General features: G+C 71.2%; 84 protein-coding genes. 37 read left to right on the forward strand and 47 right to left on the reverse strand.

From position 1 onward, the window contains the following. Positions 1–193: 193 nt before the first annotated feature. The gene (locus tag ACJ8AN_RS09385; RefSeq protein WP_407754929.1) at positions 194–1,099 is read left to right on the forward strand and encodes an SPFH domain-containing protein; all 906 of its coding nucleotides are present in this window, start codon (positions 194–196) and stop codon (positions 1,097–1,099) included. Between the two features lie 46 nt (positions 1,100–1,145). On the opposite strand, the gene ACJ8AN_RS09390 is transcribed toward ACJ8AN_RS09385, so the two are convergent. Both ACJ8AN_RS09390 and ACJ8AN_RS09395 read right to left on the reverse strand, forming a co-directional pair. Continuing rightward, positions 1,146–3,404, reverse strand: a complete 2,259-nt coding sequence (locus ACJ8AN_RS09390; protein ID WP_407754930.1) for a family 1 glycosylhydrolase — start codon at positions 3,402–3,404, stop codon at positions 1,146–1,148. 329 nt (positions 3,405–3,733) lie between these two features. Further along, positions 3,734–6,355 carry a DEAD/DEAH box helicase gene (locus tag ACJ8AN_RS09395; RefSeq protein ID WP_407755011.1) on the reverse strand — a complete coding sequence of 874 codons (2,622 nt, stop codon included), beginning with the start codon at positions 6,353–6,355 and terminating at the stop codon, positions 3,734–3,736. A gap of 259 nt (positions 6,356–6,614) precedes the next feature. On the opposite strand from ACJ8AN_RS09395, the gene ACJ8AN_RS09400 reads away from it, so the two are divergent. Beyond that, on the forward strand, positions 6,615–10,085 hold the full coding sequence (locus ACJ8AN_RS09400; RefSeq protein ID WP_407754931.1) for a DUF2135 domain-containing protein: 3,471 nt from the start codon (positions 6,615–6,617) through the stop codon (positions 10,083–10,085). Between the two features lie 102 nt (positions 10,086–10,187). Next, positions 10,188–10,616, forward strand: coding sequence for a hypothetical protein (locus ACJ8AN_RS09405; RefSeq protein WP_407754932.1), 429 nt, complete (start codon positions 10,188–10,190; stop codon positions 10,614–10,616). Here the strand turns inward: ACJ8AN_RS09405 and ACJ8AN_RS09410 are convergent. From ACJ8AN_RS09410 to ACJ8AN_RS09420, 3 genes are read right to left on the reverse strand one after another with little or no spacing between them, the layout of a single operon-like run. Further along, entirely contained in the window at positions 10,573–11,955 is a 1,383-nt protein-coding gene (locus ACJ8AN_RS09410; RefSeq protein WP_407754933.1) for a coproporphyrinogen-III oxidase family protein, read from the reverse strand. The genes ACJ8AN_RS09405 and ACJ8AN_RS09410 overlap by 44 nt on opposite strands. Next, the gene (locus ACJ8AN_RS09415; RefSeq protein WP_407754934.1) at positions 11,952–13,091 is read right to left on the reverse strand and encodes a DegT/DnrJ/EryC1/StrS family aminotransferase; all 1,140 of its coding nucleotides are present in this window, start codon (positions 13,089–13,091) and stop codon (positions 11,952–11,954) included. The genes ACJ8AN_RS09410 and ACJ8AN_RS09415 overlap by 4 nt, the downstream gene beginning before the upstream one ends. Before the next feature lies 1 nt (position 13,092). Next, positions 13,093–13,521, reverse strand: a complete 429-nt coding sequence (locus ACJ8AN_RS09420; RefSeq protein WP_407754935.1) for a hypothetical protein — start codon at positions 13,519–13,521, stop codon at positions 13,093–13,095. A 357-nt stretch (positions 13,522–13,878) separates the two neighbouring features. On the opposite strand from ACJ8AN_RS09420, the gene ACJ8AN_RS09425 reads away from it, so the two are divergent. From ACJ8AN_RS09425 to ACJ8AN_RS09440, 4 genes are all read left to right on the forward strand, one after another. Then, positions 13,879–15,807, forward strand: a complete 1,929-nt coding sequence (locus tag ACJ8AN_RS09425; protein WP_407754936.1) for a thiamine pyrophosphate-binding protein — start codon at positions 13,879–13,881, stop codon at positions 15,805–15,807. Between the two features lie 45 nt (positions 15,808–15,852). Further along, a complete protein-coding gene (locus ACJ8AN_RS09430; RefSeq protein WP_407754937.1) occupies positions 15,853–17,400 on the forward strand; it encodes a peptide MFS transporter in 1,548 nt (515 codons plus the stop codon). A gap of 101 nt (positions 17,401–17,501) precedes the next feature. Then, entirely contained in the window at positions 17,502–18,857 is a 1,356-nt protein-coding gene (locus tag ACJ8AN_RS09435; protein WP_407754938.1) for an AHH domain-containing protein, read from the forward strand. Between the two features lie 227 nt (positions 18,858–19,084). Continuing rightward, positions 19,085–19,441, forward strand: coding sequence for an imm11 family protein (locus ACJ8AN_RS09440; RefSeq protein WP_407754939.1), 357 nt, complete (start codon positions 19,085–19,087; stop codon positions 19,439–19,441). Positions 19,442–19,444: 3 nt separating this feature from the next. On the opposite strand, the gene ACJ8AN_RS09445 is transcribed toward ACJ8AN_RS09440, so the two are convergent. The 12 genes from ACJ8AN_RS09445 to ACJ8AN_RS09500 all read right to left on the reverse strand — a co-directional run bounded on the left by ACJ8AN_RS09445 (position 19,445) and on the right by ACJ8AN_RS09500 (position 31,386). Continuing rightward, positions 19,445–20,806 (reverse strand): amidohydrolase family protein, encoded by a 1,362-nt coding sequence (locus ACJ8AN_RS09445; RefSeq protein ID WP_407754940.1) that lies wholly within the window; start codon positions 20,804–20,806, stop codon positions 19,445–19,447. 90 nt (positions 20,807–20,896) lie between these two features. Continuing rightward, complete coding sequence (locus tag ACJ8AN_RS09450; protein ID WP_407754941.1) at positions 20,897–21,799, reverse strand: MerR family transcriptional regulator; 903 nt, start codon at positions 21,797–21,799, stop codon at positions 20,897–20,899. Positions 21,800–21,824: 25 nt separating this feature from the next. After that, a complete protein-coding gene (locus ACJ8AN_RS09455; protein WP_407754942.1) occupies positions 21,825–22,685 on the reverse strand; it encodes a MerR family transcriptional regulator in 861 nt (286 codons plus the stop codon). Next, entirely contained in the window at positions 22,682–23,365 is a 684-nt protein-coding gene (locus tag ACJ8AN_RS09460; RefSeq protein ID WP_407754943.1) for a lysophospholipid acyltransferase family protein, read from the reverse strand. Before ACJ8AN_RS09460 ends, ACJ8AN_RS09455 begins: the two co-directional genes overlap by 4 nt. Beyond that, on the reverse strand, positions 23,362–23,709 hold the full coding sequence (locus tag ACJ8AN_RS09465; RefSeq protein ID WP_407754944.1) for a lycopene cyclase domain-containing protein: 348 nt from the start codon (positions 23,707–23,709) through the stop codon (positions 23,362–23,364). The genes ACJ8AN_RS09460 and ACJ8AN_RS09465 overlap by 4 nt, the downstream gene beginning before the upstream one ends. Beyond that, positions 23,706–24,041, reverse strand: a complete 336-nt coding sequence (locus ACJ8AN_RS09470) for a lycopene cyclase domain-containing protein (RefSeq protein ID WP_407754945.1) — start codon at positions 24,039–24,041, stop codon at positions 23,706–23,708. The genes ACJ8AN_RS09465 and ACJ8AN_RS09470 overlap by 4 nt, the downstream gene beginning before the upstream one ends. Next, the gene (locus ACJ8AN_RS09475; RefSeq protein ID WP_407754946.1) at positions 24,038–25,189 is read right to left on the reverse strand and encodes a glycosyltransferase; all 1,152 of its coding nucleotides are present in this window, start codon (positions 25,187–25,189) and stop codon (positions 24,038–24,040) included. The genes ACJ8AN_RS09470 and ACJ8AN_RS09475 overlap by 4 nt, the downstream gene beginning before the upstream one ends. Further along, positions 25,186–26,163 (reverse strand): carotenoid 1,2-hydratase, encoded by a 978-nt coding sequence (locus tag ACJ8AN_RS09480; protein ID WP_407754947.1) that lies wholly within the window; start codon positions 26,161–26,163, stop codon positions 25,186–25,188. Before ACJ8AN_RS09480 ends, ACJ8AN_RS09475 begins: the two co-directional genes overlap by 4 nt. Next, the gene (locus tag ACJ8AN_RS09485) at positions 26,160–27,617 is read right to left on the reverse strand and encodes a phytoene desaturase family protein (RefSeq protein ID WP_407754948.1); all 1,458 of its coding nucleotides are present in this window, start codon (positions 27,615–27,617) and stop codon (positions 26,160–26,162) included. The genes ACJ8AN_RS09480 and ACJ8AN_RS09485 overlap by 4 nt, the downstream gene beginning before the upstream one ends. Before the next feature lie 97 nt (positions 27,618–27,714). After that, positions 27,715–28,749 carry a phytoene/squalene synthase family protein gene (locus ACJ8AN_RS09490; RefSeq protein ID WP_407754949.1) on the reverse strand — a complete coding sequence of 345 codons (1,035 nt, stop codon included), beginning with the start codon at positions 28,747–28,749 and terminating at the stop codon, positions 27,715–27,717. After that, a complete protein-coding gene (locus tag ACJ8AN_RS09495) occupies positions 28,746–30,290 on the reverse strand; it encodes a phytoene desaturase family protein (RefSeq protein WP_407754950.1) in 1,545 nt (514 codons plus the stop codon). Before ACJ8AN_RS09495 ends, ACJ8AN_RS09490 begins: the two co-directional genes overlap by 4 nt. Before the next feature lie 13 nt (positions 30,291–30,303). Further along, entirely contained in the window at positions 30,304–31,386 is a 1,083-nt protein-coding gene (locus ACJ8AN_RS09500) for a polyprenyl synthetase family protein (RefSeq protein ID WP_407754951.1), read from the reverse strand. Positions 31,387–31,500: 114 nt separating this feature from the next. On the opposite strand from ACJ8AN_RS09500, the gene ACJ8AN_RS09505 reads away from it, so the two are divergent. Then, entirely contained in the window at positions 31,501–32,055 is a 555-nt protein-coding gene (locus ACJ8AN_RS09505) for a hypothetical protein (protein WP_407754952.1), read from the forward strand. Further along, on the forward strand, positions 32,052–32,954 hold the full coding sequence (locus ACJ8AN_RS09510; protein WP_407754953.1) for a TIGR01777 family oxidoreductase: 903 nt from the start codon (positions 32,052–32,054) through the stop codon (positions 32,952–32,954). The genes ACJ8AN_RS09505 and ACJ8AN_RS09510 overlap by 4 nt, the downstream gene beginning before the upstream one ends. 4 nt (positions 32,955–32,958) lie before the next feature. Here ACJ8AN_RS09510 and ACJ8AN_RS09515 read toward each other — a convergent pair whose 3' ends face one another. Then, on the reverse strand, positions 32,959–33,690 hold the full coding sequence (locus tag ACJ8AN_RS09515) for an immunity 52 family protein (RefSeq protein WP_407754954.1): 732 nt from the start codon (positions 33,688–33,690) through the stop codon (positions 32,959–32,961). 11 nt (positions 33,691–33,701) lie between these two features. Beyond that, positions 33,702–33,980 carry a Tox-REase-5 domain-containing protein gene (locus ACJ8AN_RS09520; RefSeq protein WP_407754955.1) on the reverse strand — a complete coding sequence of 93 codons (279 nt, stop codon included), beginning with the start codon at positions 33,978–33,980 and terminating at the stop codon, positions 33,702–33,704. Positions 33,981–34,323: 343 nt separating this feature from the next. Here ACJ8AN_RS09520 and ACJ8AN_RS09525 point away from each other — a divergent pair, with 343 nt between their 5' ends. Both ACJ8AN_RS09525 and ACJ8AN_RS09530 read left to right on the forward strand, forming a co-directional pair. Next, positions 34,324–35,517 (forward strand): metallophosphoesterase, encoded by a 1,194-nt coding sequence (locus tag ACJ8AN_RS09525; RefSeq protein WP_407754956.1) that lies wholly within the window; start codon positions 34,324–34,326, stop codon positions 35,515–35,517. A 46-nt stretch (positions 35,518–35,563) separates the two neighbouring features. After that, positions 35,564–36,214, forward strand: coding sequence for a TetR/AcrR family transcriptional regulator (locus tag ACJ8AN_RS09530; protein WP_407754957.1), 651 nt, complete (start codon positions 35,564–35,566; stop codon positions 36,212–36,214). A gap of 105 nt (positions 36,215–36,319) precedes the next feature. Here ACJ8AN_RS09530 and ACJ8AN_RS09535 read toward each other — a convergent pair whose 3' ends face one another. After that, a complete protein-coding gene (locus tag ACJ8AN_RS09535; RefSeq protein WP_407754958.1) occupies positions 36,320–41,011 on the reverse strand; it encodes an amidohydrolase family protein in 4,692 nt (1,563 codons plus the stop codon). 201 nt (positions 41,012–41,212) lie between these two features. Here ACJ8AN_RS09535 and ACJ8AN_RS09540 point away from each other — a divergent pair, with 201 nt between their 5' ends. After that, positions 41,213–41,761, forward strand: a complete 549-nt coding sequence (locus tag ACJ8AN_RS09540; protein WP_407754959.1) for an FHA domain-containing protein — start codon at positions 41,213–41,215, stop codon at positions 41,759–41,761. 19 nt (positions 41,762–41,780) lie between these two features. Here the strand turns inward: ACJ8AN_RS09540 and ACJ8AN_RS09545 are convergent, their stop codons facing one another. The 6 genes from ACJ8AN_RS09545 to ACJ8AN_RS09570 all read right to left on the reverse strand — a co-directional run bounded on the left by ACJ8AN_RS09545 (position 41,781) and on the right by ACJ8AN_RS09570 (position 48,683). Then, complete coding sequence (locus ACJ8AN_RS09545) at positions 41,781–42,476, reverse strand: hypothetical protein (RefSeq protein WP_407754960.1); 696 nt, start codon at positions 42,474–42,476, stop codon at positions 41,781–41,783. A 32-nt stretch (positions 42,477–42,508) separates the two neighbouring features. Continuing rightward, on the reverse strand, positions 42,509–43,189 hold the full coding sequence (locus ACJ8AN_RS09550; protein WP_407754961.1) for a tetratricopeptide repeat protein: 681 nt from the start codon (positions 43,187–43,189) through the stop codon (positions 42,509–42,511). Beyond that, positions 43,164–44,627: a serine/threonine-protein kinase gene (locus ACJ8AN_RS09555; RefSeq protein WP_407754962.1), complete on the reverse strand. Its 1,464-nt coding sequence runs from the start codon at positions 44,625–44,627 to the stop codon at positions 43,164–43,166. The genes ACJ8AN_RS09550 and ACJ8AN_RS09555 overlap by 26 nt, the downstream gene beginning before the upstream one ends. A gap of 178 nt (positions 44,628–44,805) precedes the next feature. Next, a complete protein-coding gene (locus ACJ8AN_RS09560; protein ID WP_407754963.1) occupies positions 44,806–46,203 on the reverse strand; it encodes a MopE-related protein in 1,398 nt (465 codons plus the stop codon). Between the two features lie 2 nt (positions 46,204–46,205). Further along, positions 46,206–47,471 carry a PEGA domain-containing protein gene (locus tag ACJ8AN_RS09565; RefSeq protein WP_407754964.1) on the reverse strand — a complete coding sequence of 422 codons (1,266 nt, stop codon included), beginning with the start codon at positions 47,469–47,471 and terminating at the stop codon, positions 46,206–46,208. A 48-nt stretch (positions 47,472–47,519) separates the two neighbouring features. Then, a complete protein-coding gene (locus ACJ8AN_RS09570; protein WP_407754965.1) occupies positions 47,520–48,683 on the reverse strand; it encodes a M20 family metallopeptidase in 1,164 nt (387 codons plus the stop codon). A 196-nt stretch (positions 48,684–48,879) separates the two neighbouring features. On the opposite strand from ACJ8AN_RS09570, the gene ACJ8AN_RS09575 reads away from it, so the two are divergent. The 3 genes from ACJ8AN_RS09575 to ACJ8AN_RS09585 all read left to right on the forward strand — a co-directional run bounded on the left by ACJ8AN_RS09575 (position 48,880) and on the right by ACJ8AN_RS09585 (position 52,035). Then, positions 48,880–49,314, forward strand: coding sequence for a host attachment protein (locus ACJ8AN_RS09575; protein ID WP_407754966.1), 435 nt, complete (start codon positions 48,880–48,882; stop codon positions 49,312–49,314). Positions 49,315–49,516: 202 nt separating this feature from the next. Then, positions 49,517–51,412: a methyl-accepting chemotaxis protein gene (locus ACJ8AN_RS09580; RefSeq protein ID WP_407754967.1), complete on the forward strand. Its 1,896-nt coding sequence runs from the start codon at positions 49,517–49,519 to the stop codon at positions 51,410–51,412. 14 nt (positions 51,413–51,426) lie between these two features. Continuing rightward, complete coding sequence (locus tag ACJ8AN_RS09585) at positions 51,427–52,035, forward strand: HAD family hydrolase (protein ID WP_407754968.1); 609 nt, start codon at positions 51,427–51,429, stop codon at positions 52,033–52,035. A gap of 10 nt (positions 52,036–52,045) precedes the next feature. Here the strand turns inward: ACJ8AN_RS09585 and ACJ8AN_RS09590 are convergent, their stop codons facing one another. Together ACJ8AN_RS09590 and ACJ8AN_RS09595 are read right to left on the reverse strand one after the other, a co-directional pair. Then, the gene (locus ACJ8AN_RS09590) at positions 52,046–52,696 is read right to left on the reverse strand and encodes a glutathione S-transferase family protein (RefSeq protein ID WP_407754969.1); all 651 of its coding nucleotides are present in this window, start codon (positions 52,694–52,696) and stop codon (positions 52,046–52,048) included. A 36-nt stretch (positions 52,697–52,732) separates the two neighbouring features. After that, positions 52,733–53,338 carry an adenylate/guanylate cyclase domain-containing protein gene (locus ACJ8AN_RS09595; protein WP_407754970.1) on the reverse strand — a complete coding sequence of 202 codons (606 nt, stop codon included), beginning with the start codon at positions 53,336–53,338 and terminating at the stop codon, positions 52,733–52,735. 302 nt (positions 53,339–53,640) lie between these two features. On the opposite strand from ACJ8AN_RS09595, the gene ACJ8AN_RS09600 reads away from it, so the two are divergent. The 9 genes from ACJ8AN_RS09600 to ACJ8AN_RS09640 all read left to right on the forward strand — a co-directional run bounded on the left by ACJ8AN_RS09600 (position 53,641) and on the right by ACJ8AN_RS09640 (position 62,618). Next, a complete protein-coding gene (locus tag ACJ8AN_RS09600) occupies positions 53,641–54,036 on the forward strand; it encodes a hypothetical protein (protein WP_407754971.1) in 396 nt (131 codons plus the stop codon). A 288-nt stretch (positions 54,037–54,324) separates the two neighbouring features. After that, complete coding sequence (locus tag ACJ8AN_RS09605; protein WP_407754972.1) at positions 54,325–54,759, forward strand: hypothetical protein; 435 nt, start codon at positions 54,325–54,327, stop codon at positions 54,757–54,759. Positions 54,760–54,864: 105 nt separating this feature from the next. Then, complete coding sequence (locus ACJ8AN_RS09610; RefSeq protein WP_407754973.1) at positions 54,865–56,844, forward strand: ATP-binding protein; 1,980 nt, start codon at positions 54,865–54,867, stop codon at positions 56,842–56,844. Between the two features lie 75 nt (positions 56,845–56,919). Then, entirely contained in the window at positions 56,920–58,056 is a 1,137-nt protein-coding gene (locus ACJ8AN_RS09615) for an esterase/lipase family protein (protein ID WP_407754974.1), read from the forward strand. Between the two features lie 37 nt (positions 58,057–58,093). After that, a complete protein-coding gene (locus tag ACJ8AN_RS09620) occupies positions 58,094–58,825 on the forward strand; it encodes an esterase/lipase family protein (RefSeq protein ID WP_407754975.1) in 732 nt (243 codons plus the stop codon). Between the two features lie 131 nt (positions 58,826–58,956). Beyond that, entirely contained in the window at positions 58,957–59,508 is a 552-nt protein-coding gene (gene dps / locus ACJ8AN_RS09625) for a DNA starvation/stationary phase protection protein Dps (protein ID WP_407754976.1), read from the forward strand. 93 nt (positions 59,509–59,601) lie between these two features. Beyond that, complete coding sequence (locus ACJ8AN_RS09630) at positions 59,602–60,465, forward strand: SDR family oxidoreductase (RefSeq protein ID WP_407754977.1); 864 nt, start codon at positions 59,602–59,604, stop codon at positions 60,463–60,465. Next, entirely contained in the window at positions 60,462–61,088 is a 627-nt protein-coding gene (locus ACJ8AN_RS09635) for a glutathione S-transferase N-terminal domain-containing protein (protein ID WP_407754978.1), read from the forward strand. The genes ACJ8AN_RS09630 and ACJ8AN_RS09635 overlap by 4 nt, the downstream gene beginning before the upstream one ends. Before the next feature lie 63 nt (positions 61,089–61,151). Next, positions 61,152–62,618 carry a protein adenylyltransferase SelO gene (locus ACJ8AN_RS09640; protein WP_407754979.1) on the forward strand — a complete coding sequence of 489 codons (1,467 nt, stop codon included), beginning with the start codon at positions 61,152–61,154 and terminating at the stop codon, positions 62,616–62,618. Positions 62,619–62,625: 7 nt separating this feature from the next. On the opposite strand, the gene ACJ8AN_RS09645 is transcribed toward ACJ8AN_RS09640, so the two are convergent. Further along, positions 62,626–63,054: an SRPBCC domain-containing protein gene (locus tag ACJ8AN_RS09645; RefSeq protein WP_407754980.1), complete on the reverse strand. Its 429-nt coding sequence runs from the start codon at positions 63,052–63,054 to the stop codon at positions 62,626–62,628. 178 nt (positions 63,055–63,232) lie between these two features. Then, a complete protein-coding gene (locus tag ACJ8AN_RS09650; protein ID WP_407754981.1) occupies positions 63,233–63,544 on the reverse strand; it encodes a hypothetical protein in 312 nt (103 codons plus the stop codon). A 126-nt stretch (positions 63,545–63,670) separates the two neighbouring features. Here ACJ8AN_RS09650 and ACJ8AN_RS09655 point away from each other — a divergent pair, with 126 nt between their 5' ends. The 3 genes from ACJ8AN_RS09655 (at position 63,671) to ACJ8AN_RS09665 (ending at position 65,681) form a co-directional block, all read left to right on the forward strand. Further along, positions 63,671–64,147 (forward strand): hypothetical protein, encoded by a 477-nt coding sequence (locus ACJ8AN_RS09655; protein WP_407754982.1) that lies wholly within the window; start codon positions 63,671–63,673, stop codon positions 64,145–64,147. An 82-nt stretch (positions 64,148–64,229) separates the two neighbouring features. After that, the gene (locus tag ACJ8AN_RS09660) at positions 64,230–64,778 is read left to right on the forward strand and encodes an inorganic diphosphatase (RefSeq protein WP_407754983.1); all 549 of its coding nucleotides are present in this window, start codon (positions 64,230–64,232) and stop codon (positions 64,776–64,778) included. A gap of 12 nt (positions 64,779–64,790) precedes the next feature. Then, the gene (locus tag ACJ8AN_RS09665; protein ID WP_407754984.1) at positions 64,791–65,681 is read left to right on the forward strand and encodes a CHAD domain-containing protein; all 891 of its coding nucleotides are present in this window, start codon (positions 64,791–64,793) and stop codon (positions 65,679–65,681) included. 4 nt (positions 65,682–65,685) lie between these two features. Here the strand turns inward: ACJ8AN_RS09665 and ACJ8AN_RS09670 are convergent, their stop codons facing one another. The 4 genes from ACJ8AN_RS09670 to ACJ8AN_RS09685 all read right to left on the reverse strand — a co-directional run bounded on the left by ACJ8AN_RS09670 (position 65,686) and on the right by ACJ8AN_RS09685 (position 67,453). Then, positions 65,686–65,880, reverse strand: coding sequence for a hypothetical protein (locus tag ACJ8AN_RS09670; RefSeq protein ID WP_407754985.1), 195 nt, complete (start codon positions 65,878–65,880; stop codon positions 65,686–65,688). Positions 65,881–65,913: 33 nt separating this feature from the next. Then, positions 65,914–66,366 (reverse strand): organomercurial lyase, encoded by a 453-nt coding sequence (gene merB / locus ACJ8AN_RS09675; RefSeq protein ID WP_407754986.1) that lies wholly within the window; start codon positions 66,364–66,366, stop codon positions 65,914–65,916. A gap of 13 nt (positions 66,367–66,379) precedes the next feature. Beyond that, positions 66,380–66,637 carry a hypothetical protein gene (locus tag ACJ8AN_RS09680; RefSeq protein WP_407754987.1) on the reverse strand — a complete coding sequence of 86 codons (258 nt, stop codon included), beginning with the start codon at positions 66,635–66,637 and terminating at the stop codon, positions 66,380–66,382. Between the two features lie 90 nt (positions 66,638–66,727). After that, positions 66,728–67,453 (reverse strand): hemerythrin domain-containing protein, encoded by a 726-nt coding sequence (locus ACJ8AN_RS09685; protein WP_407754988.1) that lies wholly within the window; start codon positions 67,451–67,453, stop codon positions 66,728–66,730. A 197-nt stretch (positions 67,454–67,650) separates the two neighbouring features. Here ACJ8AN_RS09685 and ACJ8AN_RS09690 point away from each other — a divergent pair, with 197 nt between their 5' ends. Then, complete coding sequence (locus ACJ8AN_RS09690) at positions 67,651–68,904, forward strand: Hsp70 family protein (RefSeq protein WP_407754989.1); 1,254 nt, start codon at positions 67,651–67,653, stop codon at positions 68,902–68,904. 13 nt (positions 68,905–68,917) lie between these two features. Here the strand turns inward: ACJ8AN_RS09690 and ACJ8AN_RS09695 are convergent, their stop codons facing one another. From ACJ8AN_RS09695 to def, 3 genes are all read right to left on the reverse strand, one after another. Continuing rightward, positions 68,918–70,282 (reverse strand): hypothetical protein, encoded by a 1,365-nt coding sequence (locus ACJ8AN_RS09695; protein WP_407754990.1) that lies wholly within the window; start codon positions 70,280–70,282, stop codon positions 68,918–68,920. 128 nt (positions 70,283–70,410) lie between these two features. After that, positions 70,411–71,661: a cellulase family glycosylhydrolase gene (locus ACJ8AN_RS09700; protein ID WP_407754991.1), complete on the reverse strand. Its 1,251-nt coding sequence runs from the start codon at positions 71,659–71,661 to the stop codon at positions 70,411–70,413. 129 nt (positions 71,662–71,790) lie between these two features. Further along, positions 71,791–72,393, reverse strand: coding sequence for a peptide deformylase (def, locus tag ACJ8AN_RS09705; protein WP_407754992.1), 603 nt, complete (start codon positions 72,391–72,393; stop codon positions 71,791–71,793). Positions 72,394–72,452: 59 nt separating this feature from the next. On the opposite strand from def, the gene ACJ8AN_RS09710 reads away from it, so the two are divergent. Next, positions 72,453–73,481: a M28 family peptidase gene (locus ACJ8AN_RS09710; protein ID WP_407754993.1), complete on the forward strand. Its 1,029-nt coding sequence runs from the start codon at positions 72,453–72,455 to the stop codon at positions 73,479–73,481. Between the two features lie 174 nt (positions 73,482–73,655). On the opposite strand, the gene ACJ8AN_RS09715 is transcribed toward ACJ8AN_RS09710, so the two are convergent. Next, positions 73,656–74,060 (reverse strand): helix-turn-helix transcriptional regulator, encoded by a 405-nt coding sequence (locus tag ACJ8AN_RS09715; RefSeq protein ID WP_407754994.1) that lies wholly within the window; start codon positions 74,058–74,060, stop codon positions 73,656–73,658. A gap of 302 nt (positions 74,061–74,362) precedes the next feature. On the opposite strand from ACJ8AN_RS09715, the gene ACJ8AN_RS09720 reads away from it, so the two are divergent. Beyond that, the gene (locus tag ACJ8AN_RS09720) at positions 74,363–75,598 is read left to right on the forward strand and encodes a cyclic nucleotide-binding domain-containing protein (protein WP_407754995.1); all 1,236 of its coding nucleotides are present in this window, start codon (positions 74,363–74,365) and stop codon (positions 75,596–75,598) included. Positions 75,599–75,623: 25 nt separating this feature from the next. On the opposite strand, the gene ACJ8AN_RS09725 is transcribed toward ACJ8AN_RS09720, so the two are convergent. Continuing rightward, a complete protein-coding gene (locus tag ACJ8AN_RS09725; protein WP_407754996.1) occupies positions 75,624–76,220 on the reverse strand; it encodes a chalcone isomerase family protein in 597 nt (198 codons plus the stop codon). Positions 76,221–76,386: 166 nt separating this feature from the next. On the opposite strand from ACJ8AN_RS09725, the gene ACJ8AN_RS09730 reads away from it, so the two are divergent. Both ACJ8AN_RS09730 and ACJ8AN_RS09735 read left to right on the forward strand, forming a co-directional pair. Then, positions 76,387–77,751 (forward strand): erythromycin esterase family protein, encoded by a 1,365-nt coding sequence (locus ACJ8AN_RS09730; RefSeq protein ID WP_407754997.1) that lies wholly within the window; start codon positions 76,387–76,389, stop codon positions 77,749–77,751. 45 nt (positions 77,752–77,796) lie between these two features. Further along, entirely contained in the window at positions 77,797–78,588 is a 792-nt protein-coding gene (locus ACJ8AN_RS09735) for an alpha/beta fold hydrolase (protein ID WP_407754998.1), read from the forward strand. Here the strand turns inward: ACJ8AN_RS09735 and mgtA are convergent. Continuing rightward, on the reverse strand, positions 78,579–81,125 hold the full coding sequence (gene mgtA, locus ACJ8AN_RS09740; protein ID WP_407754999.1) for a magnesium-translocating P-type ATPase: 2,547 nt from the start codon (positions 81,123–81,125) through the stop codon (positions 78,579–78,581). The genes ACJ8AN_RS09735 and mgtA overlap by 10 nt on opposite strands. A 157-nt stretch (positions 81,126–81,282) precedes the next feature. Between mgtA and ACJ8AN_RS09745 the strand changes: the two genes are divergently transcribed. The 3 genes from ACJ8AN_RS09745 to ACJ8AN_RS09755 all read left to right on the forward strand — a co-directional run bounded on the left by ACJ8AN_RS09745 (position 81,283) and on the right by ACJ8AN_RS09755 (position 83,543). Continuing rightward, positions 81,283–82,086: a ZIP family metal transporter gene (locus ACJ8AN_RS09745; protein ID WP_407755000.1), complete on the forward strand. Its 804-nt coding sequence runs from the start codon at positions 81,283–81,285 to the stop codon at positions 82,084–82,086. 82 nt (positions 82,087–82,168) lie between these two features. Then, positions 82,169–82,597 carry a hypothetical protein gene (locus tag ACJ8AN_RS09750; protein ID WP_407755001.1) on the forward strand — a complete coding sequence of 143 codons (429 nt, stop codon included), beginning with the start codon at positions 82,169–82,171 and terminating at the stop codon, positions 82,595–82,597. Between the two features lie 82 nt (positions 82,598–82,679). Then, positions 82,680–83,543, forward strand: a complete 864-nt coding sequence (locus tag ACJ8AN_RS09755; RefSeq protein WP_407755012.1) for a hypothetical protein — start codon at positions 82,680–82,682, stop codon at positions 83,541–83,543. Between the two features lie 6 nt (positions 83,544–83,549). Here ACJ8AN_RS09755 and ACJ8AN_RS09760 read toward each other — a convergent pair whose 3' ends face one another. From ACJ8AN_RS09760 to ACJ8AN_RS09770, 3 genes are all read right to left on the reverse strand, one after another. Next, on the reverse strand, positions 83,550–84,296 hold the full coding sequence (locus ACJ8AN_RS09760; RefSeq protein ID WP_407755002.1) for a hypothetical protein: 747 nt from the start codon (positions 84,294–84,296) through the stop codon (positions 83,550–83,552). A 68-nt stretch (positions 84,297–84,364) separates the two neighbouring features. Further along, a complete protein-coding gene (locus ACJ8AN_RS09765; RefSeq protein ID WP_407755003.1) occupies positions 84,365–86,644 on the reverse strand; it encodes a fused MFS/spermidine synthase in 2,280 nt (759 codons plus the stop codon). Next, positions 86,641–89,385, reverse strand: coding sequence for a hypothetical protein (locus ACJ8AN_RS09770; protein ID WP_407755004.1), 2,745 nt, complete (start codon positions 89,383–89,385; stop codon positions 86,641–86,643). Before ACJ8AN_RS09770 ends, ACJ8AN_RS09765 begins: the two co-directional genes overlap by 4 nt. A 216-nt stretch (positions 89,386–89,601) precedes the next feature. On the opposite strand from ACJ8AN_RS09770, the gene ACJ8AN_RS09775 reads away from it, so the two are divergent. Next, complete coding sequence (locus ACJ8AN_RS09775; RefSeq protein WP_407755005.1) at positions 89,602–90,390, forward strand: hypothetical protein; 789 nt, start codon at positions 89,602–89,604, stop codon at positions 90,388–90,390. 401 nt (positions 90,391–90,791) lie between these two features. Beyond that, complete coding sequence (locus tag ACJ8AN_RS09780; RefSeq protein ID WP_407755006.1) at positions 90,792–91,022, forward strand: hypothetical protein; 231 nt, start codon at positions 90,792–90,794, stop codon at positions 91,020–91,022. A 15-nt stretch (positions 91,023–91,037) separates the two neighbouring features. Here ACJ8AN_RS09780 and ACJ8AN_RS09785 read toward each other — a convergent pair whose 3' ends face one another. The 4 genes from ACJ8AN_RS09785 to ACJ8AN_RS09800 all read right to left on the reverse strand — a co-directional run. Then, positions 91,038–93,377 (reverse strand): alpha-2-macroglobulin family protein, encoded by a 2,340-nt coding sequence (locus tag ACJ8AN_RS09785; RefSeq protein ID WP_407755007.1) that lies wholly within the window; start codon positions 93,375–93,377, stop codon positions 91,038–91,040. Then, a complete protein-coding gene (locus ACJ8AN_RS09790; protein ID WP_407755008.1) occupies positions 93,374–96,481 on the reverse strand; it encodes an MG2 domain-containing protein in 3,108 nt (1,035 codons plus the stop codon). Before ACJ8AN_RS09790 ends, ACJ8AN_RS09785 begins: the two co-directional genes overlap by 4 nt. 74 nt (positions 96,482–96,555) lie before the next feature. Beyond that, on the reverse strand, positions 96,556–96,993 hold the full coding sequence (locus ACJ8AN_RS09795; RefSeq protein ID WP_407755009.1) for an SMI1/KNR4 family protein: 438 nt from the start codon (positions 96,991–96,993) through the stop codon (positions 96,556–96,558). Positions 96,994–96,995: 2 nt separating this feature from the next. Next, positions 96,996–97,304, reverse strand: a 309-nt coding sequence (locus tag ACJ8AN_RS09800; protein ID WP_407755010.1) for an HNH endonuclease, incomplete at its 5' end; no start/stop codon positions are given.

A 97,304-nucleotide genomic window follows, 5' to 3' on the forward strand; every position in this document is an offset into this window, starting at 1 on the left:
ACAAACTAAACAAACACCTCGCACTTCAGATCTAAAACCTGAAGGCCAAGGCGGAGGAGGAGCCCCTCACCGCGGAGGCCGCCCAGCTCACCGTGCTGAGGCAGAGCGGCCCCGGCGCGCTCGAGGCCTACCTGCGCAACATCCGCCTCGGCCTCTTCTCCAAGGCGAGCCACGTGGTGCTGGGGGTGAAGTCATGATGGGCTTTTTCGCCGGTGCCATGCTCGGCTTCTTCGGCATGCTCGTGGGCGTGCCCATCTTCCTCGGCCTGTGCCGGGTGCTCGGCCTCTACACCACCGTGGAGGAGCGCACCTGCCGCGTCTACGTGCTGCTCGGCAAGGTGGTGGCCGTGCTGGACGAGCCCGGGCTGCACCTGCTGTGGGCCAAGATTGGATGGAAGGCCTTCCTCGTGAACTGGATGGGCCGCTGCCTCGTGCTGGATTTGCGGTTGGACCAGCAGTACCTGCGCAGCCAGGCGGTGAACTCCGAGGAGGGCGCGCCGATGGGCATCGGCATCTGGTACGAGATGATCATCTCGGATCCGCTCAAGTACCTCTTCGAGAACGCGGACCCGCGCGGCTCGCTGGCGGCCAACGTGAGCAACGCCACCGTGCGCTGCCTGTCCAACATGAAGCTCGCCGCCATGCTGGAGAGCCGCCACGTCATGAGCCGCACCGTGCGCGCCGAGGTCACCCCCATGTCGCACGCCTATGGCTACCAGCTCGGCTCGGTCTACATCCGCAAGGTGCACTTCCGCGACATCGGGATGATCCGCCAGATTGAAGAGAAGGTGGTGAACCGGCTGCGGCAGGTGACCTCGGCCATCCGCCAGGACGGCGCCAACCAGGTGAGCATCATCACCAGCACCGCCGAGCGTCAGGCCGCCATCGCGTTCGCCAAGGCGGCGGCCCTGCGTCCTCAAATCGTCGGCGCGGCGCTGCAGCGGGTCGCGCAGGATCCGCCCATCGCCGAGGCGATGTTCGAGATATTGGAGCTGCAGCGGCTCCAGGAAGGCACCGCGAAGGTGACGCTCATCCCCGAGGGACAGAAGAGCGACCTGCTCGCGCAACTGCTGGTGGCGGCACCGGCGCAATCCCGGTGACGCCCTGCCCTGACGTTCGCTCCACCTCGCGGCGCTCCCGCCACCTTCAGCCGCAGGCTTCCGACTGCAGGTCGTCCATCCTCGCGACGCGGCGCTCCCGCATGTAGCGCTGGAGGGCATCCTCGAGCGTGGGCATGAGGCCGCCGCGCTCGCTGCCCAGGACGCTGTAGCGCGGACGCCGCGCCGTGCGCCCGAGCGAGTAGGCGGGGCGTGCCTCGATGCGCCCGGGCTCCAGGCCGGAGAGCCTGGCGGCGCGCTCGGCCAGCCCGGCCCAGGTCGTGGTCCCCTGGTTGGCCAGGTGCCACACCCCCACCTCGCGGTCGATGAGCAGGTCGAGCACCGTGTGCACCAGGTCCACCACGTAGGTGGGGGAGACGCGCTCGTCGTCCGCCGCCACCACGTGCCGTCCCCCCTCCAGCGTCCGCAGGGCGCGGGTGATGAAGTTGGCGTCGTCCCAGGGACCGAAGAGGGCGCTGGTGCGGATGACGAGCGCCGTGGGCAGGACCTCGAGAACCCGCGCCTCCATCTCCGCCTTGCTGCGCCCGTAGACGCCGAGCGGCGCCACCGGGTCGCTCTCCACATAGGGCTTGTGCAGCAGGGCATGGCTTCCATCGAAGACGAGGTCCGAGGAGAAGGTGACCAGTTGCACGCCATGGCGCGCGCAGGCCCCCGCCAGCATCGCGGGCCCGACGGCATTGGTGAGCAGGCACCGCTCCGCCTCTCGCTCGGCCTCGTCCACGCGCACGTAGCCGGCCGCGTTCACCACCGCCCACGGCTGGAGCCTCCTCAACACGGAGTCCATCGCGTGCGGGTCCGTGAGGTTCAGCTCCGAGCGGGAGAGCAGGTGGTAGGGGATGCCGCGGACGTCACACAGCCTCGCGAAGGCGTGGCCGAGCATGCCGGTGGCCCCGAGGATGACGAGCGGCCGGGAGGAGCGGTCCTCCATGTCGACGCCCGGCCCCACGGGAGCGCGCGCATACGAGCGGCCCTCGACGGGCGGGTGGACGAGCCGGTCCGGCCGGTGCCACCACCCCGGCATGCACAGCAGCGGGTCCTCGTCCCGCATGCGTCCCGCCGACAGGTCGCGCATCAGGTGCGCCAGCGCGGTGGGGCGAGGCCGGGGCGCCCGCACGTCGAAGGGGCCTGGCTCGTAGAAGCCGTCCGCACGCGACACCAGGACATTCCAGTCGAAGGAGCCCAGCAGGGACCAGACCGTCACCGCCCGCACCTCCACGCCCTCGCCGCGCATCCGGCCCGCCACCTCCCAGAACTCCTGGAGCCAGCGCAGCTGCTCCTCCCGCGTCGAGCCGAGGTGGGCCTCCGTCACCGCGACGGGCAGCCGGTAGCGCTCCCAGGTGTCGCGGATGATCCGGTCCACCCCGATGGGGATGTCCAACCGCGCGCGCACGGCCTCCATGTCCGCGTAGCGCAGCCCGTCCTCCTCCTCCATGTGCGCGCGGTCCGGGTAGTGGTCGAGCCGCTCGTCGAGGTAGCGGTCGCTGCTCGCGTAGTGGTTGATGCCCACCACGTCCGGTGGACAGCGGTGCTCGAGGAACCACTCCAGCTCGTCCTCGCCAATGCCCCACTGGAGCATGTGGCGATAGAGGGGATGCTCCCGGTCCAATCGTCCGCACAGCAGGTCGAGCGACAACCACCGGCGCTGGTTGTGGAACTCCGCCAGGTGCGCCAGGGCGGGCGTACTGTAGCGCCGGCCGAGGTCCTCCGTCTGGATGAGCTGGGCGCGCGGGTTGACGGTGCGCACGGCCTTCATGGCGAGCACGACGGCCCGGCACTCGGTCACCAGCGCGCGCGCGAAGGTGGGGTAGTCCCTGCCGTGGGGATACCAGACGCCGTAGAGCCCGCTGAAGCGCGCCGTGGTGACCGGCTCGTTGACGGGGGTGTAGGCCTCCAGCCACGGGTAACGCTCGGCCACCCGGAGGGCGAAATCCGCGAGCCCGGTGGCGAAGGAGGCGTCCACCAGACTGGTATGGCGCGGCCCGCTGCCGTGGTGCGTCAGTCCCACGATGGGCCGGATGTTCAGCTCCCGCAGGCGTCCGAGCCGCTCGTCCACCCACGTCCAGTCGATTCCCTCGAAGCTCTCGGGCGCCACCCGCTCCCAGAGCACCGGATAGCGGATGGCGCGGATGCCCAGGCCCGCGAAGAGGAGCAGGTCGCTCACGCGCGTGGCGTGGCCGTTGCGCTCCATCTGGTCGAAGAACACGTCTCCCACGCGGTTGACGGTGCACTCGAGGCCACCCCAGAGCTCGAGCGCCTGGGAATCGTTGGCGGTGGGATGCAATGACATTGGCGTGTTCTCCCCGGGGGTGAGCAGGGAATGGGCAGCAGGCGGCTCACCCAGGTGCGCCTGCCCCCGTGACGTGACGAGCGCTCTTCCCCTTTCGAGCCGCACCCCGGCCGCCGGTTCGCGCGCACCGTGGACGCTGGCCCCGAGCGCGGCACTGCTCTCTCCGCCCCGAGCCGCTCTTCTCCGCTTCAAGCTTCGGTTGCGGAGGCCTGTTCAGAACTGGCCCGAGGACCAATGAGGCGGGAGCGCGCGGCCAGGGCCGCTACTCGGGACCCGGAGCAGGCAGGGAGGAGAGCGCCCGCCAGGGCCATGGCGTCCCGCATCGGACGTCAGCGCCTGGGGCGACGGGCTCCCCTGCCCCGCCCCGTTCGTCCTCCACCGCCTTCGTCGCGCGCCGCCTCGAGCTCGTCGGGCATCCACGGCATGTCGAGCAGCTCCTGCAGCTCGAGCAGCGTGTCGGCGCGCAAGGCGCCGCGCCGGCCGCGGCCCACCACGAAGCGCACCGGCCGGTCGAACAATGGAAGCTCCTCCTCCACGAGCGTGCGGGCGAGCTTCTCCGGCAGGTTCAGCCGCACCACCCCCACGGGCTGCCCCGCCTCGTCCTGCGCCACCTCGTAGTCCAGGTCCACCTCCTCGTCCCGGATGCTCACCACGTCCGGCAACGCCAGGAGCGCCTCGCGCGTCCCGGGCGGCACCAGCGCGTCCAGGTCGAGCACCAGCGGGCGCGCGAGGAACTCCTCCATCGTGGTGACGCCCCCGAGCTGGGCCTCGTAGAGGGCGGTCAGCTCCGGCACCCCGAGCTTCGCCGTGCGTCCGCCCGAGCGGCGCCACAGCTCGCGCACCTCGTCGATGGCCGGCTGGTTGCGGCGCACCGCCGGGTGCTCCGCCTCACCCCGCGCCAGCGTCTCGGCGAGCACGCGCCGGGCGCGCCCGGCCCACTCCGGCCCCCAGGCGCCGAGCACCTCGACGTCCCGCTCCAGCTCGAAGCCGGCGTACTCCACGCGCCAGTCGAGCACGAGCGACATGTGCCATGGGTCGTAGGCGAGCTCGGCCTTCGTGCGGCGCGCGTGCTTCTTCAACACGTCGAGCGGGAGGTGCGTGCCCTCGATGGCCGCGTGCGAACGACCGTGGCGGTCCGCGAAGTAGCGCAGCGTCCCCGCGATCGCGCCGAAGTTTCCGCACACGCTCGTCTTCGAGACGCGCGCCTCCTCGCCCGAGGCCGTCATCTCGTCGATGGCGAGGTCGAAGGGCATGAAGCGCGCGAGCAGGTCCGCGAAGCGGCGGTAGACGCGGTCCCCCGCGAAGGGCACGTGCGTGGGCAGGCTGACGCCCAGACTCCGGTAGACGCTCGCCACCACCAGCGCCGCGTCCTCGATGGCCTTCACCAGCACGCCGCGCCGATCGGCCCAGCGTTCGATCTTCTCCGCTTGGAAGAGGTGGCGAGGCAGCCCATACACCTCGCCGAGGTAGCCCGCCTCCCGGTACGCGTCCGCGTAGAGGTTGTAGGCGGTGAGGTGGTCGCTCCCGTGCACCATCACCCCCTCCAGGTTCCGCTTCTCGCGCGTCATGCGGTGGAGCGACTCGACGGCGCTGCACACGGCGAGATACGGGAGCAGCGCGTCCTCGCCGTTGACGATCAACTCCGCCCACGTCCGCTCCACCGGGAGCGCCTCGACCGCGCGGCCGTAGTCCGAGAGCCGGCCCTGTGCATCGATGATGTTGCGCTCCCGCAGCCGCTGGAGCACGAGGGCATAGGCACCGCGGTCGAGCGGCACGGGAAGCTCCAGCTCCTCCACCCGCACGCCGAGCGCCGCGGCGGTGAACGCCACGCGCTCCGGATCTCCAGCGAGCTGGAACTCGGGCTCCGTCGGCTCGAGCGCGTGGAAGTCGAGGTCACGGTTGCTCAGGATGAAGACGCGTCCGCCCTCCACGCGGCCGTGCACGCGTCCGGCCATCTGGAGCAGTTCGTTGTTCCCCAGGTAGACGCGCGTGAGCACGTTGCGCCCGCGCTCGACGAGGTTGGCGAAGCGCGTGTCGTCGATGACGAGCGTGTCGAGTCCCTGCACGTTGAGGGCGCTCTGCCCCGCCGCCGTCATGGCGAGCACGTAGGGCCGGGGCTGCGTCCCCTCGAGGAACGGGCGGATGGCGCGGATCGGCTCGCCGCCGTGGTAGTACGCCGCGTGGATTCCCGGCCAGCCGGTGCGCACGTGCCGGGCCGCCTCCTCGACCGCCGCGCGCGTGGGCAGGAAGACGCCCACCCCGCGTTGCTCCTTCTCCACCGAGCGGAGGAATCCCTCGTCCAGGAACGCGAGCGGTTGTCTGTCCTCGACCACCACGGTGGCCACCTTCATCGGGTCGAACGCCTGGACCTCGAGCACGTCGGCGCTGTCGAGGTAGCGCGCGTAGAACGCCGGGTCGACGGTGGCGGAGAGCCAGATGAAGCGGCAGCCCACGCGCTTGCCGAGCGCCAGGCACAGCTCGAGCTCCGCTGACGTCTGGTGGATTTCGTCGATGATGAGCGTGTCGTGCGGCAGGAGGTCGCCGTGCTGGAACCAGCGCCGCGCGATGCCGGTCGTCACGATGATGACGTTCCAGCCAGGCGTGTCGGGCGTGGCCTCACGCTCGCGGTTCACCACGCCACTGCGCAGCGGGAGGGTGCCGCCTCCGCCGACGATTTCCTCGGCGATGAGCCGGATGGCGAGCGTCTTGCCCGTCCCGGTCCCGGCCACGATGCCGAAGCCCTTGCCCGCGCGCGCCAGCTCGCGCACCCGCGGCCCGTGGTGCTTCTCGAGCCACGTCTCCAGGCGCAGCCCGAGGGCCAGCTCGATGGTCTCGCAGGCCGCTCGCGTGGGGGCGATGACGATGACTCGCCCCGTGGGTGGCTCGGCGGCGACGAAGGCGTCGTGGTCGGGCGGCAGGGAGCGGTCGATCGGCGTGCGCACGGGGCGCATCACGCCCGACGCGGACGCGGCGCGGAAGGACGAACACCTCGGGGAGCGGGCCTCCCGTCCACGACTGAGCATGGCCCGCCCGAGGGAGGACCGCGGGTCGCGGGGTTGAGACGCGCCCCCTGTGACTCGGGCAGGGACAACGTATGACTCAACCATGACACCCAGGCGGCGCGGAAAGTGATTTGCTTCGGGCTACATGTCCCTTCCGCGCGCTCTCCTGTTGGGTCTGTTGTTGGCGACACTCGCTTCCGTGGGCTGCATGCGTGGCGCCACGACTCCGCCCACCCCGGAGGACACGGCCACTCCCGCTCCCGTGGCCGAATCGCCCGAGCCCGTCGTCGTGGAACCCGAGCCCGCTCCGGACACGGCCCCCGAGCCCGTCACGGCCGACGCGTCTCCGCTGCCGGTGCCCGCGAACGTCCCCGCCGCCTTCGCCGATGCGGGCCTCGTCGCGCCCACCACCGCACCGGGGCTCCCGGACACGGGCGCGGTGGACCTCGCGGCGCTGCGTGACGGCGTCGCGGACCCGAAGCCCATTCCCGAGGCACTGGTCCGGCGGTGGGAGGCGCGAGACCAGGCACGTGGGGGAGGCGTCGAGGGCAGCGTGGTGGGGGGCGTCGTCGGAGGAGTGATGGGGGGCGTGCTGGGCGGACAGCCGAGAGAAGTCCCCGGCGAAGTGCCGCCGATGCCCGACCCGTCTTCCGATTGGGAGGTGGCCGAGGAAGAAGCGAAGGAGGAGGCGCCTTTCAAACAGAAGAAGCCCGAGCCCAGCGAGCCCCGGGCACCCCGGCCGGTGCTGCCGAAGGTCGAGTCCGCGCCGCGCATGGCCAAGGTGCTGGTGCAGGACGAGCAGGGCCGCTACCAGCCGCTGACGGCCCGCGCGGTGCGCGTGGTGACGTACATCCAGGGCGCCCGTGCGCGCACGGTGGTGGACTACCTCTTCGAGAACGACACCTCACGCTCACTCGAGGGCACCTTCTATTACCCGCTGCCCGGCGGGGCGACGGTGGCGGGCTTCGCGCTGTACTCGGGCGCGGTGGAGGTGGACTCGCCCTCGCTCTTCCAGTCCCCGGAGTTGCTGCCACCGCTGGGGGACTCGAGCAGGGCGGAGGAGTTGGAGGCCGCGGCCCCGCCGAGCCCTCGAGGCGCGGAGCACTCCTGGGGCACCCGGCAGGAGGCCCGCGTCGTCGAGCCCAAGCGCGCCCGCGAGGTGTACGAGGACGTGGTGCGGCACAACGTGGACCCGGCGCTGCTCGAGTGGGCGGGGGCCTCGACGTTCAGCGCGCGCGTCTTCCCTCTGCCCCCCAAGTCCCTCAAGCGGGTGGTGATCGCCTACGAGCAGACGCTCCTCTTCGATGGTCAGAGTCTGCGTTACACGTGGCCCCTGCCCCCCGAGGCCGGCCGCACGCTCCAGGTGTCGGCGCGCCTCCACGTGGACCCGAGGCACGCCCGCGCGATGACAGTCCTGCCCGAGGTGGGCAAGCCGAGAGACCTCGGGCCCTGGCGGGTGTGGGACTGGCCGCGATTGACGGGTGATGGGGCGCTGCAGGTGGCCCTGACTCCGCTGCGCCCGGACGCGGACGTGCTGGTGGGCTCGGACCCCGCGGGGCTCTCCGGACAGGCTTTCTTCTCGCGGGTGCGGCTGCCCTCGCGCTTCATCGCGGGAGAGGGAGGCGTGCCCACCGGGCGGGCAGTGCTGGTGGTGGACACCTCGCTGTCGGCGGAAGAGGGCAACGCGTGGGCCCTACAGGGCGCCCTGCTGCGCGCACTGCTGGAGCGCGACGACAGCCTCACCGAGTACGCGGTGCTCCTCTTCGACGTGCGGCCTCGTTGGCTGCATGGCCCGGGCTTCCGGCGCAACACGCCCGAGGCGCGCCGGGAGACGTTTGGCGAGTTGGAGCGCGTCTTCCTCGAAGGCGCCTCGCACGTGGATGGGATGCTGGGCGAGTTGGACCGGGCGAGCCGCGATTGGCTGAAGCCCGCGGCGGACGGCGGGCGGGTGACGGCCTTCCTGCTCTCGGATGGCAACATCACCTGGGGACGCGGGCAGGTGGACGCGCTCATCTCGCACCACCCGGCTTCCGAGACGCTGCGCTGGGTGAGCTACCGCTTCGGCGAGTCGGCGGTGAACACGGACCTCTTCGATGCGCTGGCCCGGGCGGGCGGCGGACGGGTGGTGAGCGTGCTCTCCGGCTCGGAGGTGCCAGCGGCGGCGCGGGCGCACCGCGCGCCTTCGGCGGTGCTGGCCCGAGTGGAGGTGCGGGGCTCGAAGGTGAAGGACCTGGTGGTGGCCGGCCGGCCGCACCTCGTCTTCCCGGGGCAGGAGTTGCTGGTGGCCGGGCGGCTGGTGGACGAGGGCGCCGCGGAGCTGGCGGTGGTGGTGCGCTCGGACGGCCAGGAGCGGACGATGCGGGTGCCGTTGCCGCGCGACCGGGACAGTGCCTTCGCGCCACGAGCCTGGGCGGAGGGGTATGTGGCTCGGCTGGTGGCGTTGGAGGACCCACGGGTGGACAGGATGGTGGTGGCGCTCAGCCAGCACTACCGGCTGGCCAACGCTCGGGCCTCCATGCTGGTGCTGGAGTCGGAGGGGGACTACGTGCGCTATGCGGTACAGGACGAGCAGGTGGACCTCTCCTCGCTGGAGGCACTGCGGCGGCGCGAGCAAGACCAGGCACGCGAACAGTTGGAGGGGCTGGCGCTGGATGGCGTGCCGGACTCGGGGCGCGAGGTACTGCGGGTGTTGGGGGCGAAGCAGGCGGAGCTCGGCTCGCGGCTGAAGGCCCAACCCCTGCGGGACGAGCCCTACGCGGGAGGCGAGGAGCGGCTGAGCGCGGAGCTGGAGTACCGGCGGGCGCGACGGGCCAACAGGGACGACGTGATGGTGTACGAGGCGGTGGCGCGCAAGCGGGCCTTCTCGGGAGACACGTGGGGCGCGGTGCGGGCCCTCTCGTCACCCGTGGAGCTGCGGCCGAAGGACCCCGAGGCGCTGCGGATGGTGGGCTATGGGTTGCTGGCGCTCGGCCAGTACACGGCCGCCACGGAGCTCTTCGAGCACGTGCGCCTCAACCGCCCCTTCGAGCCGCAGGCCTTCCTCGAGGAGGCGCTGGCGTTGGACGCGGCGGGGCGGCCCGCGGAGGCGGCGCGAGACTGGGAAATCGTCCTGGCGCGAGGCTGGGCCCGGCATGAGGAGGAGACCCGGACGGTGGCGGCGTACCACTACGGCCGGATGCTGATGGCGCTGGCGAAGCGCTCCCGGCTCTCGGGGGCGGAGGTGGAGGCCCTGGAGGCCCGGCGGCGCGAGCTGGCGAAGCTCGTGGAAATGGGGCCCATCGACTACCAGCTCACGATGCACTGGAACTCGGACTCGACGGACATCGACCTGTGGGTGGTGGAGCCCAACGGCGAGCGGTGCTCCTACCAGCGGATGCGGACGAAGCTGGGAGGCCAGCTCCACTGGGACACCACGAATGGACTCGGGCCCGAGCTGTACCACGCGCGCAAGGCCGCTCGTGGCACGTACCAGGTGGCGGTGCACTACTTCGGCAACAACTCGGCGCGCTACGTGGTGCCCACGGCGCTCCTGCTGGTGACGGACAAGGGCGTCTTCTCCCGCGAGGACGCATACCAGCGGCAGTTCCAGCTGCGCATCCTGCCGAATGCCGAGGCCGCCCTGCTCCTACGCAGCGAGGAGGTGGTCCCGGGGAAGCGGGTGGCGAAGAGCGGGGAATGAGGTGGTGGCCCGGCCGCCGCGGCGCTCGCGAACGTTGGGCACAGCACATCCGGTGGGAAGCCCGTTTCGCGCGAGGCCTTCCCCACCTATCAGCATGAACCCATGTCCGAGCAGCGCGAGTGGAAGGTCGGAGACACCACGATTCGTTTCGAGCCCCCCGAGCTCGTCTGGGTCCACACCCGGGGCCGGGCCACCTATGAAGACGCCCCCCGTTTGGTGGAGATCTACCGGGAGCTGGGCCAGCAGCGGCCCATCCTCATCGTGGCGGACCTGAGCGAAGCCACCACGCTGGATGTGCAGGGCGGGCGCTACCTGAGCCTGAACATCAAGCCGGAGTGGATTCTCGGCACCATCTACATCGGAGCGCGGCTGCTGCACCGGGCCGTGTCGAAGGGAATCGCGCTCGCGGCGCACCTGAGCGGGCGCGCGGATGAGAGCGTCCTGACCAAGGTGCGCTTCGCCTCCTCGCAAGCCGAGGCGCGCGAGCTCATCTCCCGGATGCGCGCGGAACGGCTCGCGAAGACGGGCTGATGGCGGAGCCGGAATCGGGCGTCCGCGCCGACAGCCACTCCACCGCTCCCGGTGGGTAGAAGAGCGCGCGGATCCACGGCAGCTCGCGGAACCGGCCCGGCTCCACCCCGTACACCCCGCCCTGCTTCCGCAGCCAGCCCACCTGCACCGCGTGCTCCAGCTGCGGCCCGTACATCGCCTCCAGCTCCGCTCCCGCGAAGGCCCGGAAGCGCACCGGGTCGATGATTCCGAAGTTCAACGAGAGCAACACGTACTTCGCGCACCGCTCCGCGTCCGGCAGCGAGTACCCGTCCTCCTCCGGCAGCAGCGCTCCGCCCTCCACCGCCGCCACGTACGCGTCCACCTCGTACGGCGCGAACGTCCAGCGCGCTCCCACCAGGCTCGAGGCGTAATTGCCCGCTCCCACGTAGGGCAGCCCGTCCAACAGCCGACCCTCGAAGTACGGTGACGTCCCCGTCTCCCCCGCGTGCCGCGAGAAGTTCACCGAGCCATACGGCGCATGAAAGCCATTGGCCGTCAGGTGCTCGTAGGCCAGATCGTACAGCGCGCCATAGTCCGCGGGCGTGGGCCGCACCGCCGTCAGCCTCGGCATCGCCCTCCCCGCTCCCCGGTAGAGACAGTCATACGTCGTCACCGAGTCCACCGGCAGCGCCGTCACCCGCTCCAAATCCTGCCACCACTGTTCCCGCGTCTGCCCCGGCAGCCCGAAGACCAAATCCACATTCACCCGGCGGAAGCCCACCGCCACCAGCGCCTCCACCGCCCGCTCGCCCAGGCTGCGCTGCGCCCGCCGGTTCACCTGCGCCAGCGTCTCGTCATTCGTGCTCTGCAGCCCCATCGACACCCGGTCCACCCCGCCCGCCTTCAGCACCGCCAGCCGCTCCCCGTCCGTCGCCGCCACCCGGGGCGTCGTCTCGATGGACAGCGGCCACGCCCCCTCGCACCGCCGCCTCCACGGACGCAGCGCCTCCAGCACCCGCGTCAGCAGCTCCGGCGCCAGCAGCGTGGGCGTCCCTCCGCCAATGTCGATTCCCGGCACCGTGCTCGACTCCGGCAGGGCCGCGTCCAGGCGCTCGAGCTGCGTGCACAGCGCGTCCACGTAGCGCGCGTGCACCGCCGCCCCCTTCCGCAAGTCCACCGCGAAGTTGCAGTAGAAGCACTTCGCCTCGCAGAAGGGCACGTGCACGTACAGCAGCACCCGCTTCAGCGCCTCCAGCCCCAGGCCCTCTCCCGGCGCCGAGGAGAAGCGCTCGCGGAAGTACTCCCGCGAAGGCGGATACTGAATGGTGAAGTCCAACGGCCGCGCCGACGCCAGGGCCAGCGCCCGACGCCAGCTCACCGCCGCGACTCCTCGACGATGATGCGCCCCACCGCCGCCACGTCCTCCTCCGCCAGCGTCTGGTGGATGCCCACGAAGAGCGAGGCCTCCGCCAGCGCCGTGCAGTTCGCCAGCCCGTCGTGCGGCAGGTCCTTCCACGCCGGCTGCCGGGTGATGGCTCCGCCCATCAGCGTGCGCACCTCCACCCCTCGCGCCATCAGCCGCTCGGCCAGCCCCGCCGCGCTCCCCGTCTTCACCGAGAAGGGGAACACGAAGGGCGAGCCGTTCTCCGCTGGCGCCGCGTACACCTTCAGGCCCGGCTCGTTCCGCAGCGCTTCGTACAGCCTGGCGTAATACGCGTGACGCCTCGCCTCGTGCGCATCCCACTTGCGAAGCTGGAAGCGGCCGAAGCACGCGTTGAGCTCGGACAGCTCCAGGTTGTGCCCCGAGCGCACGTAATGGAAGTTGTGGTGGATGCCCGGCGGCGCCGTGCACGCGCCCGGGTCATAGTGACAGGTGCACTCGCGGCCCCAGTGCGTCACCGACTCCACCACCCGCTGCCAGCCCGCGTCCGGGCACACCACCGCACCCCCTCCGAACGAGGACAGGTGGTGCGGATGGTAGAAGCTCCACGTCGTCAGCGTCCCGTACGCGTGCGCCGGCCTGCCGCCGATGCGCAGGTCCATCGTCTCGCACGCGTCCTGGAGCACCAGCAGCCCGCGCTCGCGCGCCACCTCCAGCACCGCCTCCAGCGCCGCCGGGAAGCCCAGGAAGTGCGTCACGCACACCACGCGCGTCTCCGGCCTCAACGCGCGCCGCACCGCCTCGGGGTCGATGCAGAACCCCCCCGGCTCCGTGTCCACCACCGTCACCGAGAAGCCCGCGGTGCGCAGGGACGAGAGCGTCGTCGGGAAGGTGAAGCCCGCCGTCACCGCGTGCGCCCCGGGGCCCGTGCGCTCGGCCAGCGCGAGCGCCGCCGCCAGGTTCGCCGAGCTCCCCGAGTTCACCAGCGACACGTGCGCCGCGCCGAAGCGCTCGCCCAGCTCCGCCGCGAAGCCCTTCAGGTTCGCCCGCGCGGGGCCCAGGTGCCCGGCCACGAAGTGCTCGAAGCCCTCCGTCTCCACCGGGCCCGTGCACGGATAGCGGTAGCGGCCCATCTCAGCGCCCCTGCCGCTGCTCTGGCTGCGGGAGATCCGGATCGATTCCGTCCCGGATCCACCCCACCGCCTTGGCCTCCCACTCCGGGTCCTTCAGCGCGTCCATGTACCGCTCGTACGCGTACACGCCCGTGGCCTTGGCCAGGCGGAGGATCTGGATGAGCGCCACCGTGCTGTCGAGCACCACCACCGAGCGCACCATGCCATGGCTGCGCAGCCACACCATGGACTCCTTGATGAGCTCCTGGGTGTCCGGCGGGTTGGCCTTCTGGGTGCGCGAGTCCACCATCATCCCGAAGGGCTTGCCCTCCAGGGCCTGCACCCGGGCCTTCAGATCCTCGAACCAGGCGCGCGCCTCCGCGGGCGTGATGTACCCGGGAGCGTGGACCCGAAAGCCGTAGTCCGTGACGATGTTCTGAGGGACAGGCATCACTTGCCTCGTGTCGATGGGGAATGACCCCGCGCCGTGGGCCGCCGCGAAGGGGGGCGCACAGCTTAGCGTGAACATTCTTTCGTCCGAAAATTCACGCTCGGACTCACCAGGGCCACAATCCCAGAGGGCGCGGCCCCCTAGCACACCCAAGCATCCAGCCGAGTTGAAAAAATTTAATTTACCTGTTCCCAGGGTCCAGGATTTGCGGTAATTTGCGCAAACGTCATAAGTCGACACACTGTGTCGCGCGCACGTATTGCTCACCATCTCACAAAATGAGAGCCGGTGAGGGCCGCTCCACCCGCCGTCCCGGGGCAGCGCGCACCCGCCACGTCACACCAGAAAGGGGAGCCTGTGTCCCAGCCCGCGCTCGCCAAGGCCGCGCCGAGTCCGCTGATCCGCGCCGAGTCCACCTCCGTGCTGTTCCCGCAGGGGGCGCCCGCCGTGGGACAGCCGAGGGAGGGCACGGCGCAGGCGGAGCCGCACGCGCGGGCGGAGGAGCCGGCGCTGGTGAAGCTGCGCACCTTCGGGACGCTGGAGGAGGTGACGGTGGTGGAGGCACTGCTGGCGCACCTGGAGGCGGAGCAGGTGGACGCGGTGTTCGGCATCCCCGGGGGCAACATCGCGCCGCTGGTGCAGGCGCTGCGCCGCCAGTCGCGCATCCGCTTCATCATCGGCAGCCACGAGGGAGGCTCGGCCTTCATGGCGGACGGGTACGCGCGCGCCACGGGCAAGCTGGGCGTGTGCGTGGTGACGGCGGGCCCCGGGGCCACCAACGCGATGACGGGCGTGGCCTCGGCGCACCTGGATCAGGTGCCGGTGCTGACGCTCAGCGGGCAGGTGTCCACCGAGCGCTTCGGCCTGGGGGCCATCCAGGAGAGCACCGACGAGGGCGGCATCAACACGGCGGAGATGTTCCGGCACTGCACCGCCTCGAGCACCACCATCGTGGACGCCAGGAGCTTCCCCCGGCTGCTGGAGCGGGCGCTGAAGACGGCGTACGCGGTGCCGCACGGCGCGGTGCACGTGAGCCTGCCCACCAACGTGGCGCGGCAGAAGCTGGCGAAGGTGAGCGTGCCCACGGCACCGGGCGCGTGGAAGGGGGGCCTGCCCGCGGCGCCGGCCTCCGAGGTGTACACGGCCTTCGAGCTGCTGCGGCAGGCGAAGCGGCCCCTCATCTACCTGGGCTCGGGGGCGCGCGAGGCGCTGGAGAGCCGGGGCGCGGAGTTCGCCGCCTTCGTGCGCCGCTACTGCATCCCCGTGGCCACCAGCCTGCGCGGCAAGGGGCTCTTCTCCGAGGAGGACTTCCTGTCGCTGGGCGTGCTGGGCATCGCCGGCAGCAAGCGCGCCGAGCAGTACCTGGGCGAGGGCGTGGACATGCTGCTGGTGCTGGGCAGCCGCCTGGGGGAGTGGGCCAGCAAGAGCTTCTCCTCGCTCTTCGAGTCGGCGAGCACCGTCATCCAGGTGGACGCCACCCCGTCCGTCATCGGCCAGTTCCTCCAGGTGCAGCTGCCCATTGTCGCGGACGTGGGCTCGGTGGTGGCGGGGCTGGTGGAGTTCGGCCACTCGAGCGCGCCGGGCCACGAGGCGCAGGTGCGCGAGCGCCGCCAGCACCTCAACGCGCTCAACCTCGCGCACCGCTCGGCGGCCCCCGTGCTGCCCGAGGACGGGCCGCTCAAGCCGCAGCACGTGATGGACGAGCTCAACCCGCACCTGCGCGGCCACACGGATTTGTACGTGGACATGGGCAACTGCACCGGCTGGGCCACGCACTGCCTGCGCATCGCCCCGCCCGCACGCGTCTTCTACCCCTGCGGCCTGTCCTCCATGGGCTGGTCCCTGGGCGCCGTCATCGGTGGCAAGGTGGGCCGGCCGGAGAACACCGCCATCGCGCTCACCGGGGACGGCTCGTTCCTGATGAATGGCACGGAGCTCGTCACGGCGGTGCGCTACCGGGTGGGGGCCGTGTACATCGTCCTCAATGACAACTACCTGGGCATGGTGAACCACGGCGAGCACGCCCAGTCCGGCGGCGAGTACGCGCTGGACGACCCCTACTTCAGCCTGGGGGACCCGGACCTGGTGAAGTTCTCCGAGTCGCTGGGCGCCGCGGCCTACGAGGTGACGAAGCCCGGCCAGCTCGCGCAGCTGCTGCCCCAGGTGCTCCAGCGCGCGGACGAGGAGCGCCGGCCCCAGGTGATCGTCTGCCGCATCGACTACCGCGAGGTGCCGCCGTACGGGGATCGCTTCGCCGCCGTCGCCTCGACGCCGAAGCAGGGCTGAGCGCGGGCCCGCCTCCGCGGGTAGAGTCGGGGGTCAGGAGCCCGAATGACCCAGACTTCCGCCACGCAGTCCCCCCGTGAACCGGCCCCCCTCGCCCCTCCGGGAGCCCCCACCCCGGCGCAGCGGGGCTTCTTCGGCCACCCGCGCGGGCTCGCCACGCTCTTCTTCACGGAGATGTGGGAGCGCTTCAGCTACTACGGCATGCGGGCGCTGCTCATCCTCTTCATGACGGCGAGCGCGGAGAAGGGGGGCCTGGGCTTCGACACCACGAAGGCGGGCGCCATCTACGGCCTGTACACCGGGAGCGTGTACCTCATGGCCATGCCGGGCGGGTGGCTGGCGGACCGGCTCATCGGCCAGCGGCGCGCGGTGCTGTATGGCGGCATCATCATCGCCCTGGGCCACTTCAGCATGGCGCTGCCCGGGACGTTCTTCTTCTACCTGGGCCTGCTGCTCATCGTGCTGGGCACCGGCCTGCTCAAGCCCAACGTGAGCGCCATGGTGGGCGGCCTCTACCCCGAGGGCGGTGCGCGCCGGGACGCGGGCTTCTCCATCTTCTACATGGGCATCAACATCGGCGCCTTCACCGCGCCGCTCTTCGTGGGCTGGGTGGGCGAGCGGGTGAACTGGCACTGGGGCTTCGGGCTGGCGGGTATCGGCATGGTGGCCGGCGTCATCCAGTACCTGCTCGGCGACAGGCACCTGGGCGAGGTGGGCAAGCTCTCCAAGAATGTGCCCGGCTCGAGCGCGCAAGCGGAGGGCCGTGGTGGCTCGCGCGCGGTGGGGCTCGCGGTGGTGGGCGGGCTGGTGGGCCTGCTGGTGCTGCTGCAGGTGCTCCACGTGGTGGACCTGACGACGGCGGTGGGGCTGGCCAGCGCGGGCGGGTTCATCATCTTCGCCCTGGCGCTCGCCTTCTTCGGCTACCAGTTCACGGCCGGAGGGCTGGAGGCGGCGGAGAAGCGGCGGCTGGGCGTCATCGCCGTCTTCTTCGTCTGCTCGTCCATCTTCTGGGCGGGCTTCGAGCAGGCGGGCTCCTCGCTCAACCTCTTCGCCCGGGAGCTCACGGACCGGGTGGTGTTCGGCGAGGAGGTGCCGGCGAGCACCCTGCAGTCCGTCAACGCGCTGTTCATCATCGCCCTGGCACCGGTGTTCGCCTGGCTCTGGGTGTGGCTCAACAAGCGCGGCCGCGAGCCCTCCAGCCCCGCCAAGTTCTCCCTGGGCCTGGTGCTGCTGGGCTTGGGCTTCGGGGTGATGGTGGCCGCGTCCCTGGCGGCCGCGACCGGCCACAAGGTGAGCCCGCTGTGGCTGGTGCTCACCTACCTGCTGCACACCTTCGGCGAGCTGAGCCTCAGCCCGGTGGGACTGAGCACGGTGACGAAGCTGGCCCCGCCGCGCACGGTGGGCCAGATGATGGGCGTGTGGTTCATGTCCATGGCGCTGGGCAACCTCATCGCCGGACGCGTGGCCGGACAGTTCGAGTCCATGCCCCTGCCCCAGCTCTTCGGCGCGGTGGCGGGCGTGGCCATCGGCGCGGGACTGGTGCTGACCCTCTTCGTGCGCCCGCTGCGGCGGATGATGGGCGGGGTGCACTGAACCCGCCCGGGGAAGATGCGGACGGATGGGACCCGGAGCAGCATCGTCTCCGGGGTGACGTTTCCCTGGACTGGAACCCTCCTCGCTCGAGAGGACGTCTCATGGCGCCCCATCCCCTGGCCGTTGCGGTCTTGTTCCTGGCCCTGTCCACCGCGTGCAGCACGACGCACGTGGTGCGCCTCGATACGGGGCAGGACTCGCTCATCATCCACGACACCGGCGCGGGCAAGGCCAGGCCGTTGGAGTTGGGGAAGGAGGAGTTCACCGAGGCTATCGCGAAGGAGGTCCGGCAGAAGAGGCCCTCGGCCAACCCCGAGAAAGCCGCGCGGGCTCTGTTCGAGACTCCTCCCCGCAGTGGCTGGTACCGGTACACCCAACGTGACGGCGTCGTTCCTCTAGACGGGCAGCCCCCGGCTTCGCAGTGGGCCGAGGTGGATGCGCGAGTCACCCAGGAATATCTGCGGTTCTGTGCGGCCATCGGCAAACCTGGCGACTGCCGGCAGGTGCTGATGAACAGCCCCATCCTCACCGGGGATGGCCGCTACGCCCTCGGCATGTCCTTCGCCATCGAAGAGGTCGTGCCCGAGATGATGCAGTCCTTCAAGGACATGGCCGACCCGGAGGCCATCAAGGCCTCGCTCTACTGGACGATGACGATCTACGCCGCGATGTGGCTGGCGCCCGAACCAGTGTTCTCCAAGGGGTTGGCGACGGCCGTCACGGCCACCTTCGTCTGCTACATCGGGGTGGACACGTTCTGGACGCTGATCATGGGCTGGAGGCGGCTGGTCGAGGAGCTGGATCACGCCACCTCGCTCGCGGCGCTCCGCGAGGCCGGGATGAAGTATGGCCAGGTGATGGGGAAGAACGCGGCGCGGGCATTCGCCCTGCTGCTCACGGCCGCTATCGGCCAGACGGCCGCCAGTTTCTCGGCCAAGGTGCCCACGCTGCCCGGCTCGGCTCAAGCGTCAGCAGCGGGCGCCGCGCGGGTGGGAATCCAACTGACCAAAGTGGCACAGGTGGAAACGGTGGCCATGACCGCCGATGCGGTCACAGTCACCCTGGCGCCCAACGCGGTCGCCTCAACGGCAGAGGGCTTGCGCGGCGCGGCATCCATGCCGGTGGACGCAGAGGGCCCCGAGCACCACATCGCCACCAACAAGTGGAACGATGCCACCCACAGCGGTGGCCCGTGGACGCCCAAGTTCCAGCAGCTCTTCGACAAAGCGGGCATGTCGCTGGATGACCCGGCCAACAAGGTACGCGTCAAGGACCACCTGGGCCCCCATCCGCGGGAATACCATGAGCATGTCTTCGAGACTCTGAGGGAGGCAACGCGGACCTGTCGCACCGTGCAGCAATGTCAGACGTTGCTGACAAAGGCGCTGGAACGCCTGGCACAGCAGATCACGACGGATGGCACCCAACTCAACAAGCTGGTCACCCGTACTCCATGAAGCCAGGCCCCCTCATGCCGATGCGGTACTTCAAATTGTCCGAGGATGTCTACGTTCCTGGGCGCTGGGAGCTGGGGACGCCCATCGGGGCACGGGGGCAAGAACTCGGGTCACCGGTGTTCTTGCAGGGCGAGCCTGTCACCGTAGAGGGCCCTATTCATATCCCGGTGTATCAGCCCGGCAAGCCCCTCGATTTTTCTCTCGCGGATGCTGGAGCTGTTCCTGTCGTGCATTCGAGAGTGGGTGACCTCCTGGCTCGGATGGCTCCCAAGGACGTGCAGCTCTTCCCGGCGGAGGTCGAGACGCAACGAGAGCGGTACTTCCTCGTCAACGTCATCCGCATCGTGAAGTGCATCGATGATCAAGCCTCCGAGGAGGTGTCGTACTGGACCGAAAAGGACGGCCTGCCCGAGAAAACTGGCACGTACTTCTCGGTTGCCGGAATGCGGATCGATCCGACCCAGGTGGGGGATGCGAAGGTGTTCCGCACCTGGGGTTGGCACATCGCCCTCATCGTCTCGGAGGAGCTCAAAGAAGCCCTGGAGCGCATCAGGGCCACGGGGCTGAAGTTCAAGGAGGTGTAGCCTTCAGCGCTGGGCGAAGGCGCTGGCGCTCTTCTCGCGCAACTTCTGGAGCTGCTCGCGGGTGAGCCACTGGCCGCGCACCATCACCCCGAGCGCCCGGTCCGCCTGGCCCACGTCCTCCAGCGGGTTGCCGGGCAGCAACAGCAGGTCCGCCCGCTGGCCCACCGCCACCGTGCCGAAGCGCGCCGTCGGATCCACGTGCTCCTTGATGAAGCCCACGGCGTTGCGCGTTCCGGTGGACAGCGCCTCGTAGGGCGTCAGGCCCACCTCCACCAGCTCCGAGAGCTCCAGGTGCGTCGAGCGGCCCGGGAACAGCCCCGCGTCCGAGGCATTCGTGCCCAGCAGCAGCCGCACGCCCTCCTTCTGCAGCGCCAGGGTGAGGTGCTGGACGAAGGGGTAGGCCGCCCGCTCGCGCTCGGCGAACTCGGCCACGTCCACCCGGCGCGTGGGGTTGGAGTAGCGCCAGTTGCGCAGCACCTCGGGCGACAGGTAGCGCGCCTCGGGGTCCGCGAACACGCCCTCCAGGTCCTTGAGCATCCGCAGCGCGGCGTGGATGTGCACCAGATCCGGCACCACCGACGTGCCCCCCTCCTTCGTCGCGCGCGCCAGGGCGGCAATCCTCGACTCGTCCCGGGAGGCGGAGAGGAAATACTCCTCGCCGTGCGAGATGAGCGCCTGGTGCGAGCGCAGCACCGACTCCACGCCCACCGTGCGCGGCACGTGCCCCACCACCGGAAGGTGCTGCTGGCGGGCCATGGCCACGAGGATGGCGTACACCTCGGGGGTGATGTTGTCGTAGACCTTCAGGGCGTCGTAGCCCGCGAGCTTCTGCCTGACCACCGCGATGCGCGCCTGCTCGGGCGTGGTCACCGACACCACCTTGCCACCCGGCGGGCCTCCGTCCAGCAGCGGGCTGCTCGTGTAGAGCGTGGGGCCGAAGCGCTGGCCGGCGGCGAGTTCCTGCCGGAGCTGCACGTGGTGGGGCGAGCCGTCCAGCTCGAAGAGCGTGGTGACGCCGTGGGCCAGGTACGACAGGAGCTGCTCGTCCGAGTGCAGGTGGACGTGGAAGTCCGCCAGGCCCGGCATGAGGTAGCGGCCACGGGCGTCGATGCGCTCGGCGTCCGGGGGAACGGTGATTTCCGCCGAGGGGCCCACGGACGTGATGAGCCCATTGCGCACGATGACGGTGTGGTCCGCCAGCACGCGCTCGGAGTCCATGGGGACGACGTTCACACCGACGAACGCGACCGCCCGCTCCGAGACACCGGTGAGCGGCTGCACCTCGTGCGCGCACCCGGGCAGCAGCGCGCCAGCGAGTGACAGGAGGCCGGCGCCCAGGAGTGCCCAGGCCCGCAGGGTCTTCATGACGGTTCCCCTCATGCGTTGCATGTCAGGGACTGATTATAGACGCGTGCGCGACAAACGAGACCGCCCGCACCCGGGGTGAAGCGGCCCTCACCCGCCCAGCAGCTTCGCCCAGTCGTCCGCGCTCTCGAAGACGTGCACGCCCCGCTGCTCGCACACCTTGCGGTGCACCAGCGCCGCCGGGCCTCCTACCCACACCGCCGTGCCCTTGGGCGCGGCCTCGATGATGCGCGACAGCGTGGCCTCGAACTCCCGCGCCCCGTGGTCCGTCACCGCCGACAGCCCCACCAGCTCCGCCTTCAGGTCGCGCGCCACCCGGCCCACCTCCTCCGCCGGCGTCCGCTGGCCCAGCAGCGTCACCATCACCCCCGCGTGCCGCAACCGCAGCGCCGTGCCCAACAGCCCCAGCTCGTGCTGCTCGTCCGGGAAGCACGCCAGCACCGCGCGCCGCCGTCCCTTCGTCGGCGCCGCGTGCAGCATGCTGATGAGCCGCGCCCTCACCTCCTGCGTCACCAGGTGCTCCTGCGCCACCGAGAACGCCCCCGCGTGCCAGCGCTCCCCCACCTCGCGCTGCAGCGGCACCAGCACCTCCTCGTACGCCCTCAGCGGCGTGAGCGCCCCGAGCACCTCGTCCAGCACCTCCGACACCCGGCGCTGCTCCAACCCCTCCGCCGCCAGCAGAATCTCCTCCCGCCAGGCCACCAGGCTCGCGGGGCTCGGCTCCTGGGCCGGGGCCAGGGCGGGCGGCACCGCATCCAGCTCCTCGAGCAGCTGCGGCAGCATCGCCGCCGCCTCGCTGATGGACACGCCCTCCTCGGTGAGCTGCTTGAGCCGCCGCAACAGCGCCACGTCCCGGTCCGTGTACACCCGGTAGCCCGACGGCGTGCGCTTGGGCGCCAGCACCCCGTAGCGCCGCTCCCACGCGCGGATGAGCTCCACCCTCACTCCGGAGAGCTCCGCGGCGACATGGATTCTGTAGGTGCGCTCGGCCATGGCTGAACTGCCCTTCCCGCCCACCTCAAGTCCGGTTCGACGCGCCTCGCACCTGCTGCCAGAGGGCCACGAGCTCATCCGTGGATTCGGCGTACTGCGCCCCCGCGCTGAAAATGGCCTTCAGGTGCTCGCGCGCGCCAGGGCCTCCTACCACTACCAGCGCCGGAGCACACGCCTCCACCGCGCTCTGTAGAATCCGCCGCAACTCCTCGGCCTCCCGGCGTCGGACGCACGACAGCGCCACCACCTCCGGGTGCACCTGCGGGCACGCCGCGCGCAACGCCTCGGCCGGCGTGTCCGCCCCCAGCAGCGTCACCCGCCAGCCCTTGCGCTTGAGGTGCAGCCCCAGCGCCAGCAGCCCCCCCTCGTGCAGATCCCTCTCGGGACAGGCCAGCAGCGCCCGGGGGCCATTGGGGTGCGCCTCCTCGGCCACCAGCAGGGAGCGCAGCCGCTGGCGGATGAGCGCCGAGGCCAGGTGCTCCCGGGCGATGTCCAGCCGCTGCCCCATCTCGCGCAACAGCGGCAGGAGCAGCCCGTCGCAGTAGCTCTCCACGTCCATGGAGGCCCGCGCCTCGCCCAGCACCCGGTCCGCCTCGTCCCCGTCCAGCACCATGACGGCGGACCAGAAGCGCTCCACCAGCCGCTCGCGCACCGGCAGCTCCGCCACCGGTACCGTCCGCACCTGGGCGATGGCCTCGCTCACCGCCAAGCCCTCGGAGATGAGCTTCGCCACCCGGCGGATGTCCTCCACCTCCTCGCGCGAGTAGACGCGGTAGTTGCTCTCGTTGCGGTGCGGGCGAGGGAAGCCATGGCGCCGCTCCCAGGCGCGCAGCGTGGCCTCGCGGATGCCCGTCAGCCGGGCGATGGTGCGGATGCGCAGCGTCATGCCGAGGGCGCCCTCCCCCGCACCACGTCCCAGCGCTCCGCCACCCCCAGGCCCCCCGACACCACCCGCCGGAAGCCCTCCAGGCCCGTCGTCTCCGCCAGCCGGCGCACCCCCGCCTCCAGCTCCGTCTGGAAGCGCGACAGCGCCCCGCCCGCGTGCGGCGTCCCCACGTCCACCAGCACGTCCGGCCGCTCGTGCTCGAAGAAGGCATAGCGGATGGCCAGGGGCACGCACTCCACCTTCCCCACGCGCGCCAGCAGCTCCACCCCGCGCTCCAGCCGCAACGGCAGCACGCCAAAGGGGCGCAGCTCTCCCTCCGGGAAGATGCACACCGCCGCCCGCGGTCGTCTCAGCAGCTGGCCCGCGTAACGCAGCGTCTCCAGCGACGAGCCCGCCTCGCCCCGGCGGATGCTGAACGCCCCCAGCCTCGACAGGAAGCGGTAGCGCTCCAGGTTGCGCTCCTCCATGACGCAGTACGCATCCCAGCCCGCCGCCCGGCACAGCTGGTGGAACACGAAGCCGTCCCACCAGTTGGTGTGGTTGGCGTACACGAGCCGCCCCCCGGCTCCCGCCGGCAGCTCCCCGCGCACCCACAGGCCTCGGAACGCCGAGCGGAACTTCCACCCCACGTACCGGTCCATCACCCAACCGAAGGGTCCTCCCTTGGCCGCGCGTATCACGGCACCCGCGCCTCCCGCCGCGAGAGCAGTACCGTGAAGAGCGTCAGCCCCAGCGACACCATCACGCTCGTGAGCAGGAAGAAGAGAATCTCCTCGAGCGGCACTCCCGCCACGTACACGCCCAGGTGCCGGCCCTCGCCGAAGTTCCAGATGCCCACCCGGATGGCCAGGTGGTCCGCCACCGCCAGGTACGTGCCCACCCCCAGTGCCGGAGGCAGCACCGCCCTCAGCACCGCCCACGTGCGCCCCCGGAAGTGGTGCACCAGCACCCCCAGCTGCAACACGATGAAGGGCACCGCCCACGCCAGCAGGTGAACCAGGTACGCCCAGCGCGACTCCATCATGACGCCACCTCCCCGGCGTCCAGCCGCGGCTCCAGCACCCGCCGCAGCCGCTCGCGCGCCCACAGCCCCACCAGCAGCGTCTGCAGCCCGAAGAAGAGGTACTCCTCCAGCGGCAGGTAGCCCAGTTTGATTCCCCAGATGCGCTCCGGGTCGAAGCCCCACAGCCCCCACTTCACCGCCAGGTTGTCCCACGGCGACGTCGCCGCATAGACAACCCCCAGCAGCAGCCACATCGGCGCCAGGCCCCTCCACGACAGCGTGCGCCGGTAGCGCACCCCGAGGAACAGGAGCGGCAGCACGACGAATAGTCCCAGGAAGCGTGCGTACGTCATCCCCGGCCTCCCCTCAGCTCCGTCCATGCCGGCGACATGCGGCCCCCGGAATGCAGCACATACGTGCGCCCCCTCCACGTCACCCGCGGCGGCTGCACCAGTGACGAGAGGAATGCCGCCAGGAGCAGCGCTTCGCCCAGGAGCCAGTCCAGCGCGATCTGGCGCACGGGGTTCAACCCGGGACGCGAGGTACCCTCACCCCGTCCCTCTCCCGGAGAGCGAGGGGTGGTCAGCACGGTCAGGCGCCAGGAGAGAAGGGTCCGCACGGCCAGGAGACCCCCGACCCCCGCCGCCAGCCACTCGGAACCCGCCAGCAGACCGAGGACCAGCAACGGCCACGTCGGCGTGAAGAGCAATGGCACCGTCGGGTAGAGCCCCGGACGGTGACTCTCCAGCACCTGCATCCACCTCGTGAAGCGAGCCAATGCCGTGTTCCACGTCCCCGGCGCCAGCGGGACGAGGGCCGGCACCTCGCACAGCGCCACGTCCAGGCCCTTCGCGTGCAACCGCTTGGAGAGCTCCAGGTCCTCGCCGATGTGGTCCGCCAGCTCGCGCAGCTCGTCCACCGCTCGCGCGCTCAAGCCGAGCGCCTTGCCGCACACCGCCTTCGCCCCCGCGCTCATCACGTGCAACGCCCGGAAGCTGTGGTGCGTGCGCCGCAGCAGTCCCGCCATCGCCCGGTCCGCCAGGCTCCGCTCACCCATCGGCGTCGGCGCCGCCGTGCTCAATGCCGCCCCCGCCGCCACCGGCCCCGCCAGGCCCTCCACCAACGCCCCCGTCACCGCCACGTCCGCGTCCACCACCAGCACCACCCGCCCGTCCCCCGGCAGCGACTCCAGCCCGTGCAGCAGGTGTCCCACCTTGCGGTTCTGCGCCACCGGGTCGCTCCTCAACCACCGCACTCCCTCGGGCAGCGGAGGACGCGAGGGCGAGAGCACCACGTGCTCCAGCGGCCCCGCGTAGTCGATGGGGTGCGCCAGGTTCTCCAGCTCCCGCGGCGTGGGCGCGTCCATTGGCCTCAGCAGCAGCACCGGCACCCGCGTGGGCTCCACCGGACGGCGGCGGCGCAACAGGCGGCCCAGGGCCACCGCGCTGAAGCCTCCGGCCAGCACCGCCCAGCCCAGGCCCAGGGCCGCCCACGGGCTCATGTCCCACGCTCCACGCGCGTGCGGAAGTGCGCCATCCACCGGATGAAGGGCGAGTGGAAACGGCGGAAGTCCGCTACCTCCCCCATCACGTCCAGCCCCTCGCTCCGAGCCTCCACCCGCGCATAGAAGGGCGAGGACTCCAGCAGCCGCGGCGCTCCCACCTCCGCGCCGCCCGAGTACAGCCGCGCCGGTACCCGCAGGCCCCAGCCCGTCAGGCTCGTGGGCCGGGCCTCCGCCAATACGGGCCCGCGCTCGGACTTCGTCCCCGCCGCACCCGCCGTCACCCGCAGCGGCGCCACCCCGCCCGGCAGGTGGTAGTCCACCACCGTCTCCTCCGGCCCGTGCACGCGCGCCCAGTGCCACCCCGGCAGCCGCGCCCCCAGCAGCTCCTCGCCATGGTTGCTGTCGTGGTAGCCGAGTCCCTCGCCCACCACGCCCTCCGAGGACACCTCCAGCCGCGCCTTCGCCCGAGGCGCCAGCGCCCGCCAGAAGTGCGGCAGCCCCGGCACCAGCCGCACCTCGTCGGCCGCCACCACCTGGGGCTCCAGCTCCAGCCGCGCCCGCAGCGCCCCACCGAAGGGCGCGCAGCGCTCGTCCACCTCCATGCGCACCGTGCCGTCCGGCGTGTACTCCAGCAGCGAGCCGCCAATGCGCAGCGCCCGGCCCCGCCGCTGCACCCGCGCCCTCGGGTACTCGCTCAGCACCCAGCGCCGCCGCGTGCCCCGGTGGTACAGCGCGAAGTTCACCGCGCAGTGCTCCAGCGGCAGCGCCCCGCCCCGCGCCCTCGCCGAGTAGCGCGGAGAGAAGAGCGAGCCCACCATGAAGATGAACACCGCGCTGTACTCGCCCGCCGTCACGTCGGCATAGAACCAGCGGTAGGCCCCCGGGCTGTCCGGCAGCGCCGGCAGCGCGTCCAACCACTGGTACCCCTTGTGCCAGGCCCGCGGCGAGGCGGAGAGCACCAGGCGCCTCATGCGCTCCTCCGCAGGTGCGCGGACGCCATCTCCGCGGCGAAGCGCCCCGAGAGCATCACCAGCGGCACCCCACCCCCGGGGTGCGTGCCCCCGCCCGCGAAGAAGAGCCCCGGCGTGCAACCCCGGATGCGAGGCCGGCGGAACGGGCCGAACTTCCCGTGCGGCAGGAAGCCGTAGATGGAGCCCCCCGGCGCGCCCAGGGCCGCCAGGTCCACCGGCGTGCGCTGCCCCACCCCCCGCATGCGCCCGCGCAGCTCCGGGTAGTGTGCGAGCAGCTTGTCGAACATCTGCGCCTTCACCCGCTCGGCGCGCAGCTCCCACGCGGCCGCCGCCTGCTCGTACGCACCCGGCTCTCGCGGCAGCGCCGGGGCATTCACCATCACGAAGAGGCCCGTCTTCCCGGGCGGCGCCACCGTCGGGTCCGTCGCCGAGGGGTTGCAGAAGTACACCGTCGGGTCATTCGCGAGCTGCCCGCCGAAGAGCTCGTCGAACTCGCGGCGGTAGTCCCGGCTGAAGAGCACGGTGTGGTGCGGCAGCGACGGACGGCCATCCACCTCCAGCAACAGCACGTAGCCGGAGAGCGACAGTGGCTCGCTCCCCCGCCCCAGCGAGTCCAGCGGGTCCGCGTTCACCACCACCGAGTCGAAGCCCTCCTCGCCGCCCTCGGGCCCCACCCGGTAGCCCCGCGCGTCGCGCGTGTAGCGCACGCGGGTATTCAGGTGCACCTTCACGCCCTGGCGCTTCACCGCCGCCCCGAGCGCGTCCACCAGCGCGCCGATGCCCCCCCGTACATGGTGCACGCCATACGCGCGCTCGATGTGCGGGATGAGGGCGTAGGCCGCGCTCGCCTCGTAGGGCGAGGCCCCCGCGTACGTGGCGAAGCGGCCCGCGAACTGCCGCAGGTGGTCCGTCTTGAAGTGGGCCCTCGCCAGCTCATCCAGCGTCGCCAGCCGCATGCCCCTGGCCATGGCCACCACGCCCCGCTTCGCCACGCGAGCCATGAAGCCGGCCATGCCCTCGAAGGGCGCCTCCAGGTAGGGCTCTCCCGCCGCGCGCCAGATGGCCTCGGCCTCGGCGTAGAAGCCGTGCACTCCGCGCCGCTCACTGGAGCGTAGCTCGCCCGCGCTCTCCGCGGTGCGCTCGAGGCTCTTGTACGCCACGAAGCCGCACCCGTCCGCGAAGCGGTAGGTGCACTGGGGCTCCAGCTCGGTGATGGGCGGCAACAGCTCCCCCGCGCCCAGCCGCTCGAAGAGCCCCTTCACCACGTCCGGCAGCGTGAGCAGCGTGGGGCCGGTGTCCAACCTCAATCCGTCCACCCGCACGCACTGCGCCTTTCCTCCGAGGCTGGGGCCTCCCTCGAAGAGCGTGACGTCGTGGCCCTCCTTCGCCAGGAGCCCGGCGGCCGTCAGCCCCCCGATTCCGCCGCCCACCACCGCGACACGCATCGCCTTCATCGCGAGGCCCCCTTGCGCCGTACCTCCTCGGCGAGGCGCCCCCGCGCTCGCTCCCGCGAGGAGCGCTTCACCTTCGACGTCTGGACTTTGCCGTCACTCATGACCCGACGCCCCCGACTCTCGACGGGAAGCCCGTGGGCAGGAGCGGCACCGTGACCTCCGGCGCCGGCGGAGCGGGCAGCACCGACGCGGGCCTCACGAGGATGGCCGTGGCCAGCGCCAGCTTGCGCGTGCCCGGCACCGACAGCCGTCCCTGGAAGACGTCGTAGTCGTTCTGCTCGATGACGCGCAGGATGTCCCCGTAGATGGAGCCCATCAGCTTCACCATGCGCTGGCAGCCGAAGCCCTCGAGCGCGGGGATGCCCGCCGCCGCCCGCGCGTAGTAGGCGCGTGCCCTCGCAATCTGGCAGCGCATGAAGCCGCGCCACCGGTCATCCACCACGCCCGCGCGCAGGTCGTCCACCGTCAAGCCGAAGGCCGCCAGCTCGTCGAGCGGCAGGTAGACGCGGCCGCGGTCCAGGTCCTCCTTCACGTCGCGCAGGATGTTGGTGAGCTGCATGGCGCGGCCCAGGTCCGCCGCCGGCCCGAGCGCCCACTCCTCCGAGCACCCCAGCATGGGCGCCATCATCAGCCCCACCACGCCGGCCACCCGGTAGCAGTACAAATCCAGCTCGGCCCAGCTCGCGTAGCGGCGCTTCGTCAGGTCCATCTCCATGCCGGAGATGAGGTCCTGCATGGGCTGCTCGGGGACGCGGAAGCGGCGGATGCAGTCCACCAGCGCGGCCAGCTCCGCCGGAGCCCACGGTCCCTCCCCGCCGCTCGCGCGCGTGGCGGGCGGAGGCATGCGCGGATCCGCCAGCTCCGGCGTTTCCAGGAAGAGCTCGCCCACGGCGCGGCGCGCGCGCACCAGACGCTCGGCGAGGTCCTCGGGCACCGCGCCCTGGTCGGCCCCGTCCGCCACGTCCACCATGTCGTCCAGGCGCCGGCAGTACGCGTAGAGGGCGAAGGCCGCCTTGCGCCGCATCCCGAAGAGCATGAAGGAAGCGAAGAAGAAGCTCTTGGCGTGGTGCCGCGTCACACGCTCCGCCATCTCGTAACCACGTGCCACCAGGGTGTTGTCCTGCGCCTTCATGCCGCCTCCTCGATTGCTGCGCGCCCGGCTCCCCGGGACACCTGCACCACGTCCGCCGCGCCCGACCACTCCAGGATGCGTTCCACCACCAGCCGCGCGGAGATGAGCACCGTCGGCAGACCCGTGCCCGGCTGGGTGGAGGCCCCCACGAAGAAGAGATTCCGCACCCGTGCATCCTGATTGGCGGGGCGGAAGGGGCCGATCTGAAAGAAGTTCTGCGCCAGCCCGAAGGCGCTGCCCCGGGCCAGGTTGAAGGTGGTGGCCCAGTCGTCGGGCGTGAACACGCGCTCCACCTCGATGTCGCGCTCCAGCTCCGGGTAGCCCAGCTCCGCCAGGCGCTGGAACACCTTGGCGCGCACCTTCGGGCCCTCCACCTTCCAGTCCAGGCCCGGGTGCTGATGGGGCACCGGCACCAGGACGTAGAGCGCGTCCTTGCCCGGCGGCGCGAGGCTCGGGTCCGTGTGGGCCGGAGCATTCACGTAGAAGCTGGGGTCCTCGGGGACGCGGAAGCGCTCGAAGATGTCGTCGAACGAGCCCTTGTAGTCGCGCCCGAACACCACGTTGTGGTGCTGCAGCCCGTCGTAGCGGCGGCGCAGTCCGAGGTAGAGCATGTAGCCGCTGGAGGTGTAGCGCAGCTTCTGCGCGCGCTTGAGCCGGGTGACGCCCGGGTCCAACAGCTTCTCGTACGCGTAGGGCAGGTCCGCGTTGCACAGCACCACGTCGGCCCGCACCACCTCGCCCCCCTCGAGCTCCACGCCCGTGGCGCGCGCCCCCTCGGTGAGAATCCGCTTCACCGGCGTGCCGTAGTGCAGCCGCACGCCCTCCTCGCGCGCCACCTTCTCCAGCGCGAGCGGAATGGCATACAGGCCCCCCTTGGGGAACCACACGCCCACGCCCAGCTCGGTGAAGGGCAGCAGCCCGTACACCGCCGGCGAGGCGAAGGGCGACACGCCCAGGTACATCGTCTGGAAGGTCATCGCCGCGCGCAGGCGCTCGTCCTGGAAGAAGCGGCTGACGTCCGCGTACATGCGGCGGTGCGCGCGCACCTGGAAGATGCGCTTGAGCACCGAGGGCGCGAAGTAGTCGGAGATGCCCGCGTAGTTGCGGCCCACCAGGTGGTCCAAGCTCGTGCGGTACTGGATGCGGCCCTGCGCGAGGAAGGCCAGGTAGCGCGCGTAGCTGCCGGGCTCCACGCGCTCCAGCTCGCGGCCCATGGCGCACAGCTCGGAGGTGAAGGTGATGGCCGAGCCGTCGCGGTAGTGGATGCGGTAGTTGGGATCGCACCGCAGCAGCGTGAGGTAGTCCTCCAGGCGCCGGCCGAGCGCGGCGAACGTCTCCTGGAACACCTCGGGCATGAGGACGATGGTGGGGCCGATGTCCCAGGTGAAGCCGTCCACCTGGAGGCGGTTGCAGCGGCCGCCCGGGCCGTCCGTCTTCTCGAAGAGCTGGACGTCGTAGCCCTGGTGCGCCAGCCGCGCCGCCGCGGCGAGCCCGCCCACGCCCGCGCCCACCACCACCGCCTGTCGCTTCCCAGTGCTCACGGTGCTTCTCCTCTCACCACATCCGATGGGCCAGCTGCCCGACGAGCGCCTGGAGCAAATCCCTCAGGCCGTTGGGGTTGGGCAGCGCCGACAGCGCGCGCACCGCGTTGCTCGAGCAGCGGGCCACCAGGCGCTCGGTGGCGGCGCGGCCCCCGGCCTCCTCCACCAGCCGGCGCGCCCGCGGGAGCGCGGCTTCGTCCTCGCGCTCGGAAGGCACGGCCCACAGCGCCTCCAGCTCGCGGCGCACCTCGGGGGGGGCGCGGGACCAGGCCGCCAGCACCGGGAAGGTGCGCCGGCCCAGGGTGAAGTCACACCGCGGGGCGCGAGTGCCCGCGCGCGGCTCGCCGAAGAGGCCGAGCACCTCCTCGCGCAGCTCCCAGGCCAGGCCGACGTCGCAGCCCACCCGCGCCAGCCTCAGCCGCAGGGCCTCGTCCGCCCCGGCCAGCATCGCCCCGCACACCAGCGCCGAGCACAGGCCCTCGCGCAGCATGCGCAGACGCGCCATGCGCAGCGCCCGCCGCACGCCGCCCGAGCCCAGGTGCGCGCCGCCCCGCTCCACCAGGTACTGCCCCACCGCCGTGTAGCGGCACATCCGCAGGTGGTACTCGCTGGCCCGCGCCGCGCCCGGCAGCTCCGAGCCCACCATCGTCTCCAGCGCCCGCGCGAAGAGATGGTCTCCCACCACCACGGCCAGGTGCTGCCCCGGACGTCCCGGCGCCAGCAGGTGGTGCATGGCCAGCCCGCCCCGGCGCAGCGCCGGCTGCTCCGTCACGTCGTCGTGCACGAGCAGGAAGGCGTGCAGCAGCTCCAGCCCCGCGGCGAAGCGCCACAGCCCGGCCGGCACCGTCGTCGAGCCCCGCGCCAGGCAGTAGCCGGCCAGCAGCAGCGCCGGGCGCATCCGCCACGTGGGGCGCAACACGTACTCGCGGACGTGGCCGAGGGCTTCCGTCCAACGCATGTCCAACCGGGCCTCGTCCGGCAGCTCCAGCAGCTCCGCCAGCGAGCCCTCCACCTGGACCTGCACCAACTTCAGCCACGCCTGCTCCACCGACGGAGCGGGCATGGGCGGTGCAGCGATGAACGGCGACGGGCCCATCCGGGCTTCCTCCACGGCGGTGGCTGACTTCGTGGTGGGAGGTAACCTTTGTGTCCAGCCCTTGTCAAGGCTATGTCCAATGTTGGTACAAGCTTTGTCCACGGGAGTCCCCGAATGACCACATGGATTGCAGGCATGCTGATGGCCGCCTTGTTGGCCGCGAGTCCCTCACCCGCCACCGAGACACAGGTCGGACCGATGGACGCAACGTTGCGAGGTTCGGACGGAAAGGAAGTGGTGCTGTCCCGCTGGCGGGGAAAACCCGTCATTCTGTTCTACGAGGATCGCCACTCGACGACACTCAACTCGGCCTTCAAGGAGGCTCTCTTCGAGCGGGGCAAGACGCAGGGGCTGCTCGACGCGGTGTGGGTGGTGGCGGTGGCCAATCTCGAGTCCTACGACTTCTTCCCGGCCCGCGGCATCGCGCTCTCGCACGTGCGCGACGAGGAGAAGAAGTGGGGCATTCCCATCCTGGTGGACCTGAAGGGAACGCTGGGGGCCACGCCGTGGAACCTGCCGAAGAAGACGTCGTCCGTGCTGCTATTGGATGGCACCGGGCAGGTCGTCTTCCGGTATTCAGGGCGCATGGGTGACCAGGACATGGAGACGTTCTTCCACGCGCTCGGCGCGCTGCTCGGCCGGGACACGGCACCGGAGCCGCGGCCATGAAGGTGGCCCTCACCGGAGCGAGTGGTTTCCTCGGCCCGCGGCTCGTCCAGCGGTTGGTGGACCGGGGCCATGCGGTGCACGTGCTGGCGCGCAACGTGGCGCGCGCGCTGGAGAGGCTGCCGGCGGGGGTGACGGGCTCGTTCTATGACGCGGCCACGCCGCTGTCGCCGGACGCCTTGGGCGGAGCGGAGGCGGTGGTGCACCTGGCGGGCGAGCCGGTGGCGCAGCGCTGGACGGAGAGCGCGCGCCAGCGCATCCACGACAGCCGGGTAGTGGGCACGCGGGTGCTGGTGGAGGCCATGAAGGCGGCGGGCACGGTGCGCCACTTCGTATCCGCCTCGGCCATTGGCTACTACGGCGACCGGGGCGAGCAGCCGCTGACGGAGCACAGCGCGCCCGGGGACGACTTCCTCGCGCACGTGTGCCGGGCCTGGGAGGCCGAGGCGCTCGAGGCGGCCGCGGCGGGCATCCGCACGGTGTTGCCGCGCATCGGCGTGGTGCTGCACCCCGAGGGCGGCGCGCTCGCGCAGATGCTGCCCGTCTTCCGCATGGGCCTGGGAGGGCGCATGGGCTCGGGGCGGCAGTACATGAGCTGGGTGCACCGCGACGACACGCTCGCGCTGCTGCTCTTCGCGCTGGAGCGCACGGAATTGCGCGGGCCGATGAACGTGACGGCGCCCGAGCCGGTGACGAACGCGGAGATGGCGCGGGCGATTGGCGCGGCGCTGCACCGGCCGGCGGTGCTGCCGGTGCCCGGCTTCGCGCTGAAGGTGGCCCTCGGGGACATGTCCGAGGCGGTGCTCGGCAGCCAGCGGGTGCTGCCCCGGGTGGCCCAGGAGGCCGGCTTCCGCTTCCAGTACCCCGAGGTGCACGCAGCCCTGCGCGCGCTCCTGGGGTGAGACGTCAGGTCCGAGCGGACTGCCGCTCGATCACCATCCCGAGCAGGCCGCGTTCCTCGAGCGCCTGCTGAACGCGCCGGGCGAGCGCCACGTGCTCGGGGTTGCTCGGGGTGAGGCGCTCGGGCGACAGGAGGATGAGGGTACCCTTGTCCTCCACCGGCTCGACACGCACGGGCTCTGGCAGCGCGGGGACCTCGCCCCGCTGGCGCGAAACGTACGTCATCCAGCCCACGAAGGTGCCGAGGCGGCTGCCGTTGGAGAGCTGCTCCCAGAGGCCATCGGCGGTGGCGATGGCCCAGTCCGGCTCCCAGGCCACGGCCAGGGCCCGCATCACGCCGCCGAGCACGGAAGCGGTGAGCATGCGCTCACGGCCCAGGGCCTCCTGGGGGAAATGGAGGAGAAGACTGTTGGGGGCCACCGCCGCGTCCCCGCCACACCACACCATGAGCATGCCCCCCTGGTCCTGTGCTGCATGGCCGGTCCACGCGCTGAAGCTGTATCCATCCTTCCCCATCTGGTGCTTCTTCTGTCCGAAGAAGCGCACGAAGGTCTCGCGCGTGGGCTCGAACGGGAATTGGAGCGCCTTCTTGGGCGAGCTGGCCTGCTCGTACCAGCGCGCATAGCTGGGGTGGCACTCGGCCAGGAGGCGGAAGAAGGTCTCCGCGCGCCGGGCGCACTCGTCGGCCGACTCCGGACGGCATCCCCAGTACGCTCCGGCGCGATAGGATTCACTCATACGGGGTGGGCTCAAGGCGGCAGTGGCGGGGTGTACTCGACTTCTATAAAGCCAAGGCCTCGGGCATCGAAATACTTCCGGAGGATCGCGACCATCCGGGGCTCCGCCACGTGCCAGCGAAGCCGCAGCCCTCCGGCCAACCGACCCTGCCGTCGAGCCTGCTGCAGCATGCCCTCCAGCCCCTCATAGCCCCACCTGGGCTCGAGGTTCTCGTCGAACCACTTGTCGTACTCACGCGCCTTGGCTTCGAGCAGGGTGTCCGTCTTGGGGTCGAACCCGTCGTAATCCACGCACTCCCCGTCTCGGATTGAGATGAACCTCCGCACCAGCGCCACGGAATCCCGTATCGCTGGTGGAAGCTTCGCCCTCGACCCCGGAGGCAGTGGCCATACTGCCGTGCATGGGGTGACCCGTGGCACACGCTGCCTGCATCGTCAGGAGCAGCAGCCCCAACGTACCGATCACGGCGGGCCTCGGCGCTGGACTCTTGTACTCCTTTGCCATGACAGCGGCCTTTCCTCGGGTGCGACGACCCTGGAGGGTATGCGCTCCTGGGGTGAGGAAGCGGCTTCACGTTTCTTCACGTACGATGGAATTGCGGCGCACCGGGCGCCGGTCACTCTTCAGGGCTCCATGGTCATCAAGCCGCAATTCCTCGTCTTCTTCGGGATCCTGACGTTGTTGGTGGTGTCGGGCCACATCTACCTGTACCGGCGCCTCTTCCGGGACACGGCGAGGCACCCCGCCTGGCGCAAGGCGGGCGTGGGGGTGATGGGGCTGCTGGGGGCACTGCTGCTCGGCTCGCGGTTGCTCACGCGCCTGCTGCCCCCGGAGCCGGCGAGCGCCCTCGCGCAGCTGAGCTGGTTCTGGATGGGCGCGGCCACCTACCTGCTGCTGGCGGTGCTGGTGCTGGGCGGCGTGCGCAAGCTGTCCGGGTGGCTGGAGCGTCGGCGCGCGGTGGAGGCGCCCGTGGCCCCCGTGTCCGAGGAGCGGCGTGAGTTCCTCGCCCGGGCCACCGCGGGCGTGGCGCTGGCGGCCTCCGGCGGCATCGCCAGCTACGGGGTGTGGCGCGCCTACTCGCCCCCGGTGGTGAACGAGGTGGCGGTGCGGCTGCCCGGGCTGCCCAAGGCGCTGGATGGCTTCACCATCGTCCAGCTCAGCGACATCCACGTGGGCCCGCTCATCCAGCGCCGCTTCATGGACGCCATGGTGGCGCAGGCCAACGCGCTCAAGGGCGACCTGGTGTGCATCACCGGAGACCTCGTGGACGGCAGCGTGGAGGAGCTCGGCTTCGCGGCGGACGCGCTGCGCAACCTGCGCTCGCGCCACGGCACGTACTTCGTCACCGGCAACCACGAGTACTACTCGGGCGACGAGGAGTGGAGCGAGGCCCTCACGCGCATGGGCGTGACGGTGCTGCGCAACCGCTACGTGCGCATCGGCGAGCCCGGCGCCTCGTTCGACCTGGTGGGCGTGGATGACTGGGGTGCCCAGCGCTCGGGCTTCCCGGCGAGCCGCGGCTACGACCTGGCGGCGGCCACGGCGGGGAGAGACACCTCGCGGGCCTCGGTGCTGCTGGCGCACCAGCCCGCCGGTTGGCGCGAGCAGGCGCTGAAGGCGGGCATGGGACTGCAGCTGTCCGGGCACACGCACGGCGGACAGTTCTTCCCCTTCAACCTGGTGGTGTCGGCCGTCTGGGAGCACCCCGCCGGGCTGTACCGCGAGGGCGAGAGCTCGCTCTACGTGAGCCGGGGCACGGGCTTCTGGGGCCCACCACTGCGCGTGGCCGCGCCTCCGGAGATCGTCAAGGTGACGCTGCTCGCGTGAGGCGCTCATGACGTTCGCGTGACGCGTGACGCCCCAGGTGGGTAGGATGCTCGACGCGATGCGCAAGGCAGCGGCGAAGCGGGAGATCAAGCAGGAGCGCGCGGTTCGGACGCGCGTGGAGATCATGGAGGCGGCCATCACGCTCTTCGCGCGCCGCGGAATCCTCGCGACCACGATGGCGGAGCTGGCCAAGGCCATCCGCATGACGCCCGGGGCGCTCTACTGGCACTTCCCGACGAAGGAGGACCTGCTTCTGGCCGCCATCGAGGAGCTGCACGCGCGCTTCCTCGAGGAGTTCAAGGAGCTGCTGGGCGAGCAGCGCCGGCTGACGGCGCGGCAGCAGTTCGAGGCGTTCATCTCGAGGGCGCAGCAGTTCCTGCGCTACCACCGCGAGTACGGCATCTTCTTCGGGATGGTGGCGGCGGAGTCGGCGTACGCGAACGACCGGGTGGCCGAGGCCATCCGGGAGAAGCTGGGCCTGTACGTGGCGGTGCTGGAGAACATCATCCGCTACGGGCAGCACAAGACGCGGGAGTTCCGCGCCGAGGTGGACGCGAACGTCACCGCGCACAGCGTCTTCGGCGGCCTCATGGGCGCGCTGCTGCACCAGAACCTGTTCCGCGAGTCGGTGGGGTACGACCCCGCGCTCTCGACGCTGCAGCTGCTGACGGCGGACGGCATCACCCTCAAGCGCTGAAACGACGACGCCCCCCACGTCACCGGACCGCGTGACGAGGAGGGCGTCGGGTGCTTCACCGGCCCCGCCCGCCCCACGGTGGAGGCGAGCGGGCCCGGCTGGGGATTACGGCGCCTCGGTCACACCGCTCGACGCGTTCTGCGGGTCGCGCGTGGGGCGAACCACGAAGTCGGCCGCGTTGTTGTCCGAGTCGTAGCCGTTGCCCTTCGCCGCATCAGAGCCGCCCGCGCTCATCGTGGTGGCGGTCGAGTTGGCGTAGGCCTTTCGCTCGAAGCTGCCGGCCGCGACGGCCATCGGGGTGATGGAGGTGGTCTCGGGAGAGTTGCCCGTCCCGTAGCCCACCGTGTCCACCACCAGCGGGTCCGCGATCGCCGAGGTGGTGCCCGGCTTGCCCAGGCGCACGTGGCCACCACCCGTCGCACCCGCGGCCATCGAGAGCGCGGTGCCATAGTTCGCGTCCCCGGGTACCGCCGTGTTGGTGTAGCCGCTCGAGGTCACCAGGTAGTAGCCATGGGACACGATCTTCGCGCCCGCCGGCAACGTGAAGGTGCCCGAGTACGTCGCGCCCGCGGCGCTCTTGTACTGGACCACCCAGCCCGACAGGTCCACTTCCGCGTTGGTCGGGTTGTAGAGCTCGATGAACTCGTCGGTGGCGACGGTGCTCCCCGTGGCCGACACGCCCTGCGGAGCGAACTCGCTGATGACGAGGTGCGGAGGCAGCGTCTCCACCACGAGGTCCGCGGAGGCCGAGCTGCCCGTGCCCAGGGTGTTGGAGGCCGTGAGCTTACCGGTCATGTCCGTGTCGCCCGCGGTGAACGTCACGGTGGCCGTCTTGGCACCCGAGGCGATGTTCAGGGTCGCCATGTCGAGCTTGCCCAGCTGGGCGGGGGACAGGGCGAGTGCCACGGTGAAGCCCTCGGCCTCGGCGACCTTGTCGAGCGTCACGGTGAAGGTCCGCGAAGCGCCGGGAACGAGCTTGGCCGTCGCCGGGGTGAGGCTGAGGATCTTCGGGTACGGCGGGCGCACGTTCACGGTGGAATCGACCTTCGCTCCACCGAGCAGGGCGCGCACGAGGCCCTGACCGTTGCCCGCGGCGTCCGCGGTGAAGAGGAAGGTGGCCGAGGTGGTGCCCTTGGGCACCAGCACCGTGGAGGGCACCGTCCCGAAGGCCGTGCTCCCCGTGGGAGGCACCACCGCGAGCTTCACCGGCACGTCACCATCGCCCGCCTTGTCCAGCGTCACCGTGAACTCCTGGGTGGTGCCCTGGATGACGGTGGCCGTGGACGGGGTGAGACCCGTGACCGACGGGAAGTTGTCGGTGAAGTTGACCGCGGTCGTCACCTCGCTGGTGGCGCCCAGGCGGACCGTGATGGAGCCCGAGGCCGTGGTGGCCGCCGCAGGGTCGGCGGAGAAGGTGAAGCTGGCCGTGGTGGCGTCCTTCCCGACGGTCACCGTCGGGGTGTCCACCGTACCGAGCTCGAGCGGCGTCACGACGACATCGAGCGTGGTGCCCTCGGGAGCCGGGATGTCCAGGCGGGCGGTGAGCGTCACCTCGTAGCCCGGAGCGGTGACGATGGGGTCCGGCGAGAGCGAGGTGAGCGTGGACACCTCATTGGTGCCCAGCACGCGCACCGTGGTGTTCAGGCTCACTCCGTGCAGCGTGGCGGTGAGCTTCACGCCCGCGGCCTGGGCCACCGGGATGAGCTTCACCTCGGCGCTGGTCTGACCGGCGGGGATGACCACCTTGCCGCCATTGGCCACCACCAGCGTGCTCGGGTCCGCGGAGGTGACGGTGACCGCCACGTCCTCGACGTAGGTGCTGGCCATCGTCACGGTGAGCTTCGGCGTGCCGATGATGGAGCAACCGGCGGGGTCGCAGGCCGGGTTGACCCGGATGAACTGCTGGGAGGCCGAGCCGAAGGAGACGAGCGCCGGCTGGAGTCCGAACAGATCATTCGCGTCGCGCAGCTCCAGCTTGGAGTTGCTGTTGCGCCAGCTCAGGATGCCCCGGATGCGGTGGTACTCCGAGCCGACCGCCGGAAGCGGAGCGACCGTGTAGATGCCGTTGTCCACGATCACACCCGCGGTCGCGGCATCCGAGCCCGCCGTGCTGTCGACGACGAATTCGTTGAAGGCGGTGTCCTGCCTCGTCACGAAGACGTCGGTGAGGTCCACCAGAACGTTCTCGAGAGCATCGGCACGCGAGCCACCGGTGCGCACCTCGGCCGGCGTCACGGCGATGGGGGCCGGCAGCGGGTTGCCGCTGCTCTTGATGGTGATGTGGGCGCTGTCCAGCTCCAGCTGGCCGAAGAAGTCCTTCAGCACGGCGTTGTCGACGCTGATGATGTCGCCCGCCTTGGGCATGGGCGTCGAGGAGAAGACGTAGAGGCCGGAGTAGTCCACGCCACCGGTGGCCCGCTCGTCGTCGATCACCTGGATGAAGTAGTTCTTGTCCGTCGCGAACGTCACCAGCGCCGTGGGGATGGTGACCGTGTAGGCGACGAACGGGTGCTTGCCGTCGACCGGCTTGCGCAGGTCGTAGATGGAGACGGAGCAGTAGACGTCGTCCGGGTCCGCGGTGCGGCAGGCGTCGCACGCGTCACCGCGGCCGTCCTTGTCCGTGTCCGTCTGGTCCGCGTTGGCCACGCCGGGGCAGTTGTCGGTGGGGCTGGAGATGCCATCCCCGTCCTCGTCCGCGGGATTGGGGGCCGAGCAGCTCGTGGTGCCAGCGGCGAGCGGGCACGGGTCGCACGCGTCACCCAGGCCATCGCCGTCGGTGTCCGCCTGCTTGCCGTTGTCCATCGGGCGGATGGCGTTGAAGACGATGGGGCAGTTGTCCTGGGCGTTGGCGATGCCGTCGCCGTCGTAGTCGGCCAGCCGGCGCGTGCCGCTGTACACGGTGGAACCATTCACCGAGGCCAGCACGGGGGTGGTCGCGGAGACGGTGGTGATGGTGCGCTGCGGCTCGCAGGTGGGCTCGTTCGTCGCCGGCACGTCCGCGCAGAAGAAGAGCGGGTAGGAGCTGGCGTTGCCCTTCTGCAGATCCGACAGGCTCTTGGTCAGCTCGGACTGCACGCACACCGCCTTGGAGGAGCCGCACACCGCCACCGCATCACACGTCTCCGTGGCCGGGGTCAGCGCGTTCACCAGGGTCTGGTCACCGTAGAGCGGCTTGCCGCCGCGCAGGGTGAGGACCACGTCCTCCGGCTTCGCGTCGATGACGGAGCGGTGCGGCGACGCGGTGTTCCCGTTGAGCTTGAAGATGGCCAGGTCGGCCACCTTGCCCTTGGAGATACGGCCCACCTTCTCCCAGGTCTCGGTCAGGTCCGCGGCGTTCGCGGTGACCATGCGCCACAGCTCCTCGTCGGAGAACTCGCGCGAGTAGTGCACCTGGTTGAGGTAGTTGGCGCACTGCAGCTCGTGCAGGATGTTCATGGAGCCCGACTGCAGCCAGTCGGTGCCCAGGGCGATCTTCACGCCCATCGTCTTGTAGGCGGTGACCATGGCCGTGTCGCCGTACAGGGACACGTTGGAGCGGGGCGACCAGATGAGGCCCGTGCCACGCTCGGCCATCTTCGCCATCTCCGCCGCCGTGAGGCCCACGCCGTGGATGATGGCCGTGTGGGACGTCAGCAGATCCTGGCTGCCCGAGCCCTGGCCCGACACGCAGCGGAACTCGTTGTGCGCCGACTCCTCGATGCCCTCGGCCACGTGCGGCAGGAAGGCCGCGAGCGCCGGAATCGAGTCCGGCCGGTCGATGCCCGAGGCCGGGTAGTCGCACCCGCTCGTCAGCTCCTTGCCGCCCGTGTCATTGAGGGGGAAGGTCTCGAAGAACAGGTTGGGCTCCTTCAGGCCCTCCTGGTTGCCCGTGGTGGCGAACTTGCTCGCCTGAAGCTCGCGCAGCAGGCCCTTCTGGCCGCCGGAGCTGGCGATGGAGGTGGTGCCGGCCATCACCTGGCGCAGCTCGGCCCACGCCTTCACGTTGGCGTCGTTCGTGGTGTTGCCGCTGGTGAGCTTCGTGTGGCCGTCATGCGAGGCGCCGCCGACGCGCCAGTCGTGGCGGTGCTCGTAGCGCTCCGCCTTCCCCGCCGCCGGAGCCTGCTGGTAGTCGATGTGGTCGTGCGAGTTGATGAGGCCCGGGGAGATGACACCCTGGGGGCAGGAGATCTGCACGGCATCGGCCGCGGCGGCCTCGCCCGAGCAGTCGCACGCCGAGCAGGTGATGGTGCCCGTGGAGTCCACCAGCACCTGGCCTCCGTTGAGCGTCTTGCCATCCATCAGCACCACGCCCATGTAGAGGCGCGCGCCGTTGGGGGTACCGGCGGGCTGAATCACCTTGCAGGTGGCCCCCGCCTCCGGCTGCGGCAGGCTCGCCGCCCCGGGGCACTGCTCCGCCGCCTTGGGCGTGCGCACGCAGGTGCTCTCGCACCCGTCACCGTCCACCTTGTTGCCGTCGTCGCAGGACTCCTCGACCTCGCGCACGCCGTTGCCGCACTCGTGGAGGATTTCCTGGCCCGGCGGGGTGACGCTGCAGTCGCTCTGGCAGCCGTCGCCATTGCGGAGGTTGCCGTCGTCACACGCCTCGCCGACATCCATCACGCCGTTGCCGCAGACCGACTCCTGCGTCACCGTGGTGCAGCTGTTGGAACAGGCGTCGTCGTTGACGGTGTTGCCGTCGTCACATTGCTCCTTGCCCTCGACACGGCCGTTGCCGCACTCCTCGGACGGTTGGCAAGCGGTGAGCAGGAGAAGTCCTGCTCCCAGCAATGCCAGCAGGTGGCGTGGGTTTTTGCGCATGCGGTCCCTGGGGGGGTTTGGGGGTGTAAGCTGGGCGACACCTTACGCCGGAGGTGACCCGAGGGAAAATCCAGGCCCTCTGGCCGGACGCCTGCTCCCGCTCGAAAACGCCCCTCACAAACGCGCACTCTTGGACAACCCGGAGACTCCCGACTCCGTTGCAGTGGCGATCAGACCTCGAAGGTGATTCTCTCTCCCATCATGGCGCGCTCTCTGCTGCTCTCGCTGCTCGTGCGGCAGCACCTCGCACTCAAGGAGAAGTTCCGGGCCCGGTACCCGCACAGTTGGTTGGTGTGGGAAGCGGGCGTGTGGAACGTGCCGGAGACCAGCGAGCAGAACCACGGCACCACCCGTTTGCCCACCTCGGATCTCCGGGACTGTCTGCCCTCGGGGGACGCCATGTGCTTCGAGCTGGCGCTCGCCCCCGGCCGGGACACGCTGTCGCTGGGACGGGCCTCGCACAACGCCTTCGTCATCAACGACGCCACGGTGTCGCGCGAGCACCTGGTGCTGCACGCCCAGCCGGACGGCCGTTGGACGGTGGAGGCCCTGGCCCAGGGCGGCCCGGCGATGCTCGGCGGCAAGCTGCTGCGGCCCGGTCAGCCCCTGCCCCTGGAGTCCGGCATGCAGCTGCAGCTGGGCGACGTGCGGCTCACCTTCCACGACGCCGAGAGCTTCCACGCGCGCATGGGCCACACGGCCGCGCTCATGCTCGCCAACCAGCGCGGCCCCCAGCAGAACCCGGCCTGAGCGCCGGGACGCCCGCGGGCTACGGCTCCTCGAAGAAGTGCCGCAGCGCCCCCGCCGTCTGGGGCGAGGGCGGCGCTTCGAGCATCTTCTTCAGGCGCGCCCGGACGAGCGGATCCTTCCGGCACGTGGCCTCGAAGTACTCGATGTACGGGTCACGCATGTCCGAGTCCTGATCCAGGCGCGGCAGCAGGATGTCGCGCAGGGACGGGTCTCCCAACCCGGCGAAGTGCCGGAGCACCTCCCGCTCGAATTGGGTGAAAGGGCCCCGGCGTACGATGAGGGCCCGGAAGGAGGCGTCGTCGCGAAGCGCCTGGGAGGCGGCACCGGCGGCACGGATCCGCGCCTGCACCTGCACGGTGAGCGCATCCCGCTTCGCCTGGAGTTGCTTCAGGAAATCCCTCGCGAAGCCCCGCTCCTCCCTCCCGCCCAGCAGGAGCAGGAGCCGGAGCGCATTGAGGGGCGCATGGAGCTGTACCGGGTCCTTCGCCGCCTCGATGCGCTCCACGGAGATCCACGTCCTCAGGTGGGGAAGATAGGGCCCGGGGTCGCGGCGCACCGCTTCCCACGTGTCCATCACCTCCTTGCCCGACATCTCGTTGATGCCGTGCTGGGCATGGACGAGGAGCCCGACGGCCGCCGCGGGGGAAGGAGCGGCGGCATGAGAGAGCGGAGCCGAGAGCAGCAGCCCCACGAAGACGAAGACCCGAGCGCGCATGGCGTTCACCATGCCACGGTCAACGCCCGGAACTAGCGGATGGTTCCCAGCGACGTGGGGCGCGGCTGGGGCGCGGTGGCCGCGTAGATGACGCCGCCGGCGATCACCGCCACGGCGCCCGCCCCCGCCCACACCCACCACTTCTTCGCCAGGCTGTCGCCGCCCTTCACCTCGGCCGGCGTCGACGCCGTGGCGCGGGGATCCAACGTGCGCTTGCGATCGCCCTGCTGCTGCACGCGGCGCGCGGCCGTGGCCTCCGCCTGCGCCCGCAGCGCCGCGGCCCGGTCCCTCGCCGTCTCCTCGCGGGTGAGGCGCCGCTCCTGCTCCTTGCGCACCTGCACGTCCATCTCCGAGATGAGCTGGCGCACCAGCCCGGCGTTGGACGGCTCCTCCTTCGAGAGCGACAGGTAGCGCCGGTAGAAGAAGCCAGCGCGCTCGGGGCGGCCCAGCTGCCGGTGGCACTGGGCGATGTTGAAGAGGAAGCCCGGCAGCGGCATCAGCCGGTACGCCTCGCTGTAGGCGTCCAGGGCCTTCTGGAACTCGGCCAGATCGTAGGAGACGTTGCCCTCGGCGAACCTGGCGCGGGCCTGCGCCTCCACACCGGGCCCCGCGTCCTCGTCCGCGGCGCGCACGGACAGCGGCGCCACCGCGAGCGCCACCGCCACCAGCACCGCCACCCCGGAGCGCTCAGCGAGCGAATGGATCAATGACATCATCGCGAACCCCCACGTCCTGCTTGCGGTGGGCGGAGCCACGCACGGGCGTGCGCCCCTCGCCCTGCCGCGACCCCTGCGCCACCGGGACGAGCGGCACCTCGAGCGTCGCGGGCGAGTCGAGCCGCACCTCCTGCTCGCTCGGAACGAAGCCGGCCAGCTCCACCCGGAGCCCCAGCGCCGCGTCCGCCCGCGGCAGCCGCGCCACCAGCGGCGTCACCCCGAGCGCCTCCCCGGTATCCGCGCGCACCACCCGGGCGCCCTCGGGCACGGAGCGCACGGTGAGCGCGACGGAGGCCAGCGCCTCCTCCTGCCGGGCCCCGCTCTCCTGCACCGCGGCCGGAGCCGAGCCCCGCTCCACGCCCTTCCACAGGGCGAGCCCCGCGCCCACCACCGCCAGCACGCTCAGGCCCACCGCCAGCCACGGACGCCGCGCACCGGACAGGCCCGCGGGCACCGCCATGGGCTGGGTGGGCCGCTCCTCGGGCAGCAGCAGCCGGGCCTCTTGCGGCGCGTCCACCAGCAGCGCGGTGATGACCTCGGAGAGCTGCTGCGGCCGGTCCGCGGGCTCCTTGGCCATGCAGCGCAACGCGAGCTGCGCCAGCGCCTGCGGCACCGGCTCGCCCGCCGGCGTGTGCGAGGGCAGCGCGGGCGGCGCCTCGGTGAGAACCTTCACCATCAGCTGGCCGAAGTTGGGCGCCACGAAGGGCGGCTGTCCCCCGAGCAGCTCGTAGAGCACGGTGCCCACCGCGTAGATGTCCGCGCGCTGGTCCACCGGCAGGCCCGCGGCCTGCTCCGGCGACATGTACGTGGGCGTGCCGATGATGGTGCCGTCCAGCGTGCCGCTGGTGCCCTCGGCGGTGAGCAGCTTGGCCACCCCGAAGTCGAGCACCTTGACGAAGTCCGCCTGCCCGCCCTTGTGGGTGACGAAGAGGTTGTCCGGCTTCACATCCCGGTGCACCACCCCGAGCTGGTGCGCCGCACCGAGCGCCGCGCACACCTGCACCATGATGCGGCGGATGCGCGCCACCGACAGCTGCTCCTCCTTCAGGAGCGCCGAGAGGCTCTGCCCGCGCAGCAGCTCCATCACGCAGTAGACACGGCCCTGGCGCGCGTCCTCCACGAAGTCGAAGATTTCGACGATGTGCTCGTGGTTGATCTGATTGACGGCGCGCGCCTCCTGGAAGAAGCGCTGCACGAAGCCGCCGTCATGGGCGAAGGCCGAGCGCAGCACCTTGAGGGCCACCTGGCGCCCCAGCCGCACGTGCCGGGCCTGGAACACCTGCCCCATGGAGCCCTCGCCCAGCAGGCGCTCCAATTGGTAGGAGCCCAGGACATCGCCTTCCTGGAGCTCGCGATCCGCGACCGAGGAAGAACCTCCGGCGGAGTGGACGCTGCCGGAGAGCATCGTGCCCGAGATGAGGTCGTCGCCGCGCATGGGCGGCAAACCTTTTCATCCTCTCAATCCCCGGCAACCCACACAGGGAAGGATGTCTCCAGCCTGACGACTCTTCTGTCCCGCGCACGGCGCCGAAGAGTGCGCGGGTGCTCGGAAATGAGCACGGGCCCGCCCCTTGGGGCGAGCCCGCACTCAGGTACGCCTCAACCGCACACGCTCAGTTGCACGTGCCGTTGTTCTGGCAGGTGCCCGCCGCGCCGGTGCTCTTGGTGCAGGCCGTGCCCGTGGGGCAGTCCGACTTGTCGGCGCAGTCGATGCCGTTGTTGCCGTCGTTGTCGATGCGGTCGTTGCAGAGGGTCTCCTTCTTGCCGCAGTTGACGAAGGAGCAGCCCACGCCGCAGGAGCCGTTGACGCAGTTGGGGTCCGCGTTGCCCGCGGCGCAGTCGATCTTCCCGTTGCCGTCGTTGTCGGTGCCGTCCGTGCAGGCGATCTCCACCTTCACCCCGCCGATGCACTGGGAGCCGCTGGTGGGGTTCTTGCCGTCGCAGTCCGGATCCGCACAGTCGACCCCGCTGTTTCCGTCGTTGTCCAAGCCGTCGTTGCAGAGGGTCTCCGTCTTGACGCCGCCCTGGCAGGTGCAGCCACCCAGGCCGCATTCCTTGCCGTTGCAGTCGGCCGTGTCCAAGCAGTCGATGCCGTTGTTGCCGTCGTTGTCGAGGCCGTCGTTGCACACCGTCTCCGCCTTGACGCCGCTCTGGCAGAGGCAGCCGGTGCCGCAGGAGAGGTTCGCGCAGTCGACGTCCGCGCAGTCGATGCCGTTGTTGCCGTCGTTGTCGACGCCGTCGCCGCACGCGGTCTCCGTCTTGCCGAAGCTCTGGCAGAGGCAGCCGGTGCCGCACGACTTGCCGGCGCAGTCGGTGTCGACGCAGTCGATGTCGCTGTCGCCGTCGTTGTCCACGTTGTCGCTGCACACGGCCTCGCCGGGCTTGCCGCCGATGCAGATGCAGGTGGCGCCGCACGACTGGTTGTTGCAGTCGCTGTCGGCGCAGTCCGCGGAGCCGTCCCCGTCGTTGTCGGTGGTGTCCGAGCAGTTCAGCTCCTGGCGCTTCTGGCAGGAGCCGTCGATGCACTGCTGCGTCACCGCGTTGCAGAGGTTGCCGCACGTGCCGCAGTTGGCGAGGTCCGTCTGGAAGTTGAAGCCCTCGTCCACCTGGCCGTCGCAGTTGTCATCCTTGCCGTTGCACGTCTCGGTGGCGGCGGGCCGCACCTCGCCCACGCACACCACCGCGCCGTTGGTGCCGCAGGCGGGCTTGCCGGCCTGGCAGATGCCCTTGCCCAGGGTGCCCGTGGGGCCGCCGTAGCAGGTGGAGTCGGCCAGGTCGTCCTTCACGCCGTTGCAGTTGTCGTCGACGCCATTGCACACCTCGGCGGAGGGGGTGCAGCAGTAGCCGCGCTCACCGGCGGCCCGGGGGGGCGCGCACGTCACGCCGTCCTGGGCGCAGTCCTCGGCCGTGTCGCAGGCGAAGACGGTGGTGTCCGGCAGCTCCGGCACCCAACAGGCCGCGGCGCCGAGCGCGAGCAGCAGACAGCAGAAGAGAGAAGAGATGGACTTCATGTTCAGAAGCTCCCGCCAATGACGAGGTGGAGGGCCGTGTCGCTGGAGCCCTTGCCGCTGGTGACCGGGGCCACCGAGGAGGACACCGGCGCCGAGCGCTGGGGAACGATGACGAGCCACAGCAGGCTGCCGCCGGCCAACGCGCCGCCTCCCGCCATGAGCGCGGTGGAGAGCATCGACTGCTGACGGGCCGCCAGGTAGTCGGTGCGCGTGAGGTCCAGCACGCCGTCGCCGTTCGCGTCCACCGCCTTGTTCTGCAAGGGCAGGCCCATGGCCACGCCCGCGCCCAGCACCGCCAGGCCCACCACCGCGGTGTAGAGCGCGGGCCGGCTGAAGACGGAGGGGCCACCCGAGGAGGAGGACGGCTTGCGGCTCGACTTCTTCGTCACCTTCGCCACCGCGTCCGCCGGGGGGCCTTCCGGCGCGGGGCCGTTGAGCTCCAGCCGCACCGCCACCTCCTGCGTCTCACCCGGGGCGAGCGTCAGCTTCTTCGTGTAGGTGGAGTACTCGTCGGCCTCCACCACCAGCTGCACCTCGCCGGGGGGCAGCTTCGCCTCCACGTTGCCCACGCCCAGCATCTTCTCGCCCACGCGCACCACCGCCTGCGACACGTTGCAGCTCACCTTGAGCTGGGCGCGCTGCCGGGCCAGCTCCGTCACGCGCTTGGAGAGCACGGCGCCCGCCTCGCGGATGAAGTTGCTGTCATTGGGCTTGCGGCCCTGCACCACGTCCGTCTCCACCACGCCCCGGTCCCGGTCGTACGTCCACAGGTGCAGCGTCCAGCCCCCGTCCTCCAGCGCCAGGCGCGCCGTGGTGACGAGCTCCGCGTCCAGCGTCTCCGCCGGCCCGCTCAGGCACGAGGCCTCCTCGCAGCGCAACGCGGCGTCGTAGTCGCCCGCCAGTGTCTGCCGGGCCTCGGCCGGGTCCGCCGCCTGGGCCACCTTGCCGGTGCGCATCGCCTGCGCCTGCAACCAGCCCATCCACCGCTTGGCCACCGCCGCCCCGGCCTTCTCCGGCGTCACCAGGCCCACCAGCGCGAAGCGCGGCTGCAGGTCCGCACCGGCGGGGGCGCCCCCGCTCAGGTCCAGGCCCATGCCCCCGGCGTCCTGCGAGGCCCCCTCGCTGGACTCCTGGGACTGCTCCTTGGGCGTCTGGGTATTGGAATCACCGGAGAGATCCAGCCCGAGGCCGCCCTCCTGCGCTCTGGCCGGGCCGGCGGCCAGGACGAGTGCCAGCAGGCCGGCCATATACACGACGGGGGTACGCATGGGCCCTGTTCTACCCTGAACAGAGCCCTTCGAGGAGTCCTCGACGGGTCATCCCGCTCGGGAAGCGAGGTAGCGCGCCAGCGCCTGGGCCTTGGGAATCAGGGTTTCCACCTCGATGAACTCGTCCACCGTGTGGAAGCCCTTGCCCCGGGGGCCCAGCCCGTCGATGGACGGAATCCCCATGGACGACGAGGTGCTGGCGTCCGAGCCCCCGCCCACCAGCGCCGCCTCGCCATGGCCCAGCCCGGAGGCATGTGCGCACGTGCCATACGCCGCCATGAGGGCCGCGGAGGCCTCGGTGCGCTCGAGCGGCTCGCGCGCCACCCCGCCGTTCACTTCAATCCGGGTGCCGGGGACGCTCGCGGCGGCCTCGTCGGCGGCCTGGCGGAAGCGGCGCACCAGCTCCTCCCCGTCGGCGCGGGTGCAGAAGCGCAGGTCCACCTCGGCCGTGGCGTGGTCCGGCACGGTGTTCTTCCCCTGGCCGCCCGTCACCTTGCCCACGTTGACGGTGAGGCCCCGGGGGTAGTCGGTGAGCTGCTGCACCCGGTCCACGAAGCGCGCCAGGGCCCAGAGGGCATTGGCCCCGTCCGGGTGGTTGTTGCCCGCGTGGGCCGCCTTCCCGTGCGCCACCGCCGTGGCCATGCCCGTGCCCTTGCGCCGGGTGATGATGGCGTCATTGGCCCGGCCGGACTCGAAGACGAGGCAGGCGCCCGCCCCGGCGATGGCCTTCTGGATGACGCCGGCACCCTCGGGCGAGCCCACCTCCTCGTCCGACACCACCACCAGCCGCAGCGGGGGCAGCTTCCCGAGCCCGCCCGAGGCCGCGAGCGCCTTGAGCGCCCAGGCGATGGTGACGAGCCCGCCCTTCATGTCCAGCACGCCGGGGCCGCGCCGCAGCGCCCCGTCCTTGCGGTAGCCCTCGAACTTCCCCGGCGGAAACACCGTGTCCAGGTGGCCCACCAGCGCCACCGGCTCGAGCCCCGCCCGGCCCTCCGAGCGGAACACGAGGTGGTCCGCGTACCGCGTGCTCGGCACCACCTCGGCCTCCAGCCCCGGCATGGCGAAGTGCTCGCGCAGCAGGGCGCCCACCTTACGGCCGCCCTCCACGTTCTCCGTCCAGGAGTTCACCTCCACCAGCGCGGCGAGCGCTGTTTCCATGTCCCCCAGCCTGCCCACCAGCCAGCTGGCCGCCGCTTCACCCATCTCGCGCATCGTCCTCGGCCTCCCGCCACATCGTCTCATCCGCCGGGGTGCATCCCCGGTCGTCCCCCGGGCATATGCCAGGCCCCCGGCTCCAGGGAAGCTGCCCCGGCGCCCGCCCGCCCGGCGCACCAGCGAAGGCCCTCCGGGGGAAGGAAGCTTGCCGGGGGCACCGAGGGTCCGCACCTCAAGGCCAGGAGGATGAACGATGGCGGACGCGCTGTGGATACTGGTGGCCAATGGGAGCCGGGCCAAGCTCTTCGCGACGGACGAGCGGGCCGAGAAGTGGGACCTGCGCGAGGAGTTCCTTCACGAGGAGAGCCGGTCCATGTCCCGGCACCTGCTCAACCAGCCGGACAACCCCAACGCCGGCTCCCTTCACAAACCCCAACCCGAGAACGAGCCGGACGCACGCCAGCAGTTCGAGCACGACCGCTTCGCCCGCGAGCTCGCCCAGCGGCTGGAGCGGGGCCTCAATGACCACGCCTACGACAGGCTCGTCATCGCCGCCCCGCCGGGCTTCCTCGGCCTGCTGCGCAAGCAGATCAGCACGCGCGTCCACCAGCGGCTGATGCTGGACTACCGGGCCGACTACGTGAACGTGCCCGACCGCGAGCTGCCCGAGCGCATCCCGCTCACCTAGCCCGGCAAGCGGATAGGCAGGGGTCCGGAGCCTCTTCGCCGCTCCGGGCCCCTCCGCGTGACGGGCCCTGGCTCCCACCTGGACGTACCTGGGGAGGTGACCGCTTTCGTCGGGCGCGCTCCGTGGTACAGGTGGGGAGGGGCGGTGGCCGGGGGACATTCACGTCCTCCCTCCGGCGCCCTCGCGCGGACGCAACGGATTCATGAGACTCCCCCTGATCGGCACCCTCAAGCTGCGTGGCCGTCTGACGTTGTACGTCACCCTGCTGGCCCTCGTGCCGCTGCTCGTCTCCACCTTCGTGGGGATGAGCAGGACCCAGCAGATGATGCAGGAGCAGGTGCACGAGATGCTCCGCGTGGAGGCCGAGGGTCTCAAGGACCTGGTCGAGGCCTCGCTGGTGGAGCGCGAGACGAGCGTGCGCAGCTGGGCCGAGGACGCGCTGTTGCGCGAGGCGCTGCGCACGGGCAGCTACGAGCAGGGAGACGCGGTGCTCGCGCGGCTGCAGCTGCGCTACACCACCTTCACCGGGCTGGTGCTCTTCACCGACGAGGGCCGGGCCGTGGCCGCCAGCACGCCCGCGCTGCGCGACTCCTTCGCGGGGAAGGACGAGGCGGTGCGCGACGCCCCCTGGTTCAAGGCGGCCCAGGAGGGGCGCTTCACCAGCACCACGCTCACCCAGGAGGACCCCGTCTTCGGCATGCAGGTGCTGCACCTGGCGGCGCCGGTGATGGAGTCCAAGGGTGGGCAGCGCATGGGCGTACTGCTGGCCGCGTACGACTGGGGCCAGGTGGGCGAGGTGGTGAAGACGGCGCTGGAGCGCGCGCGCAAGCGCAAGAACGAGAGCTTCGCGCTGGAGGTGCGCAACTCCTCGGGCACCGTGCTCTTCGACTCGCGCGGCCAGGAGGCGTGGAACATCCCCGACGCCGTGGCCGTCGAGGCCATCAACGGGCCGGAGATCGCCGACGTGGGCGACGGCTGGCGCTTCGTGGCGCTGTCGGATCCGGAGGAGGTGTACGGCGCGCTGCACCAGCTGCGCTTCGTCACGCTGCTGGGGCTGCTCGGGGTGGGCCTGGCCGTGGCCGTGGTGGCCCTGCTGCTGGCCCGGAGCATCGCCCTGCCCATCACCCGGCTCAACCAGGTGGTGCGCCACATCGTGAAGGAGGGAGACCTCACCCAGAAGCTGGAGGTGTCCACGGGGGATGAGGTGGGCGAGCTGGCCGAGTCCTTCTTCCAGATGGTGCACAAGCTGCGCGAGACGACGGAGAGCCTCCAGCGCGGCACGCGCGTGCTCACCGACACCGTGGAGGAGCTCACGCGCACCGCCGCGCAGCAGGAGAGCAACATCACCCGCCAGGCCGCGGCGCTCCAGCAGACGCAGGTGACGGCGCAGGAAATCAAGCAGACGTCCATGGTGGCCGCCGAGCGCGCCAGCGCGGTGCTCCAGGTGGCCACGCAGGCCGAGGAGCTGGGCCGCGGCGGCGCGCTCGCCCTCACCGAGAGCATGGGCGGCTTCGAGAAGCTGCGCGAGCAGGTGGAGGAGATGGCCGAGCAGATCAGCACGCTCAACGAGCGCGCCCAGCGCATCGGCGGCATCACCCAGACGGTGAAGGGGCTGGCGGACCGCTCCAACATGCTCGCGCTCAACGCCGCCATCGAGGCGGTGCGCTCGGGCGAGCACGGCAAGGGCTTCGCCATCGTGGCCAAGGAGATCCGCACCCTGGCCAACCAGTCCATCCATTCCACCACCCAGGTGGGCACCCTGCTCGAGGAAGTCACCCAGGCCATCCTCAAGACGGTGGAGCTCAGCGAGCAGGGCCAGCAGCGCATGGACGCGGGCCTGGCGCAGGCGCGCACCAGCGGCGACAGCATCCACTCGCTCAGCAGCATCGTCCGCGACAACATGAACGCCGTGCGGCAGATCGCCAGCGCCGTGGGTCAGCAGAACGCCGGCATCGAGGAGATCTTCAACGCCATGACGGACCTCTCCTCCATGATGCACGACACCATGGTGGGACTGCAGGCCTCGCAGAACGTCACCGACGCGCTGCGCGAGGTGGCCGAGCAGATGCAACAGGTGGCGCGCAGCTACCGGGTGTGAGAAGCGCTCCAGCCATGAGCCCTCCTCCGCCCCCACGCGCCGTCATCCTCGACCTCGGCAACGTGCTCGTCTTCCACGACAACGCCCTGCTCTTCCGCAGGCTGGGCGCGCGCGCGGGACTGCCCCAGGCAGAGGCCGAGCGGCGGATCGCCGGCGCGGGGTGGACGGCGGCCAACCGGGGCCTGCTGGGAGCCGAGGGCATCCGCCGCGACGTGTGCGGCGCGCTGGGCGTGGACCTGCCGGCCGACGAGTTCAACACCCTGTGGAGCAGCCACTTCACCGTGCACGAGGCGGTGCTGCCGCGGGTGGAGCAACTGGTGGGCCGGGTGAAGCTGGTGCTGCTGTCCAACACCAACGTGCTGCACGCGGCGTATCTGAAGCCCCGGGTGCCGCTGCTCGGGCGCTTCGACAGCCTGGTGCTCAGCTGCGAGGTGGGGCTGGTGAAGCCCGAGCCCGCCATCTACCAGGAGGCGCTGCGGCGCGCGGGGTGCGCGCCCGGGGAGGCCGCCTTCTTCGACGACCTGCCCGGGTTCGTCGAGGCCGCGAACGCGCTGGGCCTCCGCGGCCGCCTCTTCACCACCGCCGAGGCCTTCGACGAGCAGTTGAAGGCGCTGGGGCTGTAGGGCCCCGCCGTCACTTCTCGTAGCGCGCCACGGGCGGCTCGCCCTGAGCGGCCTCCGTCCAGGTCTTCATGGCGGGCAGGGCCAGCACCGCGTCACGGTAGGCGGCGCCCACCGCGTCCAGCTCCACGCCATAGGTGACGAAGCGCGTGACGACGGGCGCGTAGAAGGCGTCCGCGATGGAGAAGGCGCCGAAGAGGAACGGCCCGCCCTGCCCGAAGCGCGAGCGGCACTCCTTCCACAGCGCGCTGATGCGGGCGATGTCCTCGGTGACGCCCGGAGCGCGGCCCTCGCCGGGCCGGCGCGCGCGCAGGTTCATCGGCATGTGGTTGCGCAGGGCCGTGAAGCTCGAGTGCATCTCCGCGGTGACGCAGCGGGCCAGCGCGCGCGCCGCGGTGTCCTGGGGCCACAGCTTCGCCTGGGGGAACTGCTCGGCGAGGTACTCGCAGATGGCCAGCGAGTCCCAGATGACGAGCTCGCCGTGCTGCAGCGCCGGCACCCGGCCACTGGGCGAGTACTTCGCGATGGTGGAGGCGGTGTCCGCCTGGCCCAGCGGCACCACCACCTCGCGGAAGGGCTGCCCGGTATGGGCGAGCGCGAGGTAGGGCCGCAGCGACCAGGAGGAGTAGTTCTTCGACGCGACGACGAGGGTGAGCTCTTTCATGGGGGCGCCCTATAGCACCCCGGTCCGGCGCGGGGCTCAGCCGCGCGCGCTCCCGCCGGGCAGCAGGCCGCGCAGCCGCGACATCCACGAGCGGCGGCGGCGGCGCACCGGTGGATCAATCCGGTAGACGGACACCGGCAGGCGGATGTTCTTCAAGTCCCCGCGGCTCAGCCGCACCACGGGCGCCATCACCTGGCTCCGCACCTCGCGCACCACGGGCTCGCTCACGTAGAGGGAGCCGGGCCGGGCCAGCGACTCCAGCCGCGCGGCCACGTTGACGCCCTCGCCGAACACATCCCCATCCTGGTGCACCACCGAGCCCTGGTGGATGCCGATGCGCAGCTCCACCCGGCGCGCGTCCGGGACACATTCGTTGCGCGCGCACAGCGCCGACTGCAACTCGAGCGCGCACGCCACCGCCGGCAGCGCCTCGTCGAACTCCAGGAGGAAACCGTCCTCCAGCTGCTTGATTTCCCGCCCTCCGTGCCCCAACAGCAGCCCGCGAACGAGCCGTCCATGCTCCTCGCGCAGCTCGTGGTTGAGCGCCTCGTCCCGCCGGGCTTCGGGGCTGAGCTCCACCATGTCCGTGAACATGATGGTCGCCACCTTCCTGGGTTCCGGTTGCGGTACGTCCGCCATCATCAACGCGTCTCCTTCCCCCCCGACCAGACAGCAGCGAATGTTACCTGACCGACACTCGCTTTTCCGCCCGTGCCCCCCCCAGCCGGGCCAGCGAGAGAAACCCGGACCCCTTCGGCCCGGCCGGGACGAGGCGCTCAGCTGCCGCACCCCATCACGCCTTTTGATAGCGATGAAAGTAACTCATCACTGACGCAACGCACAACGCACGGAGAGTCCCTGGACAGCGCGGGCGTCCTGGAGGTGACACGTGCGTGTCACGAGTGTTCGCCTGTTATTGTTGGACCCACGCCCGACCCACTCCCATGTCAGACCCCGAGGAACGACAGGATGAGCACGCCCCGCTCTGGCCGCCGCTGCTGCTGACGGCGTGCGTGTTGCTGCTCGCCACCCAGACGCGGCACGCGCAGCTGGCGCTCAGCGCGCTGGCCACGCTGGTGGTGCTGCCCACGGTGTGGCGGGTGTTCAAGCGCCGGTGGGGACGCGGGGACGTGATTCGCGGGCTGGGCATGGGCTTCATCTCCAGCCACGTGCCGCTGCTCCTCGGCGCCTGCTCCACGCTGGATCGCCCCGAGTGCCGCATCCACCTGTGCCTGGACGGCGTGCTCGCGGGAGTGCCCTACGTGCCGTGGACGGGGGTGCTGGGCACGCTCCTGTATTGGGCATGGGCCGCACCCCCTCCGGGCCACGGCGAGCGCTGAAGCGTCTGCTCGTTCCCCTTCCCCACCCCTCCCACAAAGCCAGACACCCCCTCGAAAGACGTGGGCCTACCTCTCACCCATCCTTTCACTCCGCCGCGCCTATCCATTGGGGGTGAATAAATAAATCCCAAATACATTTTTCGGGTTGTCCGTCTTTCCATAAAAAGACGTTCTGACCCGAGTCTATGCAATTGAGCCGTTTTGACTTTAATCTCCCCAACACCAAAAGCCTGGGGGTTGCCCGTGCCGTACGTCGCGCTGGAGTGGGATCACAAAATCGGTAGGCCGATGATCAATTGGATCGTGGTGGAGTGCGCGGGTGTCGTGGAGAAATGCGGAGGCCTGTCCGCATTGGCGCCGCGCCGGGACGTCGCCTACTTCGTCAACCCGAAGAGCGCCGAAGAGGACGCCAAGGCCTTCGCCGAGTACAAGAACGCGCAGCGCGAGGGGCGTACCGTGGCGCCGCTCGCCTCGGCCGGTGAACTCAAGTGGCACGCGGCGTACGTGTGGGATCACCACATCTTCAGCCCCCTGCTGCGCTGGGGCGTGTTGGAGTGGAACGGAGAGCACGGCAAGCCCGGCTCGCGCGATGACGTGGCCTATTTCCTGGATCCCGACACGGCCGAGGGCGACGCGAAGTGGTTCAGCCGACACCGGGACCACCGGCTCGCCGTCCAGAACGTGGACCCCCATGCCGTGATGCTGTCCCGCAAGGTAGGCTGAGCCCCGCACGCCCTGGGCCTCACGCACCGGGAGGGGCGTGGAGGCTCGAAGATGACCGCCATGTACGCAACGTTCCTGGGTATCCCACGCTCCGTAAGTGACGAGTTGGAGCGAGAACTCCAGACTGCGGGGCTCGCCATCGAATGCCGCCACCTCGCCCTGGAGAGCCACACGCTTCCGTCGGTCTTCCCTCCGGGCCTGGTGGTGCTCTGGGACGTGGAAGGACCGATGGAGCGGGCCCTCGGGAGCTGCCGGCGGCTGGCCTCCGTCTGCTCCCTGTCACGCACCTGCCTGGTGATGCTGACGCGCCGCTCGCTGGCCGAACAGGAGGAGCTGATCCGCGCCGGAGCCAGCGAGTGCATCTCGCCGGCCGGAGAGCAGTGGGCGCCCAACCTGCTCACGCTCGCCCGGCGCATGGGCATTCCCTCCCGGTCCCATGAGGCCTCGGGAGCGCCGGGGGCCTCGCGCGTGCCTCCGGACAGGGCCCTGCAGACCCTGCTGGCCGCCACCACGGCCGACCTCGGCCACGACTTCTTCCGCACCCTGGTGAAGCAGCTGGCCGAGGCGTTCCGCGTCACCTGCGCCATGGTGGGCCAGATGCTCCCCGAGCACGATTCGATCCGGACGCTCGCCTTCTGGAGCCGGGGCGCCTTCCAGCAGGACGTGACGTACCCGCTGAGCGGGACGCCCTGCCACAACACCGTCGCCTGCTCCATCTGCCACTACGCGGATGAGGTGAGCCGGCAATTCCCCGAGGATCTGATGCTGACGGACCTCGGCCTGCGCGGCTACCTGGGCGCGGCGCTGAGGAGCTCCAAGGGCGAGGTCATCGGGGTGCTGGCCATCCTGCATGATCAGCTGCTCGATGCGGGGGAGATGGACTTCGCGCTGCTGGGCGCCTTCGCGGCGCGCGCGGGCGCGGAGCTGGAGCGCATCCAGGCCCATGCCGAGCTGGAGCGCACGCGCGACTTCCTGCGCCACACGCTCGACGCGGTGCCGGATCCGCTCTTCGTCAAGGACCGGTCGCACCGCTGGGTGGCGGTGAACAGCGCCTTCTGCCAGCTCGTGGGCCGCCCCGCGCAGGAGCTGCTGGGCAGGAGCAACGTCGACTTCCTGCCCGAGCAGGAGGCGCGGACCTTCTGGCAGCAGGACGAGCAGAGCTTCACCACCCACCAGCCCGGCGAGAACGAGCAGAGCTTCATCGACACCAACGGACTCCCCCGGGCGTTGCTCACCAAGCGGGCCGTCTTCCCCGGGGCCGACGGCCAGCCCGCCCTGGTGGCCATCATCCGCGACCTCACCGAGCACAAGCGCATGGAGACGCAGCTGAGGCTCGCGGACCGGATGACCTCCATGGGGACGTTGGCGGCCGGCGTGGCGCACGAAATCAACAACCCGCTGGCCTACGTCTGCTCCAACCTCACCTTCCTGCAAGAGCAGCTCGCCGAGCCGGCCCTCCTGCCCGAGGCCCTGCCGGAGCTGCGCGAGGTGGTGGCGGAGACGCAGGAGGGGGCCAACCGCGTCCGGGCCATCGTCCAGGACCTGAAGACCTACGCGCGCTCGGACGAGGAGCGCCGGGGCCCCATCCACATCCACCAGCTCATCGAGGGGGCGCTGCGGCTGGTGCGCCACGAGCTGCAACGCGGCAACGTCCGGCTGGAGCGTGCGCTCAAGCCGGTGCCCCCCATCCTGGGCAACGAGGCGCGCCTGAGCCAGGTGCTGGTGAACCTGCTGGTGAACGCGTTGCAGGCCTTCCCGGACAAGCGCCCCGAGGGCAACCGCCTGCGCATCTCCACCTGGAGCAAGGACTCGAAGTGGGTGATGGTGGAGGTGGAGGACAATGGGTCGGGCATGAGCGCGGAGGTGCAGCAGCGCATCTTCGACCCCTTCTTCACCACCAAGCCGGTGGGCGTGGGCACCGGCCTGGGACTCGCCATCTGCCACTCCATCATCCAATCCGTGGGCGGGCAGATCGAAGTGCGCAGCACCCAGGGGCGCGGCACCACCTTCGTGCTGTCGCTGCCGGCCCTCCAGGAACAGGAAGACGAGGAGCCCAAACCCGAGCGCCTGCTCGCCTACGGCTGAGACCCGGGCCCACGGTGGGCCCAGCCGTGCACGTGGGGCTTGAGTTGGAGGCCCGGACCCCGGAAGGTTGGGTCCATGGCGGTGAAGCATCACATCTACCTGGTCCCCGGTTTCTTCGGCTTCGCCAACCTGGGAGAGCTGCTCTACTTCGGGCACGTGCGCGACTACTTCGTGGCGGAGATGGCGCGCCGCGGCGTGGACGTCGAGGTGGTCCAGGTGCTCTCGCACCCCACCGGCTCCATCCGCACGCGCGCCGCGGATCTCCTCAAGGCCATTGAAGCCAGCCGGGCCCGGGACGACGACGGCCCCCTCCACCTCATCGGCCACTCCACCGGTGGGCTCGACGCGCGGCTCTTCCTCAGCCCGGGCGCCTCGCTGGGCGAGGGACTCGACGCCGAGCCCTACGCGCGCCGGGTGCGCACGCTGGTGACGGTGTCCACCCCGCACGCGGGCACGCCCCTGGCCTCCTTCTTCCTCGGGCTCTTCGGGCAGAAGCTGCTGCAACTGCTCTCGCTCTTCACCGTGTACGTGCTGCGCTTCGGCCGGCTGCCGCTGAGCGTGGCCTTCCGGCTCGGCAGCCTGCTCACGCGCTGGGACGAGCAGCTCGGCTTCCGCCCCACGCTGTTGGATCAGCTCTTCGAGCAGCTGCTGGGCGACTTCTCCACCGAGCGCCGCGAGGAGCTCGTCCGCTTCCTGGGCGACGTGGGCAGCGATGCCTCGCTCGTCCCCCAGCTCACCCCCGAGGGTATCGATCTCTTCAACGCGAGCACCGAGGACAGGCCCGGGGTGCGCTACGGCTCGGTCATCACCCAGGCCCGGCCGCCCTCGCTGCGCGCGCGGCTGAGCGCGGGGCTGGACCCGTACGCCCAAATCACCCAGACGGTGTACGGCTTCCTCTACGGGCGCACCCAGCACATGCCCCTCACCGCCATTCCCCTGCACACCCCAGCGCAGACGGCGGCGCTCGTGGAGGCCTATGGGGCCATGCCCGGCCCGCAGGCCTGTGATGGCATCGTCCCCACGCGCTCGCAGGTGTACGGGCGGGTGCTCGCGGCCGTGCGCGCGGACCACCTGGATGCCATCGGCCACTTCGACCAGCCGGCGCACCGGCCGCCCCATGTGGACTGGCTCATCTCGGGCTCGGGCTTCCGCCGGGTCCAGTTCGAGCGCCTGTGGAGCACCGTGGTGGATTTCGTCCTGCTGGAGACCTGATACACAGCGGCTCCAGTCCCTGCCCTGGAGCCACTCCTTGAACTCCCTCCTCCGCGACTCCACTCCGAGTGCCCTCCGCGCGCCCCGGGCCCTGCTCGTGCTGGCGCTGCTGTGCGCCGTGACGGGCTGTGCCAGCGCCCCCGTGGCCCCCGAGTCCCGTCCCGAGCACGTGCCCGTGCTCTTCGTGCACGGCACCGATGCCGAACCGGGCTCCTTCTTCGCGATGATGGATGCGTTCGAGGAGGCCGGCTGGCCGAAGGAGCGGCTGCACGCGGTGCGCCTGCACCCCAACAACGGGCAGATGCCCATTGAGGTGATGGCCTATCAAATCCGCGGCGCGGCCGAGGGCCTGCGCAAGCGCACCGGGGCCGAGCGCATCGACGTGGTGGCCTTCAGCCAGGGCACGCTGTCCTCGCGCTACTGGATGCAGGAGTTGGGAGGCCAGCCGCGCGTGCGCCGCTTCATCTCCATCTCGGGGCCGCACCACGGCACGCGGGCGGCGTACCTCAAGGCGGATCCGGCGCTGGTGCAGATGCGCCCGGACAGTGACTTCCTGCGCGCGCTCAACCGGAGCGAGAAGCCCCTCGGCGACACCGAGGCGTGGAGCTTCTGGACGCCGCTCGACAGCACCGTGGTGCCCGCCGAGAGCGCGCGCTTCGCGGGTGCCCAGGAGCGCACCTTCGTGGTGCTCGCCCACCAGATGATGCTCACCAGCCCGGCCGTCATCTCCGCGACCGTGGAGACGCTGGCCCAGGCCTCCAGCAAGTAGCCGCCGTCCCGGGCCCGTCTGCCCTCCAGGCGGGCCTGCGCCGGGTTGGCGTGGACCGGCTCCGTCCCCACCGTCTCCCAGGAGACCTGCGACCGCTCCACCGGGCGGACCACGACGAGGGACTTATGCCCATGAAGTTTCCCAGCCACATCAATCTTCCACGCGAGGCCCGTGAGGAGCTCGTCGAGCTGCTCAACACCTGCCTGGCCACCGCCATCGACCTGCACTGGCAGGTGAAGCAGGCCCACTGGAACATCCGTGGCCGGGACTTCATCAGCCGCCACGAGCTCTTCGACACCGTCGCCGACCACGTGCGCAAGCACGCCGATGACTTCGCCGAGCGCGCCGGCAACCTCGGCGGCTATGCCCAGGGCACCATCCGCCTGGCCGCCAAGAACAGTGAGCTCGAGGAGTACGACCTGAGCGCCGTCAACGGCGATGACCACGTGCGCGTCCTCGTGGACCGCGTCGCCAACTACGCCTCCGTCGTCCGCGCGGGCATCCAACGCTGCGATGAGGCCGACGACCCCGTCACCACGGACCTCCTCACCCGCATCCTCGGCGAGGTGGAGCAGGACCTGTGGTTCCTCGAGAGCCACCTGTATGGCTCGGATGCCACGGCGCGCGACGAGAGCTCGCCCCCCATCATCCACGAGGAGCGCACCCCCGGCCCCAGCGCCTGAGCCCCGCCCGGCCCGCTCGCCTGGATGCGCGCGGGCCCTCCGCCGGATTATACAGGGCCCTCATTTCCGAGAACCTCTGGAGGGCCTTACCGGATGACGCCGGCAAACATGCAGGGCAAGGTGTGTCTCATCACTGGAGCCACGTCGGGCATCGGGCTGGAGTCGGCCCGGGCGCTCGCCGCACAGGGTGCCACGGTGGTGCTGTCGGGACGTGACCCGGGCCGCGGGGAAGCCGCGCTCGCCGAGGTGCGCCGCACCGTCCCCGACGCGAAGTTGGACTTGATGCTCGCCGACCTCACCTCGCTGGCCTCGGTGCGCAAGCTCGCCGGGGACTTCCAGGCGAAGTACTCGCGGCTGGACGTGCTCCTCAACAACGCGGGCCTCATCATCGACCGGCGCAAGATGACGGCCGACGGCTTCGAGGCCACCTTCGCCACCAACCACCTCGCGCACTTCCTGCTGACGAACCTGCTGCTGGAGCTGCTCACGTCCAGCGGCGCGGCGCGCGTGGTGAACGTCTCCTCCGACGCCCACCGCATCGGCTCGCTCGGCTTCCTCGACGACCTCCAGGCCGAGCGCGGTGGCTACAGCGGCATGACGGTCTACGGCAACTCGAAGCTGGCCAACATCCTCTTCACCCGCGGCCTGCAGCGGCGGCTCGAGGGCACGAAGATCACCACCAACAGCCTCCACCCCGGCGTGGTGCGCACCGGCTTCGGCCTCAACTCCGAGGGCTTCTTCAAGCACCTGGTGAAGCTCGCCGCGCCCTTCATGCTCTCGGCCGCGGGCGGCGCGCGCACCTCGGTGTACCTGGCCTCCTCGCCCGAGGTGGAGGGCGTGAGCGGCAAATACTTCGCCAAGAGCAGGGTGGCCAAGGAGTCCAAGGCCGCGCAGGACGCCGCCGCCGCCGAGAAGCTGTGGCAGAAGAGCGCCGAGCTGACGGGGGTGGGGAAATGATCGACCTGTACACGTTCACCACGCCCAACGGGCGCAAGGTGTCCATCGCGTTGGAGGAGCTGGCACTGCCCTACAACGTCCACGTGGTGGACATCACCCAGGGCGACCAGTTCAAGCCCGGGTTCCTCGCCATCAACCCCAACAACAAGATTCCGGCCATCGTCGACCCCCAGGGTCCGGGCGGGAAGCCCCTCTCCGTCTTCGAGTCCGGCGCCATCCTGCTCTACCTCGCGGAGAAGACGGGCAAGCTGCTGCCCCTGGACGTGGGCGGGCGCACCGAGGCGGTGCAGTGGTTGATGTTCCAGATGAGCGGCATCGGGCCGATGCTGGGACAGCTCAACCACTTCAAGCGCTTCGCCAAGGAGCAGATTCCGTATGCCATTGAGCGCTACTCCCAGGAGTCCGCGCGCCTGCTGGGCGTGATGGACAAGCACCTGGCCCAGCACGAGTTCCTCGCGCCCACGTACTCGGTGGCGGACATCGCCACGTACCCGTGGCTGGCGGGCACCGCGCAGCTCTACCCGGAGATGATGCAGCCGGTGCCCCACGTGCGGCGGTGGCTGGACACCGTGGGCGCGCGTCCGGCCGTGCAGCGCGGCATGAAGGTGCCCGAGTCCAAGTAGCCCCGTCCGCCGTCACCCGAGGGGCGCGGAGTGATTCCGCGCCCCCGGTTGTTCCCTCCTGTCATGGCCACGCTCGAGCAGCTCCGTTTCGACAACAGCTACGCCCGCCTGCCCGCCAGCTTCGGGGTGTCCCTCGCCCCGTCGCCCTTCCCGGATGCCCGGCTGGTGAGCGTGAGCCCGGGTGCCCTGCGCCTGTTGGACCTGGAGCCCTCGGAGGCCCGCCGCCCCGAGTTCCTCCTGGCCTTCGGCGGCGCGCGGTTGTTGCCCGGCATGGCCCCCTTCGCCATGGTGTACGCGGGCCACCAGTTCGGCGTGTACGTGCCCCGGCTCGGCGACGGGCGCGCGCTGCTGCTGGGCGAGGCGCTCAACAGCGCGGGCGAGCGGTGGGACGTGCAGCTCAAGGGCTCGGGGCCCACGCCCTACTCGCGCATGGGGGACGGGCGCGCGGTGCTGCGCTCGGCCATCCGCGAGTACCTGTGCAGCGAGGCCATGCACGGCCTGGGCATCCCCACCACCCGCGCGCTCTGCGTGCTGGGCAGCGGCGAGCCCGTGTACCGCGAGGAGGTGGAGACGGGTGCCATGCTGGTGCGCCTGTCCCCCTCGCACGTGCGCTTCGGCTCCTTCGAGTTCTTCCACTACTCCGGCCAGCATGACCACGTGAAGGTGCTCGCCGACTACGTCATTGCCCGGCACTTCCCGCACCTCGCCGATGCGCCGGAGAAGTACGCCCGCTTCTACGCCGAGGTGGTGGAGCGCACCGCGCGCCTGCTCGCGCACTGGCAGGCCGTGGGCTTCGCGCACGGGGTGATGAACACGGACAACATGTCCATCCTCGGGCTCACCCTGGACTACGGGCCCTTCGGCTTCCTCGACGACTTCGACCCGGGCTTCATCTGCAACCACTCGGACGAGGGCGGCCGCTATGCCTTCGGCCAACAGCCGCGCATCGCCCTGTGGAACCTCGCCTGTCTGGGCGAGGCCCTCTTCTCCCTCCTCTCCGAGGAAGAGGCGCGCTCGGCGCTCACGGCCTACCAGCCCACCTTCTTCTCGCACTTCCACGCGCGCATGCGCGAGAAGCTCGGCCTGCGCGAGTCACGCGAGGAGGACCGGAGCCTTATCGAGGCGCTCTTCGGCCGCATGGCCGCGACGCAGGTGGACTACACGCGCTTCTTCCGCGCACTGGGCCGCTTCGACTCCTCGCCCGGGGCACGCAACGACGCGCTGCGCGACCACTTCGTCGACCGCGAGGGCTTCGACTCGTGGGCGGAGGACTACCGGCGGCGGCTCGCGGCCGAGGGCAGCCAGGACGCGGAGCGGCGGGCGCGGATGGACCGGGTCAATCCCAAGTACGTGCTGCGCAACCACCTCGCGCAGACGGCCATCGAGCGCGCCCAGGCCGGCGACTTCCGCGAGGTGGACCGGCTGCGCGCCCTGCTCGAGGACCCCTTCTCCGAGCACCCCGAGCACGAGGCCTCCGCCCAACCTCCGCCCTCCTGGGGCCGCCACCTCGTGGTGAGTTGCAGCTCCTGAGCCGGCTCTAGGTCCGGGCTCCCAGCACCCCGACGAGCCCCTCGAGAATCATCGTCCAGCCCTTGGGCACCTCGTTCTTCCACTCCTCCGGCACGCCGGATTGGGTGAGGCTGAGCTCGCAGCCGGAGGCCATGGGCGTCATCTCGAGGGTGACGGTGCTGAAGGCCGGGTCGAACTTCGGCACTCCGAAGGTGAAGACCAACCGCCGCGGGCGGTCGATCTCCAGGTACTCGCCCACGTGCTCGACATCCCCCATGTCCGGCCGCCGGTCGGTGAAGTTGAACTTGCCGCCCACGCGCGGATCGATCTCGTAGCGGATCATCTCGCCGTTGGGAGTGGCGAAGGCGAAGCGTCGGGCCAGCTCCGGAGTGAGCCAGGCATCGAACACCTTCTCCGCCGACACGTCGAAGCGACGGGTCACACGCACTTCAGCCATGGTTTTTCTCCTTCAGGACATTGTCCAGTTCGCCGAGACACCAGGTCCACAGTACCCGCTGCTGTTCGACCCAGGCCACCGCTTCCTCGACCATGAGCCCGCAGCCGGTGCAAACCTTTCTCCGCGACCAGCGCCGGCTCAACCGAACGAGGTCATCCCCTTCTCTGTCCGGGACTCCTCAGGCGGGCACGCGGCGGCGTGGGCCCCTCCAGCGCGAAGGGGGCTCCTCGGAGCGGGTACGCCCCCGGGCCGGCGACAGGTCGATCATCAACGCGACCACGAGCCCCACAATCGGCCAGAGCGTCCACTGCCCGCCGAACCAGTGCTGCACCGCCGAGTACCAGAGCAGCGTCGCGGGCAGGAAGATGAAGCCCAGAATCGGCCAGAGCAGCGTGTCGAACATGCCCCGGAACCACGTGGTGAAGAACCACAGCACGGCCACCACCAGCCGCGGGGCGAAGAGCGCGAAGAGCACCAAGAGCACGGGCATGCGGCAAAGTTGCGCAAGGCCCTCCACCCCCGCCACGGACGTGCCGGTCCGCTCCCTCCGTCACCAGTCAGGCGGGCGTCCCTCGCCCGGAGCACGGCCCTCCCGGTGCCTAACTTGTGAGGCACCATGAGTGAGCTCGTCTCCCAGCCTCGCGGTTTCCTCCAGTCGCTCGGCCCCGGCTTCGCGGGCGCCCTCTCCCTCACGCTCGTCCACCAGGGCGCTCGCGCCGTGCTCGAGCACCCCCCGCGCATGGACGTCTTCGGCATGCGCGCCCTCAAGAAGCTCTCCCGCTGGCTCGGCAAGCGCCCCGCTCATGGCCGCGTGCTGTATCAGCAGAGCCTCGTCGGCGACCTCCTCAGCAACACCCTCTACTACGCGCTCGTCTCCCTCGGCCGCCCCCGCCGCATCTACCTGCGCGGCGCCTTCCTCGGCGCGCTCGCGGGCCTGGGCGCCGTCGTGCTCCCGCCCTATCTCGGGCTCGGCGAGCGCCCCAGCCGCGCCCGGCGCTCCACCGCCTTCCTCACCGTGGCCTGGTACACCCTCGGGGGCCTCGGCGCCGCGCGGGCCGCGAAGCGTTCGCTCCTGGCTTCCGCCACCGGGTAACACCCGCGCGAAAGGTCGCCGAGGTGAAACTCGCCGCCGGGGACGCTTGTCCCGGCGCACCGCCCGTCCGAGCCTCGGCCTCATGACCACGGACCTCACCCGCATTCCCCTGCGCGGCAAGGATGGCGCCTTCCACGTCGTCGTCGAGTCGCCCCAGGGCGCCACGGTGAAGCTGAAGTACGAGCCGGAGCTCGGCGCCTTCACCGTCTCCAAGCCCCTCGTGCACGGCATGCGCTACCCCTTCGACTGGGGCTTCATCCCCAGCACCGAGGCTCCGGATGGGGACCCACTCGACGCCCTCGTGTACTGGGACCAGTCCACCTACCCCGGCGTGGTGCTGCCCTGCCGCGCGCTCGGCGTGCTGAAGGTGGACCAGAAGAAGCGGCGGGGCACCGGCCGCGAGCGCAATGACCGCCTGCTCGTCGTCCCCGTCATCGCCGCGCGCGCGCAGAACCTCCACTCCATGAAGGACCTCTCCCGCCGCGAGCGCGAGGAGCTGGAGCACTTCTTCACCGCCGCCGTCGCCTTCGCGGACAAGGACGTGCGGATTCTCGGCTGGGAAGGCCCCGAGGCCGCCGAGCGGATGGTGGAGGAGGCCGCCGCCACGCACGAGCAGAAGGCCCGGCGTTAGAAGAGAAGCCTCATGCCCCACCCCACGCCCATGCGCGGGCTCGGCCCCGACAGCCGGCTCGCCGAGGCCGCCCGCCGCCTGCTCACCAGTCGGCTCGCCGACGTGCGCCACGAGGAGGACGCGCTCGCCGGCGGGCTCACCGAGGACGGTGTGCACGACATGCGCGTGTCCACCCGCCGCCTGCGCGCGGCGCTGAAGGTGTTCCGCGCCCTCGGTGGGTTGGAGCCGCTGGAGCGCGAGGTGAAGAAGCTCCAGGACTCGCTCGGCGAGGTGCGGGACGTGCACGTGCAGGGCGCCTGGTTGAAGCAGGAGGCCCGGAAGGAGAAGCCCTCGAAGCGCGCCGGTGTCGACGCCCTGCGCACGAGCGTGGAGTCCCAGCTCGGCGCGAAGGAGAAGCGGCTGCGCCGGGCGCTGAAGCGCTGGGACGAGAAGACGGTCCCCGCGCTGTTGAGCGAGGCGAAGCGGTTGGAGGGCCCCGGACGTTACGGAGGCCAGCGCGTCCGCAAGCAACTGCGCCGCCGCCTGCGCTCCCTGGAGCGGCTCATGCTCGACTACTCGGCCGCGCCGGATGCACTCACCGCCCACGAGATGCGCAAGGCGGTGAAGAAGCTGCGCTACGAGGCCGAAATCTTCCGCCCCGCCCTGCGCCGCAGGATGGAGGCCCTGCTGGAGGCCCTGGTGCCCTTGCAGGAGTTGCTGGGCGAGCTGCACGACGCGGACGTGCGGCTCGGGCTGCTCGAGGGCTTCGCCGCCGAGGGCACCGCCCCCGAGCGCACCGCCGCGCGCCAATTGCTGGAGCGCGTGCGCGACGAGCGGGCCGAGCGCGCCGCCCACACCGCCCGCGAGCTGCAACGCTGGCACTCCGAGAAGCTGGCCCGCGGGCTGCGCCAGTTGCTGGACTAGCGCTTCACGGCGTCGTGAGCCGCCAGAAGGGTCCGCTCAGTCCACAGGACTGGAAGACGGCCTCGACCTCGGCCGCGGGCTTGCGGCGCCAGGCGGGTTGGAGCCGGTCCGAATACCAGGCGCGGGCGAGTCCCCACCCCTGCTCCAGTGAGATGATGGCCCCGGGCTCCCGGCCTCGGGAGGCGCACCAGCGACGCACGTGCTCTTCCGACCGGAAGAGGAGAATCGTCGCTCAGGTGAAGACGATGTCTTCCCACCAGCGCGCCGCGGGAATGGCGAAGTGGATGACGCCCTCGCTCCTCGCGAGCCGCCCCTGCTCCACCCGCACCGTGAGCGCGTCACCACAGTCCTCGCATCGCGTCTCCACCCGCGCCGTCACCTGCAGCATCGCCGCGATGCCCAGCGCGTCCCAGGCGCAGTTGGCCCACCAGCCTCCCAGCGGCGTCTCCACGCGGAAGCCCGTGGGCACCCCCGAGAAGGGCATCGCCATCCGGATGTCCGTGGAGCCCTCCTCGAGCACCAGCACGCGCTGGCTCCCGAGGCGCCGCAAGGAGTCCTCGACCGCCTCCGGCGACAGGCCCAGCCGTTGCGACAAGTCCTCCACTCCGGGCCGTGCCCCCGTGTCGATGAAATGGCCATACACCGCGAGCCGCACGCGGCTGTCCTGGTCGAGCGTCTCCGTCACAGGGCACCCCTCGCTACATCTCGGCCACGGACTGCATCACCTTGTCGGCGAAGTCCTCGCGGATCCGCACCAGCGGCCGCCTCCGGACAGGGCGCTCCCAATCCGGGAAGCACTCGGAATCGAACAGCTCGAAGCCCATGGCGTCGTCATCGAACTCGATGACCGTCACCCGCTTCTTCTCGGCCGGGGGCGTCGGGGCCGTCTTCTCCGAGTCCCGCGCGGGCACCTGCGCGAGCACGGTGAGCTGGAGCACGGCGAGCAGCGTCTTCATCGGGACACCTCCGCGTGAGGATTCCGCATCATGCCGCACCCGGGGCCCGGCCCCCAACCCGCCAGGCCGGGCTCCGTGCAACAGGTGACCTCAGCGCGCGGTGAACGCCGCCAGGTCGTGGATGCCCACCGCCTTCTCCAGCTGGACCACCTCCGCCACCGCGCCCTCGAAGCCGCCGCTGCCGAGCAGTTGGTGCTCCCGCTCCTCGAAGCGCTCGCCCAGCTCGTCGAACTCCGCCTCGGTGTAGAGCGCATGGAACGCGGGGAAGAGCTCCGTGTCCTCGCGCGCCGCGTGCGGCTGGTACATGCGCACGAACGCCTGGAGCGAGGCCGCCAGCGCCCGCCGCTTCCCCTCGTCCCGCAGCGCCTCGGCCGTGGCCGACTTCAGAATCCCCTCGGTGAGCTTGCGCCCCGCCGCGTGCTGCTCCCTCAGCACCCGGATGAGCTCTCCCTGCTTCCCCGCCTTCTCCAGCCTCGGGAAGACCTGCTCCTCCTCGAGCCGCTCATGGTAGCTCTCCGCGAAGCGGCGGATGAGGTTCGCCGCCCCGCCGATGGCGTCCGCTTTCGGCGGGCTCCCCGTGCCCAGCTGGCTCGCACAGGCCTCGTAGACGAGCAGCGTGCGGCGGATGACTCCGTGCTCGCGCATCAGGTCCTCCGTGGCGTTGACCTCCGCCGGCCCGGACTTCTCCTTCTTGTCCTTGTCCTTGTCCTTGCCTTGCGCTGGCGGCGCCGCTCCCGCGCTGCCACTCCACACCAGGCCCGCTCCCGCGAGCACGGTTACCGAGAGGAATTGGCGGCGGCGGCTGTTCCCAGACATGTGCACCTCCAGCGAGAGCGCCACAGCCTGCCGAACCACGGGGATGGGACCCAGACCGAGGGGCCATGCTCCGTGAACCAGTGGACCTTGGTTCACGGGCTCGCGGCCCGAGGTTCAACCCGTGTTCACTCGATACCCTCACCCCGTCCCGCTCCCGGTGGGAGAGGGGGGGGAGTTGTAGTAGACGTCCGCCCCCCATGCCTCCCGCCTGCGGACTCGACTTCGGAACCAGCAATACCGCCATCGCCCTCCCCGACGGGACCGTCCTCCCCATCTCCCCCGGCTACAGCGACCCCCGCCTCTACCGCTCCGTCATCTTCTTCCCCGAGGACGAAAAAGAGGTCTACACCGGCGCCACCGCCATCTCCCGCTACCTCGAGGACCCCTTCGGCCGCTTCATCCAATCGGTGAAGTCCTTCCTCCACTCCTCCTCCTTCCGCGCCACCCAGATTCGCGGCCGCACCTGGCTCATCGAGGACCTCGTCGCCCTCCTGCTGCGCCGCGTCCGCGAGGCCGCCGCTCCCCACGCCGGCGGCGCCCCCGAGGCCCTCGTCCTCGGCCGCCCCGCCCTCTTCTCCCCCGACCCCGAGGCCGATGCCCTCGCCGAGCAGCGCCTGCGCCGCGCCGCCGAAATCGCCGGCTTCACCCGGGTGGAGTTCCTCATCGAGCCCATCGCCGCCGCGCTCTCCTACGAGGCGCAGCTCACCCGCGACGAGCTCGTGCTCGTGGCCGACTTCGGCGCCGGTACCACCGACCTCACCCTCATGCGCCTGGGGCCCTCGCGCCGCGGCAACCCGGACCGGCGCCCCGACGTCGTGGGCTCCACCGGCGTGCGCATCGGCGGGGACCGCTTCGACGCCGAAATCATGCGCCACACGCTCCTGCCCCGCTTCGGCGCCGGCTCCACCTACAAGGTCCGCGGCTTCAGCGACAAGCGTCTGCCCGTGCCCCAGCACGTCATGTCCAAGCTGCTCTCCTGGCATGAAATGTCCTTCATCCGCGAGAAGGCCACCCAGGAGCTGCTCGAGCTCATGCTCGACTCCAGCGACAAGCCCGCCGAGGCCGAGGCCCTCTACGACCTGGTCATGGACAACCTCGGCTACCGGCTCTTCCGCGCCATCGAGGCCGTCAAGGTGGAGCTGTCGTCGAAGGAGGAAACCACGCTCGACTTCGAGGAGGCCCGCATCCACCTGCACGAGCCCATCACCCGCGCCGGATTCGAGGCCGCCTCCGCGCCCCTGCTCCAGGAGCTGCGCGAGGTGACCGAGGGACTGCTCAAGCGCTGCGAGGGCGCGGGCGACGTGGACGCCGTCTTCCTCACCGGTGGCTCGTCGCAGATTCCCGCCGTGCGCCGGCTCTACGCCGAGCGCTTCGGCGAGGAGCGCGTGCGCACCCGGGATGCCTTCACCTCCGTGGCCGAGGGCCTCGGCCGGGCCGCGGCGTCCCTCTGAAGCCCGCCGCGCCTCAGTGGCGCTGCACCCAGTCGAGGATGGGCGTCCACACCCGCTCCTCGGCGTCGTTCGCCAGGAACAGGTCCGCGTGGCCGTACTCCTCCGCGCGGGGCAGCATGCCGCCCGTACCGCCGCTCACCACCAGCGAGCTCTGGTCCGTGCTGCCCAGCAGCGACAGGCTGTGCAGGCCGTAGGTGCCCGTCCCGCCCGCGGCCCCCACGTAGAACACCGGCACCATCACCTCGCGCAGGTGGTCGTCGTACGGCACGTCCTGCGTCCCGCACCACATGGCCAGCGTGTCCACCTGCTCCCCGATGCTCTGGTAGGGCGAGGCCTGCGTCATGTTCTCGAAGAAGAAGCTCGCGCCCATCCACTTCAGGCTGGTGGGAAGGGGGCCGCTGAGCTGCGCGCCGGCCCAGTGGTAGAAGGGAATGACGGGCGGCTGCTGAAGAGTGTAGGTGGCTCCGCCGAACAGGAGCGCGCCCTGCTTGTTGGTGAGCCCCTGCAACGGGGGAATGGGCGAGGCCTCATCCGGCTGCGCCAGCGCGAGCATCCCCAGGGACTGGAGGAGCACCCCCAGCTGGCCTCCCTCGTACTGCCCCGAGGCCTGGAGCTGCGCCAGGGCCGCATACGCGGTGCACGCGGCGGTGCGCTCCGTCGTGGCGTCCGGGGCAAGCTTGTAGGGCATGTCCACGGGGATGAAGCCGCTCACCTGGCGCAGCTCCGGCGGCAGCTGCGTCTCCGCGTTGAGGTACGCGTAGGAGACGGTCGCCCCACGGCTCCACCCCAGCAACGTCATCTTCCCCACGCCATTGCCATTGAGCGCGCGCGCCGCCCGCGCCAGCGCCAGCCCGGTGCCCACGTCCCGCGCGTGCAGCCCCAGGTTCCAGTCCTTCATGAAGGAGAAGTCCGTCGTGTCCGCCGGCACGTGCACCCACCGCTCGTCCAGGCCCCACACGTCCACGCCATGCCGCGCCAGGAAGAGGGCGAGGGAGTGCTTCGAGTCCACCGCCGGGCTCGAGGCACCGGCCAGGAAGGCGTTGCGGAAGCCCCACACGTCCCCGTGCACGAGGAACACCGACCTGGACGTACGCAGCGGTGTGCCCGCGGTGGGCTCGCGCACCACCCGGTGCAGGGTGAGGACGTCATGGGCGCCCAGCCCCACCCGCACCTGGTAGGTGTACTCGGCGACGTCCCCCGCCAACTGCCGGCGCTCGGGACTTCCCAGCTCACAGGGCTCTTCCGCGGCACAGGTCGTCTGCTGGAGCTGAACCGGCCGGCGCCTCGCCTCCGCCGCCATGTCCCCGGCGCGCGCCTGCGCCCCAAACCCCAGCGACCCGATACATGCCCACGCGGCAATCCTGGCTGGAATGCTCATTCCGCTGTCCTTCCGCATGAAAAGCCCCCACTGCGGAAAAACTGGCCATCCCAGTCTTTCCTGACAACCCCCGAAACCGCTCATTCCATTTCAGGGGTGGGGATGCAAGAGGGACGTGCGAAAGACTGTCACCGCTGGCCAGCGAGCGCCGCGGCCTCGAGGACGAGGTCCGCATAGCGATTGCGCGGGTCCGCCGGCACGGTGCCGTCGCGGAAATAGAAGGTGAAGCCGTCCCACTCGTCGGGCCGGCCATCATTGGCGAACATCCACGGGGCGCTGGCGCCCGCGCCGGTGCGCCACGCACAGCGCAACCAGCCCCGGTACAGCGCGCGCCGCTCGTCCAGTGAGAAACCCTCCCGGTTGCGCAGGGCGAACTCGCCAATGAAGAGCGGCTTTCCCACATTCCGAGCGAGCGCGGCGTGCTCGGAGAACCAGTGCGCGCCCGCCCGGGCCGTGGCCTCGCGCTCCACCCCGTAGGCCTCCGGGTAGAAGTGCACGCTGGCGAAGTCCACCAGGGGCGAGGCCGTGTTGCGGCGGAAGCTGCTGCCCCCCTCGTAGAAGGAGTGCGAGGCCGCGCCGCGCCAGAAGCGCGTGTCATAGCCCTCCGGCGAGGTGTCGAAGCCCTCCTCCCCCGTGCCCACCAGGTGCCCGGGCGCGTACTGCTTCACCACCGCGGCCACCTCGTCCACCCAGGCACGCATCGCCGCGCCCTCCGCATCCAGGCCCTTGCCCCGCGGCTCGTTGAGCAGCTCCCAGGCCAGCACCGCCGGGTGCTCGCCATAGCGCAGCCCATCGAAGGTATTCACCCGCGAGAGCAACCGGGCGATGTGCGCCTTGTAGTGCTCGATGACGGCGCGCTCGGTGAAGAAGCGCGGGTCGCCTTCCACCGGCGCGGGCAGCCCCGCCCACTCCACGTAGCGCCGCGCCCCGCCATAGGCGTCCCAATAGTTGCCCAGGGGAAGGACGAGCTTCACCCCGTACGCGGCGGCCCGCGTGAGCACCAGGTCCAACCCCCGCAGGGACAGCTCGTCGTACTGCAACGGCGCCACCTGGAGGGCCGTGTCCCCCCGCTTGTCGGCCGCGTCGTTGTAGCCATTGGTGCGCACCGCCCACGCCCCGAGCGCCGAGGCCTTGGCGAACGTCTCCTCCACCGTGGGGGCCTCGGACTGGCCCCGGCGCAGGGCCCGCGCGGCGTCCTCCTGGAGGTAGTACGCGTTGAGCACCACGGCCGCCGGGGGCGCCGCGCCCAGCCGCATCGCGGGCAGCTCCGGACAGTCCGAGGCCTCCTCCTGGAGCACCTCCAGCGAGTCCTCGCCACAGGCCGCCAGGCCCCAGGCCATCACCGTGAGCAGCCACACCGACAGGACAGGGGTACGCATATCCGGCTCGCGGCGGCAGGGCCCCATGCCCACCCCCCGGAGCATCCACTCACCGTACCCGGCACTCTGACACGGGGAAGCCATCTGCCGGGGCCCTTGTTGGCCCGTTCACGCCTTCATCGCCCCACCTCAGCCCCGAGGCTCGTCCAAGCCGAGCGCCTGGCGCACCTCGGCCACCTGCCGCGCGGCCCAGTGGCGGCGGTGGTTCTCCAGCGTGGTGAAGGTGCGCGGCTCCATCCGGTCGATGTAGAGCATGCCGTCCAGGTGGTCGATTTCGTGCTGGAGGATGCGGGCGTACCAGCCGCGCGCCGACACGGTGACGGCCTGGCCATTCTCGTCGAAGGCCTCCACGCGCACCCCGCGCGAGCGCCGCACCAGCGCGGAGAAACCGTGCACGCTCAAACACCCCTCGTAGAACTCCACCGGCGTGGCGTCCTCCACCACCAGCCTCGGGTTGATGAGCACGTGGAAGTCCACCGGCTCGCGCTCGCGCGCGGCGAGCTCCTCCGCCGGCAGGCCCGCCTGGTAGTCCGCCCGGTCCTCGATGACCGCCAGCCGCACGTCCACCCCCACCTGCGGCGCCGCCAGCCCCACGCCCGGCGCGTCCCGCATGGTGTCCCGCATGAGGGAGATGAGCTGCCGCACCGCGGGGCTCGTCAACTCCTCGGGGGTCAGGTCTCTCGCGCGCCGGCGCAGCACCGGCTCTCCCGCCTGGACGATTTTCAGCACCATAGGCCCGCGAGGATAACGCGCCCTGGCGCCCCGGCGGTGCTCCATGGCTTCATGCGCGCGTGCAACCCCCTCGCAATGCCCGGAACCGGAACCTCGCGCTCGGCGCCCTCGTGGTGCTCGGCGTGCTCGCCGCCGCGGTGGCCCTCTGGCTCAAACGCTCCTCCCCCGAGCCCCTGGCCGTGGCCTGCACCCCCGGCCGCGTGGACCCCGAGCGGCTGAAGGCGCACGTGCGCGCCCTGAGCGAGACGTTCCACCCGAGAGACCACCGGCACCTGGAGAACCTCGAGCGCACCGCGGGCTACGTCGCCGACGCGCTCACCCGGGCGGGCGGACGCGTGCGCTCGGAGCCGTACCCGGCCGGGGGCGCCACCTACCGCAACGTCCTCGCCACCTTCGGCCCGGAGGCCGGCGAGCGGCTCGTCATCGGCGCGCACTACGACGCGGCCGAGGGCGCTCCCGGCGCGGATGACAACGCGAGCGGCGTGGCCGGCCTGCTGGAGCTCGCGGCCTGGCTGGGCGAGCACCCGCCCCCCCTGCGGGTGGACCTCGTGGCCTTCACCCTGGAGGAGCCGCCCCACTTCCGCCGCACCACCATGGGCAGCAAGGTGCACGCGCGGGCGCTCCGGGAGCAGGGGGCCGCGGTGCGCGCGATGATTTCCGTGGAGAGCATCGGCTACTTCTCCGACGCGCCCGACACCCAGCGCTACCCCGTGGCCGCGCTGAAGCTGCGCTACCCCACCGAGGGCCACTTCATCGCCGTGGTGGGCCGCACGGACGAGGAGGCCCTGCTGCGCACCGTGAAGGGAGCCCTGCGCGCTGTGAGCGGGCTGGCCTCCGAGTCCCTCGCCGCCCCGCGCGGCCTGAAGGGCGTGGACTTCTCCGACCACGGCAGCTTCTGGGACGAGGGCTACCCGGCCGTCATGGTCACCGACACCGCCCTCTTCCGCAACCCCAACTACCACGAGCCCACGGACACCTGGGACACGCTCGACTACGCGCGCATGGCCAGGGTGGTGCAGGGGCTCGAGTGCGCCGTCGGAGCGCTCGCCTCCGCCGGGCCCCCGGACCTGGCATCTTCCCGGAAATAGGCTCTGAAGCGGACCCGCCATGAGCCAGACTCTCGAGGTCCGTCACGTGCAGCAGCCGGGCTGGAGCTCGAACCCGGGCGCCGAGCCCCCCTCCTCCATCGCCCCCTTCGAGCCGCGGCCCCTGGGACGAGGCTCGCGCCTCACCTTCACGCGGAGGGGGGTAGCGGCGGACAGCTACGACTGGCTCGACGAGGGCTCCCCGCCCTCGCGCTTCTTGTCGGCGAAGGCGGTGGCGATCGCCGACATGCAGCGCATGGCCTCGGGAGAGAGCACCGGCAGCAGGCGCGCGAGCCGACGCAACTCCGGAGGCTCCTCCTCCTGCACGGCAGCCGCGGGGGTGGGAAGCGGCGACGGCTCGGTGCCGAGCCCGAGGACGGTATTGGCGGACAGGCCCAGCGCCATGCAGATGCGGTAGAGCGTGGGGACGCTGGGCATCATCCCCCCGCGCTCGATGCGGCCATAGACGGCGGTGACGACTCCGACCTGGGACGACACCTCGGCCTGGGTGAGCCCCGCGCGCTCCCGGGCCACCAGGAGCGCGGCCCCCAGATGTCGCTTCAGCTTTTCGAGGTCGTCCATGCACGGGGAACGCTACCTGAAAAAGCGTCCCAGGCAAAGTGACTCCCCGGGTTGATGCGCTCAGCCGGAAGCCGATTCACACAGCCAGGGATGGGAACGGGTCTCGCGCTCCGTGGAGCAAGGGCTTGAATCGGGTGCTCCCTCAGACCGGCTGAACAGGGGTCGGCTGCCGGTAGACCTCCGAGCCCGGGGAACCCCGCAAAGCCGCGCCCGCGCTCTCCCTCCGATACCCGCTGTGCCTTTACCCCGCTCCCCTTCTGGCCGATCATGCGCCGCACCGTCGCACCTGTCTGGAGGCCCCCGTGGCGATTCCTTCCACTGAAGTCCAGCAGCTCGTCCGTCAGTACAAGGACAGCGCCGCCGCCAACATCCTCCAGGGCAGGCCCACCGAGGCCCTCGCCGACTACCGCAAAGTCGTGGAGCTCACGCCCCTCGACTCCGCCGCCCGCCTCAAGGTCGCCGAGCTCCTCGCCCAGCTCGGCCACCGCGCCGACGCCGTGCGCGAGTTCCACCACCTCGCCATCCACTACGCCGCCGAGGGCCAGCTCATCCACGCCATCGCGGCCTGCAAGCTCATCCTCGCCCTCGATCCCCACCACCAGGAGACCCAGGAGAACCTCGCCAGCCTCTCCGCCATGCAGGACGCCGAGGAGCGCCACCACCTCCACGAGGACGGCGCCGCCGCTCCCCCCGAGCCGCGCAAGCCCGCTCCCACGCCCCTCTTCTCGCGGCTGCCCCGCGACATCTTCGTGGCCCTGCTCGGCCTGCTGGAGATGCGCCGCATCCCCGGCGGCGAGCCCATCATCACCGAGGGCGAGCACGGCCACTCCATGTTCATCCTCGTCGAGGGCAACGTGCGCGTGGTGCACACCCCCGAGAATGCTCCGCCGCGCACGCTCGCCGAGCTGGCCGAGGGCTCGTTCTTCGGCGAGATGGGCCTCGTCTCCGACGCCCCGCGCATGGCCAGTGTCATCGCCACCCGCGACTGCACCCTGCTGGAGCTCACCCGCGAGATGCTCACCCAGCTCACCGCGCGCTTCCCCTCGCTCGAGCAGGTGGTGCTCCAGTTCTACAAGGACCGGCTGCTCGACAACCTGATGCAGTCCAATCCCATCTTCCAGCCGCTCGCCGAGGAGCAGAAGCGCGCCATCGCCGAGCGCTTCCAGAGCCGCACCGTCGAGCCGGGCACCCTGCTGCTCCAGCAGGGCCAGCGCAGCCAGGCGCTCTACCTGCTGCTGCGCGGGCGCTGCGCCGTGGTGCACCAGGAGCCCGAGGGCGGCGAGCGCTCCTACCCGGACATGACCGAGGGCGCCATCTTCGGCGAAATCTCCCTGCTGCTCGACTTGCGCGTCACCGCCACCGTGCGCGCCGCCACCCCGTGCCTGCTGCTGGTGCTGGATCCGGAGACCGTCAAGGAGCGGGTGCTGCCCCACCCCGAAGTCCGCCGCAACCTCACCCGCCTCAGCCGCGAGCGCCTGGACCGCACCGCCGCCATGCTCGCCGAGGGCGCCGAGGTGCGGGGCTCCTTCCTCATCTGAAGCCCCGCTCCCCCACCGCCGCGCGCTAACGGCGCTCGTAGATGGGGTTCTCCTGCAGCCACCCCTCGAAGAGCGCGTCCGCGAAGTCCTTGCCCGGAATCATCGCGCCCCGGCTCGCCTCACCCGAGATGAGCAGCCCCTTGTCCGGCAGATACGTGATGAGGAGCGAGTCCCCCTTGTGCACCGCGCGCAGCGACTGCACCAGCATCTCCGAGTAGCGCTTCATCTCCGGCGAGCGCATCGCCGCGCAGTGCGAGAGGAAGCCCCGGAAGGCCTCGATGAGCTGCTCGCGGTTGATGCTGCGCCGGAAGTGCAGCTGCAGCTGCTTGGGACCGTTGAAGTCGATGGCCTCCCGCGTGGAGCCCGGCTTCTGCTCCAGGTAGAGGCCCCACACGTACACTTCGAAGATGAGCTTCTTCTTGAGCTCCATGTGCTCGAGCAGGAGCTGCTTGCCCTGCAGCGAGATGGCATCCGGCAGCCGCACCCCCGCCACCGCCTTCGCCTGCGCCGTGCCCGCCAGCAACGCCAGCGCCAGCACCAGACACCGCACTCCCCACAAACCCCTCCCCGCCATACCCTTGTTGTCCTCGCGCTTGGGCTCCATGTCGTCGAAGGTGGACATGGGTTTGCAGGGGAGCCAGCCCCACTTATTCCAGGATTCATGGCGGGCGCTCGCCTGCTCGCCAGGGGAGGGCCTGTCGAGAAACGGGCGTGCCCTCCCGTCCGTCAACCCTCCAGCCTGGCCACTCACCCTGTCAGGCCCGCGCCACCTCCCCACCTTCAGAGACATGAATCCGTTCGATGAAGACAAGGGAGACGCACGGAACTTCCGGCCGGAGCTCATCGAGGGCGTGCGCACTGCGGCCATCGCGCTGAAGGACGAGGACTCGGACTTCGACGCGCTGCTCGAGGGGCTGGGCGATGCGCGCTTCGTCCTGCTCGGCGAGGCCACCCACGGCACCCACGAGTTCTACCGGGCCCGCGCCGCCCTCACCCGCCGGCTGCTGGTGGAGCGCGGCTTCACCGCCGTGGCCGTCGAGGCCGACTGGCCGGACGCGCTCGCGCTCAACCGCTACGTGCACGGCGACACGGCGCACGAGGAGGCCCGGCCGGCGCTCGACACCTTCGAGCGCTTCCCCCGGTGGATGTGGCGCAACCAGGAGGTGCGGGAGCTGGTGGAGTGGATGCGCCAGCACAACGCCGCGCGCGGCAAGGACGCCCCCACCGTGGGCTTCTACGGCCTGGACCTCTACAGCCTGCACGCCTCCATGCGCGAGGTGGTGCGCTACCTCGAGGCGAGAGACCCCATCGCCGCCGCCCGGGCGAGGGAGCGCTACGCCTGCTTCGACCGCTACGGCTCGGACCCGCAGGCCTACGGCCACGCCGCGGCGTATGGCTTCGCGGACACGTGCGAGGACGCCGTCGTGCGCCAGCTGATGGAGCTGCGCGGGCGCGAGGTGACGGACGGGGTGCTCGAGGAGGACGCGCTCTTCCACGCCGAGCAGAACGCCCGGCTGGCGCGCGACGCCGAGGCCTACTACCGCACCCTGTACGCCGGGCGGGACGAGTCCTGGAACCTGCGCGACACGCACATGGCGGACACCGCGGACGCGCTCGCCGAGTACCTCGGCCGCCGCCACGGCGAGCCCGCGCGGCTCGTCATCTGGGCGCACAACTCGCACCTGGGCGACGCGCGCGCCACGCAGATGGGAGACCAGGGCGAGCTCAACCTCGGCCAGCTGCTGCGCGAGCGCCATGGCAAGCACACGTACAACGTGGGCTTCACCACCTACTCGGGCACCGTCATCGCCGCGCGCGAGTGGGACATGCCGGGCCTGCGGCGGCGGGTGCGTCCCGCGCTGCCGGGCAGCTACGAGGCGCTCTTCCACGAGGTGGGCCTGCCCGGCTTCCTCCTGCGCATGGAGGACCTGGGCGAGGCGGGCTCGGGCCTGCGCGAGCGGCGGCTGGAGCGGGCCATCGGCGTCATCTACGCGCCCCACAGCGAGCGCCACAGCCATTACTTCTACGCGGACCTGCCCGCCCAGTTCGACGCGGTGCTGCACTACGACACCACCAGCGCCGTGCACCCGCTGGATAGGGACGCCGGCCACGAGGAGGAGGATGCCGCGGACACCTGGCCCTTCGGCATGTAGCGAAGGCGCTGCCATGCGCAAGCTCCCGGGGTATAGGAGGCAGCCGTGATTCTCGAGAGCTTCCAGGTGGGTGAAGGGCAGCGGCCCACGGTGCTGCTGCATGGTTTCCTCGGCACGGGGCGCAACCTGCGCTCGCTGGCCACGGCGTGGAGCGCGGTGGACCCGGGCCGCCGCTTCCTCCTGGCGGATTTGACGGGCCACGGCTCCTCGCCGCGGCTGCCGCCCGGGGCCACGCTGGCCACCGTGGCCGGGGACGTGCTGGAGACGGCGCGCGCGGCGGGCCTCCAGGGGCCGCTGGAGCTGGTGGGGCACTCGCTGGGCGGGCGCGTGTCGCTCGCCGCGAGCCTGCGCTCCCCCGCCGACGTGGCCAGCGTCACCCTGCTGGACATCTCCCCCAGTCCCATCCCCACGAGCCAGTCCGAGAGCGGCAAGGTGATGGAGACACTCCTCACCGCGCCCCCCACCGCGCCCGACCGCAAGGCGATGCGCGCGGAGCTGATGGGACGCGGGCTGTCGGCGCACCTGTCCGACTGGCTCGTCATGAACCTGGAGCCGGCCCCGGAGGGCGGCGTGCGCTGGCGCTTCGACCGCGAGTCGCTCTCCGAATTCCACCTCCGGGTGAATGGCGAGAACCTGTGGGCCGCGCTGGAGCGCCCGGGTGCCAGGGTGCGCTGCATCCGCGGAGGCCGGGCCCACTACGTCTCCGACGCGGACAAGGCCCGCATGGAGGCCCTGGGCTGCCCGGTGGCCACGCTCCCCGAGGCGGGCCACTTCGTCCACGTGGACGCCCCGGACGCGCTGCTGCGCTGGCTCACCCAGGACGCGCCTCAGCCGTAGCGGCGGAAGAACCAGCGGGTGACGAGCGTCGCCGACAGCAGGTAGCCCACCACCAGGAGGGCCAGCGCGCCGAGCAGCGCGGGCGGTGGGGCCACGAAGCCGAACCAGGCGCCCAGGGGCGTGAAGGGCAGCACGTTGGCCACCACCGCCGCGCCCAGGGAGCTCGCCACCAGCCAGCGCGAGGGCCTCCCGTGCAGCGGGCCGCGGCGGGTGCGGATGATGAAGATGACGAGCACCTGCGTGGTGAGCGACTCCATGAACCAGCCCGTCTGGAAGAGCGCCGCGCCCGCGTGGAAGAAGAGCAGCAGCACGCCGAAGGTGGCCGCGTCGAAGAGCGAGCTGAGCGTGCCGAGCACCCCCATGAAGAGCCGCACGAAGCGCAAGTCCCACCGCGTGGGGCGCTCGAGCTGCTCCGGGTCCACCTCGTCCAGGGGAATGGCCAGCTCCGACACGTCGTAGAGCAGGTTGTTGAGCAGGATTTGGATGGGGCGCATGGGGAGGAAGGGCAGCAGCACCGACGCCCCGGCCATGCTCAGCATGTTGCCGAAGTTGGAGCTCGTCCCCATGCGGATGTACTTCATCACGTTGCCGAAGCTGCGCCGGCCCTCGAGCACCCCCTCGTACAGCACGGCCAGGTCCTGGCGCAGCAGCAGCAGGTCCGCCGCCTCGCGCGCCACGTCCACCGCCCCGGCCACCGAAATCCCCACGTCCGCCGTGTGCAGCGAGGGCGCGTCGTTGATGCCATCCCCCAGGTAGCCCACCACGTGCCCCTGGCGGCGCAGCGCTCGGATGACACGGCTCTTCTGCCCCGGCGAGACGCGGGCGAAGAGCGTGGTGCGCTCGGCGCGGACCTGGAGCGAGTGGTCATCCAGTGTCCCCACCTCCGCGCCCATCATCACCCCCTCCACCTCCAGTCCCAGCTCCCGGCAGACGTGGCGCGCCACCCGCTCGTTGTCCCCCGTCACCACCTTCACCTTCACCCCCGCGCGCATGAGCGCCTCCAGCGCCGGCCGCGCGCTCTGCTTCGGTGGGTCGAGGAAGGCGGCGAAGCCCGCGAACACCAGCGCCGCCTCGTCCCCCAGGTGCGCCACCTTCATGTCCGGCGGCTCTTCGCGCCAGGCCACCGACAGTACCCGGAAGCCCTCCTCGCTCAGCGCCTCGAAGCGCGCCCTCACCTGCCCCCGCGCCTCGGCGTCCAGCGCGCGCGGCACCCCGTCCTCCTCGTAGAAGGTGCAGCAGGCCAGCACGTCCTCCGGCGCCCCCTTCACCACCAGCACCCGGCGGCCCTCGCGCTCCAGCAGCACCGATACCCGCCGCCGCTCGAAGTCGAAGGGCACCTCGTCCACCTTGCTCCACCCGTCCGCGTCCACCTCCTGGTGCGCGAGGATGGCCTCGTCCATGGGGCTGCGCAGCCCGGACTCGAAGTGGCTGTTGAGCCACGCCCAGCGCAGCACCTGCGCGCTCTCCTGGCCCGAGGCGTCCTCGTGCCGCTCCAGGTGGATGCGCGCCTCGGTGAGCGTGCCCGTCTTGTCCGTGCACAGCACGTCCATGCTGCCCAGGTCGTGCACCGCGCTCAGCCGCTTGACGATGACCTGCCGCGCCGCCATCCGCATCGCCCCGCGCGCCAGCGTCACCGACACCACCATCGGCAACAGCTCCGGCGTCAGCCCCACCGCCAGCGCCACCGCGAAGAGGAAGGACTCCAGTAAGGGCCGGTGCCCGTAGAGCGCCGCCAGCAGCACGAAGAGCACCAGCAGCACCGTCAACCGCATCAGCATCAGGCCGAAGTGGCGCGTGTCCCGCTCGAAGGCCGTGGAGGGCACCGGCTCCATGAGCGAGCGGGCAATGCCTCCCACCGCGGTGCGCGTCCCCGTGGCGAAGACGAGCGCCCGCGCCGTGCCGCTGATGACGGAGGTGCCCATGAAGACGGCGTTGCGCGCCTCGGAGGGCTCCGTCCCCGGCGGCGACTCCCCCGGCTGCTTCTCCACCGGGTAGGGCTCGCCGGTGAGCAGCGCCTGGTTGAGGAACAAGTCCCGCGCCTCGAGCAGCCGCGCGTCCGCCGGCACCAGACTGCCCGCCTCCAGCAGCACCACGTCGCCGGGGACGAGCTCGCGCGCGGGCACCTCCCGCGCGCTGCCGTCCCGCACCACGCGGGCCTTCAAGGCCACCGAGCCGCGCAGCCGCTCCGCCGCGTTGCCCGCCCGGCGCTCCTGCACGAAGTCCAGCGTCACGCTCAGCAGGACGATGCTGGCGATGATGAAGGAGCTCGTCAGGTCATGCGTGAGGAAGGACACCCCGCTGGCCACCAGCAGCACCAGCACGAGCGGGTTGGCGAAGCGCCCGAGAAACTCCAGCCACGCCGGGCGTCGGCCGCGCTGCTCCGTGGTGTTCGGCCCCACGCGCGCGAGCCGCTCCCGCGCCTCGGCCCCCGACAGGCCCGCGGCGGTGGCGCACGCCAGCCGGGACAGCAGCGCTTGCTGCGTCCCACACCACGCGGGCGGCTCGTCCCCGTGCGTGACGCTCCTGCGAGACTTCATGTCCGGCCTCCCTGCTCAGCGGGACGGCTCCCCGCCCCCAGGCCCTCACCCTTGCACGCTCCAGCCCGCATGCTCACTTCCTCACGCATGGACCAGGGGCCCGCATGCACGAGGTGCCCCCCGCCCCCATCAGGGCTAGAACGAACGGCGCTCCTCTATGACTTCCACCCCCCTCCTCATCTGTCTGGCTGTCTTGGCGGACGGCCTCGCGGGGCTGGCGGGGGGGCTCCTCTCGGAGCGCTGGATGTCGCGGCACCTGTCGGCCCTGGTGGCCTTCGCGGCCGGAGCGCTGCTCGGCGCGGTGTTCCTCGATATTCTTCCCGAGGCCGTCGCCACCGCGGGCCCGGTGGCCTTCCGCTGGGCGCTCGCCAGCTTCCTGGCCCTCGCCCTCCTCGAGTGGTTCCTCGGGCCCCACCACCACGACCACTCGCACCACTCCCCGGGCCACCCCCACCACCCCCACCCCGGACACGCCGGGCTCGTGGGCTCCCCCTCCACCGTGGTGCCGTCCCTGCTCGCCGCGGACGCACTGCACAACCTCGGAGACGGCGCGGCGGTGGCGGCGGCCTTCCTCGTCTCGCCCCAGGCCGGCGTGGCCACCGCCATGGCCGTCATCGCGCACGAGCTGCCCCAGGAGGTGGGCGACTACGCGCTGCTGCGCGCCACCGGCCTGTCGCGCCCCCGGGCGCTGATGATGCTCGCGGGCGTGCAGCTCACCGCCGGGGTGGGCGCGGGCGCGGTGCTCCTGGGCTCCAAGCTGGTGGAGGGCCTGGAGGGCATCATCCTCGCGCTCGCCAGCGGCACCTTCCTCTACATCGGCGCCACGGACCTGCTGCCGGACCTGCGCCGGGGCTCCACCCCCCAGGAGGCCCGCGGCCGGCTGCTCGGCTTTCTGCTGGGCATGGCGCTGGTGGCCGTGGCGGGCCTGGCGGAGCGGCAGGTGCTCGGTACGCACCCCTGATGTGTCACGTCCTGGGAAGGGGGCCTCCATCCCGGAGAGCAGCCCCGCGGGGCTGTCCCCCCGAGACCCCAGGAGGAGCACCATGGAATCCGCATCCGTGCAACCCATCTCCGTCCCCGCCTCCGAGCCCCTCGTACCCAATCAGTTCGAGCTCCTGGGCCGCGGCATCTCCGTCACCTTCTCCTCCACGAGCTTCAGCGGCCAGCCGCTGCTGCACTACCAGGACGGCTGCCACGAGGTGAACGCGCGCGGCGAGGACATCCGCCAGGTGGAGACGGAGCTCGGCACGCTGGTGACCATCACGCTCGAGCCGGATGCCGACGCGGGCGAGCTGCTCCTCACCGTGCTGATTCCGAGGGCCCGGCTGGAGGGCGTGGGCAGCGAGGTGCGCATCGCCACCGAGGCCATCCTCACCCGCGGCCGCTTCCCGCGAGGCCCCGCCTCCAGCGCCCAGCTGCAGATGTACATGGTCGTCGCGCTCCGGGGCCGGGCCACCTTCGTCGTCTCCTGACGGCAGGGCGGGCGGCCGGCCGGGCGAGCCCCAGCAAGGATGAGCGTCGCCGGACGGGAGCCGCATGGCCACGGTTCCAAGCATGCAGCTCGGTGCCAGGCGCATGCTGGGGGAAATCCTGATGGAGCTGGGGCTGATCGACCGCGCCCAGCTGCGCCTCGGCCTGGTGCACCACCACGAGACGCGCGTCCCGCTCGGCCGGGCCCTGGTGCGTGAGGGGGTGTGCACCGAGGCGGACGTGCTGCGCGCGCTCTCGCTGCAGCTGGGCATCGCCGCCATCGACCTGGACCGCGAGCCCTTGGATCCCCAGCTCACCCGGCTGGTGACCAAGCGCATCGCCCGGCAGTACCGGGTGGTGCCGCTGCGGCTGGAGAAGGGCGAGCGCGAGGTGCTGCACGTGGCCCTCCCCGCCCCGGCCTCGCTCGAGGCCCTGGACGCCGTGCGCGCCGTCTCCGGCAAGCCGCGCGTGGAGCCGCACCTGGCCTCGGACACCGCCCTGAGCAACGCGCTCGCCGCGCTCTACGGCCTCCAGGACGGTGGCTCGGAGCAGGCGGCCGCAAACGCACCGGAACGCGGGCCGGATCCACCGCTGCTGCTCTACGCGTGGCCACCCGTCACCGCCACCCTCATCACCCGGGCGCTCTCGCGCCATGGCCTCCGCACCAAGGTGGCCACGCCGCTCGAGGTCATGCACACCACGGCCGCGGACCTCGTCTTCGCGCCGGTGCAGGCCATGGAGGGACTGCTCGCCGGAGAGGCCCGCATCGCCGGCGCCATGCTGCTCTCGGGCACCTCGGAGGACGAGGACCTCGAGCGGGCCCACCGCATCGGCGCCCGGGGCTATGTCGCCAACCCGCTCGATGGCGAGCTGCTGCTGCGCGCCATCCGCCGGCTGCGCCCCACCTCGGGCGACGACTCGCGGCCCCACCCGGGCCCCAACGGCTGACGCCCGCTACGGGAAGACGACTCCCAGGGGCAGCTCCTCGCTGGTGAGGAAGCGCGGGAAGGTCGCCGTGTAGCGGTTCGTCTCCACGAGGAGGCGGTTGCCCTCGAAGTGCAGGCCGGAGGCGTAGGTGCTCCCCCGGAACGTGCCGAGGAAACCGTACCGGGACACCGTCAGCGCCTTCGGCTGGAGCGCGAAGAGCCGCACGTGCACGAGCGCCGAGCCGCTCGGCGTCTGCTTCGACGGGAAGGCGATGGCGAGGCCCTTGCTCTCCTTGTGCGTCACCGTGGCACCGGAGGCGTACGAGGAGTCGAGCACCACCGTCTGGGCCTCGCAGTGCCGCGAGGGCATGCGCTGGACGGTCAGCTGGTAGCGCGGCGGCCCATAACCGGGCGAGGGCGGCGTGAGGACGAAGTACCAGCACCCGCGCAGCTGGAGGGGCGGGCCGGCCAGCCACCCGAGGAGCTCCGGCTCACCGGCGCGCATCACCTCCAGCGCCTGGGCCTCGGTGTACTCGTTGGCGGGTACGGCCTCCGGGGCCTCCGCGGGCTCCTCGGCCAGCGCCTCGGGAGCCGCCGCCGTGCTGGCCCCGAGCGCCTCGAGGGCCGCGTTGTCCCGGGCCTCCTGGAGCGCATCCTCCACCTTCTGCGCCTCGGTGCGGGTATCGGCCTCCTCGGGCTGCCCCTCCCCGGCGACCGCGCTCGCGGCCCCGAGGAGCAGGGCCGTCATGGACACCACTCGAATCACGTGCTTCATGCCGTCCTCCTTGCGTGGACACCCCGAGTGTCCAGCACGAAGGTGCGGCACCTCCAGCACCCGGGACGTCACTCGTTGCTGAAGAACAGCCCCGCCACGCCTCCGCGCAGCGAGTACTCCAGCAGCGGGGAGTCGTCGGTGGCCACCCGCGAGTCGTTGAAGAGGCCCGGCACGTCCTCGGGCGTGAGGCCCCGGGAGAAGACCTCACCGGCGCGCAGGGGCTCGATGATGCCGATGTCGTGCAGCGCCTCGCGCACCCCGGGCATCGCCGCCAGCGCGTCGATGCGCTTCGGGTCCGCCTCGAGCGGCCCGTCCGAGGCCACCACGTTGAAGCCATTCTGGTACGAGGGGAACAGCCGCACGTACTTGAACGAGCGCCCCAGCGTGGAGAGCACCAGGCGCAGCTCCGTGCCGAAGCAGTGCTGGATGACGACGCCCCCCGGGGTGAGGTGCTCCTTCACGATGCCGTAGAAGTCGGCGTGGAAGAGGCTCGCGCCGCCGGGAAGCCGCGGGTCCGAGATGTTGATGGAGACGATGTCGTAGCGGTTTTTGGAGCGGGTGAGGTAGTGCCGTCCGTCGTCGACCACCACGTGCACGCGCGGGTTGCGGTGGTAGCCGAGGTTGTGCGGCATGAACATGTCCGCCAGCTCCACCATGGCCGGGAGGATTTCCACCGCGTCCACCCGCTCGAGCTGCGGATACAGGCCGAGCGCGCCCGCGGTGATGCCGTAGCCGCTGCCGAGCACCACCGCCGTCTTCGCCTCGGGGCGGAAGAACATGCCCAGATGGCCCTGCATCTGCTGCACGTACGCGGTGCTCGCCGCGCCGAGGTAGTGCACCAGCTTCGTGTGGTTGTTGCTCACGCTGAGCATGCCGCCCGGCAGCCCCGTCACCTGGAACACGCCGTAGCGGTCCTCCTCGCGGTAGACGAGCTGCTCATGCGGCTCGAGCGTGACGAGCTCCTCGGGCAGCACCAGGGGCACGAGTGAGAGGAGCGCCGTCACCGCGCCCAGGCCGGCGAGCTTCGGCAGACGCTCGCGCACGCCGAGCAGGAAGACGACGGCGGCCACGACGCACGCGAAGGCGACCAGGGCGCCAATGGCGCGGTACACCCCCACCGTGGGCAGCAGCCAGAAGCCGACGAGCAGCGAGCCCGTCACCGAGCCCACCGTGTTCACCAGGTAGAAGAGGCCCGCCGCCCGGCCCGAGCGCTCGCGGGTGAGGCGCGAGGCCGTGAGGCTGAGCGGGAAGAGGCAGCCCATGGCCAGCATCATCGGCCCCAGCAGCACCAGCGTCTGGAGGATGCGCGCGGCGAAGAACACCCCGGTGCTCTGCGGCAGCCCGCGCTCGAATTCCACCTGGTGGTGAATCCACCACTCGGCCAGCGCCGCGCACCCCACCGTGAGGGCCGCGGACACGGCGAGCACCGCGCCCATCAGCCCGGCCATGCGGTGGCCCCAGCGGCGTTGCAGCCGCTCGGCGAGCCACGAGCCTCCGGACAGCGCCACGAGGACGCACGCCATCAGCGTGCTGAAGGCATACACGCGGTTGCCCAGGAAGTAGCTGGACAGCCGCGTCCACGCCACCTCCGCGCCCAGCGTGAGCAGGCCACTGGCCATCGCCACCGTCAGCAGCACCCACTGGGGCAGCGCGGGCGTCCCGGCCTCCGGCGTGCGCTCGGACGCGGGAGCCTCCGGGGAGGCCGGAGCCTCGGAGGACTCGGAGGCGGAGCGAGAGAGCAGCGCGGGGACACAGGCCACGGCCGCGAGCAGGTTGAGCAGGACGCCCGCGCCCACCGAGCCCCGGACGCCGAGCAGGGGCAGCAGCACGAAGCCGCAGGCGATGGTGCCCAGCGAGGCGCCCAGCGTGTTGAGCGCGTAGAGGACGTTCACCCCGCGCACCTCGAGCCCCGCGCGGCGCGCCGCCGCGACCATCATCGGGAAGGTGGCGCCCATGAGCAGCGTGGGCAGCAGCACCAGCGCGAGCACGAAGAAGAAGATGAGGGCCACGCGCGCCACGCCCTGCAAGTCCCCGCCGACGATGAGCGTGTCCCGGCCGAGGAAGAGCAGCAGCCCCGCCGCGCCCGCGGTGAGCGAGATGGCCACCTCCACCCAGGCATAGGCCCGCAGGGGGTTGGGCAGCACGTCTGCCTTGCGCCCGGCCAGCCACGCCCCGAGCGCCAGTCCGACCATGAAGGCCGCGAAGATGGTCGAGGCCGCCTCCACGGTGGAGCCCACCATGGTCGACAGCGAGCGAATCCAGAGCGTCTCGGCGATGAGCGCCGCGGCGCCCGAGAACACCGTGGCGACCTTCAATCCCATCCACGCACGATTCCGGGTGCCGCTCATGGCGTCGCCCCTCCCGCCAGCTTCTGACGCAGCGACTCGCGCAACGCCTGGTCATCGGGTTTCATCGGCCCCAGCCTCCCCAGGTACTCCAGGTGGGCGAGCGCCTCCGCGTCGAGTCCCCGCGAGGCCGCCGCGCGCGCGAGGATGCGCCGCACCTCGGGGACGAGCGGTCCGTCGCGGTAGAGGCGCAGCAGCGCCTCGTCCGTCACCGGGCGGCCGAGCTGGAGCATCAAGTCCAGCCGCAGCACCCGGTAGGGCAAGTCCTTGCCGAGCGACGCCTCCAGCGCGTCGAGCACGGACAGGGCGCGCTCCTTCTGGCCGTACTCCGCCAGGTTGGCGGCCATGGCCATGCGGGTGCGCGGCGCGTCCTCGTCCCCGGCCCACTCCAGCATGCGCTCGACGTACGCGAGCGGCATCGGCTTGTGCCCGCCCTCCGTCAGCAGCTGCCGGCAGATGGGGTCGAGCGAGTGGCTCACCGCCTGCAAGACGGCACAGCGGGTGCCCAGCGACTCGCGCGTGAGCGGCTCGCCGGACAGGCCGGGCACCGTCAGGTCCACGCGCGCGAGCATCAGCGGAGACCAGGGCTTCCCCGTCGTCTGGGTGAGCGAGGCCGAGGCCATGACGAACTCCAGCTCCGGCTGGTCGAAGGTATTGAGGGGCGCCTGCCAGTCCGTCTCGAAGAGCTGGTGCTTGCGCAGAATCAGCTGGGAGAACAGCTCGTTCATCCCCAGGCCGAGCTTGTGCGCGTCGAACAGGGCCACGAGCTCCTGGGGCCACGCCTCCTCGGGGAGCGCATGCGGGGTGAGCGGCTTCGTCCCGCACACCACCTGCGTGTACACGGAGGTGAGGAACACGAAGTGGCAGTCCGTGAAGCTCTCGCGCAGCGTCTCGAAGACGATGCGGGCGCCCTCCGGCTGGACGCGCGCGTCGAACCACATGGAGTACACCCCGCCGTCCACGAGCCGGCTCTTCACCAGCTCGAAGAACTCGCGCGTGTAGAGCTTGCTCGAGGAGAAGTAGAGCGGGCTGGTGACGGTGTTGACGATGGCGTCGTAGCGCTCGTGCGTGGCGGCCAGCGCGGTGAGCCCATCATCGATGTGGAGTGTGAAGCCGGGGCGCGTGGCCAGCCCGAGGTTGTTGGGCGAGAAGCGCGGGAGGGCCGCCGCCACCGCCGGGTTGATTTCCACGCCGTCCGTGTGCGCGAAGAGGCTCGCGGTGGCGCCCGCGGTGATGCCGGTGCCCACGCCGAGCACCAACGCCCGCTCGCGCTGGGGCGCGTAGAGCGCGGGAGAGGTGCCGACAATCAGCTCGCTGAGGTTGGTGCGCCCCGAGCGCGAGGACACGAGCGAGCGGTAGCCGTTGATGATGACCGACTCCTCGCCCTGCTTGTCGCGCACCAGGCTGAGCGCGCTGTCGAAGCGCTTGAGCAGCTCCGTCTCGTGCACGCCGGACAGGGTGCGCGAGAGCGCCTCGGCGGAGGTGAAGTCCCGGTAGGACATCTGCATCAGCGTGTCGGACCAGCTCAGCCCGGCGAGCAGCACGAGCACCGGCGCCGCCGCCAGCCGCGGCAGCTGACGCGTCGCGGGAGCGCCCTCGCGCACGGCGAGCCCCAGCAGCCAGAGGCCGGCGGGGAAGAGCAGCGCCAGGGTGCGGAACGACAGGTTCTCGTAGAGGACGACGACGGACAGGACGTAGCCCAGACAGTTGCCGAAGCTGGAGACCGCGAGCATGCGGCCCGCCGTGCTGCGCGCGCCCGACAGCTGCCCGAGCAGCGCCGGCACCGTGGCGCCGAACACCGTGAGCGGCACCAGCCCCATGGCCGTGAGCACCAGCGCCTTGCACAGCGAGCTGAGCAGCGGCGTCACGCCAAAGGCCACGTTGAGGTAGCCCCAGGCATGGATGAGCGGCTGGAGCAGCAGCACGCTCGCGCCCACGGCCGCGGCGCCCAGCAGCAGCAGCGACTCGAAGCGCAGCCGCCAGCGGTGCGCGCGCCACGTGCCGAGCGCGATGCCCGCCAGCCCCAGCGCCAGCACCAGGGCGAAGTTCTCGTGGAACGGGCCGAAGACGATCTCCGTCACCTTCAGCAGGAAGAGCTGGAACAGGCCGCTGAGGGCGCTGGCGAGGAAGAGCGCGGCCACCCACCGGCGCGGCACCGTCTCGCGCTCGGCCTGCTCCTGCTGCTCGCGGGGAGGCTCCAACCGGCGCAGCACCACCGCGCTCACCAGGTTGAGCATCGCCAGCAGCATCAGCGTCTGCTTCACGCCCAGCGCCCGCAACAGGCCGTACTCCATGGCCAGCACGCACCCCGCCCCACCCAGGTTGTAAATCCAATAGACGATGTTGAAGGCGTCCGAGGAGCTCTCGGCCTTCAGGTGGTGGCGCGCGTACACGGAGAAGAGCGGCACCGAGAAGCCGATGAGCAGCGCCGGGGCGAACGCGAAGGCGAACGCGGTGAACGCCACCACCCCCCGTCCATGTCCCAGGGCCGGCAGCAGGTGCTCGAGCACCGCCTGGGGCTCGCTGCCGAGGGTCAGGGCCACGGCCAGCGAGTACACGCCAATGCCCAGCTCCACCAGCCACAGCCAGCGCACGAAGCGGTGGGACACCCACGCGCCCAGGCCGATGCCCAGCAGGAAGCTGGTGAGGATGGCCGCGTTCACCTGGAACATGTCGCCCAGGTGGGTGGTCAGCAGCCGCGAGTAGAGCAACTCGTAGGCGATGCCACACCAGCCCGACAGCAACGCGACAACGGGAAGAAGCCGACGGTAGGACAGGGGAGTCAAAGGGTGGGCAGAGTAACAAAGGCCCCTCCCCCGTCGAGCTTCATGGATGCCTCCGGTGGGAGTAGCGGCCCACTGCCCGGCTGCTCCCCGGGGAGGCGGCACGGGTCCCGCGCCCGCCTCCGCATCCGGTAGAGTCCCCGCGCCTTGCTGATTCCGCTTCCACGAGGGGCAATGATGAACCCGAGGTCGGCCGTCGCCAGTGGACTCCTCACGCTCGCCCTGCTCGGCGGTTGTCCGAGCCCGAGCCGCACGCAGCTCCGTGAGCCGTCCGCTCAGCCCGTGCCTTCGGCTCCGAAGAGCACCCCGGCGGCGCTGACGGCCCCGGCCGCCCGCACGTCCCAGCACCCCATGACGGAGGGCCGGCTCCTCAACTCCGGGCTCATCATCGAGGCCTTCGCGGAGAAGTTCGGCCGGCGCGAGCTCAAGAAGGTGCCCGCGGAGGTGATCGACACCGGCATCCTCCGGTACGTGCCCTATCTCTCGTACGAGGCGGCGCGGGGCGAGCTCAACATCTACGGAGACCCCCAGCACCCCGCGGGCGTGGAGATCGGCGTCTACGCGGGCAAGGACAGCACCAAGGAGGAGATTCGCAACCTGATGGCCGGGCTCCTCCAGCAGGCGGACGACCGCGAGCTGGTCCATGCCCTGTCGCTCGAGCAGGACCAGATGGAGCGCGCCGGTCTCACGTTCGAGATCACGCCCCCCACGGCGGACGATGGCTTCGGCGGGTGGTGGCTCTCCATCTACGACAAGAAGGCGCTCGACGCGGCCCGCCGCTCCGACACGGAGCTGAAGCAGATTGTCGTGGAGATCCCCACCGCCAAGGCCCCGGACGAGAGCACGGCCTCCCCGAAGAAGGGGAAGAGGGGGAAGAAGGGCGCTCACAAGCCGGGCACGACGGAGCGCGTCTACGTCGAGGACTACGACAAGAAGGACGGCGCCCCGGTCAGCCCGGACCTCTGAGGAGCGCCGGAAGGGCACTTTCCGGTCCTCACCGGTGAGCAGTGAAAACCCTCGGCGGCACTTTCCGGTCCTCACCGGTGAGCAGTGAAAACCCTCGGCGGCACTTTCCGGTCCTCACCGGTGAGGAGTGAAAACCCTCGGCGGCAACTTCCGGTTCTCACCGGTGAGAACCGGAAACCCTCGGCGGCACTTTCCGGTCCTCACCGGTGAGCAGTGAAAACCGCGTGAAGAGAGACCCCCGCTTCTTTTTTCCGCTCTGGGTGCGGCAGCGGGCGGAAGAAGCCGTCCTCACACGCCCACCGCTCGCTCGCGCGCCGGGGGAGCGTGCCTTGTCCGAGCCCCCGGAGGTGAAGACCGTACAAGAGCGGCCAGACTCCCACCCTGGCCGCGGGAGTCCCACCATGCCGAGTCTCCGCGCGCTGCAGGCGTTCCTCTGGTCGCTCTTCCTCTCCCCCGCCCTGGCGCTCGCCCAGTCGACCGAGCCCCTCGAGCCCACTCCGCCCTACCAGGCCGCCCGCTTCGGCCTGGGCTGGCTCTGGCTCACCGTGCTCGCCGTCATCCTCGTGGCCCTCGTGGCCTGGGGACTGTCTCGCGACCGGACCCATCAGCGGGGTCCGCCGCTGACCCATTGAGGCTTCGGCGAGGCGTCAGCGCACCGCCCAGGTCGCCGGGGGCACGTGGAAGACGAGCTCCGGCCGGTCCACCGGGGACAGGCTCGAAGCGCCCGCCTGGAGCGAGCCCGCGAGCGTGGGCACCACCCGGAAGCGCGCGGTGAAGGGCTCGGCCGCGCCCCGGGGCGGAAGGGTGAGGCTCACCGCCCCGTCCTCCACCTCGAAGGCCGTCACCTTGCCCTCGCTCACCAGCGCCTCCAGGCTCGCGCGGTCCACCTGCACGCCCGCGGGCAGGCCCTGGCGCAGGGTGAGCGCCATGCCCGCCGGGGACGCCGCCTGCACCGTCAGCTCCGCCGGCATGCCCACCTTCACCTCCGCCGGGCCCTTCACGGCCAGCTCCAGCCCGCTGCCCGCCGGGCTCGCGCGCCACGGCACGTAGCCGCCCAGCGTGAGGGAGAAGCCCAGCCCCGGCACCGCCGGCTCCGCGCGCACCGCCCACGTGTGCTTGCCCGCCGAGCCCGGCGCGGCGCCCTCCAGCGCGAGCACCTCCCGCAGCGCCTTCGCGTCGAAGGTGCCCTCCGTCAGCACCTTGCCGTCGCGCTCGAGCACCACGCGCACCTGGGCCGGCAGCGGCTCCTTGAAGAGCGCCAGCGCCGCCTTGAGGCCCACGAGGTTGGCGCGCCCATCTCCCCACCCGTACTCGGGCCGGTAGTCCGCGAGCAGCGAGGTGCCCAGGTCCGCCAGCGGCGCCTCCTTGTCCTCCAGGAGCGCCAGCACCGCGAGCGCGGTGGCCTCGGCCTCCGAGGGCACCTCTCCGTCCGCGCGCACCACGCCCGGGCCCACCGGGAGGAAGGCCGAGCCATCCGCGCGCTTCCGCAGCGCGTCGCGCACCTGCTTGCGCAGCGCGTCCCGCACCGTGCCGGACACCCCGCCGCTGGCCAGCACCGCCGCCGCCGTGTAGCCGTCCTGCACCCGTGCGGCGTAGCGCTCGAAGGCGCCCGCCACGCGCGCGCCGAAGGCCGAGCCCCTCAGGCGTCCCGCGTCCGAGCCCGCGCCGGCCCGCACCGCCCGCGCGCAGTCCGCCGTGGCCACCAGCAGCCGCTGCAACGTCCAGCCATCCGCTCCCTGGCACGTCCCATCCGGCCGCTGCGCCGCGGCCACCTGCGCGGAGAGGCGCTCGCCCAGCCGCGCCAGCACCGGGTTGTCCGGGTGCACCAGCGCCGCCTCGGCCAGCAGCGCCGCGGTGGCCACGTCCGGCGTGCGGCCGGCCCGCAGCACCCGCTGCCCCGAGAGCGCCGACATGCGCTTGAGCTCCTCCGCGTCCGCCGTGCCGCCCAGCGACTTGAGCAGCTCCGTCGCGCGGCCCGCGAGCAGCAGCGTGTAGGCATCCTCGGCCACGCCCCCGCGCCCGTTGGCCGCGGCCAATTCCGAGCGCAGCACGCCCAGCGCGCCCGGGAAGACGAGCAGGCGCACCCGCTCACTGCCCGCCACGGCGTCCGCGGGGCCCTCGAGCTCCAGCGAGCGCGGCGCGGCCAGGGTGCCCCCGCGCGTCTGGGACACCGGCCGGCCCGTGGGCCACACGTCGAAGGAGCGCACCACCGAGTCCGTCGCGCCCAGCGAGGCCCGCACCGTCACCGGCCCCGGCCGTGCCGTGCGCACCGTCACGTACTCCACCACGCTGCCCGCCGCCGGCACCGTCACCGTGCGCGAGCCGCCCTCCACCACCGCGCCCTGGGCCTCCACCTTCAGCGCGCGCGTCACGGGCGCCTGCGTGGTGTTCACCACCTGCACCGGCACGCGCACCACGTCCCCGGCGCGCAGGAAGGGCGGCAGCACCGGGTCCACGTACGTGGGCAGCGTGCCCGCGAAGGTGCTCACCGCCCCCGCCTGCGCCCCCGAGCGCGAGTGCGCCAGCGCCAGCACCCGCCAGTTCGTCAGCCGGTCCGGCACCTTCACCGGCACCGAGGCCAGGCCGTTCTCGTCCGTCACCACCAGCGGCTCGAAGAGGAACGTCTCGGGGAACCAGGCCCGGCCCGGCGTGGCCGGAGCCTCGGACGGTGGCGCGGGCGGAGGCGGGGGCGCTCCCGGCTTCATCGCCCTCGCCGGGGCCGCCCCACCGCTTCCGAGCACGCCTCCCATCGCGTCCAGGGCTGGCGCGGGCGCCGCCACCTGCATCGGGGGCGGTGCCTCCGGCGCGGCCATCCCATCGTCCTCGTTCTCGCCGAAGGTCTTGAGGCTCCCCTTCGCCAGCTCGTCCCTGCGGGAGTCACCGGCCAGCGCGTACGCGGGCTCGGAGCGCGCCAGGCTGCGCATGCACGTGTTCAGCGCGAAGCCCGCGACGAGGCACACCCCACCCAGAATGAAGTAGCGCTTCATGGCGCCTCCCGGGCGACCCACGCGCCCCAGTTCTCGACGTCCTCGGGCAGCCGCGTTCCGCTCACCACCACCGCCCGCGGGTCGGTGAGGGCGAGCAGCTCCGGCGGCAGCCGCGACAGCTTCAACCGGCGGCCATAGGCGTCCGTCACCGCCTCGCCGCGCTTCTCACAGGCCTCGAGGGCCTTCTCCCACAACCTCGCCATGCCCTCGGGCGAGAGCGTCTCACCCTGCGGCGCCGACTCCTCCCAGGCGCGCACCTGCACCGACAGCTCGGAGAGTACCCGGTAGAAGGGCTCGGTCAGCTCCACGTCCGGGGCGAAGCCTTTCCGCACCGCGAAGGACACAGGCTTCTCGCTCCCGTCCCGAGGCGGCACACCCGACACGCGCAGCAGCGTGGCCGCGGCCGCGTTGGCCCCCCGGATGCGGCCCATGGCGAGCGCCGTCCCGTCCAGCACGTCGAAGGCCGGCGAGGCCACCGTGGGCGCCGGGCGCAGGCTGTCCAGCGCGCCCGGGCCCGGCAGCGACGCGAGCTGCGACAGGCTCTCGTCCACGCCGAAGAGGCCCACCGCCGCCGGGCCGTCCCGGCCGTCCACGCGCGTGTGCACCTGGAGGTGGGCCAGCTCGCCGGGCGCGTAGGCCGTCTTGTCCGGCGCCACCTCCAGCGCCAGTTGGGCGCGCGGCGCCACGTACACCCGCGCCAGGGCCCCCGCCCAGGAGGCCTCGGCCCAGCCCTCGAAGCCCTCGGGCAGGCGGAAGCGCGCCACCGGCAGCCGGCCCGTCTTCTCCACCTGCGCCTTCAGCGCCTTCTCCCCGGCCGTCAGGAAGAGCTCCCTGGGCAGCTCGCCATTGAAGTCCGGGCCGCGCAGCAGCTCCAGGCGCACCTCGTCCCCGGCCTTCGCCAGCACGGGCGTGGCCCGCAGGCGCGCGGTGGGCAGTTGCGCCGGGTGCAACACCAGCTTCGTCGAGCCCACGTCCTCCTGGCCCGCCTTCGCGCTCACCTTCAGCTCGTAGCCGAGCAGCGTCGTCTCCTGGGGCCCGCCGCCCTCGGCCTCATCGCCCGCGGGCCCGGCGGTGAAGCGCACCACGCCCATGGCGCTCGCCGGCTCCGAGTCCGCGTCCGGTTTCGAGTCCAGTACCAGCCGCGCGAAACGCGCCTGGACACAGGACAGCGCCGAGGCCGGCAGCAGCTCCTCGGACGGGGGCAGGGAGGCCCAGCCCACCTCCACCTCGCGGTGCCCCGGGCGCGTGCGCCAGGTGAGCGCCGAGGGCAGCGGGGTGGACAGGGACAGCTTCGCGGGCAGGCACTCGCGCGCATCCAGCGCCGCGCGCTTCAACGCCTCCGCGAGTCCCTCGCTGGCACCGGAGACCTCCTGCACCTCGAAGGAGAGCGAGGGCAGCCCGGGGTCGTTCACCCCCAGGGTGAGCGCCAGCATCCGCTCGTGGCCGGAGGGCAGCGAGCGCGCGCGGACGGCCGAGGCGAGGCAGGAGGCCAGCGGCGAGCCCTCCGACGCCACGTCCACCACCGTGCCTCCCGAGGAGACGTGCACGCCCAGCGTCACCTGGGCGGAGCCGTCCTCGGGCGAGACGAAGCGCGCGCACGGGTGCAGTGCTTGCAGCCAGCGCTCCAGGGCGAGCTGGTCCTCGAGCGAGGGCTCCTGGGTGTCCGAGAGGAGGTCCCTCACCCCGCTCAGCGCCACCGGCGGAGGCGGCGGCACGCGGCGCACCGGCATGGGAGGGAGGACGACGTTGACGGGCGGGCCCGGGTCGAGCTGGAAGGCGGCCACGCCGTCCTCGTCCGTCACCGCGCGCACGCCCTCGTCGCGCGGATCCCACGCGCGCTTCACGGTGAGCTCCGTGCCGGGCGGCGGCAGCTGGCCGTCGGCGGTGGTGGCGCGCAGGTAGACGCGGTTGCTGTAGCCCTCCACCAGGCCGTCCGACAGCTCCGTCACCACCGACACGGAGAGCGCGTCCTCGGTGAGCAGCACCGAGGCCCCGCCCGCCACGTGGTCCCCCGCCGGGTCCGTGGCGGACAGGGACGCCGAGAGGGTGGCCTGGCCGCGCAAGTCATAGGGCACGCGCGGCAGGGCGAGGCGGAAGCGTCCGGTGCCATCCGTGCGCGCCTTGTGGGGCAGCCCCTCGCGGGCCTTCTCGTCGAGCCACTCGGTGGGCGGGGGCCATCCGCCCGAGGCATTCCAGGAGACGTCCACGGCCGCGTCCGCCACCGGCGCGCCCGAGCTGTACACGACGCGGCCCTCGACGACGGGGGACTCCCCGGCGCGCCAGAAGGGCCGGGTGCTCTGGGCCTCGACGCGGAAGCGCGGCAGGGTGAAGGGCTTCACCTGGAAGGAGGCCTCGCCGGAGGCCTCGCCGCTCGTCCAGCGCACCGTCCAGCGGCCCTTGGGCGCGCCGCGGTCGAGCGGAAGGTCACCCGCCACCACGCCCCACGGGCCCGCCGGCATGCGCTGCTCCAGGACGACCTCGCCGGAAGGGTCGGTGACGAGCCACGTGCCCGGGCGCCCGTCGATGGGGGCGAGGTCCTTCGCGCGCAGCACCACGGCGCGGAAGCGCACCTGGTGGCCGGGCTCGTAGAGGGGCCGGTCGGTGAGGACGTGGACGCGGGCGGGGGCGTAGAGGGCCAGCGGGGCGTCCACGGTGTCGGTGCCGAGCGGCGAGGAGACGCGGGCGCGCAGCGTGTAGTCCCCATCCGGCAGCGAGGGCAGCTTCACCCGGGCGGAGAGGGCGTAGTCGTGGTCCCGCTGCTCCCAGCGCTTCTCGGGCGGGAGTGGAGACTCCTTGCCCGTGGCGTCCACGAGGAAGAGCTCCGCTTCCAGGCGCCGCACCGGAGCGTCCAGCTGCTCCCAGGCGCGCGAGGTGACACCGTGGGCCTCGGCCGAGACGGACACTGTGCCAGTGGCCTCACGCGCGAGCCCCTCCACGCGCAACGCCACCGTCTGCCGCAAGCGTCCGTCCGGACAGCGCGGCACCTTCACGCCCTGGAAGACCCAGGCGGACACGCACACGTCCGACGTGGCCCAGCCCACGAGGCCCACGGCGAGTACCGCGGCGATGCCGAGGGTGACTCGGCGGTTCAAACGGAAGTTCATCTAGCCTCCCCGGCCGACACTCTACGCCAGGGACGAGGCCGCGCGCCCCCCCCGCGCGTCGCGCGCAGAAGCCCTCATCCGTCGTGAAGCCCCTCCAGGAATTCCTGAAAGCTGTTCGCGACGGGGAGGATGGACAGCTCGCCGGTCACGAGGACGACCCGGGGCCTGTCAGGGGCATTCCTGAAATCGAAGCACAAGTACTCGCCGCCGGGGGTTCTCCCAAATGGGAAGATTCCTGGCGGGAGATGGGGCGCAAGCACTTCGTAGACCCGCATGACCGAGTACGACTCCCTCCCCTCGATGGGGGTGATGGTCAGGAGGTCGTTGAAGACATCCTCGGCTCCGCCGACGTCGAAGACACAAGGCTCGGGGGCCATGCCCTGATAGCGGCAGACAAGCTGCTTGTACGTTTCGGGGAGCCTGACCCCCCAGGCCTGCTCGACGGGCTGGAGCCTGCTGGCCTCGATGGGATGAGACTCGTCTCGGAGATAGGGTTTCCAGCGAATCGCCATGGTCACCGGCCTCCACCCCAGATGGCCATCCCTCCCGTATGAGGATTGGCGAGCAGGTGCTCTCCGTCAGGCACCAGTTGCATCCTTCCGACGTCCTGATGGTGATGCCATGCGTAGCCCTCGGGAGCCCGGGAGGAGGACGGCAGACTCTCGATGCTGCTCTGGGAAAGACCAAGCTCGCGTGCCAGCGCAGGCTCCTCCTTGATTGCCTGGAAAAGCTTCTGGTTCGCGGCTCTGTAGTGCCCGGGCCGCGAGCGGCTGCCGATGTGGCTCTCGTCCAGAAGGGTTTCGAATTTCGGCCTGAACTCGGG

Source organism: Archangium sp. (assembly GCF_045802675.1).
Taxonomy (GTDB): Bacteria; Myxococcota; Myxococcia; order Myxococcales; family Myxococcaceae; genus Archangium.

Bases quoted from the DNA above. Each gene is read 5' to 3' on its own strand.
- mgtA (WP_407754999.1), bottom strand. From the start codon at position 81,125: ATGAAGTCTCGCAGGAGCGTCACGCACGGGGACGAGCCGCCCGCGTGG.
- ACJ8AN_RS09600 (WP_407754971.1), top strand. From the start codon at position 53,641: ATGTCAGACCCCGAGGAACGACAGGATGAGCACGCCCCGCTCTGGCCG.
- ACJ8AN_RS09415 (WP_407754934.1), bottom strand. From the start codon at position 13,091: ATGGGCCGCTACCGCTATCCGTGCACGGGCCCGGTGGAGACGGAGGGC.
- ACJ8AN_RS09465 (WP_407754944.1), bottom strand. From the start codon at position 23,709: ATGATGGAGTCGCGCTGGGCGTACCTGGTTCACCTGCTGGCGTGGGCG.
- ACJ8AN_RS09475 (WP_407754946.1), bottom strand. From the start codon at position 25,189: ATGAGCCCGTGGGCGGCCCTGGGCCTGGGCTGGGCGGTGCTGGCCGGA.
- ACJ8AN_RS09725 (WP_407754996.1), bottom strand. From the start codon at position 76,220: ATGTCCACCTTCGACGACATGGAGCCCAAGCGCGAGGACAACAAGGGT.
- ACJ8AN_RS09535 (WP_407754958.1), bottom strand. From the start codon at position 41,011: ATGCGCAAAAACCCACGCCACCTGCTGGCATTGCTGGGAGCAGGACTT.
- ACJ8AN_RS09680 (WP_407754987.1), bottom strand. From the start codon at position 66,637: ATGAAGACGCTGCTCGCCGTGCTCCAGCTCACCGTGCTCGCGCAGGTG.
- ACJ8AN_RS09785 (WP_407755007.1), bottom strand. From the start codon at position 93,377: ATGAAGCGCTACTTCATTCTGGGTGGGGTGTGCCTCGTCGCGGGCTTC.
- ACJ8AN_RS09405 (WP_407754932.1), top strand. From the start codon at position 10,188: ATGTCCGAGCAGCGCGAGTGGAAGGTCGGAGACACCACGATTCGTTTC.
- ACJ8AN_RS09650 (WP_407754981.1), bottom strand. From the start codon at position 63,544: ATGCCCGTGCTCTTGGTGCTCTTCGCGCTCTTCGCCCCGCGGCTGGTG.
- ACJ8AN_RS09775 (WP_407755005.1), top strand. From the start codon at position 89,602: ATGAACCCGAGGTCGGCCGTCGCCAGTGGACTCCTCACGCTCGCCCTG.
- ACJ8AN_RS09515 (WP_407754954.1), bottom strand. From the start codon at position 33,690: ATGAGTGAATCCTATCGCGCCGGAGCGTACTGGGGATGCCGTCCGGAG.
- ACJ8AN_RS09550 (WP_407754961.1), bottom strand. From the start codon at position 43,189: ATGTCATTGATCCATTCGCTCGCTGAGCGCTCCGGGGTGGCGGTGCTG.
- ACJ8AN_RS09635 (WP_407754978.1), top strand. From the start codon at position 60,462: ATGATCGACCTGTACACGTTCACCACGCCCAACGGGCGCAAGGTGTCC.
- ACJ8AN_RS09655 (WP_407754982.1), top strand. From the start codon at position 63,671: ATGAGTGAGCTCGTCTCCCAGCCTCGCGGTTTCCTCCAGTCGCTCGGC.
- ACJ8AN_RS09745 (WP_407755000.1), top strand. From the start codon at position 81,283: ATGACTTCCACCCCCCTCCTCATCTGTCTGGCTGTCTTGGCGGACGGC.
- ACJ8AN_RS09430 (WP_407754937.1), top strand. From the start codon at position 15,853: ATGACCCAGACTTCCGCCACGCAGTCCCCCCGTGAACCGGCCCCCCTC.
- ACJ8AN_RS09435 (WP_407754938.1), top strand. From the start codon at position 17,502: ATGGCGCCCCATCCCCTGGCCGTTGCGGTCTTGTTCCTGGCCCTGTCC.
- ACJ8AN_RS09605 (WP_407754972.1), top strand. From the start codon at position 54,325: ATGATCAATTGGATCGTGGTGGAGTGCGCGGGTGTCGTGGAGAAATGC.
- ACJ8AN_RS09455 (WP_407754942.1), bottom strand. From the start codon at position 22,685: ATGACGCTGCGCATCCGCACCATCGCCCGGCTGACGGGCATCCGCGAG.
- ACJ8AN_RS09590 (WP_407754969.1), bottom strand. From the start codon at position 52,696: ATGAAAGAGCTCACCCTCGTCGTCGCGTCGAAGAACTACTCCTCCTGG.
- def (WP_407754992.1), bottom strand. From the start codon at position 72,393: ATGGTGCTGAAAATCGTCCAGGCGGGAGAGCCGGTGCTGCGCCGGCGC.
- ACJ8AN_RS09615 (WP_407754974.1), top strand. From the start codon at position 56,920: ATGGCGGTGAAGCATCACATCTACCTGGTCCCCGGTTTCTTCGGCTTC.
- ACJ8AN_RS09450 (WP_407754941.1), bottom strand. From the start codon at position 21,799: ATGGCCGAGCGCACCTACAGAATCCATGTCGCCGCGGAGCTCTCCGGA.
- ACJ8AN_RS09695 (WP_407754990.1), bottom strand. From the start codon at position 70,282: ATGAGCATTCCAGCCAGGATTGCCGCGTGGGCATGTATCGGGTCGCTG.
- ACJ8AN_RS09490 (WP_407754949.1), bottom strand. From the start codon at position 28,749: ATGAAGGCGCAGGACAACACCCTGGTGGCACGTGGTTACGAGATGGCG.
- ACJ8AN_RS09790 (WP_407755008.1), bottom strand. From the start codon at position 96,481: ATGAACTTCCGTTTGAACCGCCGAGTCACCCTCGGCATCGCCGCGGTA.
- ACJ8AN_RS09630 (WP_407754977.1), top strand. From the start codon at position 59,602: ATGACGCCGGCAAACATGCAGGGCAAGGTGTGTCTCATCACTGGAGCC.
- ACJ8AN_RS09420 (WP_407754935.1), bottom strand. From the start codon at position 13,521: ATGCCTGTCCCTCAGAACATCGTCACGGACTACGGCTTTCGGGTCCAC.
- ACJ8AN_RS09540 (WP_407754959.1), top strand. From the start codon at position 41,213: ATGGCGCGCTCTCTGCTGCTCTCGCTGCTCGTGCGGCAGCACCTCGCA.
- ACJ8AN_RS09660 (WP_407754983.1), top strand. From the start codon at position 64,230: ATGACCACGGACCTCACCCGCATTCCCCTGCGCGGCAAGGATGGCGCC.
- ACJ8AN_RS09445 (WP_407754940.1), bottom strand. From the start codon at position 20,806: ATGAAGACCCTGCGGGCCTGGGCACTCCTGGGCGCCGGCCTCCTGTCA.
- ACJ8AN_RS09690 (WP_407754989.1), top strand. From the start codon at position 67,651: ATGCCTCCCGCCTGCGGACTCGACTTCGGAACCAGCAATACCGCCATC.
- ACJ8AN_RS09485 (WP_407754948.1), bottom strand. From the start codon at position 27,617: ATGAAGGCGATGCGTGTCGCGGTGGTGGGCGGCGGAATCGGGGGGCTG.
- ACJ8AN_RS09760 (WP_407755002.1), bottom strand. From the start codon at position 84,296: ATGAAGCACGTGATTCGAGTGGTGTCCATGACGGCCCTGCTCCTCGGG.
- ACJ8AN_RS09545 (WP_407754960.1), bottom strand. From the start codon at position 42,476: ATGCGCGCTCGGGTCTTCGTCTTCGTGGGGCTGCTGCTCTCGGCTCCG.
- ACJ8AN_RS09750 (WP_407755001.1), top strand. From the start codon at position 82,169: ATGGAATCCGCATCCGTGCAACCCATCTCCGTCCCCGCCTCCGAGCCC.
- ACJ8AN_RS09530 (WP_407754957.1), top strand. From the start codon at position 35,564: ATGCTCGACGCGATGCGCAAGGCAGCGGCGAAGCGGGAGATCAAGCAG.
- ACJ8AN_RS09580 (WP_407754967.1), top strand. From the start codon at position 49,517: ATGAGACTCCCCCTGATCGGCACCCTCAAGCTGCGTGGCCGTCTGACG.
- ACJ8AN_RS09575 (WP_407754966.1), top strand. From the start codon at position 48,880: ATGGCGGACGCGCTGTGGATACTGGTGGCCAATGGGAGCCGGGCCAAG.
- ACJ8AN_RS09765 (WP_407755003.1), bottom strand. From the start codon at position 86,644: ATGAGCGGCACCCGGAATCGTGCGTGGATGGGATTGAAGGTCGCCACG.
- ACJ8AN_RS09525 (WP_407754956.1), top strand. From the start codon at position 34,324: ATGGTCATCAAGCCGCAATTCCTCGTCTTCTTCGGGATCCTGACGTTG.
- ACJ8AN_RS09700 (WP_407754991.1), bottom strand. From the start codon at position 71,661: ATGCGTACCCCTGTCCTGTCGGTGTGGCTGCTCACGGTGATGGCCTGG.
- ACJ8AN_RS09565 (WP_407754964.1), bottom strand. From the start codon at position 47,471: ATGCGTACCCCCGTCGTGTATATGGCCGGCCTGCTGGCACTCGTCCTG.
- ACJ8AN_RS09505 (WP_407754952.1), top strand. From the start codon at position 31,501: ATGACCACATGGATTGCAGGCATGCTGATGGCCGCCTTGTTGGCCGCG.
- ACJ8AN_RS09795 (WP_407755009.1), bottom strand. From the start codon at position 96,993: ATGGCGATTCGCTGGAAACCCTATCTCCGAGACGAGTCTCATCCCATC.
- ACJ8AN_RS09470 (WP_407754945.1), bottom strand. From the start codon at position 24,041: ATGACGTACGCACGCTTCCTGGGACTATTCGTCGTGCTGCCGCTCCTG.
- ACJ8AN_RS09585 (WP_407754968.1), top strand. From the start codon at position 51,427: ATGAGCCCTCCTCCGCCCCCACGCGCCGTCATCCTCGACCTCGGCAAC.
- ACJ8AN_RS09570 (WP_407754965.1), bottom strand. From the start codon at position 48,683: ATGCGCGAGATGGGTGAAGCGGCGGCCAGCTGGCTGGTGGGCAGGCTG.
- ACJ8AN_RS09390 (WP_407754930.1), bottom strand. From the start codon at position 3,404: ATGTCATTGCATCCCACCGCCAACGATTCCCAGGCGCTCGAGCTCTGG.
- ACJ8AN_RS09595 (WP_407754970.1), bottom strand. From the start codon at position 53,338: ATGATGGCGGACGTACCGCAACCGGAACCCAGGAAGGTGGCGACCATC.
- ACJ8AN_RS09555 (WP_407754962.1), bottom strand. From the start codon at position 44,627: ATGCGCGGCGACGACCTCATCTCGGGCACGATGCTCTCCGGCAGCGTC.
- dps (WP_407754976.1), top strand. From the start codon at position 58,957: ATGAAGTTTCCCAGCCACATCAATCTTCCACGCGAGGCCCGTGAGGAG.
- ACJ8AN_RS09640 (WP_407754979.1), top strand. From the start codon at position 61,152: ATGGCCACGCTCGAGCAGCTCCGTTTCGACAACAGCTACGCCCGCCTG.
- ACJ8AN_RS09780 (WP_407755006.1), top strand. From the start codon at position 90,792: ATGCCGAGTCTCCGCGCGCTGCAGGCGTTCCTCTGGTCGCTCTTCCTC.
- ACJ8AN_RS09685 (WP_407754988.1), bottom strand. From the start codon at position 67,453: ATGTCTGGGAACAGCCGCCGCCGCCAATTCCTCTCGGTAACCGTGCTC.
- ACJ8AN_RS09715 (WP_407754994.1), bottom strand. From the start codon at position 74,060: ATGGACGACCTCGAAAAGCTGAAGCGACATCTGGGGGCCGCGCTCCTG.
- ACJ8AN_RS09480 (WP_407754947.1), bottom strand. From the start codon at position 26,163: ATGAGGCGCCTGGTGCTCTCCGCCTCGCCGCGGGCCTGGCACAAGGGG.
- ACJ8AN_RS09755 (WP_407755012.1), top strand. From the start codon at position 82,680: ATGCAGCTCGGTGCCAGGCGCATGCTGGGGGAAATCCTGATGGAGCTG.
- ACJ8AN_RS09395 (WP_407755011.1), bottom strand. From the start codon at position 6,355: ATGCGCCCCGTGCGCACGCCGATCGACCGCTCCCTGCCGCCCGACCAC.
- ACJ8AN_RS09665 (WP_407754984.1), top strand. From the start codon at position 64,791: ATGCCCCACCCCACGCCCATGCGCGGGCTCGGCCCCGACAGCCGGCTC.
- ACJ8AN_RS09510 (WP_407754953.1), top strand. From the start codon at position 32,052: ATGAAGGTGGCCCTCACCGGAGCGAGTGGTTTCCTCGGCCCGCGGCTC.
- ACJ8AN_RS09645 (WP_407754980.1), bottom strand. From the start codon at position 63,054: ATGGCTGAAGTGCGTGTGACCCGTCGCTTCGACGTGTCGGCGGAGAAG.
- ACJ8AN_RS09400 (WP_407754931.1), top strand. From the start codon at position 6,615: ATGCGTGGCGCCACGACTCCGCCCACCCCGGAGGACACGGCCACTCCC.
- ACJ8AN_RS09560 (WP_407754963.1), bottom strand. From the start codon at position 46,203: ATGAAGTCCATCTCTTCTCTCTTCTGCTGTCTGCTGCTCGCGCTCGGC.
- ACJ8AN_RS09500 (WP_407754951.1), bottom strand. From the start codon at position 31,386: ATGGGCCCGTCGCCGTTCATCGCTGCACCGCCCATGCCCGCTCCGTCG.
- ACJ8AN_RS09385 (WP_407754929.1), top strand. From the start codon at position 194: ATGATGGGCTTTTTCGCCGGTGCCATGCTCGGCTTCTTCGGCATGCTC.
- ACJ8AN_RS09730 (WP_407754997.1), top strand. From the start codon at position 76,387: ATGAATCCGTTCGATGAAGACAAGGGAGACGCACGGAACTTCCGGCCG.